72 protein-coding genes are annotated in these 87,313 nt (G+C 61.9%); 36 read left to right on the forward strand and 36 right to left on the reverse strand.

All coding sequences use genetic code 11. The features are described from left to right. Together ACEXP3_RS09225 and rocF are read right to left on the reverse strand one after the other, a co-directional pair. The coding region (locus ACEXP3_RS09225; protein ID WP_377296984.1) for a Rossmann-fold NAD(P)-binding domain-containing protein at positions 1–609 on the reverse strand (609 nt) is incomplete at its 3' end. A gap of 26 nt (positions 610–635) precedes the next feature. Beyond that, the gene (gene rocF / locus ACEXP3_RS09230) at positions 636–1,556 is read right to left on the reverse strand and encodes an arginase (protein ID WP_377296985.1); all 921 of its coding nucleotides are present in this window, start codon (positions 1,554–1,556) and stop codon (positions 636–638) included. A 122-nt stretch (positions 1,557–1,678) separates the two neighbouring features. Between rocF and ACEXP3_RS09235 the strand changes: the two genes are divergently transcribed. Beyond that, positions 1,679–2,116, forward strand: a complete 438-nt coding sequence (locus tag ACEXP3_RS09235; RefSeq protein ID WP_377296986.1) for an Lrp/AsnC family transcriptional regulator — start codon at positions 1,679–1,681, stop codon at positions 2,114–2,116. A gap of 8 nt (positions 2,117–2,124) precedes the next feature. Here ACEXP3_RS09235 and ACEXP3_RS09240 read toward each other — a convergent pair whose 3' ends face one another. Beyond that, positions 2,125–2,733, reverse strand: coding sequence for a LysE/ArgO family amino acid transporter (locus ACEXP3_RS09240; RefSeq protein ID WP_377296988.1), 609 nt, complete (start codon positions 2,731–2,733; stop codon positions 2,125–2,127). Positions 2,734–2,982: 249 nt separating this feature from the next. Continuing rightward, positions 2,983–4,695: a methyl-accepting chemotaxis protein gene (locus ACEXP3_RS09245; protein ID WP_377296989.1), complete on the reverse strand. Its 1,713-nt coding sequence runs from the start codon at positions 4,693–4,695 to the stop codon at positions 2,983–2,985. A 111-nt stretch (positions 4,696–4,806) separates the two neighbouring features. Between ACEXP3_RS09245 and ACEXP3_RS09250 the strand changes: the two genes are divergently transcribed. Then, positions 4,807–5,040, forward strand: coding sequence for a hypothetical protein (locus tag ACEXP3_RS09250; protein ID WP_377296990.1), 234 nt, complete (start codon positions 4,807–4,809; stop codon positions 5,038–5,040). Here ACEXP3_RS09250 and ACEXP3_RS09255 read toward each other — a convergent pair. Further along, positions 5,019–5,906 carry a MerR family transcriptional regulator gene (locus ACEXP3_RS09255; RefSeq protein WP_377296992.1) on the reverse strand — a complete coding sequence of 296 codons (888 nt, stop codon included), beginning with the start codon at positions 5,904–5,906 and terminating at the stop codon, positions 5,019–5,021. The two genes, ACEXP3_RS09250 and ACEXP3_RS09255, sit on opposite strands and share 22 nt — an antisense overlap. A 394-nt stretch (positions 5,907–6,300) precedes the next feature. Then, a complete protein-coding gene (locus ACEXP3_RS09260; RefSeq protein ID WP_377296993.1) occupies positions 6,301–7,125 on the reverse strand; it encodes a p-hydroxycinnamoyl CoA hydratase/lyase in 825 nt (274 codons plus the stop codon). 278 nt (positions 7,126–7,403) lie between these two features. On the opposite strand from ACEXP3_RS09260, the gene ACEXP3_RS09265 reads away from it, so the two are divergent. The 8 genes from ACEXP3_RS09265 to ACEXP3_RS09300 all read left to right on the forward strand — a co-directional run bounded on the left by ACEXP3_RS09265 (position 7,404) and on the right by ACEXP3_RS09300 (position 17,118). Continuing rightward, entirely contained in the window at positions 7,404–7,907 is a 504-nt protein-coding gene (locus ACEXP3_RS09265) for a MarR family winged helix-turn-helix transcriptional regulator (protein WP_377296994.1), read from the forward strand. 248 nt (positions 7,908–8,155) lie between these two features. After that, on the forward strand, positions 8,156–8,242 hold the full coding sequence (gene kdpF / locus ACEXP3_RS09270) for a K(+)-transporting ATPase subunit F (RefSeq protein WP_210107068.1): 87 nt from the start codon (positions 8,156–8,158) through the stop codon (positions 8,240–8,242). Between the two features lie 18 nt (positions 8,243–8,260). Next, positions 8,261–9,970, forward strand: a complete 1,710-nt coding sequence (gene kdpA / locus ACEXP3_RS09275) for a potassium-transporting ATPase subunit KdpA (protein ID WP_377296996.1) — start codon at positions 8,261–8,263, stop codon at positions 9,968–9,970. Positions 9,971–9,981: 11 nt separating this feature from the next. Next, positions 9,982–12,018 carry a potassium-transporting ATPase subunit KdpB gene (kdpB, locus tag ACEXP3_RS09280; protein WP_377296997.1) on the forward strand — a complete coding sequence of 679 codons (2,037 nt, stop codon included), beginning with the start codon at positions 9,982–9,984 and terminating at the stop codon, positions 12,016–12,018. Between the two features lie 2 nt (positions 12,019–12,020). After that, positions 12,021–12,590, forward strand: a complete 570-nt coding sequence (gene kdpC / locus ACEXP3_RS09285; RefSeq protein ID WP_377296999.1) for a potassium-transporting ATPase subunit KdpC — start codon at positions 12,021–12,023, stop codon at positions 12,588–12,590. A 55-nt stretch (positions 12,591–12,645) separates the two neighbouring features. Continuing rightward, a complete protein-coding gene (locus ACEXP3_RS09290) occupies positions 12,646–15,390 on the forward strand; it encodes an ATP-binding protein (protein WP_210107016.1) in 2,745 nt (914 codons plus the stop codon). Beyond that, entirely contained in the window at positions 15,387–16,073 is a 687-nt protein-coding gene (locus ACEXP3_RS09295) for a response regulator (RefSeq protein ID WP_377297000.1), read from the forward strand. Before ACEXP3_RS09290 ends, ACEXP3_RS09295 begins: the two co-directional genes overlap by 4 nt. Before the next feature lie 55 nt (positions 16,074–16,128). Next, positions 16,129–17,118 (forward strand): site-specific integrase, encoded by a 990-nt coding sequence (locus tag ACEXP3_RS09300; RefSeq protein WP_377297001.1) that lies wholly within the window; start codon positions 16,129–16,131, stop codon positions 17,116–17,118. A gap of 36 nt (positions 17,119–17,154) precedes the next feature. Here the strand turns inward: ACEXP3_RS09300 and recQ are convergent, their stop codons facing one another. Further along, positions 17,155–19,014: a DNA helicase RecQ gene (recQ, locus tag ACEXP3_RS09305; RefSeq protein ID WP_377297002.1), complete on the reverse strand. Its 1,860-nt coding sequence runs from the start codon at positions 19,012–19,014 to the stop codon at positions 17,155–17,157. Between the two features lie 138 nt (positions 19,015–19,152). Here recQ and ACEXP3_RS09310 point away from each other — a divergent pair, with 138 nt between their 5' ends. Further along, on the forward strand, positions 19,153–19,734 hold the full coding sequence (locus ACEXP3_RS09310) for a DUF1349 domain-containing protein (RefSeq protein WP_377297004.1): 582 nt from the start codon (positions 19,153–19,155) through the stop codon (positions 19,732–19,734). Positions 19,735–19,791: 57 nt separating this feature from the next. On the opposite strand, the gene ACEXP3_RS09315 is transcribed toward ACEXP3_RS09310, so the two are convergent. From ACEXP3_RS09315 to ACEXP3_RS09335, 5 genes are all read right to left on the reverse strand, one after another. Further along, a complete protein-coding gene (locus ACEXP3_RS09315; protein ID WP_377297005.1) occupies positions 19,792–20,643 on the reverse strand; it encodes a dipeptide ABC transporter ATP-binding protein in 852 nt (283 codons plus the stop codon). After that, positions 20,640–21,503: an ABC transporter ATP-binding protein gene (locus ACEXP3_RS09320; protein WP_377297006.1), complete on the reverse strand. Its 864-nt coding sequence runs from the start codon at positions 21,501–21,503 to the stop codon at positions 20,640–20,642. The genes ACEXP3_RS09315 and ACEXP3_RS09320 overlap by 4 nt, the downstream gene beginning before the upstream one ends. A 2-nt stretch (positions 21,504–21,505) precedes the next feature. Then, positions 21,506–22,414 (reverse strand): ABC transporter permease subunit, encoded by a 909-nt coding sequence (locus ACEXP3_RS09325; protein WP_377297007.1) that lies wholly within the window; start codon positions 22,412–22,414, stop codon positions 21,506–21,508. A gap of 15 nt (positions 22,415–22,429) precedes the next feature. Then, positions 22,430–23,434, reverse strand: coding sequence for an ABC transporter permease subunit (locus ACEXP3_RS09330; RefSeq protein ID WP_210107021.1), 1,005 nt, complete (start codon positions 23,432–23,434; stop codon positions 22,430–22,432). Positions 23,435–23,601: 167 nt separating this feature from the next. After that, a complete protein-coding gene (locus ACEXP3_RS09335) occupies positions 23,602–25,200 on the reverse strand; it encodes an ABC transporter substrate-binding protein (protein ID WP_377297008.1) in 1,599 nt (532 codons plus the stop codon). Between the two features lie 559 nt (positions 25,201–25,759). Between ACEXP3_RS09335 and ACEXP3_RS09340 the strand changes: the two genes are divergently transcribed. The 7 genes from ACEXP3_RS09340 (at position 25,760) to ACEXP3_RS09370 (ending at position 35,887) form a co-directional block, all read left to right on the forward strand. Continuing rightward, positions 25,760–26,827, forward strand: coding sequence for a LacI family DNA-binding transcriptional regulator (locus ACEXP3_RS09340; protein ID WP_377297009.1), 1,068 nt, complete (start codon positions 25,760–25,762; stop codon positions 26,825–26,827). 192 nt (positions 26,828–27,019) lie between these two features. Continuing rightward, positions 27,020–28,288 carry an ABC transporter substrate-binding protein gene (locus ACEXP3_RS09345; RefSeq protein ID WP_377297011.1) on the forward strand — a complete coding sequence of 423 codons (1,269 nt, stop codon included), beginning with the start codon at positions 27,020–27,022 and terminating at the stop codon, positions 28,286–28,288. 135 nt (positions 28,289–28,423) lie between these two features. Then, positions 28,424–29,326, forward strand: a complete 903-nt coding sequence (locus tag ACEXP3_RS09350) for a carbohydrate ABC transporter permease (protein ID WP_377297197.1) — start codon at positions 28,424–28,426, stop codon at positions 29,324–29,326. Beyond that, positions 29,323–30,159 carry a carbohydrate ABC transporter permease gene (locus ACEXP3_RS09355; RefSeq protein ID WP_377297013.1) on the forward strand — a complete coding sequence of 279 codons (837 nt, stop codon included), beginning with the start codon at positions 29,323–29,325 and terminating at the stop codon, positions 30,157–30,159. Before ACEXP3_RS09350 ends, ACEXP3_RS09355 begins: the two co-directional genes overlap by 4 nt. An 11-nt stretch (positions 30,160–30,170) precedes the next feature. Then, positions 30,171–32,414, forward strand: coding sequence for a glycoside hydrolase family 2 TIM barrel-domain containing protein (locus ACEXP3_RS09360; RefSeq protein WP_377297014.1), 2,244 nt, complete (start codon positions 30,171–30,173; stop codon positions 32,412–32,414). A 16-nt stretch (positions 32,415–32,430) separates the two neighbouring features. Beyond that, a complete protein-coding gene (locus ACEXP3_RS09365) occupies positions 32,431–33,504 on the forward strand; it encodes an ABC transporter ATP-binding protein (RefSeq protein WP_377297015.1) in 1,074 nt (357 codons plus the stop codon). 349 nt (positions 33,505–33,853) lie between these two features. After that, positions 33,854–35,887 carry a putative bifunctional diguanylate cyclase/phosphodiesterase gene (locus ACEXP3_RS09370; RefSeq protein ID WP_377297016.1) on the forward strand — a complete coding sequence of 678 codons (2,034 nt, stop codon included), beginning with the start codon at positions 33,854–33,856 and terminating at the stop codon, positions 35,885–35,887. Between the two features lie 51 nt (positions 35,888–35,938). Here ACEXP3_RS09370 and ACEXP3_RS09375 read toward each other — a convergent pair whose 3' ends face one another. The 6 genes from ACEXP3_RS09375 to ACEXP3_RS09400 all read right to left on the reverse strand — a co-directional run bounded on the left by ACEXP3_RS09375 (position 35,939) and on the right by ACEXP3_RS09400 (position 42,501). Continuing rightward, positions 35,939–36,901: a GGDEF domain-containing protein gene (locus ACEXP3_RS09375; protein ID WP_210107028.1), complete on the reverse strand. Its 963-nt coding sequence runs from the start codon at positions 36,899–36,901 to the stop codon at positions 35,939–35,941. Positions 36,902–37,064: 163 nt separating this feature from the next. Then, on the reverse strand, positions 37,065–38,195 hold the full coding sequence (locus tag ACEXP3_RS09380) for a hypothetical protein (protein WP_377297017.1): 1,131 nt from the start codon (positions 38,193–38,195) through the stop codon (positions 37,065–37,067). Beyond that, positions 38,195–38,917: a TfuA-like protein gene (locus tag ACEXP3_RS09385; protein WP_377297018.1), complete on the reverse strand. Its 723-nt coding sequence runs from the start codon at positions 38,915–38,917 to the stop codon at positions 38,195–38,197. Before ACEXP3_RS09385 ends, ACEXP3_RS09380 begins: the two co-directional genes overlap by 1 nt. After that, on the reverse strand, positions 38,914–40,131 hold the full coding sequence (locus ACEXP3_RS09390) for a YcaO-like family protein (protein ID WP_377297019.1): 1,218 nt from the start codon (positions 40,129–40,131) through the stop codon (positions 38,914–38,916). Before ACEXP3_RS09390 ends, ACEXP3_RS09385 begins: the two co-directional genes overlap by 4 nt. 3 nt (positions 40,132–40,134) lie before the next feature. Next, on the reverse strand, positions 40,135–40,566 hold the full coding sequence (locus ACEXP3_RS09395) for a hypothetical protein (RefSeq protein ID WP_210107031.1): 432 nt from the start codon (positions 40,564–40,566) through the stop codon (positions 40,135–40,137). A gap of 9 nt (positions 40,567–40,575) precedes the next feature. Then, positions 40,576–42,501: an AfsR/SARP family transcriptional regulator gene (locus ACEXP3_RS09400; RefSeq protein WP_377297020.1), complete on the reverse strand. Its 1,926-nt coding sequence runs from the start codon at positions 42,499–42,501 to the stop codon at positions 40,576–40,578. A 173-nt stretch (positions 42,502–42,674) separates the two neighbouring features. On the opposite strand from ACEXP3_RS09400, the gene ACEXP3_RS09405 reads away from it, so the two are divergent. Further along, entirely contained in the window at positions 42,675–43,163 is a 489-nt protein-coding gene (locus tag ACEXP3_RS09405; protein ID WP_210107033.1) for a hypothetical protein, read from the forward strand. A gap of 361 nt (positions 43,164–43,524) precedes the next feature. Then, complete coding sequence (locus ACEXP3_RS09410; RefSeq protein ID WP_377297021.1) at positions 43,525–45,411, forward strand: flavin monoamine oxidase family protein; 1,887 nt, start codon at positions 43,525–43,527, stop codon at positions 45,409–45,411. 380 nt (positions 45,412–45,791) lie between these two features. On the opposite strand, the gene ACEXP3_RS09415 is transcribed toward ACEXP3_RS09410, so the two are convergent. From ACEXP3_RS09415 to ACEXP3_RS09455, 9 genes are all read right to left on the reverse strand, one after another. Continuing rightward, the gene (locus ACEXP3_RS09415) at positions 45,792–45,938 is read right to left on the reverse strand and encodes a DUF1127 domain-containing protein (RefSeq protein WP_210107035.1); all 147 of its coding nucleotides are present in this window, start codon (positions 45,936–45,938) and stop codon (positions 45,792–45,794) included. Positions 45,939–46,271: 333 nt separating this feature from the next. Further along, positions 46,272–47,783 (reverse strand): sensor domain-containing diguanylate cyclase, encoded by a 1,512-nt coding sequence (locus ACEXP3_RS09420; protein WP_377297198.1) that lies wholly within the window; start codon positions 47,781–47,783, stop codon positions 46,272–46,274. 152 nt (positions 47,784–47,935) lie between these two features. Then, positions 47,936–49,120 (reverse strand): glycosyltransferase family protein, encoded by a 1,185-nt coding sequence (locus ACEXP3_RS09425; protein WP_377297023.1) that lies wholly within the window; start codon positions 49,118–49,120, stop codon positions 47,936–47,938. 1 nt (position 49,121) lies between these two features. Further along, on the reverse strand, positions 49,122–50,360 hold the full coding sequence (locus ACEXP3_RS09430) for a glycosyltransferase family 4 protein (protein WP_377297024.1): 1,239 nt from the start codon (positions 50,358–50,360) through the stop codon (positions 49,122–49,124). Positions 50,361–50,366: 6 nt separating this feature from the next. Next, positions 50,367–51,575, reverse strand: coding sequence for a glycosyltransferase family protein (locus ACEXP3_RS09435; RefSeq protein ID WP_210107037.1), 1,209 nt, complete (start codon positions 51,573–51,575; stop codon positions 50,367–50,369). A gap of 63 nt (positions 51,576–51,638) precedes the next feature. Next, positions 51,639–52,811 (reverse strand): ABC transporter permease, encoded by a 1,173-nt coding sequence (locus ACEXP3_RS09440; protein ID WP_377297025.1) that lies wholly within the window; start codon positions 52,809–52,811, stop codon positions 51,639–51,641. After that, complete coding sequence (locus ACEXP3_RS09445) at positions 52,808–53,806, reverse strand: ABC transporter permease (RefSeq protein WP_377297026.1); 999 nt, start codon at positions 53,804–53,806, stop codon at positions 52,808–52,810. Before ACEXP3_RS09445 ends, ACEXP3_RS09440 begins: the two co-directional genes overlap by 4 nt. Position 53,807: 1 nt before the next feature. Beyond that, positions 53,808–55,709 (reverse strand): ABC transporter substrate-binding protein, encoded by a 1,902-nt coding sequence (locus ACEXP3_RS09450; protein ID WP_377297027.1) that lies wholly within the window; start codon positions 55,707–55,709, stop codon positions 53,808–53,810. Beyond that, on the reverse strand, positions 55,706–57,595 hold the full coding sequence (locus ACEXP3_RS09455) for an ABC transporter ATP-binding protein (RefSeq protein WP_377297028.1): 1,890 nt from the start codon (positions 57,593–57,595) through the stop codon (positions 55,706–55,708). Before ACEXP3_RS09455 ends, ACEXP3_RS09450 begins: the two co-directional genes overlap by 4 nt. 425 nt (positions 57,596–58,020) lie before the next feature. Between ACEXP3_RS09455 and ACEXP3_RS09460 the strand changes: the two genes are divergently transcribed. After that, on the forward strand, positions 58,021–59,001 hold the full coding sequence (locus ACEXP3_RS09460) for a glycosyltransferase family 32 protein (protein ID WP_377297029.1): 981 nt from the start codon (positions 58,021–58,023) through the stop codon (positions 58,999–59,001). 3 nt (positions 59,002–59,004) lie between these two features. Here ACEXP3_RS09460 and ACEXP3_RS09465 read toward each other — a convergent pair whose 3' ends face one another. After that, positions 59,005–59,736 (reverse strand): polysaccharide deacetylase family protein, encoded by a 732-nt coding sequence (locus ACEXP3_RS09465; RefSeq protein ID WP_377297030.1) that lies wholly within the window; start codon positions 59,734–59,736, stop codon positions 59,005–59,007. After that, positions 59,733–60,824, reverse strand: coding sequence for a glycosyltransferase family 4 protein (locus tag ACEXP3_RS09470; RefSeq protein WP_377297199.1), 1,092 nt, complete (start codon positions 60,822–60,824; stop codon positions 59,733–59,735). Before ACEXP3_RS09470 ends, ACEXP3_RS09465 begins: the two co-directional genes overlap by 4 nt. A 216-nt stretch (positions 60,825–61,040) precedes the next feature. Here ACEXP3_RS09470 and ACEXP3_RS09475 point away from each other — a divergent pair, with 216 nt between their 5' ends. Both ACEXP3_RS09475 and ACEXP3_RS09480 read left to right on the forward strand, forming a co-directional pair. Then, positions 61,041–62,369, forward strand: coding sequence for a nucleotide sugar dehydrogenase (locus tag ACEXP3_RS09475; protein WP_377297200.1), 1,329 nt, complete (start codon positions 61,041–61,043; stop codon positions 62,367–62,369). A gap of 25 nt (positions 62,370–62,394) precedes the next feature. After that, positions 62,395–62,877, forward strand: a complete 483-nt coding sequence (locus tag ACEXP3_RS09480) for a class I SAM-dependent methyltransferase (protein ID WP_210107044.1) — start codon at positions 62,395–62,397, stop codon at positions 62,875–62,877. 48 nt (positions 62,878–62,925) lie between these two features. On the opposite strand, the gene ACEXP3_RS09485 is transcribed toward ACEXP3_RS09480, so the two are convergent. From ACEXP3_RS09485 to ACEXP3_RS09495, 3 genes are all read right to left on the reverse strand, one after another. Next, on the reverse strand, positions 62,926–63,414 hold the full coding sequence (locus tag ACEXP3_RS09485) for a cyclic nucleotide-binding domain-containing protein (protein ID WP_377297031.1): 489 nt from the start codon (positions 63,412–63,414) through the stop codon (positions 62,926–62,928). A gap of 39 nt (positions 63,415–63,453) precedes the next feature. After that, positions 63,454–66,174 (reverse strand): ABC transporter transmembrane domain-containing protein, encoded by a 2,721-nt coding sequence (locus tag ACEXP3_RS09490; RefSeq protein ID WP_377297032.1) that lies wholly within the window; start codon positions 66,172–66,174, stop codon positions 63,454–63,456. A 297-nt stretch (positions 66,175–66,471) separates the two neighbouring features. Continuing rightward, a complete protein-coding gene (locus tag ACEXP3_RS09495) occupies positions 66,472–68,256 on the reverse strand; it encodes an ABC transporter ATP-binding protein (protein WP_377297033.1) in 1,785 nt (594 codons plus the stop codon). 259 nt (positions 68,257–68,515) lie between these two features. Here ACEXP3_RS09495 and ACEXP3_RS09500 point away from each other — a divergent pair, with 259 nt between their 5' ends. From ACEXP3_RS09500 to ACEXP3_RS09525, 6 genes are all read left to right on the forward strand, one after another. Continuing rightward, positions 68,516–69,343, forward strand: a complete 828-nt coding sequence (locus tag ACEXP3_RS09500; RefSeq protein WP_210107078.1) for a transporter substrate-binding domain-containing protein — start codon at positions 68,516–68,518, stop codon at positions 69,341–69,343. 97 nt (positions 69,344–69,440) lie between these two features. Further along, positions 69,441–70,082 carry an amino acid ABC transporter permease gene (locus ACEXP3_RS09505; RefSeq protein ID WP_377297034.1) on the forward strand — a complete coding sequence of 214 codons (642 nt, stop codon included), beginning with the start codon at positions 69,441–69,443 and terminating at the stop codon, positions 70,080–70,082. After that, positions 70,079–70,747: an amino acid ABC transporter permease gene (locus tag ACEXP3_RS09510; RefSeq protein WP_377297035.1), complete on the forward strand. Its 669-nt coding sequence runs from the start codon at positions 70,079–70,081 to the stop codon at positions 70,745–70,747. The genes ACEXP3_RS09505 and ACEXP3_RS09510 overlap by 4 nt, the downstream gene beginning before the upstream one ends. Next, positions 70,744–71,535 carry an amino acid ABC transporter ATP-binding protein gene (locus tag ACEXP3_RS09515; protein WP_377297036.1) on the forward strand — a complete coding sequence of 264 codons (792 nt, stop codon included), beginning with the start codon at positions 70,744–70,746 and terminating at the stop codon, positions 71,533–71,535. The genes ACEXP3_RS09510 and ACEXP3_RS09515 overlap by 4 nt, the downstream gene beginning before the upstream one ends. A gap of 28 nt (positions 71,536–71,563) precedes the next feature. Next, positions 71,564–72,343, forward strand: coding sequence for a histidine utilization transcriptional repressor HutC (gene hutC, locus ACEXP3_RS09520; protein ID WP_377297037.1), 780 nt, complete (start codon positions 71,564–71,566; stop codon positions 72,341–72,343). A gap of 11 nt (positions 72,344–72,354) precedes the next feature. Beyond that, positions 72,355–73,707, forward strand: coding sequence for an LLM class flavin-dependent oxidoreductase (locus tag ACEXP3_RS09525; RefSeq protein ID WP_377297038.1), 1,353 nt, complete (start codon positions 72,355–72,357; stop codon positions 73,705–73,707). A gap of 3 nt (positions 73,708–73,710) precedes the next feature. Here the strand turns inward: ACEXP3_RS09525 and ACEXP3_RS09530 are convergent, their stop codons facing one another. Continuing rightward, positions 73,711–76,461: a DNA translocase FtsK gene (locus ACEXP3_RS09530; RefSeq protein ID WP_377297039.1), complete on the reverse strand. Its 2,751-nt coding sequence runs from the start codon at positions 76,459–76,461 to the stop codon at positions 73,711–73,713. Between the two features lie 386 nt (positions 76,462–76,847). Here ACEXP3_RS09530 and ACEXP3_RS09535 point away from each other — a divergent pair, with 386 nt between their 5' ends. Both ACEXP3_RS09535 and ACEXP3_RS09540 read left to right on the forward strand, forming a co-directional pair. Continuing rightward, complete coding sequence (locus tag ACEXP3_RS09535) at positions 76,848–77,567, forward strand: GntR family transcriptional regulator (RefSeq protein ID WP_377297040.1); 720 nt, start codon at positions 76,848–76,850, stop codon at positions 77,565–77,567. A gap of 146 nt (positions 77,568–77,713) precedes the next feature. Continuing rightward, complete coding sequence (locus ACEXP3_RS09540; RefSeq protein ID WP_377297041.1) at positions 77,714–78,679, forward strand: dihydrodipicolinate synthase family protein; 966 nt, start codon at positions 77,714–77,716, stop codon at positions 78,677–78,679. Positions 78,680–78,821: 142 nt separating this feature from the next. Here the strand turns inward: ACEXP3_RS09540 and ACEXP3_RS09545 are convergent, their stop codons facing one another. Then, positions 78,822–79,124, reverse strand: coding sequence for a putative quinol monooxygenase (locus ACEXP3_RS09545; RefSeq protein ID WP_377297042.1), 303 nt, complete (start codon positions 79,122–79,124; stop codon positions 78,822–78,824). Positions 79,125–79,195: 71 nt separating this feature from the next. Then, complete coding sequence (locus ACEXP3_RS09550; protein WP_377297043.1) at positions 79,196–80,212, reverse strand: NADP-dependent oxidoreductase; 1,017 nt, start codon at positions 80,210–80,212, stop codon at positions 79,196–79,198. 91 nt (positions 80,213–80,303) lie between these two features. Here ACEXP3_RS09550 and ACEXP3_RS09555 point away from each other — a divergent pair, with 91 nt between their 5' ends. Then, a complete protein-coding gene (locus ACEXP3_RS09555; protein ID WP_377297044.1) occupies positions 80,304–81,206 on the forward strand; it encodes a LysR family transcriptional regulator in 903 nt (300 codons plus the stop codon). A gap of 85 nt (positions 81,207–81,291) precedes the next feature. Here the strand turns inward: ACEXP3_RS09555 and kdgR are convergent, their stop codons facing one another. Then, entirely contained in the window at positions 81,292–82,092 is an 801-nt protein-coding gene (kdgR, locus tag ACEXP3_RS09560) for a DNA-binding transcriptional regulator KdgR (protein ID WP_377297045.1), read from the reverse strand. Positions 82,093–82,324: 232 nt separating this feature from the next. Between kdgR and bglB the strand changes: the two genes are divergently transcribed. The 4 genes from bglB (at position 82,325) to ACEXP3_RS09580 (ending at position 87,186) form a co-directional block, all read left to right on the forward strand. Next, the gene (gene bglB, locus ACEXP3_RS09565) at positions 82,325–83,443 is read left to right on the forward strand and encodes a beta-galactosidase BglB (protein ID WP_377297046.1); all 1,119 of its coding nucleotides are present in this window, start codon (positions 82,325–82,327) and stop codon (positions 83,441–83,443) included. Positions 83,444–83,615: 172 nt separating this feature from the next. After that, positions 83,616–84,893, forward strand: a complete 1,278-nt coding sequence (locus ACEXP3_RS09570; protein WP_377297047.1) for an ABC transporter substrate-binding protein — start codon at positions 83,616–83,618, stop codon at positions 84,891–84,893. 203 nt (positions 84,894–85,096) lie between these two features. Further along, complete coding sequence (locus tag ACEXP3_RS09575; RefSeq protein ID WP_377297048.1) at positions 85,097–86,119, forward strand: Gfo/Idh/MocA family protein; 1,023 nt, start codon at positions 85,097–85,099, stop codon at positions 86,117–86,119. Further along, entirely contained in the window at positions 86,116–87,186 is a 1,071-nt protein-coding gene (locus tag ACEXP3_RS09580; RefSeq protein WP_377297049.1) for a Gfo/Idh/MocA family protein, read from the forward strand. The genes ACEXP3_RS09575 and ACEXP3_RS09580 overlap by 4 nt, the downstream gene beginning before the upstream one ends. The last annotated feature ends 127 nt before the right edge of the window (positions 87,187–87,313 follow it).

An 87,313-nucleotide genomic window follows, 5' to 3' on the forward strand; every position in this document is an offset into this window, starting at 1 on the left:
GTGCGCCCCCTCCACCGCCTGCTCTGCCGAGCGGCATATCTCGATCTGGAAACCGAAGGCTTCAAGATTGCGCCGGCAGCGGTCGCTCGCCGCAGGCTCGATGTCGAACAGCCGCAGACGGTCGATGCCGAGCAGCGCCTTGAAGGCGAGCGCCTGGAACTCGCTCTGGGCGCCATTGCCGATGAGTGCCATGGTGCGCGCGCCCTTCGGCGCCAGATAGCGCGCGGCAAGGGCGGAGGTGGCGGCGGTGCGCAGTGCCGTCAGAATGGTCATTTCGCTTAAGACCAGCGGATAGCCGCTATCGACATCCGACAGAACACCAAAGGCGGTCACCGTCTGGCGACCGGTCCGGGTGTTCTTCGGATGACCGTTGACATATTTGAAGCCGTAGAGCCGGCCGTCGCTGGTCGGCATCAGTTCGATCACGCCGTCGAGCGAGTGCGAGGCGATGCGCGGTGTCTTGTCAAAACACTCCCAGCGGCGGAAATCCTCCTCGATATAGGCGGCAAGCTCGGTGAGGAAGGTTTCCGTGCCGGTCGACGCCACGAGGTTCATCATGGTCTCGACGCTGACGAAGGGCACGAGGTTGAGGTCTGTCTGCGCCGGCATGATGATCCTCCTGCGGAAAAAATCTGTCAGTAGCTGCGGGTCGGACGATCCATGACCGTGCGGCCCATCAGGCTTGCGGTAAGGTCCACCAGAAGCGTTGCGGTGCGGCCGCGCTCGTCAAGGAAAGGGTTCAGTTCCACAAGGTCGAGACTGGAGACAAGGCCGCTGTCATGCAGCATTTCCATGACGAGATGGGCCTCGCGAAAGGTTGCCCCACCCGGCACCGTGGTGCCGACAGCCGGGCCGACCGACGGATCGAGGAAATCGACATCGAGGCTCACATGCAGGAGCCCGTTGACGGCGGCGACCCGTTCCAGAAAGCCGCGCAACAGTGCGGCCACGCCATGTTCATCGATGGCGCGCATGTCGTGCACGACCACATCGGTCTTGCTGAGTGCCGCGCGCTCGGCCGGATCGACGCTGCGTATGCCGATCATGCAGACATTGGCCGGATCGACGGGCGCGGCAAGTGCTGGAAAGAAAGGCTGGAAGCCGGGGCGGCCGGTAAAATAGGCGACCGGTACGCCATGCAGGTTTCCGCTGCCGGTCGTATCGAGCGTATGGAAATCGGTATGGGCATCGAGCCAGAGCACAAAGAGCGGCCGGCCCTTCTCAGCGGCGCGCCGGGCAACACCTGCGACAGAACCGGCAGACAAGGCATGGTCGCCGCCGAGGAAGATCGGCATGCCGTCTTCGCTCTCAAGGTAGGCCGCTTGCTCGATCGCTTTGATCCAGCCGCTGATTTCGGCAAGATTGCGCACCGCCGCATTCGGATGGGTTGCGCTCTCCCTAACGGTCGGTGCGAGGTTCCCGAGGTCGCGCACCTCATGGCCAAGCTCCGACAGTGCGGCGACGATGCCGGCGGTGCGCAGGGCGCTCGGTCCCATCTCGCAGCCCAGTTGTGAAGCGCCATCCTGCAGCGGCACACCGATCAGTTTGCAAATCATGCCCATGTCTCCTTCATTTGAGTGAACCATGCGGGACTGGCAATTTGAACATCGATAATTGCCATCTTTATCAGTGTAGCTTAGCAATATGGCAGGATGATCAACCGAATTGGCATGAGACGATGGACGATCTGGATACGCGCTTGGTCACGCTTCTGCGGCATGATGCGCGCCGCAGCGTCTCTGATCTGGCGCTTGATCTCGGCGTCTCGCGTGCCACGGTTCGGGCGCGCATGGAGCGGCTGGAAACCAGCGGCAATATCATCGGCTATACGGTCATCCTGCGCGCCGATGCGGTGGAACTGCCGGTGCGCGGTATCATGATGATCGAGATCGAGGGGCGCATGGCCGACCGGGTTATCCGCACGCTCGGCGGTTTTCCGGAAATTTCCGAGATTCATACCACCAATGGCCGCTTCGACCTGATCGTCGAGGTGGGCGCGGCAAGCCTTGCGGAGTTCGACGCGGTGCTGCGACGCATCCGTCTGGTAGCGGGCATTACCGGCAGCGAAACCAGCCTGCTTCTTGCCACACCGCGCAGCACGCGGGCGCGGCTATAGCGTCAGGATCAGTCGGCAAACAGCAGTTTCAACGCAATCGCCCACATCACCAGGCCGATCAAGGCTTCCAGAACGCGCCAGCTGCCCGGCTTTTGAAAGATCGGCCGCAGGAAGCCCGCGCCGTAGCCAAGGAGAAAGAAAAAGCTGAAGGAGGCGATGGCGGCGCCTGCGGCAAAGACCAGCTCCGCCCCGGGAAAGCGCGTGGAAATCGTCCCGAGCAGTACCACCGTATCGAGATAGACATGCGGATTGAGCCAGGTCAGCGCAAGGCATGTGGCAAGCGTCGGCCAAAAGCCTGCCACCGCTTCGCCCTCGGTCGACAGACTGCCGCTGGAACGAAAGGCCGAATACAGGCTGCGCGCGCCATAGGCGAGAAGAAACGCGGCTCCCCCCAGCCGCATGACCGGATCAAGCCAGGGCAGCACTGCGGCGATCTGGCGAAAACTGGTGACGCCGATGAGGATCAGCAGCGCATCCGATACGGCACAGGCAAGGCAGACGGCCAGGACATGCGCGCCAAGCAGCCCCTGGCGCAGCACGAAGGCGTTTTGCGCACCGATGGCAAGGATGAGACTGAGCCCGGTGGTGAAACCGGTAAGAAGGGCGGATGACTGCATGGCCTGCAAAGCACTCGTGAGACGTGTCGACGGCGACCGATAGCGTCACGCTTCTGTTGATGCCAGTGTAAAATGCTCGTCTCCGAAAACCTCTCTGCCCACCTGCCTTAAAACCGAATCCTTGCCGCTGCTCTAAGCTGCCTGCCGACAGGTATTCTCAAAAACTAGCACGGGATCGAACGTCATTATGTTCGGCCCGCATCGATTTGCCTGCCGGCTTCTCGTGCGCTTGCGCGTCGCGTCCGTAAGTTACGCGGCGCGGTGGGGCGGGCTGCGATATCCCGCCTGGCCAACGGCATGACGGCGGCCATCCCGATTGTCGAGTGTGAAGGCGCCCACCATTTCCTTCAGCTTCAGCGTTTCGGCAGACAGGGTCGCTGCCGCTGCACTGCTTTCCTCCACCATGGCAGCGTTCTGCTGTGTCGTCTGGTCCATGCTGTTGACGGCGCCATTCACCTCGGCAAGCCCCGTCGATTGTTCGCGCGCGGCAGTCGAAATGGCATCGACGTGGTCGTTGATCTCGACGATCAGAGCACTGATGCTCTTCAGGGCCCCGCCCGTCTCGCTCACCAGCCGCACACCGTTTTCGACTTCCGTGGTCGAGTTCTGGATGAGATCCTTGATTTCCTTGGCAGCCTTCGCCGATCTCTGCGCCAGTTCGCGCACTTCCTGGGCAACGACGGCAAAGCCGCGACCGGCTTCCCCGGCACGCGCCGCTTCAACGCCGGCGTTGAGAGCCAGCAGGTTGGTCTGGAAGGCAATTTCGTCGATTACGCCGATGATGTTGGAAATCTTGCTCGACGAGTCCTCAATGCGGCTCATCGCATCGACCGCATGGGCAACGACACTTGCCGACTCTTCCGCATTAAGCTTGGCTCTCGCAGCGACATCGCGGGCATCGAGCGCGCGCTGCGCCGACGACGTTACGTTTGACGTAATTTCATCAAGGGCGGCAGCCGTCTCTTCAAGGCTTGCAGCCTGCGATTCCGTGCGGCGCGACAAATCCTTGACGCCACCGGTAATCTCGCTGGTGCCCGTGCTCAGCAGATCGACGCTGGTGGAGATCTGGCGGAACGTATCGCAAAGCTGCCCGACGGAGCGATTGAGATCGTGGCGCAGGAATTCGAATTCCGGGGCAAACGCCTCCTCCAGCTGGAAGGCGAAATCACCCGAACACAGGCGTTTCAAACTGTCGCCCAGCGCGGAGACGGTCCTGATGCGTTTCGTCACGTCGGTTGCGAACTTGACGACCTTCGTGACCTTGCCGTTGATGTCCAGGATGGGATTATAGGAGGCCGAAATCACAATCTGGCGGCCGTCCTTGGTGACGCGGGTGAATTCCGCCGCCTGATATCGCCCTGCCGCGAGTTCCTGCCAGAATGCCTTGTACTCAGGGCTTGCCGCATATTCCTTCGACACGAACATGCTGTGGTGGCGACCCTTCAGTTCCTCAATGGAGGCATAACCAAGGGCATCGAGGAAATTCCGGTTGGCCCCAAGGATTTCTCCACTGACCGTAAATTCGATGATGGCCTGCGACCGGCTGATGGCCGCAATCTGGGCCGCGTAATCAAGGTTCAGCATTCGCTCCTTGGCGTTTGCCCATTCAACGACGAAACCGAGCGTTTTCCCGTTGCGCTTCAGCGGCGTTACCAAAAGGTCAAAGCTCAGCGCGCCAACCTGGATCGTCGCCTGATGACGCTCCCGCAGCGCCGCCAGCATGGTGCGCTGATGGGTTGGGTTCTTGTGAAACACGTCGATATTACTGCCGATCAAGGTGGCGACCGAAAAACGCGGCAGTTCCTTGACCAGGTCCTTCTCCGCATCTTTCAGAAGCTGCATCACCGCCGGGTTCATATAGGTGATGTTCAAGTTTGAATCCGCAACCATCACATTGGCTTGCAAAGCGTCAAGGGCCGAAAGCTTGGCGGCAATCTTCTTGTTCAGCGTGGCTTCGAACATTCTGTGTGTCCTTGTTGCAGGTTGGTGCGAAAGCGCCACAGCGCCAGAGTGGAGGACATCAGAAATATCGACAACAATCTAAGAAAAACCTAATTTAGGGACATTTTGTATATGATCACGTCACGCCTAGGCAGCATGCGGCTGCGCGCAGCAATGCTGCGTTCGGAGGAATTGGCGAACGCCAAAAGTGGTCTTGAAGAGCTGTTTTTTGTCTCGCCGTATACCCGCGCGCGTCATCTCAAGAAACCAGAGATGGGACGTTCGAGCCGGATCCGCCAGGCGCTGTTCATGGCGGCGGGCGCCATCAGGCAGGGAACTCCTGTTCAATCAGCCCTTGCGGCGTGACGCCGCGATGGCGCCTTTTCACCCCGTGCCAAAGTCTCAGCCGCTTTTTCGAATTCACCGATCTCGCTGAAATGGCGAATGCCGCTGATGACAGGCGCTTCAGAAAAACCCGGTCCACCCGTCCAGATCTCGATGGGCACGGGCAGGGTCTGGCGCAGGCGTTCCAGCCTCGGCTTCAAATTGCGCGCCTTGCCGATCAGGCAGCTGAGACAGACCACACGCGCGGAACTTGCCTCTGCGGCAGAAACGATATCATCGATGGGAAGATTAGGCCCAAGATAAACCGCCGCAAGTCCGGCGTTGCGCGCAAGAAGCGTCGCCAGCAAGGCGCCGATCTCATGATGTTCGCCTTCAAACGTGGCCACGATCGCCTTGGGCGCAGCCGGGTCGAGCGGCAGGCTGTTGAGGCAGATCGACAGCATGCCGCGGATTTCGGCCGAAACCATGTGTTCTGCAGCAATAGACAGCGTGCCCTCACTCCACTGCCGGCCAACCTCCTTCATCAGTGGTGCAACCGTCGCCTTGCCGAATTCGGCTGGCGTTTCGACAGCCAGATGTTCCTCAAGCAGGGTTTTCATGGCAATCGCGTCCATTCGCCGGATGGCGTCAAGAAGCGGGGTGAGGTTTATGAGCTTGTGATGGGCGCGCGCGATCTCGGCCAAGCTTTCGATCGGAAGGGAGATGATGGTGCCAATCCGATAGCCTGCGTCGCTGCACTCCTTGAGCAGGATCAGCCGATAGACCTGATCGGCAGTAAAATACCGCCTGCCCGTTTCGGTTCTTTCCGCCAATGGCTGCTGATAACGGCGCTCCCACGCATGCAGCACAAGCTTGCTGATGCCGACATGCCGAAGCGCCTCGGCCATCGGGATCTGCTCCTGTCCCTCCTCTCCGCTGCCCCTCAACGGGCGCCTTACCGGCACGGCCGATCGAAGCTGGGGAATCGGGGATTTCGAGGCAGCGTCCATCATATTTCAAAGTCTTGATCGTGTGCAAAATATGATCGAGCAACCGCTGCCACCCGTATCCGGGGTCGCAGACCGTCTCACGGTTTTCGATCCAATTTTTGTAAACGCGGGGGATTACAAAAAGTTTCACGCTCGGAAAAATTTATTTTGCGCGGCGACTTTGCGCGGTGCCGATGTCGCAATGGCGTGACCGATCCGGTCATGCTGAAGCACAAAAACGACAATGCGACAGCACCGGTGGCGCCTCTTGGCGTCACCGGTGCTTGGTTTCACACTGGCCCGAGCGGATGGCTCAGCGGCGCGACTTGTCGTAGGCGCCAAGCCCCGGCTTGTAGCTCTTCTCGTCGATGAACTGCCGAATGCCTTCCTTGCGGCCGGTCGCATCGTAGGAATTGGCCGCTTCCTGGGCCCGAACGAGGTAATCCTCGGCCTCGTCATAGGTCATCACGCCGACGCGGCGCACGGCATCCTTGGTGGCCTTGAGAGCCACCGGATTCTTTTCGAGCAGCTTGCGTGCCACCTCGATGACGCGCCCCTCCAGCTGGTCGAGCGGCAGGCTTTCATTGACGAGCCCCCATTCAGCTGCCGTCTTGCCGTCAATCGGCTCGCCCAGCATGGCATGATACATTGCCTTGCGGAACGGCAGCAGTTCCACCGCAACCTTGGTGGCACCGCCCCCCGGCAGGATGCCCCAGTTGATTTCCGAGAGGCCGAACTTCGATTCATCTGCCGCAAAGGCCAGATCGCAGGCAAACAGCGGACCATAGCCACCGCCGAAGCACCAGCCATTGACCATGGCGATGGTCGGCTTCTGATACCAGCGCAGGCGGTGCCACCAGCCATAGCTTTCGCGCTGCGCCCGGCGCACGCCCTTCAGGCCGTCGGCTTCGGACTCGCGAAAATATTCCTTGAGGTCCATGCCGGCGGTCCAGGCACTGCCCTCGCCTGTCAGCACCAGAACGCCGACATCCTCGCGAAATTCCAGCTCGTCGAGCGCCACCATCATGGCGCGGTTCAGCGTCGGGCTCATCGCGTTGCGCTTGTCCGGACGATTAAAGCGCAGCCAGGCAATGCCGTCGCGCACGTCATAAGACACTGTATCTACATCATTGGCCATCTTGTTCTCCTTGCTCCCTTGGTCTGTGTCTCTGCGCCGCACCTGTCGGTCGGCCGCGGAAAAATCCGGCGATTGACGTCCGTGATACGGGCATCCGGCCCCGAATGGGCGCGATGTGCGACCATCCATCCCGGCGGATAGGCACATCGGAGCCTGTAAAGGCCCGCTGTCCCTGTGCTATACCGATCCTCCCGAGGCCGGACATCGACGCGTCGATTGACTGCTATGTTTCATAGCATTAATGTCGCTACATTGGAACGGCGTCAAGAGGAGATGCGATGCACGAGAAAACCTCACGCCCGATGAAATCCGACCAGAGCGACGCCGCGCCCGAGCTTTCCGAGATCCGCGAGGCGCTCGGCGAACTCGTCGGCTATCACCTTCGCCGGGCATCGGTCTATGACATGAACGGGGCGGTTGCCGCGCTCGAGCCGGAAGGCGCCCGGCCGATCACCATGAGTGTTCTCATCAGCATCGTGGAACATCCCGGCCGCACCTCTGCCGATATCTGCCGAACCCTTGCCATCAAGCGCGCCAACATCGTGGCACTTTTGCAGGTCCTGGAGGCAAAAGGCCTGTTCAGCCGCGCCGACGACCCGGCGGACCAGCGGATCCAGAGGCTTTACCCGACGCAGGCCGGCATTGCGACGGCGCACCACTGGCTGCAGCTCGTGCAGGCGCACGAAGACCGCATCCTTGCCCGCATGTCGCAGGATGAGCGGCGCGAGTTGCGCCGCCTGCTGCAACTGGTCTGGGCGGATGAGGTGGCAGACGAAGCCTGAGACCGGCGCGCCGGCCCTCGCCCGTCCGTGAGCGGCCCCGAAGCGGCGCCCGCCGTTCCTTATGTTTTCTTTATCTCGCGCTTCCATCTTCCCAATCGAACCCTGATCCTCAGCGGGCGTAACCTATCTTCTGTTCCAACAGGAGAACGGACATGTCCGATTTCATTTTTCTGACGCTTGGCTGCGGCACGCTTCTGGCGCTTGCCCTTTATGCCCGCGCCCTCGACCGGCTTTGAGGGAGCTCGACAATGTTTGAGCCCCTTTTCGGCCTTCTCGTCGCCATCGCCCTTGGCGTCTATCTCGTGGTGACGCTTCTGCGCCCCGAACGCTTCTGATTTTCGAGGAGATCTCCCATGACCATCATCGGGTGGCTGCAGATCAGCCTCCTTTTCGCAGCCGTTGCCCTCGTCATCAAGCCGCTCGGGCTTTTCATGGCGCGGGTTTTCGAGGGCGAACGTACCTTCCTTTCGCCGTTTCTGGGCCCGCTCGAACGCGGCATCTACCGGTTAAGCGGCATCGATCCCCGCAAGGAACAGGGCTGGCTTGCCTATACGCTTTCTATGCTTGCCTTCTCGCTCATCGGTTTCATTTCGCTCTATGCGATCCTGAGGCTTCAGGCCTACCTGCCGCTCAACCCGCAGGGGTTTGCAGCCGTGCCGGCCGACCTTGCCTTCAACACGGCCGTTTCCTTCGTCACCAACACCAACTGGCAGAACTATGCCGGTGAAGCGACGATGAGCCATTTCAGCCAGATGGCGGGCCTGACCGTTCACAACTTCCTGTCGGCGGCAACCGGCATGGCGCTCGCCATTGCCTTTACCCGTGCCTTCACCCGCTCGCGCATTGCAACGCTCGGCAATTTCTGGGTGGACATGACGCGCGCGACGCTCTTCGTGCTTCTGCCGCTGTCCATCGTAACAGCCATCGTCTTCGTGGCCATGGGCCTGCCCCAGACGCTGCAGGCCTCGATCAGCGCCACCACGCTTGAAGGCGCCAATCAGATCATTTCGCTCGGACCTGTCGCAAGCCAGGAGGCGATCAAGCAGCTTGGCACCAATGGGGGCGGCTTCTTCAATGCCAATGCCGCGCATCCCTTCGAGAATCCGACGGCATTCTCCAATTATCTCAACATCTTCGCGATGCTGTCGATCTCGGCGGCGCTGGTCTATACGTTCGGCCAGATGGTCGGCAACCGTCGCCAGGGCTGGGCGCTGATCTCAGCCATCGCCGTGCTGCTGATTGCAGGCGTGGCCGTCACCTACTGGGCGGAAGCGCAGGGCAATACGATCCTGACGGCGCTCGGCGTCGATCCCGCGCTCGGCAACATGGAAGGCAAGGAAGTCCGCTTCGGCCAGGCCATGACCGCGCTTTATGCAGCCGTGACCACCGGCCTCTCGGATGGCGGCGTCAACGGCATGCACGGTTCGTTTACGGGCCTTGGCGGGCTCATCCCGATGTTCCTCATCCAGCTTGGCGAAGTTTTGCCGGGCGGTGTCGGGTCCGGCCTCTACGGGCTGATCGTCTTTGCGCTTCTCTCCGTCTTCGTCGCCGGCCTCATGGTCGGGCGCACGCCGGAATTCCTCGGCAAGAAGATCGAGGGCCGCGAGATGAAGTTTGCGATGCTTGCCATCCTCATCCTGCCGCTTGCGATCTTGGGCTTTACCGCCATCTCCGCCATGCTGCCGATTGCGGTGGCAAGCATCGGGACAGCAGGCCCGCATGGCCTGTCGGAAATCCTCTATGCGTATACGTCGGCTGCCGGCAACAATGGTTCGGCCTTCGGCGGTCTCTCGGGCAATACGCCCTGGTATAACACCACGCTCGGCATCGCCATGCTTCTCGGCCGCTTTGCCTATGTCGTGCCGGTGATGGCCATTGCCGGATCGCTGGCCGCCAAGGTCAAGGTTCCCGCCTCCTCCGGCACCTTCCCGACAGATGGACCGCTCTTCGTCGGCCTGTTGATCGGCATCATCCTCATCCTCGGCGGCCTGCAGTTTTTCCCCGCCCTCGCCCTTGGCCCCATCGTCGAGCACTTCGCCATGCTGGCCGGCCAGACCTTCTAAAGGATCATCCCATGTCAAAAGACCATAAGGCGCCCGGTCTTCTGGACCCCGCCATTCTGCTGCCGGCCATGCGCGATGCGGTGAAGAAGCTCGATCCGCGCCAGTTGCTGCGCAATCCGGTGATCTTTGTCACCGAGGTCGTCGCCGGCGTGGTGACGCTGCTCTTCCTGCGCGATCTTGTCTCCAATCCGGCAGAAGCCAGTTTCTCCGGCCAGATCGCCGCCTGGCTCTGGTTTACCGTCCTCTTTGCCACCTTTGCCGAAGCCGTTGCCGAAGGGCGCGGCCGCGCCCAGGCCGACAGCCTGAAGCGCACCAAGTCCGAACTGGTCGCTCGTCGTCTCATTGCCGGCGGCAAGACCGAAAGCGTGCCCTCCACCAGCCTGAAGATCGGCGACATCGTCATCGTCAAGACCGGCGAACTGATCCCCGGCGACGGGGAAGTCATCGAAGGCGTTGCCTCGGTCAACGAAAGCGCCATCACCGGCGAATCCGCTCCTGTGATCCGCGAATCCGGCGGCGACCGCTCGGCCGTCACCGGCGGCACGCAGGTGCTGTCGGATGAGATCAAGGTGAAGATCACGGTCGCCCCCGGCTCCAGCTTTGTCGATCGCATGATCGCCCTCATCGAAGGGGCCAAGCGCCAGAAGACGCCGAACGAGATCGCGCTCTCGATCCTTCTGTCCGGCCTGACGCTGATCTTCCTCTTCGTCTGCGTCGCCATCTGGGGTCTTGCCGGCTATTCGGGCACGGTTCTGTCGGTCACCGTGCTGGCAGCCCTCCTCGTCACCCTGATCCCGACCACCATCGGTGGCCTCCTCTCCTCCATCGGCATTGCCGGCATGGACCGTCTGGTCCGCTTCAACGTGATCGCCACCTCCGGGCGTGCCGTGGAAGCAGCCGGCGACGTCGATACGCTTCTGCTCGACAAGACCGGCACGATCACCTTCGGCAACCGCATGGCGAACGATTTTGTGGCAGCCCCCGGCGTCACGCAGGTGGAGCTGGCCGAGGCTGCCCTTCTCGCCAGCCTGTCGGACGAAACGCCCGAGGGCCGCTCGGTGGTGGCGCTTGCCACCGGCGAATTCGGCGTGGCCATGCCAAACGCACAGTTTGATGCCGTCATCGGCTTTACCGCAGAAACCCGCCTCTCCGGCGTCGATCTTGCCGGTCGCCGTCTGCGTAAAGGGGCCGTCGATGCGGTGCTGAAGTTCGCAGGTCTCACCCAGGACGACGCCCCGGCAGATTTTCGCCGCGCCGTCGATACCATTGCACGCTCGGGCGGCACGCCGCTTGCCGTTGCCGATGGCAACCGCCTGCTCGGCGCCATCCACCTGAAGGACGTGGTCAAGCCCGGCATCAAGGAACGTTTTGCCGCTCTTCGCGCCATGGGCATCCGCACCGTGATGGTGACCGGCGACAACCCGGTGACCGCTGCCGCGATTGCCTCGGAAGCCGGCGTTGACGATTACCTTGCTCAGGCAACGCCAGAGGACAAGCTTGCCTTCATCCGCCGCGAACAGCAGGGCGGCCGCCTGATCGCCATGTGCGGTGACGGCACCAACGATGCCCCGGCGCTTGCCCAGGCCGATGTCGGCGTGGCCATGCAGACAGGAACGCAGGCCGCCCGCGAAGCCGCCAACATGGTGGACCTCGATTCCAGCCCGACAAAGCTCATCGAGATCGTCGAGATCGGCAAGCAGCTTTTGATGACGCGCGGTTCGCTGACGACGTTTTCGATTGCCAATGATGTGGCGAAATATTTTGCCATCATCCCGGCAATGTTCGTCGCCACCTATCCGGCGCTTGATGCGCTGAACGTCATGGGCCTTGCCTCGCCGCAATCGGCCATCCTGTCGGCGGTCATCTTCAACGCGCTGATCATCGTGGCGCTGATCCCGCTGGCACTGCGTGGCGTCTCCTATCGCCCGTCGGGTGCTGCCGCCCTCCTTCGCCGCAACCTGCTGGTCTATGGCCTCGGCGGTCTTCTCCTGCCATTTGCAGGCATCAAGATCATCGACCTTGCCATCACAGCCCTTCACCTGGTGTAATCATGCTCTCTCATCTTCGCCCCGCCATCACGCTCATCGTGGTCATGACTGCAATCACCGGCATCGCCTATCCGCTCGCCGTCACCGGCATCGCCCAGGCGGTGATGCCGGCCGAGGCAAATGGGAGTCTCATAGAGAAGAACGGCACCGTGCTCGGCTCGGCGCTGATCGGCCAGTCCTTTACCTCCGACCGCTATTTCTGGTCGCGCCCTTCGGCCACCTCGCCGGATGCCTATAATGCCGCGTCATCGTCCGGCTCCAATCTCGGCACCACCTCGGTCAAGCTGCATGACCGGGTGAAAGCCGACGTGGGGAAGCTGCACGCCACCGGCATTGCGGGGCCTGTGCCCGGTGATGCGGTCACCACCTCCGGCTCCGGGCTTGATCCGCATATCTCTCCCAAGTTTGCCCGCGCCCAGGTGGCGCGTATCGCAAAGGCCCGTGGCCTTGCCGAAAGCGATGTGGCAAGCCTTGTCGAGCAACAGACCGAGGGGCGCGCTCTTGCGCTTGTCGGGGAACCGCGCATTAACGTGCTGAAGCTCAATATGGCGCTGGATGCATTAAAGACGTAAGGCACACGGGAAGCCCCCAAGGGGGTCCAGAGACGTCCAGAAAGGCAAGCCAAGCATGGCGCAAGACGACCGCACGACGCATCGCCGGCCTGATCCGGATGCCCTGCTGGCGCTTGCCGGCAAGGATGGCCGCGGCAAGCTGACGGTCTTTCTCGGCGCCGCCCCCGGCGTCGGAAAGACCTATGCCATGCTGGCGCGGGCGCGCCGGCTGAAGGCGGATGGCGTCGATCTGGTGATCGGCCTTGTGGAAACCCACGGCCGCAGCGAAACGGCCGCCCTCCTCGAAGGGCTAGACGTCTTGCCGCGCATGCGGGTGCCCCATCGCGGCCGCATGCTGGAAGAATTCGATCTCGATGCGGCGCTTGCCCGCCGCCCGCATATCGTCATCGTCGACGAACTCGCCCACAGCAATCCGGAAGCCTGCCGCCACCCGAAGCGCTATCAGGACATCGAGGAACTGCTCGGCGCCGGCATCCATGTGTGGACGGCGCTCAACATCCAGCATCTGGAAAGCCTTGGCGATCTCGTGGCCGACATCACCGGCGTCGTCGTGCGCGAGCGGGTGCCGGACGTGGTGCTGAAGCGGGCCGATGAGGTTCTGCTGGTTGACCTTCCGCCGAGCGAACTGATCGAGCGGCTGAAGGAGGGCAAGGTCTACCTGCCGGAAAATGCCGGGCGGGCGGCGGATCGCTTCTTCCGGCTCGGCAACCTGACGGCCCTGCGCGAACTGGCGCTTCGCCGCACCGCCGACCGCGTCGATGACCAGATGGTCGATTATTTGAAGCAGAACGCCATCGAAGGCCCCTGGGCATCGGGCGAGCGCATGATCGTCTGCGTCGGCGCCGATACGCTGTCGGAAAAGGTCGTGCGCGTCGCAAGCCGGCTCGCGTCAGGGCTCAACGCGCCGTGGATCGTCGTTTCCATCGAACGCGCCGACCAGGAAGCCGAAGGCCGCGCCGGCATTGAGCAGATCGAGCGGATCTTTCGGCTTGCCGAACAGCTGGGGGCCGAGACCCGCCGGGTCATCGGCACGGATTTCGTGGAAGAAATCCTGAAGCTTGCACGGCGCGAACATGCAACCCAGATTGTCATCGGTGCGCCGCGCGCCAGAGGCTGGGGCAGCAGCTGGAGCAAGGGCGCAAGACCCTTCGGGTCACCATCGCTGCCGGACGCCTTGGCAAGCCGCGCCTCAGGTCTCGGCATCCATCTCGTCACCGGCGATCGGGAGGAGGTTCGCACGCAAAGAGGCTTGCGGCGCCTGCCCCTGCTTTCGCGCGCCGGCCTCATCCGCGCCGCCCTCGTTGCCGTGCCGCTGGTGGCGCTTGCAACCGGAACCGGCGTTGCCATCGACCGGATCATGCACCTGCCCAACATCTCGCTGCTGTTTCTGTTGGCCGTTCTTGGTGCGGCGGTCACGGCCGGTTATGCAGCAGCGCTGATCGCCGTGATCCTGTCTGCCCTCTGCTACAATTTTTTCTTTATCGCGCCTTTCTACACCTTCACCATCGCTGCCCCGCACGAGGTGTTTGCGCTCATCGTCTTCTTTGCCGTGGCGGTGATTGCCGGCGGTTTTGCCTCGCGCATCCAGGAACAGGCCGCGACGGCGCGCGTGCGCGCGACCGCCCTGCAATCGCTCTATGATTTCTCCCGCAAGCTTGCCGGCACGGAAAAAGCCGAGGATGCGATCTGGGCAGCCGTGTCGCAGTTGCAGGCAAGCCTGCGCCGCAATGTCGTGCTGCTGATCCCCGACGGCCCCGACCTGAAGATTGCCGCCGCCTGGCCGCCGGATACCGAGCTTGACGTCACCGACATGACGGCGGCACGGTGGGCAGAGGACAAGCAGGAAAAGGCAGGCCACGGCACCGGCACGCTGCCCAGCAGCCGTTTTGAGTTTCGCCCGCTCTTAAGCCCCCACGGGGTGGTCGGCGTCTGCGGCGTGGAGCAGACGGCCGAGCGGATGGATGTCAATGCGGAGCGGGCGCTCGCGGCCATCCTCGACCAGACGGCGCTGGCCATCGACCGCGCGCGCCTGTCGGAGGCAAGCGTTGCGCAGGCGGCCCGACTGGAGGGCGAACGGTACCGCGATGCGCTTCTGTCGTCCATTTCGCACGATCTGCGCACGCCGCTTGCGACCATCACCGGCTCCGTCACCAGCCTTCGCCAGCTCGGCGACCGCATGAGCCCGGAAAGCCGCGACGATCTTCTCCAGTCGATCGAGGAGGAAGGCAGCCGGATGAGCCGGTTCGTGGCAAATCTCCTCGACATGACGCGCATCGAGGCCGGCACGCTGAAAGCCAGACGCGACTGGGTGGACGTGGGCGACGTGGTGCAATCGGCCGTGGAGCGCACGCGCAGGTATTTTCCGGGTCGGATCATTGAAACAGGCATTGCCAGCGATCTGCCGCTTATCGAGGGCGATGCGGTCCTGCTTGGTCAGGTGCTGTTCAACCTTCTCGACAATGCGGTCAAGTATGGCGGCGACGAGCCGATCAATGTCTATGCGCGGCGCGACGATCAGGATGTGCTGATCTCCGTCACCGATCTTGGCAAAGGCATTCCGGCAGACGATATAGACCGGGTGTTTGAGAAATTCTATCGGCGCGGCAAGCCGGATGGCCGCGCGCCCGGAACCGGGCTTGGGCTTTCCATCGCCCGCGGCTTCGTCGAAGCCATGGGCGGGCGCATCCATGCCGAAAGCCCGGCGGTGAAGAAGAGAGGAACGCGCATCGTCATGCGGTTTTCCACGAACAAGACAGCAGCGCTGCCCTTGGCGGAGCCTCCTGCAGGCCGGCCGACATGACGCAAGCCCGTATCCTTGTGGTGGACGACGAGCCGCAGATCCAGCGCTTCCTCAAACCGGCGCTTTCGGCGGCCGGCTATGAGGTGATCGAGGCGCTCTGCGGCGCAGATGCATTGAAGGCGGTTGCAACCGCGGCGCCGGACCTTGTCATCCTCGATCTCGGCCTGCCGGACATGGATGGCAAGGATGTGATTTCGAGCCTGCGCGGCTGGTCGGATCTTCCGATCGTCATTCTCTCGGCCCGCGACCGCGAGAGCGAAAAGATTGCAGCGCTCGATCTCGGCGCCGACGATTACATTGAAAAACCCTTCGGGATCGGCGAGCTGACGGCCCGCATCCGCAATGCGCTGCGCCATCGCGGCAAGGCGGATGCCGCGCCAACGGTGATGGTGGCGGATGGGCTCACCATCGATACGGTGCACCGGCTGGTGGCGCGCGGCGGCGAACCGATTCGGCTCACACCGAAGGAATACGATCTCCTGACCCTGCTCGGCCGCCATGCCGGGCGGGTCGTGACCCACAAGACGCTACTCACCGCCGTCTGGGGGCCGGCCCATGGCGAAGACCTGCATTACCTGCGCGTCTTCATCGGCCAGCTGCGCCAGAAGATCGAGCGCGATCCGGCGCGGCCGGCCATCGTGCGCACCGAACCCGGTGTCGGCTACCGGCTGGTGGTGGACTGAAGCGCTGCACCAACTGCCATGGTGCGAAAGACAGGCAATGCGGGCATGATACGGCATGAACCGAATCACCACCCCTGACGCCGCCGAGGCCGTTGAAGACGAGAGGCAGGATGCGGACGTGCTCTCTGCGGCCGAGACGTCGCAGTCGCATCCACCCCAGCCAGAGCGCGGCTCCGTCGAAGCATCCGGTTCGGCCCACACGCGGCGCGCCTATAGCGCCGACTGGAAGCATTTTTCCGCCTGGTGCCGTCGCAGCGGCCTTGATGCAATGCTGCCCGATCCGCAGGTCGTCGGTCGCTATCTCACGGCCTGCGCCCGTGGTGAAGCGGACCCGACATCCAGGACCAATTCGGTATCGACCATCGAGCGTCGGCTGTCATCGCTGTCCTGGAACTACGCACAGCGGGGCGTTCCGTTCGAGCGCAAGGATCCGCATATTGCCACGGTTCTTGGCGGCATTCGGGGCCAGCGCGCTTGCCCGCCCCGCCAGAAGGAAGCGGTGATGCGCGACGACTTGCTGGCGATGATCGAAACGCTCGACCGGGGCACGCTGCGGGGCCTGCGCGATCGGGCCATGCTGTTGATCGGCTTTGCCGCCGGCTTGCGCCGCTCCGAAATCGTCGGTCTCGATGCGGGCCGTGGCCAGAGCGCCGATGGCTGCGGCTGGATCGAAATCCTCGACAAGGGCGTTCAGGTGAACTTGCGCGACAGGACGGGCTGGCGCACGCTCGACATCGGCCGGGGCGCATCGGATGCCAGCTGCCCGGTGTTTGCGCTCGAAACCTGGCTGTCACTGTCGCGCATCAGCCGCGGGCCGCTGTTTCGCCGGGTGACCGGTCAAGGGACAAAGGTCGGGCCGGAGCGTTTGAACGACCGGGAGATCGCCCGCCTTGTCAAGCGCACCGCGCTGTCGGCCGGCATCCGCGGGGACCTGTCCACAACCGACCGGGTGACGCGCTTTTCCGGCCACTCGCTGCGCACCGGTCTTGCCTCCTCGGCAGAGGTGGAGGCGAGATCGGCGCAAGACGGCTCGGCCGCCGATTGACGCACGTGACCGGCAGCAAGGACCGCGGCGCCGCCTTCAGCCCTCGAAGGCGCGGATGACGCCGAGAAACGCTTCGCCATACCGCTCCAGCTTGGATTGGCCGACACCGGAAATGGCGAGAAGCTCGTCCTCGGTTGTCGGGCGCTCCTTGGCAAAGGCCACCAGCGTCGTATCCGGGAAGATGAGATAGGGCGGTACGGCCAGATCCTTGGCGATCGTCCGTCGTGCCACGCGCAACGCCTCGAAAAGTTCCATCTCCGAGCCCTCCAGCGCCGAGCGGGCATTGGTCGAACTGGGCGAGGCAGTGCGCGACGCCTTGCCCTTGGTCGGACGGTCCTTGCGAAAGCGCACGCCCCGCTCGCGCTTGAACACGGCGCGCGCCTCCGGCTCCAGCTTCAGCGCGCCGAACGCTGCGTGATCGACGCTGATCAGGCCAGCGGCCAGCAACTGGCGATAGACCGATTGCCAGGTCTTTGACGCGATATCCTTGCCGGCGCCGAAGACCGGCATATCCGCGTGCCCGAAGCGGGTGGTCTTTTCGTTGACGTTGCCGAGCAGCACGTCGATCAGATGTCCGGTGCCAAAGCGCTCGCCGGTGCGATAGATCGCCGCCAGCGCCTTGATCGCCGCTTCCGTGCCATCCCAGGTTTCCACCGGCTTCAGGCAGGTGTCGCAATTGCCGCATTGGCCGGCATGCGCCTCGCCGAAATGCGCCAGGATCGCCTGGCGGCGGCAGCCCGGCGTCTCGCAGATGCCGAGAAGCGCGTTCAGCTTGGCGCGTTCCACCCGCTTGATCTCGTCGCTCGAGCCGCCCTCATCGATCATCCGGCCCCGCTGGATGACATCGGCCATGCCATAGGCCATCCAGACGTCTGAGGGCAGGCCGTCGCGGCCAGCCCGACCGGTTTCCTGATAATAGGCCTCCACCGATCCCGGCAGATCGAGATGGGCGACATAGCGCACGTTCGGCTTGTCGATGCCCATGCCGAAGGCGACGGTTGCGACCAGACACAGGTCTTCCTCTTTCAGGAAGGCATCCTGGTTGGCATCGCGCACGGAGCGGTCCATGCCGGCATGATAGGCAAGCGCCCGCACGCCCTGCTCATTCAGCCAGGCGGCCGTATCCTCGACCTTGGCGCGCGACAGGCAATAAACGATGCCGCTCGATCCCGTATGGCGCGAGAGAAACCGCAACAGCTGCTGGCGCGGCTGGTCGCGCTCGACGATTTCATAGGCGATGTTCGGCCGGTCGAACGAGGTGGTGAACACTTCGGCCGTGCGCAGCCCCAGCCTGTCGATAATGTCTTCGCGGGTATGAGGATCGGCGGTCGCCGTCAGCGCGATGCGGGGAACGCCGGGATAAAGCGTGCCAAGCTGGCCAAGCTCCCGATATTCGGGCCGGAAATCGTGCCCCCACTGCGAGACGCAATGGGCCTCATCAATGGCGAAAAGTGCAATTCTTGCGCCCGCCATCAATTCCTTGAAGGCGGGTGTGACGATGCGCTCGGGCGTCACATAAAGAAGATCGAGCGTGCCTTCGCTCACGGCCCGGCGCACATCGAGAAATTCCTCGCGGGTGAGCGACGAGTTGAGGGCGGCGGCCTTCACGCCCAGATGTTTCAGCGCCTCCACCTGATCCCGCATCAGTGCAATCAGCGGCGAGACGACGATGCCGACGCCGTTGCGGCAGAGCGCCGGGATCTGGAAGCACAAAGACTTGCCGGCCCCCGTCGGAAACAGCACGACCGCATCGCCACCGGACACCACACGGTTGACCACTTCCGCCTGTCTTCCGCGAAAGGCCGGGTAGCCATAGATCTCTTTCAGCACGGAAAGCGGATTCTTGGTGCCGTGAGTGTCAAACAAGGGATCGATGCGGGAATTCGTCTGCGGCATGGGACAGCTTTCATGGAATGGCGGCCATTATGCACCGACGGGGCGGCAACCGCGAGTGCTTTCCGTTCCATAGACACTGTGCGCGGCTTGGAAAACCGGATGGTGCTGTCTAAAACGTCCCGGCTAGGAGGAAGCATAATGACATTGTTTAAAACATGCGAATGGCTGAACGCGCCGGAAAAATGGTCGCTCAAGGGCAATGACCTGCATGTCGTGACCGACAAGGGCAGCGATTTCTGGCGCAAGACCTATTACGGCTTTACCCGCGACAGCGGCCATTTTTTCGGCCATCGCCGCGCCGGCGCCTTCACGGCGCAGATCCGCGTGCGCGCCAACTATGACCATCTCTACGATCAGGCGGGCCTGATGGTGCGCATCGATGACGAGCGCTGGCTGAAGGCGGGCATCGAGTTTTCCGATGATGTCGCCTGCCTCGGCAGCGTGCTGACCCTTGGCCAATCCGATTGGGCAACCGCACCTTATGCGGACGATGCCAGCGATTTTTTCCTGCGGATCACGGTGGAAAAGGGTTCGCTGCGACTTCAGGCATCGGCGGACGGCAAACATTGGCCGCTGGTACGCCTTTGCCCGTTTCCGGAGGCTGAGTTTTACAGCGTCGGCCCGATGTGCTGCACGCCGGAACGGGCCGGGCTTGCCGTCCATTTTTCCGATTTTTTCGTCACCGATCCGCTCGGAAAGGATCTGCACGACCTGTCGTGATGCCAGAAGAGTTCACCCGGCATCCTCTACTGATTGCCGGGTGACGTTGCGATAGGATCAGCGGGCGGCGCGCTTCTTTTCGACGCGGGCGCGGATGGATTCTACGTCGGCGCGCGGGGTCGCGGCAAACAGCGTGCGCGTATAGGGGTGGCTCGGATTGCTGAACACCTCGTCGCGCGTCCCGTATTCCACCGCTTCGCCGTAATACATCACCATCACCTCATCGGCGATGTAACGCACGACCGAGAGGTCATGGCTGATGAAGACATAGGTCAGGCCGAATTCTTCCTGCAGGTCGGCAAGCAGGTTCAGCACCTGCGCCTGCACGGAAAGATCGAGCGCCGAGACGGGCTCGTCGAGCACCAGAAGCTTCGGGTTCATCATCAGCGCGCGGGCAATGGCGATACGCTGGCGCTGGCCACCGGAGAACATGTGCGGGTAGCGGTTGTAGTGTTCGGGCGCGAGGCCCACCTTCACCAGCATCTCGGTTGCCCGCTCGCGCCGTTCCGCCGCCGACATCTTTGTGTTGATGGCGAGCGGTTCGCCGAGGACGTCACCGATCTTCTGGCGCGGGTTGAGCGAGCCATAGGGGTTCTGGAAGACGATCTGCACCTTGCGGCGCATCTCGGCCGTCAGGTGGCCGGGGCGCGTATCGACGGTCTTGCCCTCGATCAGCAATTCGCCAGCCGTCGGCTCATCGATGAAGGTGAGGATGCGGGCAAGCGTCGACTTGCCGCAACCGCTTTCGCCGACGATGGCCAGCGTCTTGCCGGTGTCCAGCTTGAAAGAAACGCCCTTTACCGCATGGACGATCTTCTCCGGTTTGAACAGGCCCTGCGGCACATGGTAATCCTGGCGGATGTTGCGGATTTCCAGCATCGGCACGGAGGAAGAGGGGGCGGCGGTCATCGTGCATCTCCTGCTGCTGTGCCGGCAAGATTGGCGGTCGCCATGAAATCGGACACCGTGCTCAGGCGCTTGCCGGTGGCATTTTCCGGCAGGGCCGAGAGAAGCGCGCGGGTATAGGCATTTTTCGGCGCTTCGAAGAGCGAGAGCACGTCGGCCTCCTCCATCTTGCGGCCCTTGTATTGCACGATCACCCGGTCGGCGGTTTCGGCCACCACGCCCATGTCATGGGTGATCATGATGAGGCCCATGCCATGCTCGGCCTGCAGCGTCATCAGGAGATCGAGGATCTGCTTCTGGATGGTGACGTCAAGTGCCGTCGTCGGCTCGTCGGCGATCAGCAGTTTCGGGTTGCAGGCAATCGCCATGGCGATCATCACGCGCTGGCACTGGCCACCGGACATCTGGTGCGGGAAATGGTTGAGGCGCTCGGCCGGGTTGGGCAGGCCGACCAGCTCAAACAGCTCGATGGCGCGGGCGCGACGTTCCTTGGCCCCGAGACCCATGTGGATGCGCAGCACTTCCTCGATCTGGAAGCCGACGGTGAAGCAGGGGTTGAGGCTTGCCACCGGCTCCTGAAAGATCATCGCCATGTCCTTGCCGATCAGCTTGCGCCGCTCGGTGTCAGGGATGTTGCGGATGTCGCGTCCCTGAAACAGCATCTTGTCGGAGGTAATCTTTGCCGTCCAAGGCAGAAGCCCCATCACGGCCAGCATCGAGACGGATTTGCCCGAGCCGCTTTCCCCGACGATGGCCAGCACTTCGCCGGCCTCGACCGACAGCGACACGCCATCGACCGCCTTGAACCAGCCGGTTGCCGTTTCGAACTCGACGGTCAGGTTTTCGATTTCAAGAAGCGCCATGATCAGGACCTCTTCATCTTGGGATCGAGCGCATCGCGCAGCCCGTCACCCATCAGGTTGATCGCAAGCACGGTGATGAGAATGGCAAGACCGGGGAAGGTCACCACCCACCAGGCGCGCAGGATGAATTCGCGGGCTTCCGCAAGCATCGTGCCCCATTCGGGCGCCGGCGGCTGCGCGCCCATGCCCAGAAAGCCAAGTGCTGCGGCATCGAGGATGGCGTTGGAAAAGGAGAGCGTCGCCTGGACGATGAGCGGGGCGGTGCAATTGGGCAGGATGGTGCGGAACATCAGACGCAACGGGTTTGCGCCGGCAAGGCGTGCGGCCGTCACGTAGTCGCGCGACTTTTCAGCCATCACCGCAGCACGCGTCAGCCGCACGAAATGCGGCTGCAGCGTCAGCGCAATGGCAATCATGCCATTGGTGAGGCTCGGTCCAAGGATGGCGACCAGAACCAGCGCCAGAAGCAGCGACGGGAAGGCAAGGATGATATCCATCAGGCGCATGATGACGGTATCGACCCAGCCGCGGTAATAGCCGGCAATCAGCCCGACCAGGATGCCGCCGGTCAGCGACAGCGTGGTGACGAAAAGGCCGATGAACAGCGAATATTGTGCGCCGTAGATGAGGCGCGAGAGAATGTCACGACCGACCGGATCAGTACCGAGCAGGAAGCTGGTATTGCCGCCGGCAAGCCAGGCGGGCGGCAGAAGCACGAATTCGCGGTACTGCTGGAACGGTGAATGCGGCGCAATGACCGGCGCAAGGACGGCGATGATGGCAAGGGCGATGAAGACGAAGAGGCCGATCACGGCGCCCCGGTTTTCGGAAAAATAGAACCAGAATTCGGCCAGCATCTGGCGGCGCAGAGCCGCGCTGGTGACCGGCTGGGTCTTTGCTGTGTCTGCCATGGGATTTTCTCCTTCTTAGTGGCGGATGCGCGGGTTGACGAGACCGTAGAGCAGATCGACGATCAGGTTGACGACCATGATGATGCCGGCAATCAGAAGAAGACCGCCCTGGATCACCGGGTAATCGCGACGGAACACGCTATCGACCATCCACTTGCCGATGCCCGGCCAGGAGAAGATGGTTTCGGTGAGAATGGCGCCCGCCAGCATCACGCCGATCTGCAGGCCGATCGTGGTGATGACGGGGATCATGGCGTTGCGCAGCGCATGCAGGCTGACGACCCGGAACGGCGACAAGCCCTTGGCGCGCGCCGTGCGGATATAATCTTCCGACAGCACTTCCAGCATGGCCGAGCGCGTCTGGCGCGCAATGACGGCGAGCGGGATCGTGGCGAGCACTACGGAAGGCAGGATGAGATGGCTGACGGCGGACGAAAACGCCCCCTTCTGGCCCGACAGCAGCGAATCGATCAGCATGAAGCCGGTCACCGGCTTGAAGAAATACATCAGCGAAATGCGGCCCGAGACCGGCGTCCATTGCAGGATGCCGGAAAACAGGATGATCAGCAGCAGGCCCCACCAGAAGATCGGCATGGAATAGCCGACAAGCGCGACGCCCATCATCGACTGGTCGAGCGCCGAACCCCGCTTGATGGCGGCGATGATGCCGGCAGGAATGCCAAGGGCGACGGCAATCAGGATGGCGCAGAAGGACAGCTCGACCGTCGCCGGAAACAGCGCCAGGAACTGCTTGAGAATGGGAGACTTGGAGACGATGGAGGTGCCGAAATCACCGGTCACCACGCCGCGCAGGTAATCGAGGTACTGGATCACCATGGGACGATCGAGCCCGAGCTGGGCGCTGATCTGCGCATGCCGCTCCGGCGACATCACCCGTTCGCCCGACAAAAGTGCCACCGGATCGCCCGGAAGCAGGCGGATGAAGGCAAAGGCAATGATGGAAACCCCGATAAAGGTCGGGATCAGGACGGCGATACGCCGCAGAAGAAAGCCAAACATGGTGGAGACCTGTTTTTTTATTCTTGAAAAGCAAGGTATGAGCGCGACGGCCATGGCCTGCCGCATATGCCATTCCCCGACCGGACACCTTTCCCGAAGTGCCGATCTTTGAGCAAAGGCCGCGGAATGTCGCCATTCCGCGGCCGCATCTTCGCTAGACCAGCGAATTATTCAGCAATGTCGACCGCTTCGAAGGTGAAGTCGCCGAGCGGGCTCTGGGTAAAGCCGGTCACACCCTTGGCCATCGGAACGACGGCGAGCGAGTGGTCGATGGTTGCCCAGGGAGCCTGCTTCTTGAAGACGAGCTGAGCCTGTTCGTAAAGCTTGGTGCGCTCAGCCTGGTCAGAGGTGACCTTGGCCTTTTTCACCAGTTCGTCGAACTCCTTGTTGCACCACTGCGCACGGTTGTTGCCGCCCACGGCATCGCAGCCGAGCAGGGTGTCGAGGAAGTTGTCCGGATCGCCGTTGTCGCCGGTCCAGCCGAGGATGGCGGCACCGTCACGGTTCTTGTCCTTGGAACGCTGCAGGTATTCTGCCCATTCGTAGGAGACAATCTCGACCTTGACGCCGATCTTGGCAAAGTCGTCCTGCATGATTTCGGCCGCACGGCGGGCGTTCAGCATGTAGGGACGCGAAACCGGCATGGCCCAGATCTTCATCGACAGATCCTTGACGCCGGCATCGGCCAGCATCTTCTTGGCCGCGTCGAGATCGTAGGTGTCGTCCTTGGTTTCCTTGCTGTAGGACCACATGGTCGGCGGGATCGGGTTGGTTGCCGGCGCAGCCATGCCCTGGAAGACCGAGTCAACGATGGCCTTCTTGTTGATGGCCTTGTTGAGCGCAATGCGCACTTCCGGCTTGTCGAACGGCGCCTGGGTGGTGTTGTAGGCGAGGTAGGCGATGTTGAGGCCTTCCTGCTCCAGAACCTTCAGGTTCGGATCGGCCTTCATCGACTTGACGTCGGCTGCGTTCGGATACGGCATCAGGTGGCATTCGCCGGCCTTCAGCTTCTGGTAACGCACGGCAGCGTCGGTGGTAATGGCAAATACCAGATCATCGATCTTCGGGGCGGTGCCCCAGTAATCGGCGTTCTTCTTGAAGCGGATGACGGCATCCTGCTGATAGGCGACGAAGGAGAACGGGCCAGTGCCGACCGGGTTCTGGTTCAGCTGTTCCTTCTTGCCGGCCTTTTCCAGGCTGTCGGCATATTCCTTGGACAGGATCGATGCGAACGGCATGGCAAGGTTGGCGAGGAACGGTGCTTCCGGACGGTTGAGCGTAATCTTGACCGTCAGGTCATCGACCTTCTCGATGGACTTGATGAGCTTGGGGAAGCCCATGCCATCGGCATATTCCCAGGTGCCGCCGGAAATGTACTTGTTCCAGGCGCTCTTCTCGTCGATCTGGCGACCGATGGAGAAGATCACGTCATCGGCGGTCAGCGTGCGGGTCGGCGTGAAGAAATCGGTGGTCTGGAACTTGACGTTCGGACGCAGCTTGAATGTGTAGACCGTGCCGTCCTTGGAAATGTCCCAGCTTTCGGCAAGCGCTGCTTCCGGCTGCGTTGTGCCCGGCTTGAACTCGAGCAGGCGGTTGTAGACCGGATGCGCCGAGGCATCGAAGGTCGTGCCGGCGGTGTAGAGGCCCGGATCGAAACCTTCCGGCGAACCTTCCGAGCAATAGACGAAGGTCTTTGCGCTGGCGGCGGTGGTCGAGAGGAACGAGGCTGCGAGCAGTGCCGCAGCAAAACCAAATTTAAAGTTCATTGAAGTCTCCCATCGGCATGACAAGCGGGATTGCCGCCTGTGCCGGTTGTCTGGATTTGAAATCGCGCAGCCCGTTTATCTTGTTGTTCTTTCCACGCGGTGGCTCACCATAGGACCTGTTCAGCCGTGTCTGCGGCCAAGATGTGGGCATTTGCCCGCAGCTTATCCGGAAACACGGCATTCCTCATATCCGTTAGGACACCCTTGTAAAGCCTGCCGCCCCCGCGAGGACTGGGGAAACAGTAATATTTTTTCCTGACTTTCCAAACTGGAAAAAGATGTCGGGGTATCATGAAATAAAGTTGCGCCGATTGCCGCAGTGCAGCGTAATTTTTGGCGGTTCGGGTTGAACAGGCAATGCCTGTTCGCGCTCCACGACCATTTGAGGAACCCACAGGCCCTCCGGTGATGGCGTGCCTCGAAGGTGATGCTTCTGCAGATGCTGAAATTGTACTCGGCAGCCCTTTCGATCCCGGGCCTTTATGGGCTATGACCGAACCGGAAAAATTTACTAAACGCTGCCTGGAAGCGGATCGGCGACTGCCGGTCCGGAAAATGCATGGTCACCATCAAGGAAATCGCCAAGGCCGCCGCCGTGTCTCCCGCCACCGTGTCGCGCGTCCTGAACTATGATCCGACGCTGTCGATCTCGCCCGCCAAGCGCCAGGCGGTGATCGAAACGGCGGAGGCGCTCAATTATGCGACACCGCGCAATCGCAACCGCGCCCAGGCCGGGCCACTGCAACTGCCGAACCGGGTTCTGGCCATTCCGCGCCTGGCCATCGTGCATTTCCTCGAGCCCTCCGAGGAACTGATCGACCCCTATTATATCGGTGTGCGCCTGGGCATCGAAAACCGCTGCCGGGAATACCGCATCGAGGCGGTCAAGGTCTTTCACTCCGAGGCCGTCACGGCAGGGGCACTGCTGCAGAGCGTTTCCGGTGCCATCGTTGTCGGCAAGCATTCCCGCCAGGAAATCGCCTGGCTGTTCGAGCATGCCCGCCATCTCGTCTTTGCCGATTTCGTGCCGCGCCGGGAAGATCTCGACTATGTGTGCAGCGATCTCGGCCTTGCCACCCGAAAGATCCTCGACGGGCTGGCAAGTGCCGGTTACCAGCGCATCGCCTTCATCGGCGCCCATGATCCGGTCAGCGCCGATGGTGGCATGTTCGGCGAACGGCGTTGCCGGGCCTATATCGAGTGGCAGCGCGAGCGCGGCGGCTTTGATGCAGAGCTGATGGCGCTGAGTTCCCCGGAAGACCACCGCCATGGCCAGAACCTGCGCCTGGAAGTCGGCTATGAACAGGCAAAGGTCATCCTGGCGCGGGAAACACGGCCCGATGCCCTCGTCATGGCCAATGACAATCTGGCGATCGGCGCCTACAGGGCCATCCAGGAGGCCGGACTGTCCATTCCCAACGATATTGCCGTCGTCTCCTACAATGACATCCCCGTCGCGCAATTCCTCAGCCCACCGCTGTCGACCATGCGCATCCTCAGCGAAGCCATTGGCGAAACGGCCGTGGACCTTCTTGTGGAGCGCATCCAGGGCCGCGAATACGCCAAGCACGTGATGCTGCCGACGGACATGATCTGGCGCGAAAGCTGCCGCAAGCCCATCATCTAACGCATTGTTTTCCTGAGCATAACGACCTCTTACCGACGGGCCGCGCCAGCGGGCCGCGGCGCCTGCTCACCTGTGCCTTCGCACTTGCAAAAAATATTTAGTAAAACTTTTCTTGCCATCGGATTTCTTTTCCGCTTAGGTCTGGCCCGGGCGGAGGATCGCCATCAGCTTGATGTTTTCGGGGAGGAAAACATGGACAGATTGCCATTGAAGACATGGACCCTGCGTGCAGCATGGGTTGGCGCAAGCCTCATGGCGGCGGCGCCCGCCTTTGCCGGTGAAATCACCATCTGGTGCTGGGACCCGAATTTCAACGTCGCCATCATGCGCGAAGCCGGCGAACGCTATACGAAGGCGCATCCGGGCACGACGTTCAACATTGTCGATTTTGCCAAGGCAGATGTGGAGCAGAAGCTGCAGACGGGGCTTGCCTCGGGCACCGGCAATGCGCTGCCGGACATCGTGCTGATCGAGGATTACGGCGCGCAAAAATATCTGCAGTCTTTCCCCGGCGCCTTTGCGCCGATGACCAAGAAGATCGATTACTCCGGCTTTGCGCCATACAAGGTGCAACTGATGACGCTGGAAGGCGAGACCTACGGCGTGCCCTTCGACAGCGGCGTTACCGGGCTTTTCTATCGCCGGGATTATCTGGAACAGGCGGGCTTCAAGCCCGCCGACCTCGAGAACATCACCTGGGACCGCTACATCGAGATCGGCAAGGCCGTCGAGGCCAAGACCGGCAAGAAGATGACGACGGAAGACCTCAACGATGGCGGCATGACACGCATCATCATGCAGTCGGGCGGCAAGTGGTACTTCAACGACGACGGCGAGCTGGACGTGACCGGCAATGCGGCGCTGAAGGGAGCACTGGAGACCCAGGCCAAGATGGTCAAGGCCGGCATCGTCAAGCCTGCAACCGGCTGGAACGATTTCGTCAAGGGCTTCACATCCGGCGACGTCGCCTCGGTCGTCACCGGCGTCTGGATTACCGGCACGATCAAGGCACAGGCCGCGCAGGCCGGGAAATGGGGCGTCGCCCCCACCCCGCGTCTCGACATGGCCGGCGCCACCAATGCATCGAACCTTGGCGGTTCGAGCTGGTATGTGCTGGCAAAATCCAAGGAAAAGGATGAGGCCATCAATTTCCTCGGCGCAATCTACGGCAAGGATATCGATTTCTACCAGAAGATCCTGGCCGATCGCGGTGCGGTCGGCTCCCTGACCGCGGCCCGGTCCGGCGCAGTCTACCAGCAGTCGGATGCCTTCTTCGGCGGCGAGCAGGTCTGGCAGCGCTTCGCCGACTGGCTGGCAAAGGTTCCGCCGGTCAACTACGGCATCTTCACCAATGAACTCGACAATGCCGTTACCGCCAATCTGCAGGCGCTGATTGCCGGAAAGCCGGTGGATGCGGTGCTGAAGGACATCGAAGAGCAGGCCAAGACGCAGATCCAGTAACGTCCTTCACAGGCCTCTCCTGCCGGCGCCATTCAGCCGGCGGCCCTTACCCTGCGGCAGGATTGCCGCAGGGTTTGCGGGCAAAGCGGGTGGCCGGTTTCACGGCAAAGCGTTCAGGGTGAGGCCCAGGTGGCGATCTTCACGGCACGAAACAGGCACAGCGGTCTGAAGCGGTATTACGATGTCAACGGCTGGCTGTTCATCGGCCCGGCGCTGGCGCTGATCGCAATTTTTCTGCTCTATCCGATCGTGCAGTCGCTGACGCTGTCGGTCTATTCTGGCCGCGGCATGATGATGAAGTTTACCGGCTTCGGCAATCTGGTGCGGATCTACAATGATCCGATCTTCTGGAAGGCGCTGACCAACACGATCACCTTCTTCATCATCCAGGTGCCGATCATGATCGTCCTGGCGCTGATCATCGCCAATGCGCTCAACAATCCAAAACTCCGGTTTTCCGGCCTGTTCCGCACGGCGATCTTCCTGCCCTGCGTGTCGTCGCTGGTGGCCTATTCCATCCTGTTCAAGAGCATGTTTTCCGTCGACGGCATCGTCAACCGCACCCTGATCGGCCTTGGCGTCATGGACCAGCCGATCAACTGGCTGACCGACCCGTTCTGGGCCAAGGTTCTCGTCATCACCGCCATCACCTGGCGCTGGACCGGCTATAACATGATCTTCTACCTCGCAGCCCTCCAGAACATCGACCGCTCCATTGATGAGGCCGCCCGTATCGACGGTGTCCCCTCCTGGGGGCGCTTCTTCTATCTGACGGTGCCCATGCTGAAGCCGGTGATCCTGTTTACCACGATCACCTCCACCATCGGCACGCTGCAATTGTTCGACGAGGTCTACAGCCTGACGGAAGGCAAAGGTGGTCCCTCGAACGCGACGCTGACGCTGTCGCTCTATATCTACAACCTCACCTTCCGCTTCATGCCGAACTTCGGCTATGCCGCGACGATTTCCTATGTGATCGTGGTGCTGGTGGCGCTCTTGTCCTTCCTGCAATTTTATGCGGTGAGGGAGCGGCGATGACAAAGCGACTGATGAGCGACCGCCTCACCGCCCGCCTCGGCAGTGGCCTGCGCTATGGCCTCCTGTCGCTGGCCGCCTTCTTATCCGTCTTCCCCTTCTTCTGGATGCTCATCGGCGCGACCAACATCACCGCCGATATCAACACCGGCAAGGTCACCCCCGGCGCAGCGCTCCTCGACAATATCCGCTCCTTCGTGGCGCAGGTGGATGTGCCGGTCGTTTTGTGGAACTCGGCAAAGATTGCGATCCTCGGCACCGCCGTCACCATCCTCGTGTCGTCGATTGCCGGTTACGGCTTCGAGATGTTCCGCTCCAGGCTTAGGGACCGGATCTATTCCGTCATCCTGCTGACGCTGATGGTGCCGTTCGCCTCCATCATGATCCCGCTCTTCATGATGATGGCAAGCGCCGGGCTCATCGATACGCATATCGCCATCGTGCTGCCGACGCTCGCCTCGGTCTTCATCATCTTCTACTTCCGCCAGGCCTCGAAGGCCTTTCCCGCCGAGCTGCGCGATGCCGCCAAGATCGACGGTCTGAAGGAATGGCAGATCTTTCTCTTCATCTATGTGCCGGTGATGCGCTCCACCTATGCGGCGGCCTTCGTCATCGTCTTTATGACCAGCTGGAACAACTATCTGTGGCCGCTGATCGTGCTTCAATCCAATGAGACGAAGACGATCACGCTCGTCGTCTCATCGCTGGCCTCGGCCTATTATCCCGATTACGGCGCCGTGATGGTCGGCACCATCCTTGCCACCCTTCCCACCCTTTTCGTCTTCTTTGCCATGCAGCGCCAGTTCGTCCAGGGCATGCTTGGCTCCGTGAAATAGGAATGTTTGCGATGCGCATGACCCGTCTTTTCAACGACAACTGGATTTTTTCCGAAGGCTTCGACGAGGCTTCGAAAACGGCTCTTGCCAAGGGCGAGACGGTTCGCCTGCCGCACAATGCGCTCGACCTGCCGTTCAACTATTTCGACGAGGCAAGCTACCAGCGGCCCTTCACCTACCAGAAGATCCTGGCCTGGCAGCCGGAGTTCGACGGGCGCGAAGTCTCCGTGGTGTTTGACGGCGCCATGGCCAATGCGCATGTCTACCTGAACGGCGAGGCCGTGATCGCCCACAAGGATGGCTACACGCCCTTCGAAGCGCGGCTCACCGGGAGGCTGAAGCCGGGCGACAACCTTTTGACGGTGAGCATCGACGGCAGCGAGAACCCGGACATCCCGCCGTTTGGCGGTCGCATCGATTACCTCACCTATGCCGGCATCTATCGCGATGCCTGGCTGAAGGTGACGACGCCTGTCTCCATCGGTCAGCTGAAGATCGAGACGCAGGAGACGCTCTCCGACGCGAAGGGCGTGACCGTCCGTGTCGATCTTGCCAATCCGTCGGATGCGGCCCTTGCCGGCCGGCTGACCGTGGCATTGAAGGACGGCGAGCGCGTGATCGCTTCTGAGACACTGGATGTGGCGGCCGCTCGCCACACCTTTACCTTCACCGGTCTTGAAGGCCTGTCGCTGTGGGAGCCCGATCATCCGGTCCTCTATACGGCGGAGGCCCGCCTTGAGAGCGACGCCGGCGAAGACAGTTACGCCTCCCGCTTCGGCTTCCGCACGGCAGAATTCACCGCAAGCGGCTTCAAGCTCAACGGCAAGCTTCTGAAGATCCGCGGCCTCAACCGTCACCAGGCCTTCCCCTATACGGGCTATGCCATGGGCAGGCGGGCCCAGGAGCGCGATGCGGAAATCGTCAAGAACGAGCTGAAGTGCAATCTGGTGCGCACCTCGCATTATCCGCAATCGCCCTGGTTCCTCGACCACTGCGACCGCATCGGGCTTCTGGTGTTTGAGGAAATTCCTGGCTGGCAGCATATCGGCGACAAGGAATGGCAGGCGGAATCGGTGCGCAATGTCGAGCGCATGATCACCCGCGACTGGAACCACCCCTCGATCATCCTCTGGGGCGTGCGTATCAACGAGTCGCAGGACAACTATGATTTCTACGCCGAGACGAACCGCGTGGCGCGGGAAACGGACCCAACCCGCCAGACCGGCGGCGTGCGCTTCATCACCGACAGCGAGTTCCTCGAAGACGTCTATACGATGAACGACTTCTATCTCGGCAGCGAGGAAATGCCGGGCGCCAATCATGCCCGCACGCCGCTGCGCGACCAGCAGGCCTGCACCGGCCTGCCGACCAAGGTTCCCTATATGGTGACCGAGTTCAACGGCCACATGTATCCGACCAAACGCCATGACCAGGAAGCCCGCCAGGCCGAACATGTGACGCGCCACCTGCAGGTGCTGAACGCCATGTACGGCGATCCCTCGATCTCGGGTGCCATCGGCTGGTGCGCCTTCGATTACAACACCCACCGCGATTTCGGCTCGGGCGATCGCATCTGCCACCACGGCGTGATGGACATGTTCCGCGAGCCGAAGTTTGCCGCCTCTGTCTATGCCAGCCAGTGCGCCCCGGAAGAGGAGATCATCCTGAAGCCGGTGACCTTCTGGGCGCGCGGCGAACGCAATATCGGCGGCATCATGCCGCTCATCGTGCTGACGAATTGCGACGAAGTGGAATTCGTCTATGGCAGCCACCTGCGCAAGCGCGTCGGACCGGATCGCGACAGCTATCCGCACCTTCCCCATCCGCCAGTCGTCATCGACCGTCGGCATTTTTCCGCCGAGGAACTGGGAAGCTGGGGCATGGCCTGGCAGGATGGCGAAGTGATCGGCTACCGCAATGGCGAGCCCGTCGCGACGGTGAAAATGTCGGGCGGCGCCGTACCGACGCGTCTCGACGTGGTGGCCGATGATCAGACGCTGCCGGCCGCGACCAAGGACCAGGTGCGGGTGATCGTGCGGGCGCTCGACCAGACCGGCAATCTGCTTCCCTTCCTCGACGAGCCGGTCCAGGTGACGGTAAAGGGCCCGGCAAAGCTGCTTGGTCCTTCCAATCCGGTTCTCACCGGTGGCGCGACCGGTTTCTGGCTGGAATCGACAGGAGAGGTTGGTTCGATCGACGTCACCGTCTCATCGGCGCGGTTTAAGCCGCGCACCCTTTCGCTGTCCGCCGTGTGAAAAAGAGGAAGACTGCATGAGCGCGCTCTCGTTGCAAGGCATCCGGAAATCCTACGGATCACTGGAGGTGATCAAGGGTGTCGATCTCGACATCCAGCCGGGCGAGTTCACGGTCTTCGTCGGCCCCTCCGGCTGTGGCAAATCCACGCTGCTGCGGATGATTGCGGGCCTTGAAGATATCAGCGGCGGCGATCTCATCATCGGCGACGAGCGGATGAACGACACCGATCCGTCGCGGCGCGGCATCGCCATGGTCTTTCAGTCATACGCGCTCTACCCGCACCTCACCGTGCGTCAGAACATGGGCTTTGCGCTGCGCTTTGCCGGAGTTCCCAAGGCCGATATCGACACCCAGGTCATGCAAGCGGCCCGCATTCTGGAACTGGAACCGCTGCTGGAGCGCAAGCCCGGGCAGCTTTCCGGCGGTCAGCGCCAGCGGGTGGCGATCGGCCGGGCGATCGTGCGCCATCCAAAAGTATTTCTGTTTGACGAGCCGCTCTCCAATCTCGATGCGGAACTGCGCGTCCACATGCGCATGGAGATTGCAAAGCTCCACAAGAAGCTCGGCACCACCATGATCTATGTGACCCATGACCAGGTGGAGGCGATGACGCTGGCCGACAAGATCGTCGTCCTGCGCGCCGGCATGGTCGAGCAGGTGGGATCGCCGCGCACGCTTTACAACGATCCCAACAACCGGTTCGTGGCGGGTTTCATCGGCTCGCCGAAAATGAACTTTCTGCCGGCCGTCGCGGTCTCCACGGATGGCCAGCCAGCAGTGCGGCTGGATGAATTCGACACGATCCTGCCGATGAAAGCGATCACGACCCGCCTGGAACCCGGAACGCCCGTTACAGTGGGATTGCGGCCGGAAGCCTTCCGCCCGGACGGTGACTGCTCCTTGACGCTCGAGATCGAAATGATCGAGTACCTTGGGGGCGAGACGCTGGTCCATGGCCGCGGCAGTGGCGAACTCGTCACCGCAAAGCTCTCCCAGTCCGTCACCGTGCCGGGCGGCGAACGGCTTGCGCTTGCCTTTGACAGCCGGGATCTGCTGCTGTTCGACGCAAGCGGCAAGCGCATCCGATAGGCAACCGCGAATGTCCGGCAAAGTCGCAACACGGTCTGCCGGAAAGGCCGTTCCACGGCAATGACGGAGAGGCCGCGGCCCGACCACGGCTCTCTCCTTGCCCGCATTCGGTGGCGCGCCTCACCCGAGGCCCTTGCCAAGTTCCCGCCGGTCTTCTTCCAGCGCGGCATCATAGACTATAGAACATGATGCAATTCAGAGCTTATCCGCTTACCGTTTATTTCGTATTTTGCTTATATATATGTGTAGGCAATTGCATCGTGATGGTCGTCTCAGCAAGGTCTGGTTGCACAGGCGCTTCGGTGCTAAAACCTTCGGAGACCTGAGGGATGGCAGAAAAGCGCGCGCGATGAGCATCCTGTTTGCGAAAAACCAGCTTTTGGACAAGGCCGAAGACGCCAGATCTTTCAAGAGGTGGCTCTATGTCAGCCTTGTGCGTCTGGCGTTTCGCAACAACTTCGCCAATATTACCGTCAATCTGGCCGCGGGCTTCGGTTTCGTCCTGATCATCTGGCCGTCCGAGGAGATGAGCGAGAGCTTTCTGGCGCAATGGCTGGTGGCGCTATCGGTGCTGTCGCTGGCGCGGCTGACGCATTCCTTCTTTGTCATCAAGCGCCTTCGGGACGAGCCCGACATCACCCAGGCCCAGTTGCGGCCGCACCTGTTTCTCTACGCCGCAGGCCTTCTGACGGCAGCCGGTCTGTGGGGGATCATCACGGCCTCGACCGTGCTTGCGGGAAATGAGGAAAGCCGGCATGCGGCGCTTGTCATCATTCCGGCACTTGCGGCCGGCGCAACCGGCATTCTGGCCTCGCAACGGATGATCGGCCGGATCTATATTTCGGTGATGCTGCTTCAGGGCTCACTCGCCCTTGCCCTTGCCAGGGAGCCGGAACACCTGATGGCGGTCCTGGGCGTCATCTTCACCATCGTGATGCTGATTGCACACCGCAACAATCATCAGGTTCTCAGACAGAGTTTCGAGCTGCAGTTTCGCAACAATGATCTCGTCGAGAAGCTTGAGGCTGAACGCAGCCTTTTGGAAAACCTCAACGCCACTCTGGAAGCACGGGTGCGCCAGCGCACGGCGGAATTGAAGGAACTGGCGGCGCAGGATCCACTGACCCGCGTTCTCAACCGCAGCGGCCTGATGCAATGGTGCGCCGAGCAGGAGGAAAGCGTCAGTGCGTCAGCCGGCTTTGCGGCGATCTTCATCGATCTCGACCGTTTCAAGCAGATCAATGACGGCCTGGGCCATACGGTTGGCGATATCGTGCTGGCGGAAGTGGCAAGGCGGTTGAATCGGGCACTTGGGCCCCATGGCGCTTTGGGCCGTTGGGGTGGCGACGAGTTCGTCGCCATTGTCCGCACACCGCAGGAGCGTCCGGAAGACTGGAGCTGCACGCTGGTGGACCGCATGCGCGCGGCGGTGGAGGAGCCGATTGGTGTTGCCGGGCGCCAGCTGCAGGTGGGCTTCAGCGCCGGCGTCGCCGCGACCGGCAGCGACCGCCTCCGAGTAACGGACGCCATTCACTGCGCCGACCTCGCCGCCGGCGATGCCAAGCGCAAGGGGCGCGGCGTTACCCAGATCTACCGCAAGACGCTGCTGGCCGAGCAGGAGCGCAATTTGGCCCTCGTCCAGGCCCTCAAGCAGGCCATTGCCAATCGCGAGTTCTCGGTGGTGTTCCAGCCGGTGGTTCAGGCGGGCACCCATGCGGTGCATAGCCATGAGGTGCTGCTGCGCTGGAACAATCCGGATTACGGTCTGGTCAGTCCCGACGAATTCATTCCTATTGCGGAGGATACGGGCGAGATCGTGACGATTGGCGCCTTTGTGCTGGACACGGCGCTGCGTGAGATCGCCCGAACGGCCGATCCCGAAGGCCCGCGCCGCCTTGCCGTCAACGTGTCGCTTCGCCAATTGATCGCCCCGGGCTTTTTCGAGGTGGTCCGCTCCATGCTGGAGCGCCATCAGGCGCGGCCGGAGGATCTCGTGCTGGAGGTGACGGAATCCATTTTCGATACGCGCCGGCAGTCGATCATCAAGGCAGTCCTGCTTGAACTGCATCTTTATGGCGTCGAAATCCATATCGACGATTTCGGCACCGGCTATTCGTCGCTGTCACGCCTACATGAAATGCCGGTGCAGGCGCTGAAGATCGACAGGTCTTTCGTCCAGGCGCTCGACAGCCATGGCCACGCCATCATCGAGGGAACCGCCCTCATTGCCCGAAAACTCGGCATCGCCATCGTGGCGGAAGGTGTCGAGACAGCACAGCAGGTGGCGCAGTTGGAAGCGCTAGGCATCGACTATCTGCAGGGCTATTTCTTCGGAAGGCCAAGCCCAAGCCTTGCACGTCCTCCGCAGTCGAAAAGCGCCTGATGACGTATAGCGACACGTCGAAAACGCTGCCTGACAGGCGTTGAGCCACCGTCAGGCCGGGTTCCGGCTTCCGGAGAAGGCCCCGCGGAACCAGGCCCATCCGCCCTCGCCTGTCTTCTTGCGCCGGTAAAGCGCCTGATCGGCATAGCGCATCAGGGTCTGTAGATCGCCGGCATCCTGAGGGTAACAGCTGATACCAAGGCTTGCCCCGACGGATAGCTGCTTCGCCTCCCAAGTGAAGGGCTGCGAAAGTGCACTGCAGATGCGCCGAGACACCAGCTCAGCCTCGGCGCCTGAGGTGAGCCCCGGCAGCAAAACCGCGAATTCGTCGCCCCCCAGCCGAGAGATGATGCCCGTTGGCGGCACGACCGCCCGCAGGCGCGTTGCAACCGTCTTCAGCACCTCGTCGCCGGCATCATGACCAAACTTGTCGTTGATCGATTTGAACCGGTCGAGGTCGATCAGCAGGACGGCGATGGACAGGGACGGATGGCTTTCATGCCAGCGCAGCTCGAAATGCCAGCGATCGCTCAGTGCCCGCCGGTTGGCAAGCTCGGTCAGCGGATCCTCCAGCGCGATACGCCGAAGGGCATGTTCCACAGCCTTGCACTGGGAGATGTCTTCGAACGTCGCAATCGCGATGCCCTCGTAACGGTCGACCGTGCCACGGTGGAGCGTGGTGACGATCGTGCCATCGGCGCAGCGCAGATCAAGCTCGATGCCGGAGCTTGCCGCATTGCCTAGGCTGTTACCGTTGCGCAGGTTTTGCCAGAGGATCCGCGCGCGATGGCGCTGCTCCGGATGGCAGCAGGCTGCATCCAGCCATTGCTCCACCGACGTGAAGCAGCCATCCAGAGTGCCGAACTTATCGGTGAAGGCATGATTGGCGGAACGGACATTGAAATCCTTCAGCGAGGCCCAGAAGAGCGCAATCGGCGCCGCATCGAGAACCGTGCGAAGTTCCCGACGGTTGGGCTCCACCTGCAGATCTGTGGTCTCCATCACGTGCATCATGCTCTTCTCCGACCTGCCGTTCCTTTACCACTGCACCAGGGAGCCTGCGGCTCTTGGCGCGTGAGCAAGGTTGGAACGGTGCCACCCCGTTTGAAGGAGCAGATCCTGGAGGCGTGATCTGCTGCTTCGAGAAGAGAAGAACATGGCAGGCGTCACGCGGGCGTCACACCGCAGTCGCACCGTCTGGAAGGGATGACGATGACCCCGTCTTCAGCCTTTGCAGCACTTTTGCGCTGCAGCGCAGGGCGCCGTTGCGGCTGGCGAGATGGCTCCAGCCGGAAACACCGATCACCTCGAAGCCAAGATCCTGCCAGAGATGCCGGTTGGCCTCGTCGTAAGCAGACAGCGCCTCGACATCACCAAAGTGCGGCAGCCAGACGAGCGGCTTTTCCCGCCCCTTGCGCACCACGTTTTCAAGGAGGACATTGTTGTAAAGCCGCGCCAGTCTCTTGCCGCTATCCGGCGTCACGGCAAAGGGCACCGGGTTGCGGATGACGGCAAAGCCCTGACGCTCCAGAGAGACGGCAGAGGCATCGAGCTGACTGCGCGCCTGTTCGACCAGCCGGCTTTCACCGCCACCTTCAAGGCGTGGCTCGGCCACCAGAAGCAGCGGGCGGGCGTTCCGCGAAAGGCCCGTTACCGAGACGAACTGGTCCACATGAAAACCCGGCTGGTGCAGCCGCGTGCCGCCCGCCGCCCGGTAGCCGAACAGGTGGACGGGCCGATCGTCCAGCGTTTCGAGGAGACCAAGGTCGGCCGGTGCAGCACTCTCCGGCGGGGGGCTTGAAAGCCCGTTGCGCTCGAGGCTTGCCGCGCCGACGATCCGAAAATTCTCGCCCACCAGCTGGTTTCCGCCATCAAGCTCCACCGTCACCGAAACGGCCTCCCAGCCGAGAGAGCGGGCAAGCGCCGGGCCGACGGCAGTGCCGGGACGGCTTAAGATTTCGCCTCCCGACAGGTGGTTGCCCGCAAGGTCTCGCACATGAAGGAGATCCTGCATCCAGGGGCTCTGGCGCGCCCCTTCCGGCATATCGAGCGGCACCAGCGTCACCGACACCGCAAGAGGCAGTGTCGCCAACCACCGCTCCGCCTCTGCAAGCCGCTGGCGATCCACGACCAGAAAAAGCGCGATCCCGGCCGGAAGCGCCGCGATGAGATTGCCGATCGGAGCCAAAGGCCGGCTCCAGCGATCAAAGCTCTCCCCACCGAAGAAGGCGGAAGGGAGGGAAATGCCCAGCTTTTCGATCAAACCGCCACAATCGGCAAGCAGGCGGGCTGGCGGCACCTGTGACATCAGGTACGGCTCCCACTTTGTAGGCGCGAGAGAAGGCTGCGGAAGAACAACGTGTCCTGAAACCGCCAGGTGCCGGCGGGCGGGGCACAAAGGGTCCCGTCCTGAAGGAGGTTCAGCAAGGCGACCGCATCCGCCTGTTTGACCGAAAAGGCGTTCCCCGCAAGCCGGTCGGCCATCTCCATCGCAAAACCGCCTTCCCGGGCAATGGCGCGCCAGGTGCGCCTTGAAAAATGCAGCCGGCATGCGGCGGCCATCAGCCGTGCGTGATCGTCTTCGCCAAGGGTGTCCGCGAGCCTCTCGATGGTGGCTTGGGCGTCCACGAGGGCAAGGGTCAGCGGCCGGTAGGCGAGATCGGCAGGGGCATGTGACAGCGCCACATCCGCGTCGCTGACGCGGCGGCCATCGCGGTAGTCTTCAAAAACCCTGCCGATGCCGGTCATGCCGAAGGCTGCGCATTCGGCCGCCCGCAGCGCCCCCATGCTGGCCGCGCCGATGACCGCCACGCCCTTCGACAGGGCAAACAGGATTTCCTTGTGCCAGACGGCGGCACAATCGCCATAGAGCCCGTCGATCAGGCCGATCACCTGCGCGCCATCGTGCACGGCCGACAAAAGATCGCCGCAGGCCGCAGGCCCGCGAAAGGCAAGCCCCGCCAAGGAGGAAAGATCAAGGCCATGTATCGAAGGCCCGGCAAACACCACCGTATGGCACGTTATCGTCACGATTTCAAAAACCCGCTCAGCGTATTCAGGGAAAGCCGGTTGAGGCCCGCATTGCCGGCCGAAAGTCCATCCGCAAGCACTCTTGCGACATGGATGCCGGGTGTGCCGGTATCCAGCGGAAAGACGTAGAGATCGCGAATGCCGACATCAAACAGGTGTCTGGCGAGCCGTCGCCACACCGGGCCCTGCCCGCCACCGGCTGAAAGATCAAGCTTTGGCGGGAACCCGACCCCTTTTCCGGCTGTCGCGACATTGCTGAAACGGGCCGAAAAATCCGGCCGGTAGCGTTCCGGCGACAGATCGTCGCGCGCACCGCTGATATCGGTGAGGCGTGACTGGATCGCTTCCAGAAGGGCGGCAAGGGCGGCCTCCAGCGGGTCAAGCCGGCAGGCAATGCCAGCGGAATGGCGCTGGCCGGGGCCATGGTCCGACATCAGCGGCCGCTCGATGCCGGCCAGAATGACCGGCACGCCGGTTGCGCCGGTGAGGTCGAAGAAGCGCACCTGAAGTTTCAGGCTCTCAAGCCGCGCCAGCAAGCCGTCGAGAGGCTGGAACTGACCTGGTGAAACGGACAAGGGGCGCATGCCGAGCGCACGGCTCTCGAATGTGTCGATCAGAACGCAGGCATCATGCTCGACCAGTTCCAGCAGCGCATGCAGCACGACGCGGTCTTCGTCAAAACCGGCCGCCAGCCCGTGCGATGTCATCTGGAAGGCCTGGCGATCCCAGGGAAAATCGGCGCGAAAATCCATGCCGACCAGTTCATAGGGTGCATACACTGCGCGGTTGTCGCGGACAGAAAATCCCTTGACCCACGCGCGAGCGCGGCCTGCATCGAAATGATCCGGGTTGACGCGGGCAATGCGCTCCAGCGGCACCGGGCAGAGGCCGCGCGCGACAAGCGCCTCGGGCGTGCCCTGCTCGGCAATATGACGCCCGGTCTCTTCAGCCACCGCACCCTCGATCGCCTCCATCACGGCCGACAGCTTTGCCTGCCCCACGCTCAAGCCCTTGCCCTGCGCCACCGAAAGACCCCGCGAATTGGGCCGCACCGCAAACCATACCGGCACGCCGATCACGTCCAGATCCGTCACATCCCCGACCCGGGTAATCCCGAACCGCCTGAGCAGTTCGGGATCATCCAGAAGCGTGGCGGACAGATCGGGCGCGCCGTTGGCATTCAGTTCGGCAACGGGTGTCCGCTCAGTTGGCACGGATCACGGCGTGGTGTTTGGCGTGTCGGACAGGATGGCGTCGAAGAGGTCGCCCGTGGTCGCACCGCTCGGGCCAACGGCCATCAGCGGGTTTTCGATCGGCAGGCGAATGTCGCGGTTGGTGTCCCAGCCGGTATCGACGACAGTGCCGACCAAAGCAAAATCAGCTTCGGAGATGACGGCGCCGCCTGCAATCAAGGCTTCAACACCCTGGATCTGCACTTGATCCAGCGATGTTTCGGCCTGGCCATCCTGGCTTGCCAGCATGCCTTTGGCGGCAGCGGCAATGCGGGCATAGCCATCGACGCCCGGATGGCTTGTTTCATAATCCACGATGGTCTGATGCGAAACCTGCGCCACGCGCAGCGGCTCGGTGCGCAGGAAGATGACGCCGTCGCCCTTTTTACCGATGATATAGAGTTTGGAGCTGGTCATGTGTTCTCCTTAAGGAAGGCCTGCCGTTCGGAAGGCGTGATAAAATCGTTCATTGATTGCGGGATCGCGGTTCGGCGATAACCCGCTGATGTCCCTTGCACTCATGCCCGGGTACATGTCCTGAAGCCGCAAGCCGCACTGGCGTGCCGCCTCAAGATCTCCATTGAGAGCCAAGCTTGCCGTCAGCACGCGCAGGGCTGGCTCGTCATTTTCCATGCGCCGACACAGCTGAACCGCCTCGCCATAGGCTTCCCGCTTGAACGCAATGCTGGCGCCCGCCCACCAATAGATGTCGGGGGCGATCGGGTTGAGGTCGATGGCCTGCTGGAAGCGGGGCCAGGCGGCGTCCGGCTGGCCGAAATGCGCGAGCGCATCGGCGTGCTGCAGGAGCAGGTCGGCGGAGTTGGGGGCAAGCGCTTCGGCCTCGAAAAAACGCTGGGCGGATGTGTCGAAATCGCGCCGGTAAAGGGCAACGACGGCGCACATCCAGTGGCCCATGCCGGAAGCCGGATCGATGTCGAGCGAGGCTTCCGCCTCGGCCTTTGCGCGGTGGAGAAGATGCGGATCGCCGCCGCCCAGCATCAGCCATTCCAGTTGCAATGTCTGGGCAATGCGGGCGCGCGCCGTTGCCATGCGTCCATCGAGCTCCACGGCCCTGCGAAATTCCGCCCGGGCGCGCCGCAGCGACGGCAGGTCGCACTTGCCGCGCAACAGATGCTGGCCGGCCAGCAGCCGCTGATAGGCATTGGCATCATGGGGGCGAAACGGATCCACCTGCAAACGCTCGATCTGTTCGGCAAGCGCTGCGGCAATCTGTTTCGACAGAAGGCGAAAGGCGGCATGCACCTGCTCGGCATCCAGCGCCACTTCCAGTGCCCAGACCACCTCCGCCGTCTCCTCCTCGATCAGCGATATCGACAGGCGCGTCGGCTCGATAAGAGTGGAACGGACGCGGTAATCGGCGCGCAGGGATTGGTAGAGCCTACCCGAGGCATCCTCGGCAGAAGCAAAGCTGCTGTGCGGCGCAAGCACGGTAAATGTACGATAGCGCACCAGACTGTTTGCGACATCCTCGACAAAGGCATGGGCGATGGGAAAGGACGCGGTGCCGGCCTGCAGTGTGACCGGCGGCAGGAAAGCCACGCGGGGCTTGCGCACCGCCTTTTCCGGCGCGGCCGCCGGTTTTTCCTCGGCGGCCGGTGCGGCATAGCTTCGGTTTCGCCGCTGCAGCGCAAGCGTTGCCGGTTCCGGGTTTCGCCCTTCCAGCTGCAATTGCCGGGTGAGCATCTGAAAGATCCGGTCGCTCGCGGCAATGTCGCCGGCGCGCGCATAGGCTGCCATCAGGGCGCGAAACGTCTCCTCCCGCTCCGGCTCCAGTCTCAGCGCGACATCGGCAAGGGCCGCAATATCGGTGGTCTTCGCCCCCCCGAAGCGGGTGAGATCTTCGAGCGTCGGGCCCAGGGCGGAAAAGAACAGGTCCTTCAGCCGCTGTCGCTCCGAGACCAGCCAGAGGTAAAATTGCTCCTGGTTCTCCTCAAGCCCGGCCAGCAGTTCGCCATCCACGCTGCAGAGCGCCTGCAGGCGCAAGCCGACATCCTCCGATCTCAGCGCCGAGAGAAAAAAGGCCAGATCGGATTTCTGCGCCAGCACGCCGGCGCTGAGCCCCGTCGGCGTGCCGGTGACGAACGCCCCGTCCGCCGTTGCCAGCGGCTGCAGCCGTGACAGCAGTTGCCGCAGATTTCCAAGCGCCCGCTTCTGGTCGGCCTCTTCCCACAAGAGGGCCGCCGCCGCCTGCCGGGTCAGAAAGAAGCCGGGAGAAAGCAGAAGCGCTGCAACCAGGACAAACCCCTTTGCGGGAAAAAACGCCTGCCCCTCAGTCTCGCAGCGCGGCGTCCCGAACAGCCGGATGAATGGTTTGCCTTGGTCGCCGTTCAAGAACCCACCCCTCGTGGTTGCCGACATTTTGCCACTCCCGCGACATCGAACGAGATAATGCCCCGTATTTGACGCCGGTGTGACGCCGTTTGTCGCATGATTCTCCCGAAGTTAAATAGCAGGGGAGCCCGCCCGGACATCATTCTTCCGGTCAAATAGAAACGATGCACCGCATGACATTCAATTCTTCTTATGTACAATTTTCTTCTTACACTGAACCCTACCAGCGCGCCGATGATGTCGGCTTTGCCATTACCGAGTTCATGTGGTTCAAAGGCTATCCATTCTACGCAATCGGTGCGCTGACTGAAGCAAAGGTTGCTTATGCGAGACTTGCGCAAGGGGCATTCGAGGAGACGGACCAGGACAATGTCGATCTCGTCTTCCGCATGAGCCAAACCGGCGGTGGTTATTTCTTCGAACTGGTGCTGCGGTCGGACAAGGGCACCGCCTATGGGGGCTGGCTCTGGGGTGAAAACCTGGAGGTGACGGACGAATTCATCAACGGCTACCGGGTGCTTGCCACAACCCATGCCGCCGGCAGGACCCATTTCGCCTATAGCCGCCGGCGGCGCGGATACCAGTGCATCGGCCGCCCGCCCGTCGACAAGGCATCGCTAGTCATGCCGCGCAGGACACGTGGATTCGATGCCGACGCATGATCAGGACCGATGAGAACAAGAATTACATCCTCCGGTTGACAACTAACATAAATCAACTTTAAGTAATTGCATCGGTAGCGACTTCTCCCTAAAGACGAAATGCACCGGTAATCATCCACGGCCCGCATAGAACGGGCCGTCAATCATGTCATGCCTTGCCCCCTCTGCCGGCCTTATCCGCCAGCGGCATTGGGAGCCTGTGTCTATCGCCAACGCCATTCGAGCAGACAACTCGATGCGGCCTGGCGTTCGCTTTTACCAATAGCCAGCAGACTGCGTTTCCAGCGCTTTTTTGCGCGCGAAACGCAAAACACCTTGTTCCGCTTTACGATTTTTCACCATGCCTCGGAGGAAAACTGGGATGAGATCTTCATGGACACGCCGTACACTTTTGCGCAGCATGACGGCCCTTGCGGGCAGTCTGTTTGCGCCGCCGCTTCTCTCCGGCCTTGGCCAGGCGCAGGCCGCCTACAGGACAACCCGTCCGGATCTTCCCGCAGACTTCGGTCGCGGAAGGAGCGTCGCCATTGTCGGCGCTGGGGTAGCCGGGCTCACATCGGCCTTCAGGCTGGCCAATGCCGGCTTCAAGGTCGTGGTGTTTGAGGCAGACAGCCGCTATGGCGGGCGCAGCCTGACCGCCCGTCCGTCCAACGAAGCCTACCGCAAATGGTGGTTCAAGAAATATCCCGGAACCGAACAGTTTCCGGCCATGTATGCGGATCGTTACCAGGAGGTGGCGACAAGCCCTGCCCCAGATCTTCAGATCTGCGAATTCATGGATGATGACTGGAAGCCCGAGTCAGGGCGCGATCCGGTGGAACTGTTTCTGAATGCCGGGCCGGGGCGCATCCCGTCCAACCACGTCAATCTCATCGCGCTCTGCCAGGAGATCGGCGTGGCGCTCGAGCCCTATTTCTTCCAGTCCATGTCCAACCTCATTCAAAGCCAGACTTTTGACAACGGCAAGCCCATCAGCTTTGCCCAGGTGACCTACAGTCTCTATGCCGAAATGGCGCAGATGATGTACCAGGTGGCCCGCGAGGGGATCAAACTGAAGGGCAACCCAGGCGCCGAAGAAACGAAGGCGCTGGAGAACCTCTACCAGTTGTTCGGCAACCTTAGCAGCAGCGGCGACATCCAGCCGAATTCGCGGCTCGGATACACGCATCTGCCAGGCGGTTGGCGCGATAGCGGCACGCTGCGTGACAGCGTCCCCCTCGACAAGATCCTATCCTCCGGCTTCATCGGCGATGCCGACGCCAATCCGGAACTGTCGCCGGGATCGTTTCTGTTCAACGGCTTCAACATCGACTGGCAGCCGTCGCTGATGCAGCCGATCGGGGGCATGGACCGAATCTGGCAGCAATTGCTGCTGCAGGATGTGCCGAAAACGGCGATCTGGAACGAAAACCTGCAGCCAGTCGCCGGCGCCGGCCCCAAGGTTGGCAATCTCGTTCTCCTGAATACGGCCGTCACCGGCATTGCGCCCAGCAGCAGCGGCGTCAGCCTGCGCGTCAACCCTTCCAATGCCACGGGAGAGACGGGCGTCCAGCAACACGAATTCGACTTCTGCATCTCCACGGCCGCCCCCTCCCTTCTCAACCGCATCCTGGTGAAGGAAGGCCTGCCGCGGGCCTTCATCAACGGGCTGGACGCATTCTCCGTCCAGGGGGAATGGGGCGACGACGACCCGACGCCCAATCTGTGGACGCCGGCGATCAAGGTTGGATGGCAGGGCAAGAGCCGCTTCTGGGAAACCGAAGACGAGATCTATGGCGGCATTTCGTGGACCACCGACATCATCGGCCAGATCTGGTACCCGTCGGAGGATTTCACCGCCCATACCGGCATCCTGACCGGCGCCTACAATCGCGGTACGCCGGCCGTCACCTATGCGCGCCAGGGCAATGTGGAGCGTATCGCCACGGCGCGGCACGGCCTCGGGCTTCTCCATCCGGAGGCAAAGGAGGAGGTTTACCGGGGCCTGTCGATCGCCTGGCAGTATATGCCGAACCAGGTCGGCGGCTGGGCGTCCGATACGGCAAGCACGTCGCCGAACGTCTATCGGGAGATCACGACGTTCGACCCGTCGGGCCGCTTCTTCTGCGCCGGCGACACCTGGAGCTATTGGCCGGGATGGCAGGAAGGCGCCGTTGCATCCGCCTATTGCGCGATCGCCGCAATCGCGCACAGCATCGAGCCGCTCAACTGCCTCGACTGCGGATGCTTTTCAGGCATGAAGGGCTGAGGGATCATGCGGATGTAACCGGGCACACATATCAAAAGCCAGGTCCAAAAACAAAAAGCCTGCCGCGGGAGGAGGTGCGGCAGGCTTTTCGAAAAGAACTGAACGGCGACTGGGAGGAGGAGTGCCGCCGCTCTGCAGACGCCCCTTGGGAGGAGGAGTGGGCCGTCTGACACACGAAGCTCTGCGGGAGGAGGAGCATTGCTTCGATGAGGATGATCATACGCCAGATCGGCGGATTTGATAGGCATTATGTTGCAGTGCAGCTATGCAAAAACCGGGATGCTCCAGAACCCATATCCAGCATCGTGAACTTGGGCCCCAAACGCAAAAACGCCCGCGTCGAGAGCGGGCGTCTGCAAGCAAGAACTGGCGCGAAAGGCTTAGAAGCCGACAGAGGCGCGCGCCACATCGCGGATTTCACCGCGGGCAATGCCCAGGTCGTTCAGTTCGCGGTTGGACATGCGGCCAAGTTCCGTGACCGTCTGACGATACTTGCGCCAATTGTTGAGAGAGCGTGCTACGTTCATGATGATCCCCTTTCCTGAGGTCCGTTTGACGTCAGCAACCGTGCTTGGCTCCGGCGTCGTTTGATGTCGCTAATATAGGCTCGGGGGCGGCCCGCGAACAGTCGCAATGCGTCACGCCACCTATGCAGCGAATGCAAGGCGCCCTCGACCCCTCCCCGCTGAACGCCCTTGGCTGCATCATCCGCAGGCAATTTCGATCGACAGGAATGCAGCTTGTGGCGATGGAACGGCGGCGGCCGGCGCGTTGAGCAGAAAGACGAGACGCGCCTCCGATGGGCGTCAAGCGTCATCGGCAGACAGCCAAGCCTTCGCGCAAGCCGTGTCGGAGGCCGGCTATTCGGCGGCGGGCTGGCGAAGGGCGGCAATCTGCTCGCCGGGATGATGATCGTCGCTTCCCATCTCCTCTGCGAGGCGCCGTTGCCGGGCAGAGTGAAACTGGCGCTTCTGCTGATACATCGCCGCATCGGCCCGCCGCACCACGGCCTCGATCTTTTCACCCTGCTCGCTGGTGGCGATACCGAGCGCGATGCTGAGCGGTGCGTTCGAGTAGAACTGGTTGTTGATCTTCAACAGCTCCTGAATCGTGTCGGCCATGGCCGCCGCTGCGGCCCGGTCGGCACCCGGCATCAGGATGGCAAATTCGTCGCCACCAATGCGGGCGGCGTGGTTCGGCCGCGTGACGGCACCGTTCAACACTTCACCGATCCGTCGCAGCAGGGCATCGCCCGCATCGTGGCCCAGCGTGTCATTGGTGTCCTTCAACCCGTTGAGGTCAATCACGAGGATCGAGACCGGCCTCAGCGGCTTGCGCTCCATGCGGTTCATTTCATCCACATAGAAAGCGCGATTATGCAGTTTGGTCAGCACGTCGTGCTTGCCGAGATATTCGAGATAGGCTTCCGCCTTCTTGCGCGCCGTGATGTCGGTGAGCGCCACCTGCACCAGTGACCAGTCGTCTTCGTGGCCCGGAAGCACGGAAAACTGCATCAGGACATAGCGCTCGGACCCGTCGAGCGCGTAGTTGACCACCTCGCGCTGGTGGAAGAGATTGTTGTTCCACAGCTCCACCAGCTGTTCGCGAAAATGCTTTTCCATCTCATCGCGGAAAATATCGCCGAGCCGCTGCAACAGCGTCTGGCGGTCGGGCGCGCAGAACAGATCGAGCGTCGACTGATTGACCGTGATGACGCGGATCTCGCTCATGCACTGGCGCACGAACTCCGGATGCACGTCGGTGAACACGCGAAAATCGACAATGCCCTGCGCGCGCACATCCTCAAGCATGGTGCGGATACGGCTGAAATCCTCGACCCACAGCGACACCGGCGAGTGTTCGAAGATCCCTTCGGCGTATTGGCGGTTCGACAGTTCGCGGCGGCGGGCATCCTCGCGCTCCGTCACGTCTTCCGTCGTCAGCAGAAGCCGGTCGAGCGTTTGCTCATGGCCCGGCAAGACGGCACCGCGCAGCTGGATATCCAGACGCCGGCCCGACAGCGTGTAATTGACCGCACTGCCGAAAAACTCCTTATGCCCATCGAACAGAGCGGAAAGCTCGTTGATGTGGCTTTCCAGCATGTCGTCCCGGAAGACGCGGTCGATATTAGCAACCAGATGCGCCTGGCTTTCTGCCTCGAAGAGCTCGAGTGTCTTCCGATTGACCTCCAATACGCGGATCTTGGAGGCGCAGAGCGCCACCCGCGACAGATCCGCCCGCAGGAAACGGCGGATGTCGGTCACCCCCTCGCGGCGCCAGACGTCGAATTGAGCGGCAACGCCGCTGAAATCCTCGATCCACATGGCAATAGGCGCGAGATCGAAAACATCGGCACCGCTATTGTTGTCCATCATGCGCCCTCGCATAGCCTCTTGCGGCCAGTCCATAGAACGAATCCACCCCGCGGTCATTCAAATCTGGAATAGAATGAGACACCTGTCGAACTTTTTTTAGCAGGTCCTTGACTTCGGCCAAGGATGCGCCGGCGTCTAATGTCCTGTGATCAGGATCCGGACGCAGCGGCGCGCGCGTCGAGCTGTTGCCCGATCAGGGCAGTGGTGGTCTCTGCCCCGTCCATCAGGATCGAAATCTGCGGCCGCGCCGGACGCTGTCGCACCCTGCCGATGGCTGCAGCCAGTGTCTCGCCGCTCAGCTGCTGCTCACCAACCACTTCGGCAAAACCGAGGCTTGCAAGCTTTTCGGCGCGCATCGTCTGTTCGGTCTCGCCGCCCGATGCGAAGGGCACCAGCACGCAGCCGCATGTGGCCAGCAGAAGATCGCAGACCGTGTTGTAGCCGGCCTGCGAGATCGACAGTTCGGCATTCATGAGGAGGCTCGGAAAGTCGGTGCGAAAGCGCACCAGCGCAACATGCTTGTCCGCCCGCGCCGAGAGGCGGTCAAACGCTTCGGCTGGCATGTTGGGCCCGGCAATCAGGCACCAGCTGCGGTCGTCGCTGAGGATATCGCGAGCATCGAGCGCTGCCTCGACAAGGGCGGCTCCCACAGCTCCACCGCCTGCAGACACGACGACGTCGAACCGATCCGGTGACGGCACCGGCGTCTGAGGTGCCACAAGCCCGGTGTAATGCACCTTGCCTGCAATGTCTCCGGCGAGCGGAAACGTGTCTTCCAGCCGCACGAATTGCGGATCGCCATGGATCAGCACCCCGTCGAAATAATCCACGACAAGATCGGCGGTTTCCCGGTCGCGGCCCGGTTTGCGGTTTTCCTGCAGGATATCACGCACCGAACTGTAGAGAAGCGGGCGCGGGGATGCCTGCCGGATGGCCTCCAGAAGGGGCAGAAGCTCGAACCGCATCTGGCGGCGGCCGAAGGGAAAGGCCTCGATCAGCACCGCATCGGGGGCTGCCGCCTGGAAGGCTTCGATGAGGAGTGCTGCCCGGCGCGCCTCGAACCGCTCATCGACACGCCGGCCATCGGCGTCGATCAGGCCCGAAAAACCGGTGCTGGAGGAGAGCACGGCCGGCAGTTGCACATGCCGTACGTTCGGCCCCGGAAACCCTTCGATGGGGTTGCCGCCGGTCACCAGCGTCACCTCCATGCCGGCGGCATGGAGCGCTGCGGCGATACGGCTTGCCCGCACGAGATGGCCAATGCCGAGCAGATGCTGGACGTAGAAGAAAATCCGCTTCGGTGCCTTCACCGTCTCGCTATCCGTTTCCGTCACGTCACACACTCCTTGTCCAGCTTGCTGCAAACAGCCGCTCCAGATCGCGGATGCTGTTGTGGTGGTCAAATTGCGTGCGCACCTTCTGCTCGGCCTTTTGCGCCAAGCTCGCGCGCAGCAGCGGATCGCCGATCATCCGCGCAAGCGCTCCAGCAAGCGCGTCGGGGGCATCGGGTGCAACCAGCAGGCTGTTTTGCGCATCCTCGAAGAGTTCGGTAATACCCGAAACGGTCGTCGATACAACCGCCAACCCTTGGCTTGCGGCCTCCACCATCACATTGGGCAGACCGTCGCGATCACCATCGGCGGTAATCCGGCAGGCGAGCGTAAAGAGATCGCTGTCGCGGTAATGCTGCAGCACCTCGCGCTGGTCGAGCGCGCCCTTCCAGGTGATGCGGCCGGCAATGCCAAGCTCCTCGGCAAGCGGTTTCAGGCGCGAAAGCTCGTCACCGCCGCCGATATGGGTAAGGTGCCAGGCAAGATGCGATGGCAATTTTGCGAGCGCCTGCAACAGCACGTCATAGCCTTTTTTCGGCACGGCGCGGCCGACGCTCAGCAGCCGGACCGGGTCTTGCGGATCAGACCCATTCCGGGCCGGCCGCTCGCCACCAAAATGCGGAAAGCGGTCAAGATCAAGACCGTGATAGCTCAGGTGAACATTGTTTCGCCCCCGCGACAGCCTGGTCAGCTGATCAAAGCCGACGCGGGTGCAGGTGACGGCCCAATCGGCATCGGCGAGTTTTTCCTCGAGGTCCCAGTCAGGCGAGGTCCAGATATCCTTGGCATGAGCCGAAACCGTCCAGGGAATGCCGGAGATCATGCTGGCATAGCGCGCCACGGAGGCAGGCGTGTGGATGAAATGCACATGCAGCCATCCGGCATCCGCCGGCCATTCCGCCACCAGCACGGCGGCCTGACCGAAACGGCGAAAGCGGTTGCGGGACACATCGCGGCGAAGATCCTTGAGGAAGGATCGCAACGCCGTGGAAAAGCCCGAGAGGCGCGCGACCGCCGCCAGCGCCTTCAGCACCCGAAGCGGTTCCTCGTGCAGGTATTCCGGCAGATACCAGACCTTGGCGCGGATCTCGTCATGCACCGGATGCCGCTTCTTGTCGGTCGGGCGGCGCATCGCCACCAGTTCGAGCTCGAAACCTGCCCGTTCCAGCCCCAGCAATTCCTGCGCGATGAAGGTTTCGGACAGGCGAGGATAGCCCTTCAGCAGGACCAGAATCTTCTTCATGCGACTTCAGCCCTGCGCGAGCGACAGATGGTAGGAGCCCTTGCGCTTGAACCAGTTGGCGACGATGCGCGAAATGGTGGGGAGACCTTCCATATGCATGCCGGGCGCACTCACCGACGGCGGGTCGCGCTGCAACACATCCTTGATGGCTGCGGCAAACCTGACGGGATCGACGGACTCCTCACCCGATACCATGCTGACAAGGCCAAGCTCGCTTGCCCGCGTCGCACGGATCAGCTGCTCCTCGCGCGGCTGCGTGCGCGGAACGATGAGAGCCGGTTTATCGAAGGAGAGGATTTCGCAATAGGTGTTGTAGCCGCCCATGGCCACGACCGCCTTTGCGCCGGCAATGCGATCTTCCATGCGGTTGTCGAACTCGATGATCTCCAGAAGCGGGTTGTTCTCGCAGGCATCCTTGAAGTGGCTGCGCTGTTCGCCAGACATGTAGGGACCGAGCACGATCACCGCCTTGTGGGTCAGCGTCGGGTCTGCCTCGTAGGCGGCAATCACGTCACGCACCAGATCGGCGCCATCGCCACCGCCGCCTGTCGTCACCAGCAGGTAATCCTCGCGGCCGGCCTGCGAGGTACTGGGCTCCAGCGAAGCCTTGCGCTGCAGGAAGCCGACGAAATTCATCTTGGAGCGCACCGAGTGCGGAATATCGATGCCGGTCAGCGGATCATAGAAATCCGGAGGCCCATAGACCCAGACATCGTCATAGAGATTGCCGATCTTGCGCAGGACATCGTTGCGCTTCCATTCCGCCTCCAGGAGATGCGGCGCATCCATGACGTCACGCAGACCCAGCACCAGCGTCGTGCCGCGCGTCTTGAGGTAGGCAAGCGTATCCTCCACCTCGTTGCGCAGGCCAAGCGGCTCCTTGTCGATAATGAAGATGTCCGGCTCGAAGGTCTCTGCCGTATGGCGGATGATCGACTGGCGCATTTTCATGGTCTCGTGCAAATCGATATGCCGGTCCATGGACGTGTATTCGCCGTTGCGCAGCTTGATGACGCTGGGGATTTTGACGAAATCCACGCGGGCGCGATAGTCGAAGGCCCCGGCGATGGTGGCGCCGGAGATGATGAGCACGTTGAGGCCGCGGTAATCCTCGACCAGCGAATGGGCAATCGTGCGGCAGCGTCTCAAATGGCCAAGCCCGAATGTATCGTGGCTGTACATCAGGATACGAGCGTTCCCAAGGCGTCTTGGCATGCTCAGTCTACTCCATCGAGTTCAGGTGCCGGACAACGCCTCCCCGCGCAATCCGTTTGGTTCTCATTTATATGGGTCTGCAGCATCCCTAAGGCCATCGCCCAGGAAATTGAAGGCAAGGATCACGAAAATGACCGGAAGAACCGGGAAAAGCAGCCATGGATAAAGTGCCAGAACACTCACCGTTCGCGCTTCCGTGAGCAGAACGCCCCAGCTGGTAATGGGGGGACGCAGCCCGAGGCCCAAGAAGCTCAGGGTCGTTTCCCCAAGGATCATGCTGGGGATGGTAAGCGTGGCGCTGGCGATCAGATGCGACAGAAAGCCGGGGATGAGGTGACGCCCGATGATGCGGGTGCTCCCCGCCCCCATCATCTGCGCCGCCAGCACATAATCCTCTTCCCGGAGCGCCAGAAGCTTGGAACGCACTGCGCGGGCAAGTCCCGTCCAGTCGAGCAGGCCGAGGATGAAGGTGATGCCGAGATAGACGAGAAGCGGGCTCCAGTCGACCGGCAGGATGGCGGCAAGTGCCAGCCACAGCGGAATGCTCGGGATGGACTGAAGCACCTCGATCACCCGCTGCACGACGAGATCGAACCAGCCGCCCCAGTAGCCGGCGAGCCCGCCGATCACAATGCCGAGAACGAAACTGGTCATGACGCCGAGAAGCCCGATGGTGAGCGAAATGCGCGCGCCATAGAGGATACGAGACAGGATATCGCGACCGAGCCTGTCGGTGCCCAGCCAGAAGAACTGGCTGTTTTCCGGCGGGCAGACGAGATGCAGATCGGCATCCACCAGACCCCAGAATTTGTAGGGCTCGCCATGGCAGAAGAAGCGCAGCGGCTGGATATCCGTCCGGTCGGGCTTATAGACCCGCTGCAGCGTCTGCATGTCGAGCCGCATGGTCTGGCCATAGACGAAGGGGCCGACAAAGCTGCCATCGTGGAAGAGATGCACCGATTGCGGCGGCGCATAGATGAACTCGACATTGCGGGTGTGCACCTTGTAGGGCGCCAGGAACTCCACGATGACGATCATCAGATAGGCAAGAAGAAGCGCAATACCCGAGACGAGCGCCAGCCGGTGGCGACGAAAGCGCCACCACATCAGCTTCAACTGTGAGGCCTGGTCGGCGGGCATGGTCCCGGTTGCGGCATCGTCGGCATATGGGTCGAACGGCGTATCGCGCACGTAATGCGGCAGGATGTCGGAAGGGGTATCGGTGCGCGAGGTCATTTCGTGGCTCCTCCGCGCAGGCGGATCCGTGGATCGAGAATGGCAAGCGCGATGTCGGAGATCAGCACGCCGATCACGGTGAGGAAGGCGAGGAACATCAGGAACGACCCCGCCAGATACATGTCCTGGCTCTGCAGCGCGCGGATGAGCATGGGCCCGGTCGTTTCCAGCGACAGAACGACCGCGGTGATTTCAGCGCCCGAAATGACCGCTGGAAGCACCGAACCAATGTCGGAAATGAAGAAGTTGAGCGACATGCGCAGCGGATACTTGATCAGCACCTTGAAGGGGTGAAGCCCCTTGGCGCGCGCCGTCATGACATATTGCTTGTGCAGTTCGTCGAGCAGGTTTGCGCGCACGCGGCGCACCATGCCGGCGGTTCCGGCCGTGCCGATGATGATGACCGGGATCCAGATATGTTCAAGGATCGAGGTGAACTTGCCCCAGCTCATCGGTTCGGAGAGATATTTCTGGTCCATCAGGTGCCCGATGGATGTGCCGAACCAGATATTGGCAAGATACATCAACACCAGCGCCAGCACGAAATTGGGCACCGCAAGACCGATCAGGCCAAGCAGAGTCAGGCCATAATCGCCCCAGCTATATTGATGCGTGGCCGAGTAGATGCCGATGGGGAAGGCCAAGAGCCAGGTGAGGATGATGGTGACGGTGGAGACCAGGACCGTCAACCACAGCCGGTCGCCCACCACGTCGGTCACCGGCATGCGGTATTCGAAGGAATAGCCGAAATCACCGGTCAGCATGCCGCCCACCCAGTGCACATAGCGGATCGGCAGCGGCTGATCGAAGCCATAGCGGGCGCGCAGGGCCTCGATTTCCTGCATGTCGGCCTTTTCGCCGATCGCCTTCAGCTCCTCGACATAGCTTTCGAAATAGTCGCCCGGCGGCAGCTCGATAATGGTGAAGATCAGCATGGAGATCAGCACCAGCGTCGGGATCATCACCATAAAGCGCCAGAGGATGTAGCGGATCATCTCACGCATCTTGATCGTACCAGAATGTGTCGGGTCTGTAGACGCCGAGATAGGACATGGGATCGAAGCCGTAGAGCCCGTCGCGCGGCATATTGCGCAGCCGCGTGGAATGCACCACCGGCTGCAGCGTGGCGTTGACGGTCCCGATGGTGAACACCTGGTCGGCGCAGAGCGCCAGCATCTCGTGCCAGACGGCCGCCCGCTCGTCTTCGGTCTCCGAATGACGCCATTTGTCCAGAAGCTCGTTGAGGCGGATTGCTTCCGGCATGTCGGGCGCCTGCCCGTCGCTGCCGCCCGAATAGGAGAAGAGACCCCAGAGCGGCCATTGCATCTGGTCGTCACTGGTCGGCGCCAGATCCTTCGGCGACATGTCGGCGGTTGGCACGCCGTTGTCGAGGCCGGCGGAAATGGTCATCACCGTATCACCGCCCTTGACGCGGCGGCGCAAGAGCTCGCGCTGCGAGGTGCGCACGAAGATCTTGATGCCGATCTCCAGCCAATGGTCGTGGATAAGCTCGAGAATATCCGTATCGACGCTGTGCTCGCCGGTCGTTTCGACGATCAGCTTGGCATAGCGGCCATCAGGCAGCAGGCGAAGCCCGTCGTGGCGACGGCCCGTAAGGCCCACCTCGTCCAGCAGGCGATTGGCCTGATCCGGATCGTATTTTGCCCAGGCATCGCGATACTGCGGCTTGAACAGCGGGCTCTCCGGCAAAATCGTATTGGCGCTTTCCTTGGCAAGACCGAAGAACACCGCCATGTTGATCTCGTGCCGGTTGACGGCAAGCGACAGCGCCCGGCGCACCCGAACGTCGCGCAACAGCGCGTTCCACACCGGATCCTTGCAATTGAGGTTCGGCATCAGCGCGGCGCGCGACCCCTGGATGCGCTTCCAGAGATCCACCGTGATCGGATAGCGCTGCTCGGCGTTCTTGAGGAAGGTATAGTCGGCGAAATCGAGGTTGGTGAACTGCAGGTCGCTTTCACCGGTTCCGGTCTTGGCGGCGATCAGGTCCGGCGAGCTGATGTCGAAGAAGACGCGATCGATATAGGGCAATTGCTGGCCCTGCTCGTCCACGCGGTGATAGTAGGCATTGCGTTCAAAGACGAAGCGCCCGGCCGGCGGCGGCGTGACATTGCGCCAGGCATCGAGCGAGGGAAGGTCCGGATTTTCCGGACGCACCGTGCGCGACAGCTTCTGGTGCAGGGCCACCCAGTCCTCCACCCGGTTCTTGGCGATGTGACCCTTGAGCTTTTCCGGCGTCTGATAGGTCGGATGGAATTCCTTCAGATAAGCGGCCGGCATCATCAGGCGCAGCGGCGACGGCGAGGCGATGTCGGTGAGGAAATCGGGATTAGGCTCATCCCAGCTGTAGCGTACGGTCAGCGCATCCAGGACCTCGAAGCGCGGCGCCTTGCCGTTGATCTTCAGGCTGGACGGAATGCCGCCGCGATAAAGCTCCTTGTTAAGGAACATGTCCTCCCAGACATAGCGAAAATCCTCGGACGTAAACAGGCTGCCGTCCGACCAGCGGTGGCCTTCGCGCAGCTTGAAGGTGAAGATGCGTTCGCGCTCCACATGGAAGCTTTCCAGAAGATCCGGCTCCATCGCGAACGTCTCGTTATAGCCGATCAGCCGCGCATAGGAGATGATGGGCATGTAGCGGATGTCGCGCTGACCGCCGATCAGGATGCGCAAGGTGCCGCCCGGCCTGCCGATGGCCTTGCCTTCACCGGCGACTGTGATCACGCGGGGGTTCTTCGGCAGGCGTTCGGCAAGAGGCGGCAGTGCTGCGGTCGCGGCGTCTTCTGCGGGCGTGGAGGCGGCGAACGCTGCGCCGAGCATGGAATGCGGCAGAAGCGTGCCGCCCAGAAGCGCCAGTGCCTGTCTGCGTGTGATCATGCCCGCAACTCCCGCGCATCCACATCCCGGCGGGCCAGCACGAAATGGCCGTCACCCAGATCCGCATGCATGAGGTCTTCGCCCTCGTTCTCGCTGACGAACTGGTGCGCCCACAGCTTGCGGGCGGCAGCGCTTGGCTGGCCAATGGCCTCGAAATCCAGCGGATGGTCGAGGTTTGGCACCGGAACGGCGGCCAGAAGCTTCTTTGTGTAGGGATGAACAGGCTGGCGCATGATGATATCGCAGGGCGCAATTTCCACGATGCGGCCGGCATACATGACGGCCACCCGGTCGGCCATGTAGTTCACCACCGCCAGGTTATGCGAGATGAACAGGTAGGTGAGGCCAAGGTCGCGCTTCAGGTCTTTCATCAGGTTGAGGATCTGCGCCTGGATCGACACGTCGAGCGCCGAGACCGGCTCGTCGCAGATCAGCAGATCCGGCCCGAGTGCCAAGGCGCGGGCAATGCCGATGCGCTGGCGCTGGCCACCGGAAAAACTGTGCGGATAACGGCTGATCGAATTCTCCGGCAGGCCAATGGCGCGCACAAGGCGAAGCGTTGCATCGAGCCGCGCCTGCGCATTGCCGCGCCTGTGGATTTCCATGGGCTCGCTGATGATATTGCGCACCGTCATGCGCGGCGAAAGCGACGAGACCGGATCCTGGAACACCATCTGGATGCGGGTGCGTAGGATATCGAGTTCATCCCCTTGCGCCTTCAGCACATCGATCGGCTTGCCTTCGCCGCTGAAGACGATCTGGCCGGCGTCCGGCGTCACGCCGCGCATCAGGATCTTGCTCAGCGTGGTCTTGCCGCAGCCGCTTTCGCCCACAAGCCCCAGCGTCTCGCCGCGGCGAATGTCGAAGGAGACATCGTTGACGGCGAGTATGGGCGGTGGCGGGCGCATGCCAAAGCCGCCGCCGCGCTTGGAGGAAAAGGATTTCGACACGCCGCGCACGCTGAGCAGCACGTCCGGCAGGGCAGCCGTGCCGCGGGCCTTTTTGTCGATCAGCCCCTCGGCATGCACCTTGATCTCGCGCAGCGGCTTTAGCCGCTTGTCGCGCGGCAGATCGAAATCAGGCACGGCCGCCATCAGGCCCTTTGTATAGGGATGTTGCGCATGGCGGAAGATCGCCTCGACGGGACCGGATTCCATCACCTCGCCGCGATAGACCACCACCACCTCATCGGCCATGCTGGCGACCACCCCGAGATCATGAGTGATCAGGAGCATGGCCATGCCGAGCTTCGACTGCAGATCACGCAAAAGCTTCAGGATCTGCGCCTGGATGGTGACGTCAAGAGCCGTCGTCGGCTCGTCAGCGATCAGGAGCGACGGCTTGCAGATCAGCGCCATGGCAATCATCGCGCGCTGGCGCATGCCGCCCGACAGCTCGAACGGATACATTTCGAAGGCCCGGGCCGGATCGGCAAAGCCGACCAGCCCCAGCATTTCACGACAGCGTTCCAGCCGTTCCGATGGCGACAGGACGGTGTGGACACGCAGCACTTCCTCGATCTGGTTGCCGACGGTGTGCATCGGCGAGAAAGAAGTCATCGGCTCCTGGAAGATCATCCCGATGCGATTGCCGCGGATCGCCCGGATCTGGCGCCCGTCATGCGGCAGCGACAGGAGATCATGAGTTTCGCCCGTATCAGGGTCGTGAAACAGCACACGGCCCGAAATGCGCGCCGTGGCCGCCTCGATGCCCATCACCGAACGGCCAAGGACCGATTTGCCTGACCCTGACTCCCCCACCAGTGCGGTGACCTTGCCCGGACGAATCCGCATGGAGATGGTCTTGACGGCATCGATGCTACCACCCCACATGGGGAAGGAGACAGACAGACCATCGATGTGGAGCAGATCTGCACGGTCAGTCATGCACTATGATTCCCGGAAGCCTTGTGGCGCAATTGCCAAAGGCGCGTTCCCATTGTTGTTTTCATCAACCGTATCTCAGCATATTGCCTGTGTCCATGTTCAACACCGACAACATCGTAACCTTGTCTGGCCTGTGGATCTGCCGCAAAAACCGTTTCGGGAAGATGACAGTTCCCGAATAAATCGGGAAAAGGCTTGAACGTTTCTGCCGAATTATACCAAGTGTCGATGATAGGAACCTATAGGACAGGCTTATCGAGCTTTCTGGCGTTGTCGAGGTTCTTGCCCGATGCGACAGCATCGCGCTGCGCACCGCGCCTAGCCAGAAACCGGTCGTGACCCATCCTATAGGTTCCTATCACCGACACTTGGTATAAGGCCAACCGTTGCCGGCCGGTCTCCGATTGATCATGAAACAGGTGAATATGTCCAAGAGCGATATGACCATGAGCCCGCGCGCGGACGTGAAGGCGGTGCGCACCCTGATCGAGAGCGGTGCGCTTGAGGAGGCACGGCTGCGTCTTGAGGCGCTTTCACGCGACGACGCGGTGATGAGCGACCCCGCTCTCGGCTCCAAAACGGTGCTCGGCTATCCGCGAAAACTGCACGCCGCCTGGCTGACGCTTGCCAAGGCAGAAGGCAGAGTGGTGGAACGGCTGGGCCTGCAGCATACGCTGGTGCCGCCGCCCGCGCTGCTCTCCCCCCTCACCCGGTTCGAGGGCGAAGAGAGGCGCCGGATGAACGCTCTCAACCGTGAGCCCGTGCCGCGCGTGCTGCACCAGATCTGGCTGGGCAAGCTTGGTCTTCCTCCCGCTGTCGAGGCCTGGCGCACCCATGCGGAGAAAAACGGCCTTGAATACCGCCTCTGGCGGGAAAGCGATCTTCAGGTGCTCGGCGTCGAAAGCCATCCGACCTTTGAGCGCATGATGGCGGAAGGCGACTTTCCGGGCGCCGTCGATATCGCCCGCTATTTCGTGCTGCTGGCCGAAGGCGGCATCTATCTGGATTGCGACTGGTATCCGGCCCGCGACGATCTGAGCTTTGCTGATATCCTGCCGCTGACGGGGCTATCGGCGCTTGCCGAAGACACGCCACGCGAGACGGGGATGGGCAGCCTGCTGCTCACCAATTCCTTCATTGCCACACCGGCCGGCCACCCGGTCTTCAAGCGTCTCCTCGACATTCTGCCAGAGGTCACGCAGCTCTTGCCCGAAGGACCGGCCTGGTGGTCGACCGGACCACTGGTGATGACGCTTCTCTTTCGCGGAACGACATTTTCCGTGCCGGACGCCGGTTTCGTCGCCGCCAATCTTGCCCGTCGTGCCCCCTTCTCGGAGGTGGAGGACGCAAGGCGGCAAGCGCTGGCGCAGGATGGCGGCCTGCTGATCGGCTGGAAATCCTGGTGACCGTCAGGCGCTGAGGATCTCTGCGGAATGCCGCCAACGGCAGGCCGGATGGCCGGCCGTCAGCGCAAAAAGCTGTTCCAGAAAATCCCAGGCCGCCGCATCATGCACGAGATGGTGCGTGAGGATGCCGATGGCGCGCATCGGCTCTTCACCGGCGAGATAAGACAGCAGCTCGGCAAACAGGGCCTCGGCCGGCTTTCCGCCATGGCTGCCATGCCAGTCCATGATGTCCACATGCGTGTTGAGAAGGGCAAGCGGCGCCGTCTTCTCGCGGCCGAACACCGAAAGCGACGCAAAGCCAAGCGCCGGCAGCCGGTCGACAATGGCCGGCGCAATGCGGTTCCACGGCGGAACAAGCATGGGCAGAAACTGCGCCGGGTAAAGCTCCCGCAATTTTTCAAATCCTGCCTGCAACTCGTCTGTCACACTTTCAAGCGGACGATCACGGCCAAGCTCCTGCTTTTTGGCGGGCGGCACCGCATAGCTGCGATGGGACCAGCCATGCACGGCAACACGTGCAAGCGGCACCGATGCCAGTCGCCTAGCAAGCGCCTCCCCGGTCTCCTCAGGGATGACAGCAAGCGTCAGCGGCACCTCATGCACGCTCGTCAGCGCCAGCAGCCGGTCAAGGGCCGGTGTGGGCATCACCGCATCGTCGTCGCGCAGCCAGAACGTCACCGTCCTGCCCCAGTCTGCCAACCGGTCCAGATGATCCTTCACAGCGTTCCGGGTCATGGGCTTTCTTTCATGCTGGTTTCAAGGATCTGGTGCAGGCGAAGCGATGCCGCAGACTGGGACCGCTCCTCCGCCACGAAGCGACGGGCATGGGTGGCCAGTCGCTGGCGTTCCGGCTCATCCGTCAGCAGGGCACGGATGGCATCGGCATAAGCCTCTCTATCCCCAGGTGGCGTCAGCAGGCCGGTTCGGCCATTGTCCACCACTTCCGGCACGCCCGCGACGTGTTCGGCAATGACCGGAAGCCCTGCGGCCTGCGCCTCGAGATAGGCAAGACCATAGGCCTCGCCATGGCCCGGCCAGAGATAGATGGAGCCGCGCGACAGGAATTCGGCCACCTCGCCCGGTTCCTTCTGGCCGACAAACCGGACCCGGCCGGGCGGCAGCACAGCACCAAAGGCTTGCTCCACTTCCGCCCGCGCCGGCCCGTCGCCGATGATGGTGAGCGTCCAGTCAAGGTCGCAAAGTCGATGAAGCGCGCCTGCAAGGGCGGTATAGCTGCTCAGCTTGTCGCCCGGACGCATCATCGCAACCGTCATCAGATGGCGAGGCTCCGGCCGGGGTTTTTTGGCCAGAAACGGTGCGGGATCGATAAACGGTGACAGCCGCTCGAAGCGGGCAGCCGGCGCCACGTCCAGAAGGCCCTGATGATCCCGCTGTGTGAGGCAGATATTGATGCGCGCCTGACGAATGCCGGACAGCACCGCCTCCTGCGACAGCACCCAGCCGCCGATATTGCGGCGCCTGGAATAGGAGGATTCGGCGGTCACATAGGGCAGGGAAAATTGCCGGCAGAGCTCTGGGCCCAAAAGATCCGGTGCCTTGTAATAGGGGTGGTAACAGAACCAGAGATCCGGCGGTCTCTTCGACCGCCACGCAAACGCGATCCGCTCGCGCTCCGCCTCAGCGATCATCTTCTGGTCATCCGGCACGTCCGGCGTTGCGGAAAAGGACCGGAACTCCGACACCGTCTCTACATCATGTCCCGCGAGCGTCAGAGCGCTCAGGATTTGCCGCGCCATCAGACGGTCGCCGGAGGGGACCGGATGGTTGGGAGATTTGAGCGGCGCGTAAAAGGCAATCTTCATCTCTGCGAGATGGCGCAAGCTACCCGCCGTTTGCAAGGCACCGGTCCAAGATTTTTTGTTGCGACAGGCGCCTCGCCCTCGGCTGATCACGCAAAGCGCGAGCCGTGTTGATCACGCGGCGCGCACCCTCACCTTGACAGGTCCGCCGTTGCGCCTCACTTGAAGCAGCCGAACAGTCGCGCCCAAGCGGAGAGGCATCAGGTGGATCACACAGCAATGCAAAAACCGGATCTTCTTTCAGCCATCGTTGCGAAAACCGCAAAAGCGGGCGTCATCGGGCTCGGCTATGTCGGCCTGCCCTTGGCGATGAGCATGTCCCGCGCCGGCTTCTCCGTGCTCGGCTTCGACATCGATCCCCAGAAGATCACCCGTATCGAAGCCCATAAGAGCTATATCGATGCCGTGCCGGATGCGGTGCTTGCCGCAGAACATGGCGCCGGGCGTTTCGCGGCGACGTGCGATTTCGATCGTCTCGCCGAATGCGACGTAATTGCCATCTGCGTGCCCACACCGCTCACCCGCCACCGCGATCCGGACCTCTCGTTTGTCGAAAATACCTGCCGCGACATTGCCGCGCGGCTGAGACCCGGCCAGTTGATCGTGCTGGAATCCACCACCTATCCCGGCACGACCGACGAGGTGATGAAGCCGATCCTGGAAAAGACCGGTCTTTCCTGCGGCGTCGACTTCTTCCTCGGCTATTCGCCCGAGCGCGAGGATCCGGGCAACCGCGATTTCGAGACGTCCACCATCCCGAAGGTCGTGGCCGGTGACGGTGAGCAGGCGCTTGCGATGATGAAGGCGTTTTATGGGGCCGTAGTCAAGACCATCGTACCCGTCTCCAGCCTTCGCACGGCCGAAGCGGTGAAGCTTACCGAAAACATCTTTCGCGCCGTCAATATCGCGCTCGTCAACGAGTTGAAGCTTGTCTACGACGCCATGGGCATCGACGTCTGGGACGTGATCGATGCGGCAAAGACCAAGCCCTTTGGCTATATGCCGTTTTACCCGGGCCCAGGCCTTGGCGGCCATTGCATTCCGATCGATCCTTTCTACCTTACATGGAAATCCCGTGAATTCGAACAGCCGACCCGCTTCATCGAGCTGGCCGGCGAGATCAATACGGCAATGCCCCGCCATGTGGTGGAAAAGCTGGCCGAGGCGCTGGATCGCAAGCTTGGCAAGGCGCTCAGCCGCTCGCGCGTGCTGATCCTTGGCCTCGCCTACAAGAAGAACGTGCCGGACATTCGCGAAAGCCCCTCGCTGCGGCTGATGGAAATCCTGCTGGAGCGCGGCGCAGACGTGGCCTACCACGATCCCTTTCTCGACGAGGTGCCGCGCACCCGCGAATATGGTCACCTGATGGGCCGCCGCTCCGTGGCGCTCACCCCGGAGGCGATTGCAGGCTTCGATGCGGTTGTCATCGCGACCGATCACGACCCGGTCGATTATGCAGCGCTCGAACAATCTTCGGCGCTGATCATCGATACGCGCAATGTGTATGCCCGGCGCGGCATCTCATCGGACAAGGTCGTCAAGGCTTGAAGCAGCAAAAGGCAGGGAGACGAGCGTGAGCAGGCTCGACAGTTTCATCAACCGCATGAGCGCGCAGCGGGACCTATTAAACCACGTGCGCGACCATGGCGATCTGCCGGAAGAAGGCCCGGTCTTCGAGATCGGGCTTGGCAATGGCCGCACCTTCAGCCATCTGCGCGAATGTTTCGGCGGCCGGCGGATCATCGCCTTTGATCGCAAGCTGGCCTCGCATGCCTCTGCGACGCCCGAACCGGAGAATTTCGTCGAGGGGGAAATCCGCGAAACCGGGCAGGCCTTTGTCGGAAAGAATGCCGCCCTCGTCCATGCCGATATCGGCACCGGCTATCCGGACGTCGATGCCGTGACGCTGACATGGCTGCCGCAGATGGTGGCGGGCATGCTGGCACCGGGCGGCGTTGCCGTGAGCGGGCTGCCGCTGGACCATGCGGACCTTCAGCCCTTGCCGCGGCTGGAAAGCATTCAGGAAGGTCGATATTTTCACTATCGCCGGCGCTGATCGCGGCGGAAGCGGCAAAGGTGGCTCGCAGAAACCGTCAGGACAGGCTCAATCGACGCGTTCGGGCAGCTTGGCGAGCGCAAGGCCAGGCATCTTGGCCAACGCCTTTTGGGGTGCGTGGGCTGCATCGCGAATGGTTTCGGCCATCGACCGGCTGATCTGGAAGCTGACCTGCGGATTGTGGGAGACGACCTTCAGGAAGCAATCGCGCGAAATGCGCAGCGCTTCCAGCGGTTCCGTCACGCGGGCGGTCGCACCCCGCGGCGCCTCCGAAAGCAGGCACATTTCGCCAACCATGGAATGGGCATGGGCTTCGCCCACCTTCTTCTCGCCTGCGACCGTATCGACCACAAGATCCGCTTTTCCGCGCAGCAGCACATAGGCCGCATCGCTGCTGTCGCCCTGCCGGAACATCACCTGGCCCGCATCATAGCAGACGCGATCCGATGCAAACGCCAGCAATTTCAGCTTGCAGGCATCGACCTTGCTGAAATAGGGCAGTTTCTGCAGAAGCTTCACTTCGTCGTTGAGCAACATGGAGGTCCACTTATCTCCCCTCCGCACAGCAACGTCAGCTTACGCCACCAGCGACTTGAAGATACCACTTTCTTTGTCCAGAGTATCGTATGGTCCATCGGCGACCACGACGCCGCGATCGAATACGATGACTCTGTGAAACAGGCGTGACAGTGTTGTGTTGGAAAGAACCCACACAATGGCAGGATCATTGTCCTGCTCCTTGAGGAAATCAAGAACGTTTTTGACGATCTCTTCCTGCACGCGGCGATCGAGCCCCGGCAAAGGCCGGTTGAAGATGTAAAAGTCCGACCGGCGGATAAGCGCGCGCGCCAGGCTGATCTTGTGGCGCTGCGTCAGCGTCAGGCGTCGCCCGCCGCTCCCCACGTCGAAACTGAGGCCGATGCCGAGGAAGCTGTCGAGCAGCCCCTTTTCATCCATGATCCGCTTGGCGATCTCGCGGACATGGACAGCGGCATCGGGAGCCCTATGGGAAAGCTTGCCGAACAGCACATTTTCCCGAAGCGTGGCGGCCGCCATATAGCGATGCGGGTCATAGCGCTCCACCCGGTCGCGCAGATCGGCGGGAAGATTGTTGTAAAACAGGTCGCGGGCCGCCACCACCTGGCTCATGATCTCCTGCGTCAGCACGCCGAAGCGATAGCGCGGTTCGATGTAATAGAGGCTAAGCCGCACGATGCTGCGGTGCTCATCCTCCGTCACGGCCTGTTCCTTGCGTGCCTTTCGCTTCTGCAGGAACTGCTGGTAGCCTGAAATGTCGTCGGCGGTGATATTTTGCAGCTGCTGGAAGAACGGATGTTCCGGCGGCAGGTCGGCAAAGATTTCCACAAGGTTTTCAGCGATCGTCATGCCCATGGCATAGAGAAGCTCGGAGAGGCCGGCACGCTTCAGCACCTCGAACACGTACTGGCTTTCCGCCACGTCCGTCTCCGAAGGCGCGCTTGTGCGGGTTGCGGCAAACAGAAGATTTTCCGCAACGGTCGCCTCGGTATTGTAGGAGGCAGGGTCGAATGGCGCCACGATATGCGCAAGCCCTTCCTGCTTAAGCGCGTCGCGCAGCGCATGGCGCATTTCCACCACACGCTCGGCAAGGCCGGGATTCTCCTGCGGATCGATGATCGAGTGCAGCGCCAGTTCCATGACGTCCGGCGTCAGCTGCACGGCATCGAGCGCCCGCGTCAGCGATTGCTTCAGGTCATCGTTGAATCCGCGCAGAACCGAGGTGGAGCGCCGGTCGAGCCAGTCGGCATTGAGGTCATAGCTGCAATTGGCCGCCATTTGCGCCTCATGCACCTCCCATTTGCGGGTTGCCGCGTCGCGGCCGCTATAGCTGACGGTGCTGGTGGGCGCATGCTTCAGCCCATAGAGCAGGTTGTCCTTCAGGCTGCCGTGGAAGAAATAGCTGTTGGCCGAGACATAGGAGATCCGCCGGCCTGTAATGGATTCCGGCAGTTCCAGAATATCGGCATCGCCCAGCGTGACCTTGCCGGACAGCGGCCAGACCAGCCGGCCGAAGGCTTCGGCAAGCGCCTCGCCGCCACTGCCGGAATTATCGACGACGGCGACCGTCTCGCCGCGCTCGATCTTCACCGACACCCCGTCGACCACCTTGGCGCCGCTGCCATCGGCAATGATGATATTGGTCGCCGCCAGCGCACCGCCGGGAAAAGCCGGCGCAATCGGCGCAATCACCTGCACCGCAGGCTCGATCAGCTGCGGCGGCTCGAACTGTTCCAGCACCTGCTCGTACTTCACCTGCACGTCCTGGCGCGCCTGATCCCAGTCGATCAGTTCCTTGAGCGGTCCCGGCAGGTCCTTGTAAGCGTTGATGACGGCCACCAGCTGGCCGACGTCCAGACTGCCGCGCAGGGCAAAATAGCCGCCGATCGAGTAGAACAGGAAGGGCGTCAGCTGCGACAGGAAGTTGTTGACGAACTTGACGAGGAACTTCCACTGGTAAAGCTCAAAACGGATCCGGTAGATCTGACCAAGCCGGGCAGCAATATCGGCGCGCTCGTAATTGGAGGTGTCATAGGCATGGATCGTGTCGATGCCCTCGACGATTTCGCCCACCTTGCCGGCCAGGTGACGCGCCGTAATCTGACGCTGGCGCCCGAGATCGATCAGGCGGCGGCGCATCTTGGGAATGATGCCGACCTGGATAGCCACCATGACGGCAGCGATCATGCCGAGCCAGGTGTTCTGCAGGAAGATGAAGAAGAGGGCGGCGGCGGCCTGTCCACCCAGAAGCGCGGGCTGCACGAAGGCATCGCCGGTAAAGCCGCCGAACGGCTCCACCTCGTCCTTCACCATGGTCGAGATTTCCGCGCCGTTCACCTGTTTCATGGTGTTGGGCGGAAAGCGCAGAACGCGGTCGACGAGCTCATACCGAATGCGGCGCAACAGCCGCTCGCCGAGACGACCCTTGTAGGTATTGATATAGAACTTGAACAGGCCGTTGACGATGACCAGCAGCAGGAAGACGCCGCTCAGCGCCATCAGCATGGACAGCCGGTTCAGCTGGATTCCGTCATAGGAAATGGTCCAGTCGATGACCGGAACGGTGAAGCTGAAATCGAGGAAGGCGGCAGAGGCGTCCGCCGATTCGAATCCCTGCCCCTGGATCGGGCCGTTGATGATCTGCTTGGGCAGGTCGAAGGCCGCAAAATAGGGCAGCATCGAGAACAGGACGATGAACAGGATCCAGATCTGTTGGGAACGCGTGTGATTCCAGATATAACGAAGTAGGTTCTGTTCCATCCGGCGGGTGCTTTGGCGTTCCGTGCGTCCCTGGGAGAGGACGCGAATGTTCAAGGAATTGAGTATATATTCGCGTCTGCCCGCCGGCGCAAATGCAGTGCACACAAAGACGCCACCGGGGTGCCAAAAGTTTCACCCCTGGCGGTTTCAGGACACAGGAGCAGGAAATTCGGGCAAGGATGGGGCCGCGAACGACCGCATATGCAGCGTCGCGGGCCCGCCATACCAACCGATTTTACCGCCGAGGGCGAATCGGGTACGCAGCCACGCCCGGAAGATGCGGCCCCGACGGGGATTTCAGGCCGTCTTGATTTCACCGGAGAGCGGCGGACGCCCTTCATCGAGAAGCGTGGCAAGACCGTCCACCTGCGCATGGTGCAGGCGCCGGTAAAGCCCGTCCGCCATGCCCACGAGCTCGCTATGGCTGCCCTGCTCAATGATGCGACCCTTGTCCACGACCAGGATCCGGTCCGCCTTGGTGATCGTGGCCAGCCGGTGGGCAATGACGAGCGTCGTGCGCCCGACGGCAAGCTCTGCAAGCGACGCCTGGATGGCGCGTTCCGTTTCCGTATCGAGCGCCGACGTTGCCTCGTCGAGGATGAGGATCGGCGGGTTCTTGAGGAAGATGCGGGCAATCGCCAGCCGCTGCTTCTGCCCGCCCGATAGTTTTACGCCACGCTCCCCGATCACCGTATCGAGGCCGTCGGGCAAAGCCTCGATCACATCCGACAGCCGTGCCCGCCGGGCAGCCTCGATAATGTCCGTGTCGGAGGCCCCCAAGCGACCATAGGCGATGTTTTCGCGGATCGAGCCGGCAAAGAGGAACACGTCCTGCTGTACGATGCCGATATTGCCGCGCAGGGATTTGAGCGTCATGTCGCGGATATCAACGCCGCCGATGGTGATGGCACCGTCCGTCACGTCGTAAAACCGCGGCAGCAGCGAGCAGAGCGTCGTCTTGCCGGCACCGGACGGCCCGACGAAGGCCACCATCGTTCCCTGCTTGACGGACAGATTGAGGCCCTGAAACACCGGCTGGCCGCTGGCATACTGGAACGCCACATCCTTGAAGACGATATCGCCATCCAGTCGCGACAACGGCTTTGCGCCGGGACGGTCGACGATATCGGGCTTCTGCGCCAGAAAGGCGAGATAGCGCTGGAAGCCGGCAATGCCCTTCGGATAGGTCTCGATGACGGAATTGATCTTCTCGATCGGACGCAGGAAGACGTTGACGAGAAGCAGGAAGCCGACAAAACCGCCGGCGCTGAGGCTTCCCTGCGTGACGAACCAGGCACCAGCCAGCATGATCACCACCTGCACGAAGCGCATCGAGAGATAGGTGAGCGAGGTGGATGCCGCCATGTACCGATAGGCCTGCAGCTTGGTGTCGCGGTAATTGCTGTTGTCTCTGGCAAACAGCCGGCGCTCGTGCTCTTCGTTGGCAAAGGCCTGCACGACGCGGATGCCCCCGACATTGGCCTCGATACGGGTGTTGAAATCGGCAACGCGACCATAGAGCGCCCGCCAGGTCACGGTCATCCTCTGCCCGTAATGGGTGGTGAGAAAACCGGTGAGCGGCACGATGATGGCGGCCATTACCGCCAGCGGCGCATGCACCCACAGCATGATGCAGAAGGCGCCGATCAGCGTCATCACTGCGATGAACAGGTCTTCCGGGCCGTGATGGGCCACCTCGCCGATTTCTTCGAGATCCTTGGTCAGGCGCGCCACCAGCCGGCCCGTCCGCTCATTGTCGAAATAGCCGAAGGACAGCGTCTGCAAATGGTCGAAGGCCTTGCGCCGCATCTCCGTCTCGATGTTGATGCCGAGCATGTGGCCCCAGTAGGTAACGATGATCTGCAGGCCGGCATTGGCGAGATAGACCAGCAGCAGGCCCACGGCGGCCACCGCGATCCAGCCGAACTGACCCGTCGGCAAAAGCCTGTCAATGAACAGTGTCACGGCCAGCGGGAAGGCAAGCTCGAGAAGACCGGACACGACCGCGCAGGAGAAATCCAGGAGGAAAAGCCGCGTATGGGGGCGATAATAGGCGGCAAACTGCTTGAGCGTATCGGACATGGGTCAAACTCTCGGTGCCTTGGCGGCTGAAAGACAAGGCTCGGGCATACCCCCGCATCCGACCTTTTGCAAATCATGAGTGTATGACACTTCAATCGCAGCAGCCAGAAAGCGCATTTTTTAAGCAGAATGAAGATCTGCACAAATTTGTTGACATCGGCCCGGCAGCCCGATCTATTTGTATAGTCAAAAGGGCCGGAGCCACCGGACGAATTCGGGGATCATCGCGCTGTCGCGCACAAGAGATGGGAGCATCATGATGCAGAAGAGAAGTTTCCTCAAGGCGGCCCTCGGGGCGGCCATGCTGTTTAGCGCAAGTGTTGCCGCTCATGCGGACGACGTGTTGGCCAAGGTCAAGGCCGCAGGCGTTCTGAAGGTCGGCACCGAAACTGCTTTTGCGCCCTTCGATTTCATCGATGCCGGCGATCACGTCGGCCTCAACGTCGATATGTTCGCCGAAATCGGCAAGGAACTCGGCGTCAAGATCGAGTGGGTGACACTGCCCTGGGAAGGCGTCCTGCCGGGCCTTGAAGCCGGCAAGTTCGATGTGGTCGCGGGTCCCGCCACCATCACCAAGGCGCGCATGGAGCGCTACCGGTTCTCGGCACCGATCGCAGAAGCCACCGTTGCCATCCTGAAGAAGGCGGGCGACGCCTCGATCACCAAGCCGCAGGATATTGCCGGCAAGGCCGTCGGCGTCGGCAAGGCAACCGCCCAGCTTGCCCAGCTCACCGAATTCTCCGCAACGCTGCCCTCCAAGGTCGATATTCGCGAATATCCGGCCTTCAACGATGCCTATGCCGACATGGCGGCCGGCCGCGTGGTGGCCGTTGCCAATTCGCTGCCCAACATCGCCTTCGTCGCCAAGCAGCGCGCGGGCATGTTTGAAGTCGTGCTGCCGCCCTTCGGCAAGCCCACCTATTTCGGCTTCGTCGGAACCAAGGATGCCGATCATAAGTCGCTGCTGGACGCCGTCGATGCCGCCATCCTCAAGATGAAGGGCGATGGCCGCATGGCAAAGCTGCAGGAAAAGTGGTTCGGCACCAAGTTCGATACGCCGGATGCCGTGAAGGACCCGGCCATCTGATCGGCTGACGGAAGCGGGCAGGCTTGATCGTCCTGCCCGCAGGTTAAAAAGGTTGACCGAAATCCGGTCAACCGCCCCCGCGACGGATGCCTGCCCCATGTCGTTCAAGCTGTTCAATCTTCTGGTACAGGCGTCGGCCTGGACCATCGGCATCAGCGCCATCTCGATTGCCATCGGTTTCCTGCTGGCGCTTGTGCTGTCGGCAGCGCTTCTGTCGGGCAAGGCGCTCTATCGCCGGCCGGCCGAATTCTTCATCAGCTTCTTCCGAGGCGTACCGTTGCTGGTGCAGCTACTGCTCATCTACAATCTTCTGCCGTTCATCGGCTTGAACGTGCCGAGCATTGTCGCCGCCATCACCGGCATGTCGCTCTGCACGGCGGCCTATCAGGCGGAAAACCTGCGCGGCGGATTTGAAAGCGTGCCGCGCGGCCTCGTCGAGGCGGCCGACATGGTCGGCTTTACGCCCCGCCAGGTGTTTTTGCGCATCAAGGTGCCAATTGCCCTGCGGCTGACCTTCCCGGCCCTCGTCAACGAGGCGATCATGATCCTCAAATCCTCCTCGCTGGTCTCCGTCGTCGGCATCGTGGAAATCACCCGCATGGCGCAGGATCTTGCCTCCTCCACCTATCTGCCGATCGAGATCTTTTCCTCGGCCGCCCTCATCTATCTCGTCATCTGCTGGAGCGTGGCGCTTGCCGGCCGCTTTGGTGAACGGGCCCTGCCGGGAGGCGCCAAATGATCTTCGACCCGAATGTCATCCTTAAGCACCTGCCGGAAATCGCGGCCGGCACCGGCGTGACGCTGGCGCTCTGGGTTGCCGGCATGCTGCTTGGCGTCCTTATCGGCTTTCTGGTCGCAACGGCGCGGCGCTATGGCGGGCGATTCATCGACCTGCCGCTCGGGCTTGTGGTCGAAGTGCTGCGCGGCACGCCCTTCCTCATCCAGATCTTTCTCGTCTATTACGGCGGCCCCTTCATCGGGCTGTCGCTCAATCCGATCCCCTGCGGGCTTCTCGGACTGTCGATCTATGCGAGCGCCTATTATTCGGAGATCTTTCGCGCCGGCTACGCCGCCGTGCCGCATGGCCATGTGGAAGCCGGCGAATGCCTCGGCTTTTCCAGGTTTCAGATCATCCGGCGTATTCTCCTGCCGGAAATGGCGCTGATCGTCATGCCGCCTTCGGTCAATCTTGCCGTCATCCTGCTGAAGGAATCGGCGGTTCTGTCCATCATCACCGTACCGGAACTGACGACCACCGTCAGTGCCATCGGTTCGCAGGAATATGCCTTCCTCGAAGCCATCTTCCTGCTGGCAGTCATCTACTGGGTCATTGTCGAGGCCGCGGCCCGGCTTGGCCGCTTTGCCGAATCCCGCTTTTCCACCTACAGGTTTTCCACGCCATGACGCTTCCCGCCATTTCCGTTCGAAAACTTGTCAAGCGCTTCGGCCAGACGCCGGTGCTGCAGGACATCGATCTCGATATTCCAGAAGGCAAGGTCTCCTGCCTCATCGGCCCTTCGGGGTCGGGGAAAAGCACGCTGCTGCGCTGCCTTGCCTTTCTGGAGGAGGCAAGCGAAGGCATGATCACAGTGAACGGCGAGGCGCTCGGCTTCTTTGAGAATGCAAGGAACGAGCGGGAACGGCTGCCTGCAGGCCAGATCCGCACCGTGCGTTCGCAGATCGGCATGGTGTTTCAGCAGTTCAATCTGTGGCCGCACATGACAGCCCTCGGCAATGTCTCCGAAGCGCTGAAGACCGTTCACAAGGTGCCGAAGAAAGAGGCCGAGGCGCGCGCCATGGCACAACTCGTCAAGGTGGGGCTCGAAAACCGCGCCGGCCATTACCCGTCGCAGCTGTCCGGCGGCCAGCAGCAGCGCGTGGCGATCGCCCGGGCGCTGGCGCTCTCGCCGAAGATCATGCTGTTTGACGAGCCGACCTCCGCACTGGACCCGGAGCTGACCGGCGAGGTGCTGACCGTCATGCGCGATCTGGCCGCAGAGGGCATGACCATGGTCGTCGTCAGCCACGAGATCGGCTTTGCAGCCACCATCGGCCACCAGATCAGCTTTCTCGACCAGGGCCGCCTCGTCCTGACCGGGGCGCCCGCAACCGTGTTTGCCAAGCCGCGCCATCCACGCCTCGAGCAGTTCCTCGATACCTATCTGGATCGCGGTGCCTCGATGCTGGCCTGACCGGACAGCGGCGCAGGAGGGCCAGAGCATGGATCAGACCTCGGGCACAGGACAGCCGCAGAGACGCTCCCCGCCCGCCTCTCTCCATGCCCGAATCCTGCAGGAGATCGAGGGCCATATCGTCAGCGGTCGCTGGCCGCCGGGCCACAAGCTGCCGTCCGAACAGGCGCTCACGCTGACCTACGGGTGCTCGCGCATGACCGTCAACAAGGTGCTGACGGAACTTGCCCGGGCAGGACTTCTGCTCCGGCGCCGCAAGACCGGCAGCATCGTCCTGCCGCAGGGGCCGCAAAGCGCCATCCTGGAAATCTACGATATCGGCGACGAGGTTCGGGCGCTGAACCTTTCCTACCGTTTCGAGGTTCTGTCGCGCACTTTGCGCCTGCCTACACGCGCCGAAAGGGCCACCTGTGTCCTCCCGGCGCGGCGCAAGCTTCTGGCGATCACCGTGATGCACAGGGCCGATGAAAAACCCTTTTGCCTTGAGGAGCGCATCATCAACCTCGGCCTGGTGCCGGAAGCGGCAACGGCAGCGTTCGAGACGCTGTCACCCGGGCCGTGGCTGCTCCACCATGTGCCTTGGAATGCGGCAGAACACCGGATCTCTGCCGAAGCGGCCCTGCCATCCGTTGCCGAGGCGCTCGGTCTTTCTCCCGGTGCTCCCGTGCTGACGGTGGAGCGCCAGACCTGGCGGCCGCAAGAGACCGTGACGCGCGTGCGCCTGACCTATCCCGGCAGCCAGCATGCGCTGACGGCCCGTTTTACACCCCTGCGGCGGCTGGAAACCCCACCCGCAGACCAGACATAAGGACGATTTCGATGGCCCGCACCGACAAGCTGAAGCTTGGCACCTTCGTTTACACCTTCGGCTTCAATCCGGCCGCCTGGCGCCATCCGGCAGCCGACGTGCATGGCGCCAACACCATCGATCACCTGCTCAATGTCGCAAAAATCTCGGAAGCGGCAAAATTCGATTTCATGTTCCTGGCAGACTCCCCGGCAGCCGCCGTTGGTGATCCGGAAGCGCTGGCCCGCTCGCCCACCAAGATGAACCGCTTCGAGCCGCTTTCGCTCATCTCGGCGCTCTCGGTGCTGACAGAAAAGCTCGGCTTCGTCGCAACCGCCTCGACCAGTTTCTACGAGCCATTCAATCTTGCCCGCATCTTTGCCTCGATCGACCATCTGAGCGGCGGACGCGCCTGCTGGAACGTGGTGACATCCGACCACGACGAAGCCGGCTACAACTATAATTTCGACGGGTTGCCGCCGCATAGCTGGCGCTACGAGCGCGGCGCGGAATTCGTTGACGTCGTTTTCGGCCTCTGGGACAGTTTCGAGCCGGATGCGCTGGTGCTCGACAAGGCCTCCGGCCTCTATCACGACAAGGACAAGCTGCATCTTCTCAACCACAAGGGCAAACATTTCCAGGTGCGCGGGCCGCTGAACGTCGCCGCCTCGCCGCAGGGGCGCCCGGTCATTGCCCAGGCTGGCGGGTCGGAGCCGGGCATGGAGCTTGCTGCCCGCACCGCCGAAATCGTCTTCAGCCTTGCCTCCAACCTTCAGCGCAACAAGGCCTTTGCCGAAAACGTCAAGAGACGCATGGCCAAATACGGCCGCTCCACCAGCGACCTCAAGATGATGCCGGGCGTCGTGATCAATGTCGGCGAAACGAAAGCGCAAGCGCAGGCGAAGGTCGATTTCCTCATCGACAACCTGCATCCCGATGTCGGGCGCTGGATGCTCGGCGAGTTTCTGGAAACCGATCTGTCCGGTGCAGCGCTTGACGAGCCCTTCCCCATGGAGCGCCTGCCGACCGAGCCGAAGGGCTCCAAGGCCCTGTTCGAGGAACTGACCGACTACATCCGTCAGGGTCACACGCTCGGCCACCTCATTCGCCACTACGCCGAAAAGAGCACGGGCAACGGCATTACCGGCACACCGACCGAAATCGCCGATTTCATGGAGGAATGGTTCGAGGCGGGTGCTGCCGACGGCTTCATCCTGATGTTCCCGACACTGCCGGCAAGTCTTACCGATTTTGTCGAGCTGGTTTTGCCGGAACTGCGGCGCCGCGGCCTGTTCCGCGAGGACTACGAGGGGTCGACGCTGCGCGAGAACCTTGGCCTGTCAAAGCCGGCCAACCGCTATGCGGCTGCCCGGCAAAAGCTTTGAGGCTCAATCGTCCGGCAGCGCGACGGCCGGCTTGCCGGAGATGATCTCGCGCTTGCCGACATGGTTTGCAGGACCAACCAGGCCTTCCTGCTCCATGCGCTCCACCAGCGAGGCGGCGCGGTTATAGCCGACCGAGAGCCGCCGCTGGATATAGGAGGTCGAGCACTTGCGGTCCTTCATCACCACCTTGACGGCCTTTTCATAAAGGTCGTCGGCATCTTCGCTGCCCATGGAGCTGCGATCAAAGACGGCGGCATCGGCTTCCGGCTCGGCTTCCGCTTCGTTTTCGTCTTCGGTGACGGTTCCGAGATAATCCGGACGCCCTTGCGCCTTCAGGTGCGAAACGACGTGTTCCACCTCGGCATCCGAGACGAAAGGTCCGTGGACGCGGGAAATCCGGCCGCCGCCCGCCATATGCAGCATGTCGCCCTGGCCGAGCAGATGTTCGGCGCCCTGTTCACCAAGGATCGTGCGGCTATCGATCTTCGACGTCACCTGGAAGGAGATGCGCGTCGGGAAGTTGGCCTTGATCGTGCCAGTGATAACATCGACGGAGGGTCGTTGCGTTGCCATGATCAGATGGATGCCGGCGGCGCGTGCCATCTGGGCAAGACGCTGGATGGCGCCTTCGATTTCCTTGCCGGCCACCATCATCAGGTCGGCCATTTCGTCGACGACGACAACGATATAGGGCATCGGCGACAGGTCGAGTTCCTGCTCCTCGTAGACGATCTCGCCATTGTGACGGTCAAAGCCGGTCTGCACGTTGACGGTGATCGTCTCGCCCTTCTCGCGCGCCTGGGCGGCACGGGCGTTGTAACCGTCGATGTTGCGCACGCTGAGCCGCGACATCTTGCGATAGCGATCCTCCATCTCGCGCACCGCCCATTTCAGCGCCAGAACGGCCTTCTTCGGATCGGTGACGACAGGGGTGAGGAGATGCGGAATGCCGTCATAGACCGACAGTTCCAGCATTTTCGGGTCGATCATGATCAGGCGGCATTCTTCCGGGCGCAGCCGGTAGAGAAGCGACAGGATCATGGTATTGATCGCAACCGACTTGCCAGACCCGGTGGTGCCGGCGACCAGCAGGTGCGGCATCTTCGCAAGCTCTGCAATGACAGGCTCGCCACCGATGGTCTTGCCAAGGCAAAGCGCCAGCCGGTGCTTGGTTTCCCAGTAATCCTCACATTCGATGAGTTCGCGCAGGAACACCGTTTCACGCACGGCATTCGGCAATTCGATGCCGATGACATTGCGGCCGGGAACGACCGCGACGCGCGCCGACAGCGCCGACATGGAGCGGGCGATATCGTCAGCCAGGCCAATGACACGCGAGGATTTCACACCCGGCGCCGGCTCGAATTCGTAGAGCGTCACAACCGGGCCGGGGCGCACGTCGATGATTTCGCCGCGAATGCCAAAATCTTCCAGAATGCTTTCGAGAAGACCGGCGCTTTGCTGGAGCGCATCCGGCTGGACCGCTTCCGCCTGCTGGCCAAAGGGTTCCTGCAGAAGTGCGATCGGCGGAAACTCGTAGGCATCGTCGCTTTCTCGCACGGCCATGGCGCCGGAAAGGCCCGGCAATCCTTGCGGCACACGCCGCGACATCGGCACGACCGCGCGTGCCACGGGCTGTTGCGGCTGAACGGCGATTGCGTCCGTAACAGTGTCGGAAGCTGCTGCCGCCTCCTGGCTCTCCTGCGGCGCGGCGAGCGTTTCGACAGCGGCTGCGCCGGTATCCTCGATCACCGGAGCAGGGACTGGAGCCTCAACTGCGAGCGGAGCCGGCGGCAACTCGGCGGCGGGCGCCGAGAGAGGACGCCGCTCAAACCGGGTGCCGGGACGCACTTCGCGATAGAGCGCCGTCACGGAAGTGGGCACAAGCGGATGCGACAAACGCACGACTTCGGCCGGGCGACGCTTCAAGGTCGGAACGGATGGCTGGGCTAGCGACACTGGCTGGGCTGCCAGCGGCGCTTGATCGGAGGCGATCCCGGCTTCAAAGAACGCAAAATCGGAAAGCCAGAGCTTCGCCTGCGCATCGAGCGGAAGAGACGGATCTGCCACCTCAGAAGGAACGGTTGCAACAGACGTGCCGACGATGATCGGCGCCTCGACAGCAGGCGATGCCTGAACCACGGCCGGCGGAGCAGCCGGGAGTTCGGATGCCGGTACGCAAGGCGCGGTTGCGCTGGCGGTCGATTGCGGTTCGGGCGTGACAGAAATCTCCGCGGCAAAAGTGGGAGAAGCGGTCTCGATACTCTGTTCTGGAGGCATTTCGACTTTCGGTTGTTCCTTCGGCTGGCGCCTGAAAATCAGGGCGCGCGGCGAAGGTTCAGGCTTGACCTTGGGCGGGACCGGCATCTGCTGCATGGCAGACGCGGCACCCTGCAAGGCATTGACGAGAAGTTCCGGCGCAAGTGTGGCATTTTCGTTGACCGGCGGCTGGGCGTTCACATCAAGCGGCTCGACCAGACGGCCGGCGGCCGCCGGCATCCGCTCTTCCGGGGCAACGGGCGCCATCTGGTCACGGCTGCGTGGACGGGCAAGAATGCTTTCCGGCGTGCGGGTGAAGCGCACATTCGGCGCCAGCTTGAAAGCGGCCTGCCACGGCGCCTGCTCGATCGTGGCCTCGTTCGGATCGACCGTTGGTGTCCGCCGCTCCGGCGCATGTGCGCCGCCGTCGAGAAAGTCCTCGTCGGACTGCATCGTTTCAAGGGACTTGGGGAAGTTCGTTCTATGAAAATGCATCACACCAACCGCGTACAAATGGCAGTGCTATTAAGTAGAAAATAAAGGTTAATGGCTCCTTTAGAACCGTCTCCGGCTGTACGATTTCATAACCTGTGACAGGCTGTCCGGTCCGCAGTACGAGACACCTAGAACATTGTAATATATGGGCATTCCACCAAAATTCGAACACTTTCCGGCGTCCGTTTCTTTAACGGTTCGCCCTGTTCGTCGCAGATCGCGCCGGCTCGGTGCCTCTGCGCCAGCCAGCACGCTTCAACGGACCTTACCGGGGCGTGACGATCCGGGAAAACCTCTCTTCGTCGCCGCCGAAAACTGCCCGATGAATTTCATCGACAGACGCCCTGCAGTATGATGGATGAGCAAAAACGAGAGACGGATCTGCAATGGCGACCACGACGACACAGGATGCTCAAGACCCGGCCCGCACCCGCGGGTTCGGCACCCAGATGGTCTATACGACGATCCGCCGGGAGATCCTGGCGATGACGCTTGAGCCCGGCTCGCCGCTGGACGAGGTCAAACTGTCGGAGCGGTTCGGCATGTCGCGGACCCCGGTGCGGGAGGCCCTGCTGCGACTGGCCGCCGACGGGCTGACGACGACCCTGCCCAACCGCAACACGATCGTCGCCGCCATCGATTTTGCCGCCCTTCCGGCCTATTTCGAAGCGCTGACGCTGATGTACCGCGTCACGACACGCGGAGCCGCCAAACGGCAGAGTGCGGGCCCGGCCCTTGCCATTCGCGCCCGCCAGGAAGCGTTTGCAAAGGCGGTTTCGGCGCAGGACGCCTATGCCATGATCGAGGCCAACCGTGATTTTCACGTGGCCATCGCCGAGCGCGCCGGCAATGCTTATTATACGACGTTCTTTGCCCGCCTGCTCGATGAAGGACGGCGGATCCTGCGGCTCTATTACTCGACATTCGACGACCGACTGCCCCGGCAATATGTCGAGGAGCACGAGGATATGATCCTCGCCATCGAGGCCGGCGATGTCGAGCGGGCCGATCGCCTGGCCCTTGCCCATGCGGCCCAGATCGTTGCCCAGATCCAGGACTACGTGGCCCGCGACACAGGCAATGCCCGCCAGATCAACGATCCCTGAGACCCCGACATGAGGCCCGCTACCTTCTGGATTCCTGACGAGTCCGCCGGTGCGGTTTTCCGTCGACATTCAAAATACAAAGTGTATACTAGCTGTCGATTGGAAGTGGCTTCCGTGGCCGCGCCGCCCGCCAGATGGAGATTGCAATGACTTCGAACATTTTCACCGGTTGCATCCCGGCCCTTATGACGCCGTGCCATGCCGACCGTAGCCCCGATTTCGACGGACTGGTGCGCAAGGGTCGCGAACTGGTGGATGCCGGCATGTCGGCCGTTGTCTATTGCGGTTCGATGGGTGACTGGCCGCTGCTGAGCGACGCGCAGCGCATGGAAGGCGTCGAACGCCTGGTCAAGGCTGGGTTGCGCGTCATCGTCGGCACGGGGGCGGTCAACACGAAAATTGCCGCGGAACATGCCGCCCACGCCCAGAAGGTCGGCGCCCACGGTCTCATGGTCATCCCGCGGGTCCTGTCGCGCGGCACGTCCGTGTCGGCCCAGCGGGCGCATTTCAAGGCCATTCTGTCGGCGGCGCCGGAGCTGCCGGCCGTCATCTACAACAGCCCCTATTACGGTTTTGCCACCCGCGCCGACCTCTTCTTCGAGCTGCGTCGGGACCACAAGAACCTGATCGGCTTCAAGGAATTCGGCGGTCCGGCAGACCTGCGCTATGCGGCTGAAAACATCACCAGCCGCGATGATGAGGTCACGCTCATGGTCGGCGTCGATACCGCCGTCTTCCACGGCTTCGTCAATTGCGGTGCCTCGGGCGCCATTACCGGCATCGGCAATGTCCTGCCGCGCGAAGTGCTGCATCTGGTATCGCTCTGCGAGGCAGCCGCCAGGGGCGATGCAAAGGCGCGCGCCCAGGCGCTTGAGCTGGAAAACGCCCTTGCCGTGCTCTCCTCCTTCGACGAAGGCCCGGATCTCGTCCTCTTTTACAAGCACATGCTGGTGATGACCGGAAACCCGGAATATACGCTGCACTTCAACGAGACGGACAGTCTGTCCGACAGCCAGCGCGGCTTTGTCGAAAAGCAGTTCAAGCTCTTCCAGGCCTGGTACGCCGACTGGTCGAAAACGGTTGCCCCTGTCTCTCAGGACAAGGCTGCCTGAGAAGGCTGTTCGCCTATCTGAAATGACGTGCGTATCGAGGCGGCAGAATTCAGCTGTCGCCTCGATGCGGTCCGCAGCCTGGGGCGATGGACTGCGCGACTTTCGGCCCAAAGCGGACGTAGAGCTCCAACCGGTAGCAGCGTCAGCAATCCATGATGTCGCGTTCGTTAGATGCGTCGTATTTCTTGAGTTCCCCTCGCATCTTACCGATCCAGCGGCTGACGAACGCGATCGTGTCGGCAGCCTGCAAATGAGCGCTAAGCGCAGCCTGATCGACCCAACGTTCCGATATCAGCAATCGACCTGATTGTGGATCGTCCACGGCAGCATCATACGTGATGCTGCCCGGACGCTTTCGTGTTGTATATGCCAGCGCATTCAGTTCCGTCATGCATTGCGCCAGATCGGCTGGATCGACGTGCATGTAGCCGGTGATAATCAGCATGGGATAGCTCCTGTATCAGCGCCTCGACCGCCCGTCCGCGGCGGCGTGGGCCTTGACTGGTCAAGTGGTGATCAGACGGCGACCAGCACGATCTTGCCCTGGATGCTCCCTTCGGAAGCACGACGATGCGCTGCCGCTGCCTCGGCCAGCGGATAGGTGCTGTCGATCACCACCCGTATGGAGCCGTCCTCAAGCAGACGGCCGGCCTCTGCCAATTGAACGCCGTTCGAGCGCACCTGCGTCGTCGAGACGGTGATCTTTCGCCGGGCGGCTTCGTCATAACCTGAAAAGCCCATCGGGTTGACGAGAAACAGGGCGCCATACGGCTTAATGCTGGGGAGAAAGCGTTCCATAGTCGCGCCGCCGACGGCATCGAGCACCAGATCAACATCCTTCGCCACTAGTTCGGCAGCCGTCTTCGTGTGGTCGATGAAAATATCGGCACCAAGATCTTTGAGAAGCGCCTCGTGTCTACCCGAAGCAACGGCAACCACCCTCGCGCCTTGCCACTTCGCGATTTGGACTGCGAGATGGCCGACGCCGCCGCCGGCGCCGTTCACCAGAACGGTCTTGCCGTCGAGCGGAGCCGGTGCATGCGGGAAAGTCTGGAAAGGGTTCGGCGCATCGTGTCCCAGATCGACCAAAAATTGCCAGGCGGTCAGAAGCGACATCGGCGCGCCGGCAGCCTGGATGTGGTCGATCCCGGCGGGCTTCAGCGCCAAGTCCGATGCGGGAACACGAACATATTCGGCATAGGCGCTGCTTCCCGTCATGAGGTCATGCGGGAACCGGACCATCGCATGGACCGCGTCGCCGACCTTGAACTGCGACACGTCTTCGCCGACGGCCGCAACCGTGCCGGAAATGTCCGTGCCAAGGATCAGCGGAAAGCTTGGATTGGGCTGCCATTCCGGCGGGAGAGCCCGGTAACCGTCGCGCAGATAGAGATCCGGCGGGTTGAGGCTCGTGGCATGGACGCGAACAAGCACGTCGTCAGCCGAGATTTCCGGTCGGGGTGCATCCTCATAGAGGAGGACATCCGGTCCACCGAATTCGTGCAATCGCACGGCTTTCATCATGTCAGTCATCATGGCCTCGCTTGGATATTGGTTTCGATGACTGAAGATACGATCAACTTGTTCGATTGATAATCCTCAGACAATTCGCTTTAATAGTGCCATGAAGGAACAAATCGGAATTGATAGGCTGAGGGGGCTGATTGCATTCGCTCGCGCCGGCTCGCTCGGAAGCTACACCGCCGCCGCCCGCTCCTTGTCCATCTCACCCTCGGCGGTCAGTAAAAGCATTCAGCGGCTGGAAAAGCAGCTCGGCGTTTCGCTTTTTGCGCGCACGACACGTTCCCTGACCCTGACGGCCGAAGGGCGCGATCTGTATGAGCGTGCGCTCAGGCTGCTGAACGACGCCGAAGAGATCGAGCAGACGGCAAAAGCAGCGCGCACCGAGCCCGCCGGCACATTACGAATCGCGGCATCTTTGCCGATCGGTCTGCACGTAATAGCGCCGGTGCTCCCTCAGTTTCGCAGGCTCCATCCGAAGGTTAACATAGATCTGCGTCTGAGCGACCACATGGTTGATCTTATCGAAGGCGGCTTCGATGTCGCGGTCCGCATCGGCGATCTGTCAGACTCGCGCCTGCTTTCCCGCCGCCTTCTGCCGCATCGGCTATGCTGCTATGCCTCTCCCGAATATCTGGCCGGGCGCGGCCCGCCGACCCATCCGGACCAATTGGCAGAGCACGACACTGTCAGCCTGCGCTACCAGAGTAGCGGCCAGCTATTCCGCTGGCCTTTCCGCGTCGGGAACAGGGAGGTCGAGATTGTGCCGTCCTCCGGCATCATCGTCGACGCGAGCGAAGCCGTTCTTGCGACGATCTCGGCGGGTGCCGGCATTGGAATGGCAACGAGTTTCATGGCCAGCGCCTGGGTGAGGCGGGGAGCGCTCGTGCCGGTTCTGGCCGACTATGCGGTGGACCGGCACAATATAACAGCGCTGTGGCCCGAGAGCCGACGATCGAACCCCGCCGTCCGCGCCTTCCTCAACACCCTAGCAGAACTGTCGTGACATTGGCATTGCATGTCTGCTTCTGGCGCATTCCAGCCCAAAACCACGCGCGTTCAGCTGGACAGCGGCCTCTTGCCTTAGAATGTCATTCCGCCCCCAACCGGAACCGACCTCCCAAAGCTTCGGAGGCGGCTTTGCCGGCACTGACGAGAAGTTCGACATAGTCTGCGCGCCTTGCCTCGTCGAAGCGAAAGAGCGGGAAGGAAATCGATATGGCAGCGATCGGATGACCTAGATGGTTGAAGATCGGAACAGCCATGCAGCGCACGCCGGCCTCGCTTTCTTCAACCTCCTCCGCATACCCACGCGCACGGGTCTTTTCCAGATCGGACAGAAGGGCTGCACGCTCGGTCATGGTGCGTGGCGCGCGTCGATCAAGCACCATCCGGGCCAGTCGCTCCTCTTGTTCACCCTTGGAGCAAAAGGCCAGAAGCGCCTTGCCGAGTGCTGTGCTATGCAACGGGTTGCGCAGGCCGAGCGGCGATTTCATCGCCAGATTGAAGGCGGCATCGTATTTGTGGATGTAGACGACCTTGTCTTCTCGGCTGTCTAGAACGCCCAGATTGATGGATTCACCCGTTGCCCGCGACAGCCTGCCCATGGCCGGATTCGCCACCCGCAACAGATCGGCCTGATCGCTCAGCGAGCGAGCGCCAAGACTGAACAGTTTGAGCGTCAGGCGATATTTTTCCGTTTCGGCATCCTGCTCCACATAGCCGAGGTCGACCATGGTCTGCAGCAGGCGGTGTGCCGTGGTTTTCGACGTCATGGCCTTTTGCGATAGATCGGCAAGGCCGATCTGGCGTGACTCGACCAATGCCTCCAGCACCGCAAACACCTTGAGGACGGCGGCGGCATTTTCAGTCTTGGCAGCATTATCGGCCATGGCAAGCATTCCACATTTTCTGAAATTCCATTCTGAATTTGGTCAAGGCGCGCTGTCAAGCAACCTCTCCACGCACCGCCCGGCTTACCCGTCTTGCTCAACCCTGCTCGCCCGTCCCACCACCGAGCCGTCAACTTGCCGAAAAACGCCGTTGAAATGCGTGTCAGACTATGGTCTGCTCAAATTCCGGAACGAAGTTCCGAAAATATTTCAACTGGGGAGGAGTTGAAGCATGCATTCTCTGCTACGGCAGAAGCCGACCCTGCTTGGGCGGGCAGACATCTGCACGTTGATCGACCGGTTGACGCACAATCTCATTCATATCGAGGACAAAACGGGCGAATTTCTCCTGAAGCTCGAGGATGGGCGCGTCATCGATACGAAAGGCTGGGCCGGCTGGGAATGGACGCATGGCATTGCCCTTTACGGCCTTCTCAAATACTGGCAGCAGACCGGCCAGAAAGAGGTAATGGCCATCATTACCGACTGGTTCGAAGCGCGCCTTGCCGAAGGCACGCCAACCAAGAACATCAACACGGTCGCCCCCTTCCTGACGCTTGCCCATCTTTACGAGATGAACCGCGATCCGCGTTTTCTGCCCTATCTCGAAACCTGGGCCGAATGGGTGATGCACGAAATGCCGCGCACTCGCGAGGGTGGTTTGCAGCATATCGTCTATAACAGCGTCAACGACCAGCAGATCTGGGACGACACGCTGATGATGAGCGTGCTGCCTTTGGCAAAGATCGGCCTCGTGCTGAACCGGCCGGACTTCGTGGAAGAGGCCAAATACCAGTTTCTGCTGCATGCGCAGTATCTAATGGACACAGAGACAGGCCTGTGGTTCCACGGCTTTACCTTTGATGGCCACCACAATTTTGCCCGGGCCCGCTGGGCGCGCGGCAATAGCTGGATCACCATCGCCATTCCGGAATTCATCGAGCTGCTTGACCTTGAGGAGCGCGATCCGTTGCGCCGGCACCTGCTCTCGGTTCTGTCGCGCCAGGCCTCTGCCCTCAAAACCCATCAGGATCGCTCAGGCCTCTGGCACACCCTGATCGATGATCCGGAGAGTTATCTGGAAGCCTCCGCCACCGCAGGCTTTGCCTACGGGCTGATGAAGAGCGTGCGCAAGCGCTATCTCGGACCGGACTATCTGGAAACGGCCGAGAGGGCGATGAAGGGGGTCATCGACAATATCAGCCCGGACGGCGAACTGATGCAGGTGTCGTTCGGCACGGCGATGGGCAGCGATCTCGATTTCTACCGGCAGATCCGCCGCACATCCATGCCTTATGGACAGGCAATGGCCATGCTGTGCCTGACCGAACTGCTGCGCAGCCACATCTGACCTTTGCATCAGAAGAGCGTAGCGGGACAAAACCAGACGAATTGCCGGATCGGAGGAGCGACCGGCAGTAGCAAGAGGACGAGGGAAGAACCGATCTTTCAAGACAGGTCGGCCGAGGCGACACCGTCACCGGTCCGACCCTGAAATTTCAATCATGGAGGAGGAGATCATGATGAACCTGACAAGACGCAGGCTCTTAGGCGCCGTAGGCACCGGCCTTGCAGCATCCCAGCTTTCGATCACGCCGGCACGGGCCGCCACCCGCATCCGGCACTACTGGTGGGGCAATCCCGAGCGGGACAAGCGCACTTTTGCGGTGATTGACCTGTTCCAGAAGGCCAATCCCGGCATCGAAGTGTCGGGCGAGACCATTGGCTGGGGCGATTACTGGACCAAGATGGCAACCCAGACGGCCGGCCGCAACATGGCGGACCTGGTCCAGATGGATTACCGCTTCCTGTTCGAATATGTGCGCCGTGGAGCGTTGAAGCCACTCAACGAATTTGTCGGCAAGAGCCTGATGATTGCTGACTTCGACAAGGGCCCGCTTGCCGGCGGCGAGGTGGACGGCAAGCTCTATGCCTTGAATATCGGCTCCAACAGCCAGGTCATCGTGTACAACAAGCGCGTCTTCGAGGAAGCCGGCATCAATGCCGACCTTATCAACTGGACCTGGGACGATTTTGCCAAGAGCTGCGAAACGATCACTGCCAAATCCGGCGGCAAGGTGAAGGGGTCGGACGACCTCGCGCTGATGATCGAGACGTTTGAATCCTGGGTGCGCCAGAACGGCCGCGAATTCTACGACAAGGACGGCAAGGTGGCGGCAACTGTTGATGATGTCGCCAGCTACTGGCAGTTCTGGGCGGACCTGCGCAAGAAGGACGTCGTGCGGGCCAAGGAAAAGACCGTCATTCTGGATGCGCCGATTGCCGAGTCCGGTGTTGCGGTCGGCGATACCGCCATGGCGCATTTCTGGTCGAACCAGCTCGTCGGCATCCAGGCGGCCGCCAAGGACAAGATCGGCGCGGCCATGGTGCCGCACAAGAAGGACGGCAAGCCCGGCCAGTTCATCAAGCCCTCGATGTTCCTGTCGCTGTCGCGCGATGCCAAGGATCCGGAAGCGGCCATCCGCTACATGAATGCCTGGGTGAACGATCCGGCGATCACCGGCGTGCTGGGGCTTGAACGCGGCATTCCCGCTTCCCCGAAAGTGCGCGAGGCACTGGCGCCGAAGCTCACGGAGGTGGAAAAGCTCTCCGTCTCCTACTTTGACGCCATTCAGTCCAAGGTCGGGCCTCTTCCCTTGCCAGCCCCCAAGGGTGCCGGCGAAGTGCGCGATGCCTTCATGCGGATCGGAACCGACGTGGTTCTCGCCCGTCTGGATGCCAAGTCCGCCGCCTCGACCTTCATCGACGATGCCCAGTCCATCGTCGAGCGGGCGCAGTAAACAGGCAGCCACGCCACGTTTCGTCTCCCGGCGCCTCTTGAAGGCCGCCGGGAGACATCGCCCAAAGGGTTCCGTCGCGATATGGCGGGCCACCGCCCGGCTCAAACTGACCCTTGCGGCCGGAAACGACATTCAAGGCCAGTCCCGCCATCGACCCCAAGCGCATCAGGACGGCGGCCGGCCGATTTCACCAGGACATTTTCATGACCCCTCCCCTCTTTATTGGCGTCATCGGCATTGATCACAACCATATCTACGGCATGATCGATGGCCTGACGGCCGCCGGTGCGACGTTTTCAGCTTTCGCGGTGACACCGGACACGCCGCAATCGACGATCGACAGTTTCACGGCAACCTATCCGGATGTGCCGCAGCGGACACCGGCGCAGATCTTCGAGGATGACCGCATCGGGCTGGTGCTGAGCGCTGCCATCAACAGCGAGCGCGCCGCAATCGCCATCTCCGCCATGCGCCATGGCAAGGATGTTCTGGTCGATAAGCCGGGCTGCACCACGCTCGAACAGCTCGCGGCGATCCGCCAGACAACGGCCGAAACGAGCCGGCGCTGGACCGTGTGCTTCTCCGAGCGGCTGACGGTCGAAAGCGTCACACTTGCCGACCAGCTGATTGCGCAAGGCCGCATCGGCAAGGTGGTGCAGACCGTCGGCCTTGGACCGCATCGGCGCAATTCGCACCTGCGGCCGGCCTGGTTCTGGGATCGCGCCCGCTATGGCGGCATTCTCACCGATATCTGCGCCCATCAGTTCGACCAGTTCCTGCATTTTACCGGCTCGACCGAAGCGCATGTCGTATCGGCCCATATCGCAAACGTCGCCAATTCCGATCGCCCCGGATTCCAGGATTTTGGCGAAGTGCTTCTGGAGGGCAATGGCGGGCGTGGCTATGCGCGGGTGGACTGGCTGACGCCTGACGGGCTTCCCACCTGGGGCGATGGACGCATGACCATTCTCGGCACCCATGGCTATCTGGAACTGCGCAAATATATCGATATCGCCGGGCGTCCCGGTCAGGATCACGTTTTCCTCGCCGACGCCAAGGGCGTCGAACATTTTGAGGCTGCAGGCGCCGGCAAACCCTTCTTTGGCCGCTTGATCCGCGACGTTCTAGACCGGACCGAGACGGCCATGCCGCAAGCCCACGCGTTTCTTGCAACACAATTGGCGCTCGAAGCGCAGCAGATGGCAGAACAGGGAGCCTCCTCATGACCCGAAGGATTTGCGTGGCCATTGCGGGCGCGGGAATCGGCAAGGCGCATATTTTAGGCTATGCGCAGCTGCCGCATCTGTTTGACGTGCGCTACGTGTGCGACCTCAACCCGGAACGCGCCGCAGCCGGTGCTGCCGAAGCGCCCGGCAGCCGGCCGATTTCCGATCTTGATGCGGTGCTTGCGGATCCGCAGGTGGAACTTGTCGATCTCTGCCTGCCACCGCGCCTGCACGCCCCGATGACGCTCAAGGCTCTTGCAGCGGGCAAGCATGTCGTCTGCGAAAAGCCACTTGCCGGTTCTCTGGCCGATGTGTCCGAGATCAGGGACGCGGCGGCGCAGTTCGACCGGCAGGTGTTTCCGATCTTCCAGTACCGCTATGGCGCGGGCTACCACGCGGCCCATGCCCTGAAGAGGAAAGGCCTGCTCGGCCGGCCTTTCGTTCTCTCGCTCGAAACCCATTGGGACCGGCGCGCCGATTATTATGCGGAGCGCTGGCGCGGAACCTGGGAGGGCGAACTGGGAGGCGCGCTTGTAAGCCACGCCATCCATGCCCATAATCTGGTGGCGCATCTCGCCGGAGAGATCACAGAGGTCGCAGCCTTCATCGACACCCGCGTCAACCCTATCGAGACAGAGGATTGCGCGGCGCTTTCCATGCGAACCCGCGAGGGCGCGCTGGTTTCTTCATCGATCTCCCTCGGTGCCTGCGGCAGCACATCGCGTTTTCGCGCGCTGTTCGAGCACATGACCATTACGTCGGGGACGGAGCCCTACCATATCGGATCTGGCCCCTGGACCTTCGAAGCCCGAGACCCTGCCCGGCAGGCTGAGGTGGATGCCATCGTTGCCGAGCATGACCAGGGCATATTCCGGTTTGCCGGACAGTTTGCCGATGTCCATGCCCGCCTCACCGGGGGCGCGGAGTTCTACCTGCCTTCGCTCGACGAAGCCTATCAGTCGATCGAACTCATCACGGCGCTCTACGATGCAGCCCGCAACCGTCGCATCGTCAGCCTTCCGCTGCCGTCCGATCATCCGCTGCGAAAGGGTTGGCTTCCGGCATGATCCTGCCTTTGAGCGTGTAATCCCGTCGTCTCTTCGTCAACCAGAGGCTGGCGGACATCTCCGATCGATGTCCGCCAGCAAAATGCCCTCACCCGGTTTTTCGCTCAAAGCCGCCGTTCTGCCGCAT

The organism is Neorhizobium fuzhouense (genome assembly GCF_042611105.1).
GTDB lineage: Bacteria > Pseudomonadota > Alphaproteobacteria > Rhizobiales > Rhizobiaceae > Neorhizobium > Neorhizobium galegae_A.

What these genes read in the sequence shown, in the direction of transcription:
- ACEXP3_RS09295 (WP_377297000.1), top strand. Translation starts at nt 15,387, where the DNA reads ATGACGCAAGCCCGTATCCTTGTGGTGGACGACGAGCCGCAGATCCAG.
- ACEXP3_RS09430 (WP_377297024.1), bottom strand. Translation starts at nt 50,360, where the DNA reads ATGAAGAAGATTCTGGTCCTGCTGAAGGGCTATCCTCGCCTGTCCGAA.
- rocF (WP_377296985.1), bottom strand. Translation starts at nt 1,556, where the DNA reads ATGATTTGCAAACTGATCGGTGTGCCGCTGCAGGATGGCGCTTCACAA.
- ACEXP3_RS09360 (WP_377297014.1), top strand. Translation starts at nt 30,171, where the DNA reads ATGCGCATGACCCGTCTTTTCAACGACAACTGGATTTTTTCCGAAGGC.
- ACEXP3_RS09380 (WP_377297017.1), bottom strand. Translation starts at nt 38,195, where the DNA reads ATGTCACAGGTGCCGCCAGCCCGCCTGCTTGCCGATTGTGGCGGTTTG.
- ACEXP3_RS09515 (WP_377297036.1), top strand. Translation starts at nt 70,744, where the DNA reads ATGACGCTTCCCGCCATTTCCGTTCGAAAACTTGTCAAGCGCTTCGGC.
- ACEXP3_RS09460 (WP_377297029.1), top strand. Translation starts at nt 58,021, where the DNA reads ATGTCCAAGAGCGATATGACCATGAGCCCGCGCGCGGACGTGAAGGCG.
- kdpB (WP_377296997.1), top strand. Translation starts at nt 9,982, where the DNA reads ATGTCAAAAGACCATAAGGCGCCCGGTCTTCTGGACCCCGCCATTCTG.
- ACEXP3_RS09470 (WP_377297199.1), bottom strand. Translation starts at nt 60,824, where the DNA reads ATGAAGATTGCCTTTTACGCGCCGCTCAAATCTCCCAACCATCCGGTC.
- ACEXP3_RS09410 (WP_377297021.1), top strand. Translation starts at nt 43,525, where the DNA reads ATGAGATCTTCATGGACACGCCGTACACTTTTGCGCAGCATGACGGCC.
- ACEXP3_RS09320 (WP_377297006.1), bottom strand. Translation starts at nt 21,503, where the DNA reads ATGGCGCTTCTTGAAATCGAAAACCTGACCGTCGAGTTCGAAACGGCA.
- ACEXP3_RS09525 (WP_377297038.1), top strand. Translation starts at nt 72,355, where the DNA reads ATGGCCCGCACCGACAAGCTGAAGCTTGGCACCTTCGTTTACACCTTC.
- ACEXP3_RS09580 (WP_377297049.1), top strand. Translation starts at nt 86,116, where the DNA reads ATGACCCGAAGGATTTGCGTGGCCATTGCGGGCGCGGGAATCGGCAAG.
- ACEXP3_RS09445 (WP_377297026.1), bottom strand. Translation starts at nt 53,806, where the DNA reads ATGATCCGCTACATCCTCTGGCGCTTTATGGTGATGATCCCGACGCTG.
- kdpC (WP_377296999.1), top strand. Translation starts at nt 12,021, where the DNA reads ATGCTCTCTCATCTTCGCCCCGCCATCACGCTCATCGTGGTCATGACT.
- ACEXP3_RS09235 (WP_377296986.1), top strand. Translation starts at nt 1,679, where the DNA reads ATGGACGATCTGGATACGCGCTTGGTCACGCTTCTGCGGCATGATGCG.
- bglB (WP_377297046.1), top strand. Translation starts at nt 82,325, where the DNA reads ATGCATTCTCTGCTACGGCAGAAGCCGACCCTGCTTGGGCGGGCAGAC.
- ACEXP3_RS09265 (WP_377296994.1), top strand. Translation starts at nt 7,404, where the DNA reads ATGCACGAGAAAACCTCACGCCCGATGAAATCCGACCAGAGCGACGCC.
- ACEXP3_RS09475 (WP_377297200.1), top strand. Translation starts at nt 61,041, where the DNA reads ATGCAAAAACCGGATCTTCTTTCAGCCATCGTTGCGAAAACCGCAAAA.
- ACEXP3_RS09405 (WP_210107033.1), top strand. Translation starts at nt 42,675, where the DNA reads ATGACATTCAATTCTTCTTATGTACAATTTTCTTCTTACACTGAACCC.
- ACEXP3_RS09260 (WP_377296993.1), bottom strand. Translation starts at nt 7,125, where the DNA reads ATGGCCAATGATGTAGATACAGTGTCTTATGACGTGCGCGACGGCATT.
- ACEXP3_RS09485 (WP_377297031.1), bottom strand. Translation starts at nt 63,414, where the DNA reads ATGTTGCTCAACGACGAAGTGAAGCTTCTGCAGAAACTGCCCTATTTC.
- ACEXP3_RS09395 (WP_210107031.1), bottom strand. Translation starts at nt 40,566, where the DNA reads ATGACCAGCTCCAAACTCTATATCATCGGTAAAAAGGGCGACGGCGTC.
- ACEXP3_RS09545 (WP_377297042.1), bottom strand. Translation starts at nt 79,124, where the DNA reads ATGCTGATTATCACCGGCTACATGCACGTCGATCCAGCCGATCTGGCG.
- ACEXP3_RS09500 (WP_210107078.1), top strand. Translation starts at nt 68,516, where the DNA reads ATGCAGAAGAGAAGTTTCCTCAAGGCGGCCCTCGGGGCGGCCATGCTG.
- ACEXP3_RS09300 (WP_377297001.1), top strand. Translation starts at nt 16,129, where the DNA reads ATGAACCGAATCACCACCCCTGACGCCGCCGAGGCCGTTGAAGACGAG.
- ACEXP3_RS09340 (WP_377297009.1), top strand. Translation starts at nt 25,760, where the DNA reads ATGGTCACCATCAAGGAAATCGCCAAGGCCGCCGCCGTGTCTCCCGCC.
- ACEXP3_RS09490 (WP_377297032.1), bottom strand. Translation starts at nt 66,174, where the DNA reads ATGGAACAGAACCTACTTCGTTATATCTGGAATCACACGCGTTCCCAA.
- ACEXP3_RS09345 (WP_377297011.1), top strand. Translation starts at nt 27,020, where the DNA reads ATGGACAGATTGCCATTGAAGACATGGACCCTGCGTGCAGCATGGGTT.
- ACEXP3_RS09375 (WP_210107028.1), bottom strand. Translation starts at nt 36,901, where the DNA reads ATGATGCACGTGATGGAGACCACAGATCTGCAGGTGGAGCCCAACCGT.
- ACEXP3_RS09440 (WP_377297025.1), bottom strand. Translation starts at nt 52,811, where the DNA reads ATGACCTCGCGCACCGATACCCCTTCCGACATCCTGCCGCATTACGTG.
- ACEXP3_RS09245 (WP_377296989.1), bottom strand. Translation starts at nt 4,695, where the DNA reads ATGTTCGAAGCCACGCTGAACAAGAAGATTGCCGCCAAGCTTTCGGCC.
- ACEXP3_RS09505 (WP_377297034.1), top strand. Translation starts at nt 69,441, where the DNA reads ATGTCGTTCAAGCTGTTCAATCTTCTGGTACAGGCGTCGGCCTGGACC.
- ACEXP3_RS09255 (WP_377296992.1), bottom strand. Translation starts at nt 5,906, where the DNA reads ATGGCCGAGGCGCTTCGGCATGTCGGCATCAGCAAGCTTGTGCTGCAT.
- ACEXP3_RS09570 (WP_377297047.1), top strand. Translation starts at nt 83,616, where the DNA reads ATGAACCTGACAAGACGCAGGCTCTTAGGCGCCGTAGGCACCGGCCTT.
- ACEXP3_RS09530 (WP_377297039.1), bottom strand. Translation starts at nt 76,461, where the DNA reads ATGCATTTTCATAGAACGAACTTCCCCAAGTCCCTTGAAACGATGCAG.
- kdpA (WP_377296996.1), top strand. Translation starts at nt 8,261, where the DNA reads ATGACCATCATCGGGTGGCTGCAGATCAGCCTCCTTTTCGCAGCCGTT.
- kdpF (WP_210107068.1), top strand. Translation starts at nt 8,156, where the DNA reads ATGTTTGAGCCCCTTTTCGGCCTTCTCGTCGCCATCGCCCTTGGCGTC.
- ACEXP3_RS09455 (WP_377297028.1), bottom strand. Translation starts at nt 57,595, where the DNA reads ATGACTGACCGTGCAGATCTGCTCCACATCGATGGTCTGTCTGTCTCC.
- ACEXP3_RS09420 (WP_377297198.1), bottom strand. Translation starts at nt 47,783, where the DNA reads ATGGACAACAATAGCGGTGCCGATGTTTTCGATCTCGCGCCTATTGCC.
- ACEXP3_RS09415 (WP_210107035.1), bottom strand. Translation starts at nt 45,938, where the DNA reads ATGAACGTAGCACGCTCTCTCAACAATTGGCGCAAGTATCGTCAGACG.
- kdgR (WP_377297045.1), bottom strand. Translation starts at nt 82,092, where the DNA reads ATGGCCGATAATGCTGCCAAGACTGAAAATGCCGCCGCCGTCCTCAAG.
- ACEXP3_RS09365 (WP_377297015.1), top strand. Translation starts at nt 32,431, where the DNA reads ATGAGCGCGCTCTCGTTGCAAGGCATCCGGAAATCCTACGGATCACTG.
- ACEXP3_RS09330 (WP_210107021.1), bottom strand. Translation starts at nt 23,434, where the DNA reads ATGTTTGGCTTTCTTCTGCGGCGTATCGCCGTCCTGATCCCGACCTTT.
- ACEXP3_RS09540 (WP_377297041.1), top strand. Translation starts at nt 77,714, where the DNA reads ATGACTTCGAACATTTTCACCGGTTGCATCCCGGCCCTTATGACGCCG.
- ACEXP3_RS09465 (WP_377297030.1), bottom strand. Translation starts at nt 59,736, where the DNA reads ATGACCCGGAACGCTGTGAAGGATCATCTGGACCGGTTGGCAGACTGG.
- ACEXP3_RS09550 (WP_377297043.1), bottom strand. Translation starts at nt 80,212, where the DNA reads ATGACTGACATGATGAAAGCCGTGCGATTGCACGAATTCGGTGGACCG.
- ACEXP3_RS09310 (WP_377297004.1), top strand. Translation starts at nt 19,153, where the DNA reads ATGACATTGTTTAAAACATGCGAATGGCTGAACGCGCCGGAAAAATGG.
- ACEXP3_RS09510 (WP_377297035.1), top strand. Translation starts at nt 70,079, where the DNA reads ATGATCTTCGACCCGAATGTCATCCTTAAGCACCTGCCGGAAATCGCG.
- ACEXP3_RS09335 (WP_377297008.1), bottom strand. Translation starts at nt 25,200, where the DNA reads ATGAACTTTAAATTTGGTTTTGCTGCGGCACTGCTCGCAGCCTCGTTC.
- ACEXP3_RS09535 (WP_377297040.1), top strand. Translation starts at nt 76,848, where the DNA reads ATGGCGACCACGACGACACAGGATGCTCAAGACCCGGCCCGCACCCGC.
- ACEXP3_RS09250 (WP_377296990.1), top strand. Translation starts at nt 4,807, where the DNA reads ATGATCACGTCACGCCTAGGCAGCATGCGGCTGCGCGCAGCAATGCTG.
- ACEXP3_RS09240 (WP_377296988.1), bottom strand. Translation starts at nt 2,733, where the DNA reads ATGCAGTCATCCGCCCTTCTTACCGGTTTCACCACCGGGCTCAGTCTC.
- ACEXP3_RS09450 (WP_377297027.1), bottom strand. Translation starts at nt 55,709, where the DNA reads ATGATCACACGCAGACAGGCACTGGCGCTTCTGGGCGGCACGCTTCTG.
- ACEXP3_RS09325 (WP_377297007.1), bottom strand. Translation starts at nt 22,414, where the DNA reads ATGGCAGACACAGCAAAGACCCAGCCGGTCACCAGCGCGGCTCTGCGC.
- ACEXP3_RS09495 (WP_377297033.1), bottom strand. Translation starts at nt 68,256, where the DNA reads ATGTCCGATACGCTCAAGCAGTTTGCCGCCTATTATCGCCCCCATACG.
- ACEXP3_RS09315 (WP_377297005.1), bottom strand. Translation starts at nt 20,643, where the DNA reads ATGACCGCCGCCCCCTCTTCCTCCGTGCCGATGCTGGAAATCCGCAAC.
- ACEXP3_RS09355 (WP_377297013.1), top strand. Translation starts at nt 29,323, where the DNA reads ATGACAAAGCGACTGATGAGCGACCGCCTCACCGCCCGCCTCGGCAGT.
- ACEXP3_RS09555 (WP_377297044.1), top strand. Translation starts at nt 80,304, where the DNA reads ATGAAGGAACAAATCGGAATTGATAGGCTGAGGGGGCTGATTGCATTC.
- ACEXP3_RS09435 (WP_210107037.1), bottom strand. Translation starts at nt 51,575, where the DNA reads ATGCCAAGACGCCTTGGGAACGCTCGTATCCTGATGTACAGCCACGAT.
- hutC (WP_377297037.1), top strand. Translation starts at nt 71,564, where the DNA reads ATGGATCAGACCTCGGGCACAGGACAGCCGCAGAGACGCTCCCCGCCC.
- recQ (WP_377297002.1), bottom strand. Translation starts at nt 19,014, where the DNA reads ATGCCGCAGACGAATTCCCGCATCGATCCCTTGTTTGACACTCACGGC.
- ACEXP3_RS09370 (WP_377297016.1), top strand. Translation starts at nt 33,854, where the DNA reads ATGAGCATCCTGTTTGCGAAAAACCAGCTTTTGGACAAGGCCGAAGAC.
- ACEXP3_RS09575 (WP_377297048.1), top strand. Translation starts at nt 85,097, where the DNA reads ATGACCCCTCCCCTCTTTATTGGCGTCATCGGCATTGATCACAACCAT.
- ACEXP3_RS09290 (WP_210107016.1), top strand. Translation starts at nt 12,646, where the DNA reads ATGGCGCAAGACGACCGCACGACGCATCGCCGGCCTGATCCGGATGCC.